The sequence below is a fragment of the Sinomonas atrocyanea genome, from assembly GCF_001577305.1.
GTDB lineage: Bacteria > Actinomycetota > Actinomycetes > Actinomycetales > Micrococcaceae > Sinomonas > Sinomonas atrocyanea.
In genome coordinates, this window is record NZ_CP014518.1 from 4,187,537 (window position 1) to 4,299,043 (window position 111,507).

107 protein-coding genes and 4 pseudogenes (2 of these 111 only partly in view) are annotated in these 111,507 nt (G+C 72.1%); 46 read left to right on the forward strand and 65 right to left on the reverse strand.

The features are described 5' to 3' along the window. The 4 genes in view from SA2016_RS19210 to pcaH are tightly spaced (at most 47 nt apart) and all read right to left on the reverse strand, a layout consistent with a single transcriptional unit that may run on beyond the window. Positions 1-658: the 5' portion of an alpha/beta fold hydrolase gene (locus SA2016_RS19210; RefSeq protein WP_066501344.1), read on the reverse strand. Its footprint begins 200 nt before the window's first position; the window shows 658 of its 858 coding nt (coding positions 1-658); the start codon lies at positions 656-658; its stop codon lies off the left edge, out of view. A gap of 47 nt (positions 659-705) precedes the next feature. Then, on the reverse strand, positions 706-2,238 hold the full coding sequence (locus SA2016_RS19215) for a lyase family protein (RefSeq protein WP_084249661.1): 1,533 nt from the start codon (positions 2,236-2,238) through the stop codon (positions 706-708). Positions 2,239-2,257: 19 nt separating this feature from the next. Beyond that, complete coding sequence (gene pcaG, locus SA2016_RS19220; RefSeq protein ID WP_066501347.1) at positions 2,258-2,839, reverse strand: protocatechuate 3,4-dioxygenase subunit alpha; 582 nt, start codon at positions 2,837-2,839, stop codon at positions 2,258-2,260. Further along, complete coding sequence (gene pcaH, locus SA2016_RS19225) at positions 2,829-3,647, reverse strand: protocatechuate 3,4-dioxygenase subunit beta (protein ID WP_066501350.1); 819 nt, start codon at positions 3,645-3,647, stop codon at positions 2,829-2,831. The genes pcaG and pcaH overlap by 11 nt, the downstream gene beginning before the upstream one ends. 313 nt (positions 3,648-3,960) lie before the next feature. Between pcaH and SA2016_RS19230 the strand changes: the two genes are divergently transcribed. Further along, positions 3,961-4,860, forward strand: coding sequence for a multidrug DMT transporter permease (locus tag SA2016_RS19230; RefSeq protein ID WP_066501353.1), 900 nt, complete (start codon positions 3,961-3,963; stop codon positions 4,858-4,860). Between the two features lie 256 nt (positions 4,861-5,116). Here the strand turns inward: SA2016_RS19230 and SA2016_RS22540 are convergent. From SA2016_RS22540 to SA2016_RS19240, 3 genes and pseudogenes are all read right to left on the reverse strand, one after another. Then, positions 5,117-5,527: pseudogene (locus tag SA2016_RS22540) on the reverse strand (PrsW family glutamic-type intramembrane protease); the annotation flags it as partial. Next, the gene (locus SA2016_RS19235; protein WP_066501354.1) at positions 5,421-5,981 is read right to left on the reverse strand and encodes a hypothetical protein; all 561 of its coding nucleotides are present in this window, start codon (positions 5,979-5,981) and stop codon (positions 5,421-5,423) included. The gene SA2016_RS19235 and the pseudogene SA2016_RS22540, both read right to left, overlap by 107 nt. Before the next feature lie 81 nt (positions 5,982-6,062). Next, on the reverse strand, positions 6,063-7,877 hold the full coding sequence (locus SA2016_RS19240; RefSeq protein WP_066501356.1) for a DUF4012 domain-containing protein: 1,815 nt from the start codon (positions 7,875-7,877) through the stop codon (positions 6,063-6,065). A 272-nt stretch (positions 7,878-8,149) separates the two neighbouring features. On the opposite strand from SA2016_RS19240, the gene SA2016_RS19245 reads away from it, so the two are divergent. Beyond that, positions 8,150-8,875, forward strand: coding sequence for a CPBP family intramembrane glutamic endopeptidase (locus SA2016_RS19245; protein ID WP_066501360.1), 726 nt, complete (start codon positions 8,150-8,152; stop codon positions 8,873-8,875). A gap of 39 nt (positions 8,876-8,914) precedes the next feature. Here SA2016_RS19245 and SA2016_RS19250 read toward each other — a convergent pair whose 3' ends face one another. The 3 genes from SA2016_RS19250 to SA2016_RS19255 are packed head-to-tail and all read right to left on the reverse strand — an operon-like array spanning position 8,915 to position 10,456. Further along, entirely contained in the window at positions 8,915-9,490 is a 576-nt protein-coding gene (locus SA2016_RS19250; RefSeq protein ID WP_066501362.1) for a DUF6993 domain-containing protein, read from the reverse strand. After that, complete coding sequence (locus tag SA2016_RS21845; RefSeq protein ID WP_169803090.1) at positions 9,487-9,651, reverse strand: hypothetical protein; 165 nt, start codon at positions 9,649-9,651, stop codon at positions 9,487-9,489. The genes SA2016_RS19250 and SA2016_RS21845 overlap by 4 nt, the downstream gene beginning before the upstream one ends. Position 9,652: 1 nt before the next feature. After that, the gene (locus SA2016_RS19255) at positions 9,653-10,456 is read right to left on the reverse strand and encodes a class E sortase (RefSeq protein WP_169803091.1); all 804 of its coding nucleotides are present in this window, start codon (positions 10,454-10,456) and stop codon (positions 9,653-9,655) included. A 98-nt stretch (positions 10,457-10,554) separates the two neighbouring features. Here SA2016_RS19255 and SA2016_RS19260 point away from each other — a divergent pair, with 98 nt between their 5' ends. Together SA2016_RS19260 and SA2016_RS19270 are read left to right on the forward strand one after the other, a co-directional pair. Then, positions 10,555-11,436 (forward strand): alpha/beta hydrolase family protein, encoded by an 882-nt coding sequence (locus tag SA2016_RS19260; RefSeq protein ID WP_066501365.1) that lies wholly within the window; start codon positions 10,555-10,557, stop codon positions 11,434-11,436. A 110-nt stretch (positions 11,437-11,546) separates the two neighbouring features. Further along, positions 11,547-12,802: pseudogene (locus tag SA2016_RS19270) on the forward strand (DUF2254 domain-containing protein). A 24-nt stretch (positions 12,803-12,826) separates the two neighbouring features. Here the strand turns inward: SA2016_RS19270 and SA2016_RS19275 are convergent. After that, positions 12,827-14,230: an APC family permease gene (locus SA2016_RS19275; RefSeq protein ID WP_218030559.1), complete on the reverse strand. Its 1,404-nt coding sequence runs from the start codon at positions 14,228-14,230 to the stop codon at positions 12,827-12,829. Between the two features lie 209 nt (positions 14,231-14,439). On the opposite strand from SA2016_RS19275, the gene SA2016_RS19280 reads away from it, so the two are divergent. Further along, positions 14,440-15,435 (forward strand): aldo/keto reductase, encoded by a 996-nt coding sequence (locus tag SA2016_RS19280; protein WP_066501374.1) that lies wholly within the window; start codon positions 14,440-14,442, stop codon positions 15,433-15,435. Positions 15,436-15,502: 67 nt separating this feature from the next. Here the strand turns inward: SA2016_RS19280 and SA2016_RS19285 are convergent, their stop codons facing one another. Next, positions 15,503-16,327 (reverse strand): SDR family NAD(P)-dependent oxidoreductase, encoded by an 825-nt coding sequence (locus tag SA2016_RS19285; protein WP_084249664.1) that lies wholly within the window; start codon positions 16,325-16,327, stop codon positions 15,503-15,505. A gap of 142 nt (positions 16,328-16,469) precedes the next feature. On the opposite strand from SA2016_RS19285, the gene SA2016_RS19290 reads away from it, so the two are divergent. The 7 genes from SA2016_RS19290 (at position 16,470) to SA2016_RS22395 (ending at position 23,240) form a co-directional block, all read left to right on the forward strand. After that, the gene (locus SA2016_RS19290; protein WP_066501382.1) at positions 16,470-16,691 is read left to right on the forward strand and encodes a hypothetical protein; all 222 of its coding nucleotides are present in this window, start codon (positions 16,470-16,472) and stop codon (positions 16,689-16,691) included. Positions 16,692-16,715: 24 nt separating this feature from the next. Next, complete coding sequence (locus tag SA2016_RS19295; RefSeq protein WP_066501384.1) at positions 16,716-17,495, forward strand: hypothetical protein; 780 nt, start codon at positions 16,716-16,718, stop codon at positions 17,493-17,495. Further along, entirely contained in the window at positions 17,492-19,132 is a 1,641-nt protein-coding gene (locus SA2016_RS19300) for a Fic family protein (RefSeq protein WP_066501386.1), read from the forward strand. The genes SA2016_RS19295 and SA2016_RS19300 overlap by 4 nt, the downstream gene beginning before the upstream one ends. A 259-nt stretch (positions 19,133-19,391) precedes the next feature. After that, entirely contained in the window at positions 19,392-21,293 is a 1,902-nt protein-coding gene (locus SA2016_RS19305) for an FAD-binding monooxygenase (protein WP_066501388.1), read from the forward strand. A 212-nt stretch (positions 21,294-21,505) separates the two neighbouring features. Continuing rightward, entirely contained in the window at positions 21,506-22,261 is a 756-nt protein-coding gene (locus SA2016_RS19310; RefSeq protein ID WP_066501391.1) for a mechanosensitive ion channel family protein, read from the forward strand. Between the two features lie 66 nt (positions 22,262-22,327). Further along, complete coding sequence (locus SA2016_RS21620) at positions 22,328-22,843, forward strand: PRC-barrel domain-containing protein (RefSeq protein WP_066501393.1); 516 nt, start codon at positions 22,328-22,330, stop codon at positions 22,841-22,843. 115 nt (positions 22,844-22,958) lie between these two features. Beyond that, positions 22,959-23,240 (forward strand): LapA family protein, encoded by a 282-nt coding sequence (locus tag SA2016_RS22395; RefSeq protein ID WP_306505410.1) that lies wholly within the window; start codon positions 22,959-22,961, stop codon positions 23,238-23,240. Here the strand turns inward: SA2016_RS22395 and SA2016_RS19325 are convergent. Together SA2016_RS19325 and SA2016_RS19330 are read right to left on the reverse strand one after the other, a co-directional pair. Continuing rightward, positions 23,188-23,952 (reverse strand): Pr6Pr family membrane protein, encoded by a 765-nt coding sequence (locus SA2016_RS19325; RefSeq protein WP_066501395.1) that lies wholly within the window; start codon positions 23,950-23,952, stop codon positions 23,188-23,190. The genes SA2016_RS22395 and SA2016_RS19325 overlap by 53 nt on opposite strands. A gap of 86 nt (positions 23,953-24,038) precedes the next feature. Continuing rightward, the gene (locus tag SA2016_RS19330; protein WP_066501397.1) at positions 24,039-25,010 is read right to left on the reverse strand and encodes an aldo/keto reductase; all 972 of its coding nucleotides are present in this window, start codon (positions 25,008-25,010) and stop codon (positions 24,039-24,041) included. A gap of 131 nt (positions 25,011-25,141) precedes the next feature. Between SA2016_RS19330 and SA2016_RS19335 the strand changes: the two genes are divergently transcribed. Further along, the gene (locus SA2016_RS19335) at positions 25,142-25,561 is read left to right on the forward strand and encodes an SRPBCC domain-containing protein (RefSeq protein WP_066501399.1); all 420 of its coding nucleotides are present in this window, start codon (positions 25,142-25,144) and stop codon (positions 25,559-25,561) included. 323 nt (positions 25,562-25,884) lie between these two features. Here SA2016_RS19335 and SA2016_RS19340 read toward each other — a convergent pair whose 3' ends face one another. Then, entirely contained in the window at positions 25,885-27,471 is a 1,587-nt protein-coding gene (locus tag SA2016_RS19340) for a Na+/H+ antiporter (protein ID WP_066501402.1), read from the reverse strand. Between the two features lie 154 nt (positions 27,472-27,625). Between SA2016_RS19340 and SA2016_RS19345 the strand changes: the two genes are divergently transcribed. Next, complete coding sequence (locus SA2016_RS19345; protein WP_066501403.1) at positions 27,626-28,465, forward strand: oxidoreductase; 840 nt, start codon at positions 27,626-27,628, stop codon at positions 28,463-28,465. 131 nt (positions 28,466-28,596) lie between these two features. On the opposite strand, the gene SA2016_RS19350 is transcribed toward SA2016_RS19345, so the two are convergent. The 10 genes from SA2016_RS19350 to SA2016_RS19390 all read right to left on the reverse strand — a co-directional run bounded on the left by SA2016_RS19350 (position 28,597) and on the right by SA2016_RS19390 (position 39,515). Further along, complete coding sequence (locus tag SA2016_RS19350; RefSeq protein WP_066501405.1) at positions 28,597-30,372, reverse strand: FAD-dependent oxidoreductase; 1,776 nt, start codon at positions 30,370-30,372, stop codon at positions 28,597-28,599. Further along, complete coding sequence (locus SA2016_RS19355; protein ID WP_066501407.1) at positions 30,369-31,277, reverse strand: sugar phosphate isomerase/epimerase family protein; 909 nt, start codon at positions 31,275-31,277, stop codon at positions 30,369-30,371. Before SA2016_RS19355 ends, SA2016_RS19350 begins: the two co-directional genes overlap by 4 nt. After that, positions 31,274-31,795, reverse strand: a complete 522-nt coding sequence (locus SA2016_RS22400) for a hypothetical protein (RefSeq protein WP_257125839.1) — start codon at positions 31,793-31,795, stop codon at positions 31,274-31,276. Before SA2016_RS22400 ends, SA2016_RS19355 begins: the two co-directional genes overlap by 4 nt. After that, positions 31,792-33,402: an FAD-dependent oxidoreductase gene (locus SA2016_RS19360; RefSeq protein ID WP_257125840.1), complete on the reverse strand. Its 1,611-nt coding sequence runs from the start codon at positions 33,400-33,402 to the stop codon at positions 31,792-31,794. The genes SA2016_RS22400 and SA2016_RS19360 overlap by 4 nt, the downstream gene beginning before the upstream one ends. Further along, positions 33,399-34,484 carry a Gfo/Idh/MocA family protein gene (locus tag SA2016_RS19365; protein ID WP_066501408.1) on the reverse strand — a complete coding sequence of 362 codons (1,086 nt, stop codon included), beginning with the start codon at positions 34,482-34,484 and terminating at the stop codon, positions 33,399-33,401. Before SA2016_RS19365 ends, SA2016_RS19360 begins: the two co-directional genes overlap by 4 nt. Further along, positions 34,481-35,434: a shikimate dehydrogenase gene (locus SA2016_RS19370; protein WP_066501410.1), complete on the reverse strand. Its 954-nt coding sequence runs from the start codon at positions 35,432-35,434 to the stop codon at positions 34,481-34,483. The genes SA2016_RS19365 and SA2016_RS19370 overlap by 4 nt, the downstream gene beginning before the upstream one ends. Positions 35,435-35,454: 20 nt before the next feature. Beyond that, positions 35,455-36,192, reverse strand: coding sequence for an SDR family NAD(P)-dependent oxidoreductase (locus SA2016_RS19375; protein WP_084249666.1), 738 nt, complete (start codon positions 36,190-36,192; stop codon positions 35,455-35,457). Beyond that, on the reverse strand, positions 36,192-37,565 hold the full coding sequence (locus tag SA2016_RS19380; RefSeq protein WP_066501411.1) for an MFS transporter: 1,374 nt from the start codon (positions 37,563-37,565) through the stop codon (positions 36,192-36,194). Before SA2016_RS19380 ends, SA2016_RS19375 begins: the two co-directional genes overlap by 1 nt. Positions 37,566-37,693: 128 nt before the next feature. Further along, positions 37,694-38,575: a prolipoprotein diacylglyceryl transferase gene (gene lgt / locus SA2016_RS19385; RefSeq protein WP_084249667.1), complete on the reverse strand. Its 882-nt coding sequence runs from the start codon at positions 38,573-38,575 to the stop codon at positions 37,694-37,696. 46 nt (positions 38,576-38,621) lie between these two features. Continuing rightward, the gene (locus tag SA2016_RS19390) at positions 38,622-39,515 is read right to left on the reverse strand and encodes a LysR family transcriptional regulator (RefSeq protein WP_066501413.1); all 894 of its coding nucleotides are present in this window, start codon (positions 39,513-39,515) and stop codon (positions 38,622-38,624) included. Positions 39,516-39,924: 409 nt separating this feature from the next. On the opposite strand from SA2016_RS19390, the gene SA2016_RS19395 reads away from it, so the two are divergent. The 3 genes from SA2016_RS19395 to SA2016_RS19405 are packed head-to-tail and all read left to right on the forward strand — an operon-like array spanning position 39,925 to position 42,991. Further along, positions 39,925-40,236 (forward strand): YciI family protein, encoded by a 312-nt coding sequence (locus SA2016_RS19395; protein ID WP_066501415.1) that lies wholly within the window; start codon positions 39,925-39,927, stop codon positions 40,234-40,236. Beyond that, the gene (locus tag SA2016_RS19400; RefSeq protein WP_066501417.1) at positions 40,233-41,327 is read left to right on the forward strand and encodes an alcohol dehydrogenase catalytic domain-containing protein; all 1,095 of its coding nucleotides are present in this window, start codon (positions 40,233-40,235) and stop codon (positions 41,325-41,327) included. Before SA2016_RS19395 ends, SA2016_RS19400 begins: the two co-directional genes overlap by 4 nt. After that, positions 41,324-42,991: an FAD-dependent oxidoreductase gene (locus SA2016_RS19405; protein WP_066501419.1), complete on the forward strand. Its 1,668-nt coding sequence runs from the start codon at positions 41,324-41,326 to the stop codon at positions 42,989-42,991. Before SA2016_RS19400 ends, SA2016_RS19405 begins: the two co-directional genes overlap by 4 nt. On the opposite strand, the gene SA2016_RS19410 is transcribed toward SA2016_RS19405, so the two are convergent. Further along, positions 42,961-43,758 (reverse strand): IclR family transcriptional regulator, encoded by a 798-nt coding sequence (locus tag SA2016_RS19410; RefSeq protein ID WP_066501420.1) that lies wholly within the window; start codon positions 43,756-43,758, stop codon positions 42,961-42,963. The two genes, SA2016_RS19405 and SA2016_RS19410, sit on opposite strands and share 31 nt — an antisense overlap. A gap of 23 nt (positions 43,759-43,781) precedes the next feature. Here SA2016_RS19410 and SA2016_RS19415 point away from each other — a divergent pair, with 23 nt between their 5' ends. Next, positions 43,782-44,960 carry an MFS transporter gene (locus SA2016_RS19415; protein ID WP_229710908.1) on the forward strand — a complete coding sequence of 393 codons (1,179 nt, stop codon included), beginning with the start codon at positions 43,782-43,784 and terminating at the stop codon, positions 44,958-44,960. Positions 44,961-44,992: 32 nt separating this feature from the next. Here the strand turns inward: SA2016_RS19415 and SA2016_RS19420 are convergent, their stop codons facing one another. Beyond that, a complete protein-coding gene (locus SA2016_RS19420) occupies positions 44,993-45,298 on the reverse strand; it encodes a hypothetical protein (protein ID WP_066501421.1) in 306 nt (101 codons plus the stop codon). A gap of 92 nt (positions 45,299-45,390) precedes the next feature. On the opposite strand from SA2016_RS19420, the gene SA2016_RS19425 reads away from it, so the two are divergent. The 5 genes and pseudogenes from SA2016_RS19425 to SA2016_RS19440 all read left to right on the forward strand — a co-directional run bounded on the left by SA2016_RS19425 (position 45,391) and on the right by SA2016_RS19440 (position 48,679). Beyond that, positions 45,391-45,765, forward strand: coding sequence for a cupin domain-containing protein (locus SA2016_RS19425; RefSeq protein ID WP_066502917.1), 375 nt, complete (start codon positions 45,391-45,393; stop codon positions 45,763-45,765). A 70-nt stretch (positions 45,766-45,835) separates the two neighbouring features. Continuing rightward, a complete protein-coding gene (locus SA2016_RS19430) occupies positions 45,836-46,924 on the forward strand; it encodes an NADH:flavin oxidoreductase/NADH oxidase (protein WP_066501423.1) in 1,089 nt (362 codons plus the stop codon). Between the two features lie 107 nt (positions 46,925-47,031). Then, positions 47,032-47,160: pseudogene (locus tag SA2016_RS21115) on the forward strand (FAD-binding protein); the annotation flags it as partial. A gap of 239 nt (positions 47,161-47,399) precedes the next feature. Further along, positions 47,400-48,365: a patatin-like phospholipase family protein gene (locus SA2016_RS19435; RefSeq protein WP_066501426.1), complete on the forward strand. Its 966-nt coding sequence runs from the start codon at positions 47,400-47,402 to the stop codon at positions 48,363-48,365. A gap of 89 nt (positions 48,366-48,454) precedes the next feature. Further along, the gene (locus SA2016_RS19440; protein ID WP_066501429.1) at positions 48,455-48,679 is read left to right on the forward strand and encodes a hypothetical protein; all 225 of its coding nucleotides are present in this window, start codon (positions 48,455-48,457) and stop codon (positions 48,677-48,679) included. Positions 48,680-48,779: 100 nt separating this feature from the next. Here SA2016_RS19440 and SA2016_RS19445 read toward each other — a convergent pair whose 3' ends face one another. The 8 genes from SA2016_RS19445 to SA2016_RS19480 all read right to left on the reverse strand — a co-directional run bounded on the left by SA2016_RS19445 (position 48,780) and on the right by SA2016_RS19480 (position 56,365). After that, complete coding sequence (locus SA2016_RS19445) at positions 48,780-48,977, reverse strand: hypothetical protein (protein ID WP_066501435.1); 198 nt, start codon at positions 48,975-48,977, stop codon at positions 48,780-48,782. A gap of 100 nt (positions 48,978-49,077) precedes the next feature. After that, positions 49,078-50,109: an aldo/keto reductase gene (locus SA2016_RS19450; RefSeq protein ID WP_066501437.1), complete on the reverse strand. Its 1,032-nt coding sequence runs from the start codon at positions 50,107-50,109 to the stop codon at positions 49,078-49,080. A gap of 287 nt (positions 50,110-50,396) precedes the next feature. After that, a complete protein-coding gene (locus tag SA2016_RS19455; RefSeq protein WP_218030560.1) occupies positions 50,397-51,599 on the reverse strand; it encodes an MFS transporter in 1,203 nt (400 codons plus the stop codon). Beyond that, entirely contained in the window at positions 51,599-52,582 is a 984-nt protein-coding gene (locus tag SA2016_RS19460; RefSeq protein ID WP_066501440.1) for an aldo/keto reductase, read from the reverse strand. Before SA2016_RS19460 ends, SA2016_RS19455 begins: the two co-directional genes overlap by 1 nt. 40 nt (positions 52,583-52,622) lie before the next feature. After that, entirely contained in the window at positions 52,623-53,234 is a 612-nt protein-coding gene (locus SA2016_RS19465) for a TetR/AcrR family transcriptional regulator (protein WP_084249833.1), read from the reverse strand. A gap of 5 nt (positions 53,235-53,239) precedes the next feature. Beyond that, positions 53,240-55,309, reverse strand: coding sequence for an MDR family MFS transporter (locus SA2016_RS19470; RefSeq protein ID WP_084249668.1), 2,070 nt, complete (start codon positions 55,307-55,309; stop codon positions 53,240-53,242). Between the two features lie 167 nt (positions 55,310-55,476). Continuing rightward, on the reverse strand, positions 55,477-55,818 hold the full coding sequence (locus SA2016_RS19475; RefSeq protein WP_066501450.1) for a hypothetical protein: 342 nt from the start codon (positions 55,816-55,818) through the stop codon (positions 55,477-55,479). Positions 55,819-55,912: 94 nt separating this feature from the next. Continuing rightward, positions 55,913-56,365, reverse strand: a complete 453-nt coding sequence (locus SA2016_RS19480; protein ID WP_066501452.1) for a MarR family winged helix-turn-helix transcriptional regulator — start codon at positions 56,363-56,365, stop codon at positions 55,913-55,915. Positions 56,366-56,497: 132 nt separating this feature from the next. Between SA2016_RS19480 and SA2016_RS19485 the strand changes: the two genes are divergently transcribed. From SA2016_RS19485 to SA2016_RS19490, 3 genes are all read left to right on the forward strand, one after another. Continuing rightward, entirely contained in the window at positions 56,498-57,703 is a 1,206-nt protein-coding gene (locus tag SA2016_RS19485; protein ID WP_066501455.1) for an MFS transporter, read from the forward strand. 215 nt (positions 57,704-57,918) lie between these two features. Beyond that, positions 57,919-58,077, forward strand: coding sequence for a hypothetical protein (locus SA2016_RS21625; RefSeq protein WP_157089152.1), 159 nt, complete (start codon positions 57,919-57,921; stop codon positions 58,075-58,077). A gap of 73 nt (positions 58,078-58,150) precedes the next feature. Further along, positions 58,151-59,095 carry an aldo/keto reductase gene (locus SA2016_RS19490; RefSeq protein WP_371326637.1) on the forward strand — a complete coding sequence of 315 codons (945 nt, stop codon included), beginning with the start codon at positions 58,151-58,153 and terminating at the stop codon, positions 59,093-59,095. Positions 59,096-59,167: 72 nt separating this feature from the next. Here the strand turns inward: SA2016_RS19490 and SA2016_RS19495 are convergent, their stop codons facing one another. The 7 genes from SA2016_RS19495 to SA2016_RS19525 all read right to left on the reverse strand — a co-directional run bounded on the left by SA2016_RS19495 (position 59,168) and on the right by SA2016_RS19525 (position 66,945). Continuing rightward, positions 59,168-59,392 carry a hypothetical protein gene (locus SA2016_RS19495; RefSeq protein WP_066501459.1) on the reverse strand — a complete coding sequence of 75 codons (225 nt, stop codon included), beginning with the start codon at positions 59,390-59,392 and terminating at the stop codon, positions 59,168-59,170. Positions 59,393-59,704: 312 nt separating this feature from the next. Then, positions 59,705-61,705 (reverse strand): sugar phosphate isomerase/epimerase and 4-hydroxyphenylpyruvate domain-containing protein, encoded by a 2,001-nt coding sequence (locus tag SA2016_RS19500; RefSeq protein ID WP_066501462.1) that lies wholly within the window; start codon positions 61,703-61,705, stop codon positions 59,705-59,707. Continuing rightward, a complete protein-coding gene (locus tag SA2016_RS19505) occupies positions 61,705-62,610 on the reverse strand; it encodes a shikimate dehydrogenase (protein WP_066501464.1) in 906 nt (301 codons plus the stop codon). The genes SA2016_RS19500 and SA2016_RS19505 overlap by 1 nt, the downstream gene beginning before the upstream one ends. A 46-nt stretch (positions 62,611-62,656) precedes the next feature. Next, entirely contained in the window at positions 62,657-63,478 is an 822-nt protein-coding gene (locus SA2016_RS19510; RefSeq protein ID WP_066501466.1) for an IclR family transcriptional regulator, read from the reverse strand. Between the two features lie 97 nt (positions 63,479-63,575). Further along, positions 63,576-64,334, reverse strand: coding sequence for an enoyl-CoA hydratase/isomerase family protein (locus SA2016_RS19515; protein WP_169803093.1), 759 nt, complete (start codon positions 64,332-64,334; stop codon positions 63,576-63,578). A gap of 5 nt (positions 64,335-64,339) precedes the next feature. Next, positions 64,340-65,623 carry a CaiB/BaiF CoA transferase family protein gene (locus SA2016_RS19520; RefSeq protein ID WP_244932793.1) on the reverse strand — a complete coding sequence of 428 codons (1,284 nt, stop codon included), beginning with the start codon at positions 65,621-65,623 and terminating at the stop codon, positions 64,340-64,342. Further along, positions 65,620-66,945 carry an MFS transporter gene (locus SA2016_RS19525; protein WP_066501470.1) on the reverse strand — a complete coding sequence of 442 codons (1,326 nt, stop codon included), beginning with the start codon at positions 66,943-66,945 and terminating at the stop codon, positions 65,620-65,622. The genes SA2016_RS19520 and SA2016_RS19525 overlap by 4 nt, the downstream gene beginning before the upstream one ends. Before the next feature lie 227 nt (positions 66,946-67,172). Between SA2016_RS19525 and SA2016_RS19530 the strand changes: the two genes are divergently transcribed. The 3 genes from SA2016_RS19530 to SA2016_RS19540 all read left to right on the forward strand — a co-directional run bounded on the left by SA2016_RS19530 (position 67,173) and on the right by SA2016_RS19540 (position 70,565). Further along, positions 67,173-68,021: an IclR family transcriptional regulator gene (locus tag SA2016_RS19530; protein WP_084249836.1), complete on the forward strand. Its 849-nt coding sequence runs from the start codon at positions 67,173-67,175 to the stop codon at positions 68,019-68,021. 125 nt (positions 68,022-68,146) lie between these two features. After that, entirely contained in the window at positions 68,147-69,121 is a 975-nt protein-coding gene (locus SA2016_RS19535; protein ID WP_066501476.1) for a LacI family DNA-binding transcriptional regulator, read from the forward strand. 79 nt (positions 69,122-69,200) lie between these two features. After that, positions 69,201-70,565 carry an MFS transporter gene (locus SA2016_RS19540; protein ID WP_066501479.1) on the forward strand — a complete coding sequence of 455 codons (1,365 nt, stop codon included), beginning with the start codon at positions 69,201-69,203 and terminating at the stop codon, positions 70,563-70,565. Positions 70,566-70,821: 256 nt separating this feature from the next. Here the strand turns inward: SA2016_RS19540 and SA2016_RS19545 are convergent, their stop codons facing one another. Both SA2016_RS19545 and SA2016_RS19550 read right to left on the reverse strand, forming a co-directional pair. Beyond that, complete coding sequence (locus SA2016_RS19545) at positions 70,822-72,660, reverse strand: glycoside hydrolase family 15 protein (protein ID WP_066501481.1); 1,839 nt, start codon at positions 72,658-72,660, stop codon at positions 70,822-70,824. 1 nt (position 72,661) lies between these two features. Next, positions 72,662-73,711: a glucose 1-dehydrogenase gene (locus SA2016_RS19550; RefSeq protein ID WP_066502925.1), complete on the reverse strand. Its 1,050-nt coding sequence runs from the start codon at positions 73,709-73,711 to the stop codon at positions 72,662-72,664. A gap of 214 nt (positions 73,712-73,925) precedes the next feature. On the opposite strand from SA2016_RS19550, the gene SA2016_RS19555 reads away from it, so the two are divergent. After that, entirely contained in the window at positions 73,926-74,783 is an 858-nt protein-coding gene (locus SA2016_RS19555; RefSeq protein WP_066501484.1) for a VanW family protein, read from the forward strand. Between the two features lie 139 nt (positions 74,784-74,922). Here the strand turns inward: SA2016_RS19555 and SA2016_RS19560 are convergent, their stop codons facing one another. From SA2016_RS19560 to SA2016_RS19580, 5 genes and pseudogenes are all read right to left on the reverse strand, one after another. Next, positions 74,923-75,327 carry a DUF779 domain-containing protein gene (locus SA2016_RS19560; protein ID WP_066501489.1) on the reverse strand — a complete coding sequence of 135 codons (405 nt, stop codon included), beginning with the start codon at positions 75,325-75,327 and terminating at the stop codon, positions 74,923-74,925. Then, positions 75,327-76,370, reverse strand: coding sequence for an alcohol dehydrogenase AdhP (gene adhP, locus SA2016_RS19565; protein ID WP_066501491.1), 1,044 nt, complete (start codon positions 76,368-76,370; stop codon positions 75,327-75,329). Before adhP ends, SA2016_RS19560 begins: the two co-directional genes overlap by 1 nt. Positions 76,371-76,477: 107 nt before the next feature. Then, positions 76,478-78,000: pseudogene (adh, locus tag SA2016_RS19570) on the reverse strand (aldehyde dehydrogenase). 130 nt (positions 78,001-78,130) lie between these two features. Further along, entirely contained in the window at positions 78,131-78,367 is a 237-nt protein-coding gene (locus SA2016_RS19575; protein ID WP_141305401.1) for a hypothetical protein, read from the reverse strand. After that, positions 78,364-78,570 (reverse strand): hypothetical protein, encoded by a 207-nt coding sequence (locus SA2016_RS19580; protein ID WP_141305402.1) that lies wholly within the window; start codon positions 78,568-78,570, stop codon positions 78,364-78,366. The genes SA2016_RS19575 and SA2016_RS19580 overlap by 4 nt, the downstream gene beginning before the upstream one ends. A 78-nt stretch (positions 78,571-78,648) precedes the next feature. On the opposite strand from SA2016_RS19580, the gene SA2016_RS19585 reads away from it, so the two are divergent. Further along, positions 78,649-79,311 (forward strand): response regulator transcription factor, encoded by a 663-nt coding sequence (locus tag SA2016_RS19585; RefSeq protein ID WP_066501502.1) that lies wholly within the window; start codon positions 78,649-78,651, stop codon positions 79,309-79,311. 39 nt (positions 79,312-79,350) lie between these two features. Here the strand turns inward: SA2016_RS19585 and SA2016_RS19590 are convergent, their stop codons facing one another. Together SA2016_RS19590 and SA2016_RS19595 are read right to left on the reverse strand one after the other, a co-directional pair. Next, the gene (locus tag SA2016_RS19590; protein ID WP_066501505.1) at positions 79,351-80,325 is read right to left on the reverse strand and encodes a CapA family protein; all 975 of its coding nucleotides are present in this window, start codon (positions 80,323-80,325) and stop codon (positions 79,351-79,353) included. Between the two features lie 9 nt (positions 80,326-80,334). Continuing rightward, positions 80,335-81,048 (reverse strand): hypothetical protein, encoded by a 714-nt coding sequence (locus SA2016_RS19595; protein ID WP_066501507.1) that lies wholly within the window; start codon positions 81,046-81,048, stop codon positions 80,335-80,337. Between the two features lie 124 nt (positions 81,049-81,172). Here SA2016_RS19595 and SA2016_RS21850 point away from each other — a divergent pair, with 124 nt between their 5' ends. After that, the gene (locus tag SA2016_RS21850) at positions 81,173-81,676 is read left to right on the forward strand and encodes a LysM peptidoglycan-binding domain-containing protein (protein WP_066501510.1); all 504 of its coding nucleotides are present in this window, start codon (positions 81,173-81,175) and stop codon (positions 81,674-81,676) included. Between the two features lie 34 nt (positions 81,677-81,710). On the opposite strand, the gene SA2016_RS19605 is transcribed toward SA2016_RS21850, so the two are convergent. Together SA2016_RS19605 and SA2016_RS19610 are read right to left on the reverse strand one after the other, a co-directional pair. After that, entirely contained in the window at positions 81,711-83,519 is a 1,809-nt protein-coding gene (locus tag SA2016_RS19605) for a glycoside hydrolase family 15 protein (protein ID WP_066501512.1), read from the reverse strand. An 8-nt stretch (positions 83,520-83,527) separates the two neighbouring features. After that, the gene (locus SA2016_RS19610; RefSeq protein ID WP_066502927.1) at positions 83,528-84,004 is read right to left on the reverse strand and encodes a hypothetical protein; all 477 of its coding nucleotides are present in this window, start codon (positions 84,002-84,004) and stop codon (positions 83,528-83,530) included. A 274-nt stretch (positions 84,005-84,278) separates the two neighbouring features. Here SA2016_RS19610 and SA2016_RS19615 point away from each other — a divergent pair, with 274 nt between their 5' ends. From SA2016_RS19615 to SA2016_RS19655, 9 genes are all read left to right on the forward strand, one after another. Beyond that, positions 84,279-85,649: an MFS transporter gene (locus tag SA2016_RS19615; protein WP_066501515.1), complete on the forward strand. Its 1,371-nt coding sequence runs from the start codon at positions 84,279-84,281 to the stop codon at positions 85,647-85,649. 111 nt (positions 85,650-85,760) lie between these two features. Then, complete coding sequence (locus tag SA2016_RS19620; protein WP_066501516.1) at positions 85,761-86,408, forward strand: GntR family transcriptional regulator; 648 nt, start codon at positions 85,761-85,763, stop codon at positions 86,406-86,408. A gap of 38 nt (positions 86,409-86,446) precedes the next feature. After that, complete coding sequence (locus SA2016_RS19625) at positions 86,447-87,235, forward strand: aspartate/glutamate racemase family protein (protein ID WP_066501519.1); 789 nt, start codon at positions 86,447-86,449, stop codon at positions 87,233-87,235. Then, complete coding sequence (locus SA2016_RS19630; RefSeq protein WP_066501521.1) at positions 87,232-88,749, forward strand: amidohydrolase family protein; 1,518 nt, start codon at positions 87,232-87,234, stop codon at positions 88,747-88,749. Before SA2016_RS19625 ends, SA2016_RS19630 begins: the two co-directional genes overlap by 4 nt. Positions 88,750-88,751: 2 nt before the next feature. After that, a complete protein-coding gene (locus SA2016_RS19635; protein ID WP_066501523.1) occupies positions 88,752-89,477 on the forward strand; it encodes a maleate cis-trans isomerase family protein in 726 nt (241 codons plus the stop codon). Positions 89,478-89,634: 157 nt separating this feature from the next. After that, complete coding sequence (locus SA2016_RS19640; RefSeq protein ID WP_066501524.1) at positions 89,635-90,240, forward strand: dihydrofolate reductase family protein; 606 nt, start codon at positions 89,635-89,637, stop codon at positions 90,238-90,240. Between the two features lie 126 nt (positions 90,241-90,366). Further along, entirely contained in the window at positions 90,367-91,389 is a 1,023-nt protein-coding gene (locus tag SA2016_RS19645; RefSeq protein ID WP_244932795.1) for a 3-oxoacyl-ACP synthase III, read from the forward strand. Next, a complete protein-coding gene (locus tag SA2016_RS19650) occupies positions 91,383-94,076 on the forward strand; it encodes an alpha/beta fold hydrolase (protein ID WP_066502930.1) in 2,694 nt (897 codons plus the stop codon). Before SA2016_RS19645 ends, SA2016_RS19650 begins: the two co-directional genes overlap by 7 nt. Further along, on the forward strand, positions 94,073-95,068 hold the full coding sequence (locus SA2016_RS19655) for an NAD-dependent epimerase/dehydratase family protein (RefSeq protein ID WP_066501530.1): 996 nt from the start codon (positions 94,073-94,075) through the stop codon (positions 95,066-95,068). The genes SA2016_RS19650 and SA2016_RS19655 overlap by 4 nt, the downstream gene beginning before the upstream one ends. Before the next feature lie 10 nt (positions 95,069-95,078). On the opposite strand, the gene SA2016_RS19660 is transcribed toward SA2016_RS19655, so the two are convergent. The 6 genes from SA2016_RS19660 to SA2016_RS19685 form a co-directional block, all read right to left on the reverse strand. Further along, entirely contained in the window at positions 95,079-95,369 is a 291-nt protein-coding gene (locus tag SA2016_RS19660; protein ID WP_141305403.1) for a hypothetical protein, read from the reverse strand. 100 nt (positions 95,370-95,469) lie between these two features. Next, the gene (locus tag SA2016_RS19665; RefSeq protein ID WP_066501533.1) at positions 95,470-96,189 is read right to left on the reverse strand and encodes an SDR family NAD(P)-dependent oxidoreductase; all 720 of its coding nucleotides are present in this window, start codon (positions 96,187-96,189) and stop codon (positions 95,470-95,472) included. Beyond that, a complete protein-coding gene (locus SA2016_RS19670) occupies positions 96,186-96,950 on the reverse strand; it encodes an SDR family NAD(P)-dependent oxidoreductase (protein ID WP_066501536.1) in 765 nt (254 codons plus the stop codon). Before SA2016_RS19670 ends, SA2016_RS19665 begins: the two co-directional genes overlap by 4 nt. Beyond that, positions 96,943-98,325: an MFS transporter gene (locus SA2016_RS19675; protein WP_066501537.1), complete on the reverse strand. Its 1,383-nt coding sequence runs from the start codon at positions 98,323-98,325 to the stop codon at positions 96,943-96,945. Before SA2016_RS19675 ends, SA2016_RS19670 begins: the two co-directional genes overlap by 8 nt. Beyond that, on the reverse strand, positions 98,322-99,212 hold the full coding sequence (locus SA2016_RS19680) for a polysaccharide deacetylase family protein (protein ID WP_066501538.1): 891 nt from the start codon (positions 99,210-99,212) through the stop codon (positions 98,322-98,324). The genes SA2016_RS19675 and SA2016_RS19680 overlap by 4 nt, the downstream gene beginning before the upstream one ends. A 73-nt stretch (positions 99,213-99,285) precedes the next feature. Beyond that, positions 99,286-100,308 carry an asparaginase gene (locus SA2016_RS19685; protein ID WP_066501539.1) on the reverse strand — a complete coding sequence of 341 codons (1,023 nt, stop codon included), beginning with the start codon at positions 100,306-100,308 and terminating at the stop codon, positions 99,286-99,288. A 289-nt stretch (positions 100,309-100,597) separates the two neighbouring features. On the opposite strand from SA2016_RS19685, the gene SA2016_RS19690 reads away from it, so the two are divergent. Then, positions 100,598-101,617 carry a LacI family DNA-binding transcriptional regulator gene (locus tag SA2016_RS19690; protein WP_066501543.1) on the forward strand — a complete coding sequence of 340 codons (1,020 nt, stop codon included), beginning with the start codon at positions 100,598-100,600 and terminating at the stop codon, positions 101,615-101,617. A gap of 58 nt (positions 101,618-101,675) precedes the next feature. Here SA2016_RS19690 and SA2016_RS19695 read toward each other — a convergent pair whose 3' ends face one another. Genes SA2016_RS19695 through pxpA form a run of 5 tightly spaced genes read right to left on the reverse strand, consistent with a single transcriptional unit; the run spans position 101,676 to position 105,916 of the window. Continuing rightward, positions 101,676-102,653, reverse strand: a complete 978-nt coding sequence (locus SA2016_RS19695) for a 5-oxoprolinase subunit C family protein (RefSeq protein WP_066501545.1) — start codon at positions 102,651-102,653, stop codon at positions 101,676-101,678. Next, positions 102,643-103,545: a 5-oxoprolinase subunit B family protein gene (locus SA2016_RS19700; protein ID WP_066501547.1), complete on the reverse strand. Its 903-nt coding sequence runs from the start codon at positions 103,543-103,545 to the stop codon at positions 102,643-102,645. Before SA2016_RS19700 ends, SA2016_RS19695 begins: the two co-directional genes overlap by 11 nt. Then, a complete protein-coding gene (locus SA2016_RS19705; protein ID WP_066501549.1) occupies positions 103,542-104,894 on the reverse strand; it encodes an acetyl-CoA carboxylase biotin carboxylase subunit in 1,353 nt (450 codons plus the stop codon). Before SA2016_RS19705 ends, SA2016_RS19700 begins: the two co-directional genes overlap by 4 nt. Beyond that, positions 104,891-105,136 carry an acetyl-CoA carboxylase gene (locus SA2016_RS19710; protein WP_066501551.1) on the reverse strand — a complete coding sequence of 82 codons (246 nt, stop codon included), beginning with the start codon at positions 105,134-105,136 and terminating at the stop codon, positions 104,891-104,893. The genes SA2016_RS19705 and SA2016_RS19710 overlap by 4 nt, the downstream gene beginning before the upstream one ends. Positions 105,137-105,166: 30 nt before the next feature. Further along, on the reverse strand, positions 105,167-105,916 hold the full coding sequence (pxpA, locus tag SA2016_RS19715) for a 5-oxoprolinase subunit PxpA (protein WP_066502932.1): 750 nt from the start codon (positions 105,914-105,916) through the stop codon (positions 105,167-105,169). Between pxpA and SA2016_RS21630 the strand changes: the two genes are divergently transcribed. Next, positions 105,915-107,471, forward strand: coding sequence for a PucR family transcriptional regulator (locus SA2016_RS21630; protein WP_188781757.1), 1,557 nt, complete (start codon positions 105,915-105,917; stop codon positions 107,469-107,471). The two genes, pxpA and SA2016_RS21630, sit on opposite strands and share 2 nt — an antisense overlap. A 70-nt stretch (positions 107,472-107,541) precedes the next feature. On the opposite strand, the gene SA2016_RS19725 is transcribed toward SA2016_RS21630, so the two are convergent. After that, positions 107,542-107,964, reverse strand: a complete 423-nt coding sequence (locus SA2016_RS19725; RefSeq protein ID WP_066501555.1) for a ChaB family protein — start codon at positions 107,962-107,964, stop codon at positions 107,542-107,544. A 237-nt stretch (positions 107,965-108,201) separates the two neighbouring features. On the opposite strand from SA2016_RS19725, the gene SA2016_RS19730 reads away from it, so the two are divergent. From SA2016_RS19730 to SA2016_RS19740, 3 genes are all read left to right on the forward strand, one after another. Continuing rightward, complete coding sequence (locus tag SA2016_RS19730) at positions 108,202-109,428, forward strand: glycoside hydrolase family 26 protein (protein ID WP_066502935.1); 1,227 nt, start codon at positions 108,202-108,204, stop codon at positions 109,426-109,428. Positions 109,429-109,540: 112 nt separating this feature from the next. After that, positions 109,541-110,563, forward strand: a complete 1,023-nt coding sequence (locus tag SA2016_RS19735; protein ID WP_066501558.1) for a LacI family DNA-binding transcriptional regulator — start codon at positions 109,541-109,543, stop codon at positions 110,561-110,563. A gap of 41 nt (positions 110,564-110,604) precedes the next feature. Continuing rightward, on the forward strand, positions 110,605-111,507 hold the 5' portion of the coding sequence (locus SA2016_RS19740) for an extracellular solute-binding protein (protein WP_066501559.1). The gene runs 396 nt beyond the window's last position; only the first 903 of its 1,299 coding nucleotides appear in the window; the start codon lies at positions 110,605-110,607; its stop codon lies beyond the right edge, outside the window.

Below are 111,507 nucleotides of genomic sequence, written 5' to 3' on the forward strand. Positions count from 1 at the left end.
AGTCGAATTCGCCGGCCACAGCGAGGAACGGCACGGCGATCTCGCCGAAGCGGTCGCGGACATCATAGGCGGCGATCGCGCGGCAGACCGCCGCGTAGCCGAACCGGTCGGCGTCGCGCAGGGTGTGGAGCAGGCGCGAGGACTGGGCCGGGTGGGAGCCGAGGAAGCCGGGGGCGAACCAGATCTCCGCGGAGGCCTGCAGGCGGACTGCCGTACCCTGCTTCGCGACCTGGTCGGCGCGCTCGGCGTAGCCCTCGGCGCCGTTGAAGCGGGCCGACGAGCAGAACATCGCGAGGCTCAGGAGGCGGTCCGGGTGCCGCAGCGCCAGCTCCGCGCCCGTGGCCCCGCCGACGGAATCGCCGGCGTAGTGGAAGCGGACGGGGTGGCCGTCCTGGGCGGGGAGGATCGAGTCGACCAGGGCCACGACGGCGTCCGCGAGCTCGCCGACGCTGAACTCGGTGTCCGGCTCGGCGGCGGGCGAGATGCCGTGGCCCGGGAGGTCCCAGCCGAGGATGTCGTAGTCCTCGCCGAGGAGGCGCGCGGCGTCGTCCCACATCACGGTCGAGGTCCCGAGCGAGGGCCCGAGGACCACGAGCTCCTTCTCCCCGAACTGCTCGCGCGGGCTCAGCCGGACGGCCTTGATCTTGGGCACGCTCACGTGCTCGTCCTTTCCCTCAGGTCTGTCGTGGATGTCGTGGTGCGGGTTCAGACTCGTGGGAGCTGTCCCCGCAGCGGTTCGCGGCGCTGGGCCACGGTGGCCTCATAGTAGGCGAGGATGCGGTCCACGATTCCGGCGGCGTCGCCGCGGTAGCCGGCCGGGTCGAGCAGCTCGTCGAGGCGCTCCTCGCTCACCTGGTCCGGGCGCACGACGCCGCGCAGCGCCTCGCGCAGGACCCTCGCCTGCTCGTCGGGGCCGGCGCCGTCCCCCGCCGCGCCGATCGCGGCGTCGACGGCGGACTGGACGCCCTCGCGGCCGCCGTCGGCGACGGGGGCGAGCTCGAGCATGATCCGCTCGCTGGTCAGCAGGGGGCCGGAGAGCGCGAGGTTGGCCCGCATGCGCTCGGGGAAGACCCGCAGGCCCTCCGCGAGCTCGCGCAGCGCGGCGGCCGCCCCCGAGGTCAGGCGAAGCAGGGTGCGCAGGGCGGGCCATTCGGTGTGCCAGGCCCCGCCCGTGCGCTCGTCCTCGGACAGGGCCGCGGCGAGCTCGACCTGCGCGGCGTGCGCGGGGGCCTGGAGCGCGGCGGAGCGGATGAGGGTGGAGAGGGCCGGGTTCTGCTTCTGCGGCATCGCCGAGGAGACGCCGCGCCCGGCGGCGAGCGGCTCGCCCAGCTCGCCGATCTCGGGGCGCGAAAGGAGCATGACGTCGTTGGCCACGTGCCCCGCGGCCGTGCAGGCGGCGGCGAGGGCGTGGGCGAGGTCGGTGACCGGCCCGCGGAAGGACTGCCACGGCGCCACGGCCGCGTCCAGGCCCGCGCGGCGCGCCCAGTCGGCCGCCAGCGTGGCGGGCTCGGCGCCGAGCGCGACGAGCGAGGCGTTGGTGCCCGCCGCTCCCCCGCACTGGACCGGGAACCGCAGCTCGGCGAGCCGGGCCTCCGCATGGGCCACTCCCTGGAGCCAGTTGGCGGCCTTGAGCCCGAAGCTCGAGGGGAGTGAATGCTGCGCGAGCGTGCGGGCCACCTGGGGGGTGTCCCGGTGCTGCGCCGCGAGGTCCGCGAGCGCGTCGGCGGCCCCGGCGAGGTCGGCCGCGACGGCCACGACGGCACGCCGCGCCACGAGCTGGAGCGCCGAGTCGAGCACGTCCTGGCTCGTGAGCCCCTGGTGGACGGCCCCCTTGCCGGGGCCGTCCGGGTCAGCGTCCGCCACGGCGGCCCGCAGCGCCTTCACGAGGGGGATGACGGGGTTCCCGCCGCCCTGGCCCGCCTCGGCGAGCCGGGCGGCGCTGAGCGGCCCGTCCGGCGAGCCGACGGCGGTCCGCACTGCGGAGCGGACCGCGGCGCCCGCGCCCCGGCCCGCGAGGCCGGCGGCCTCGAGCGCCTCGGCCCAGCAGGCCTCGAGATCGGCCATCGCGGCGACCAGCGCGGCGTCGCCCGTGGGGGCCGCCACGGAGGGCGAGGCCCAGACGGGGGCGAGCAGGCCGACGTCGGCCGGGTCGAGGCTGGCCGGATCGAGGCTGGCCGGGTCGAGGCCCGAGGGGCTGGCCACAGGACCGGTGGGCCCGGGGGTGGCGGGAACCGTCATCGCTTTGTCCTCGCCCCGGCTACGGCTGGCCGTGGAAGTCGAGGAACACGGTCTCGTCCTCGCCCTGCAGGCGGATGTCCCAGTGGAGCGAGCCGTCGGCGAGGCGCTCGGCGATCAGCGTCTTGCGGCGGTCGGGCTCGAGGACGGACAGGACGGGATCGTTCGCGAGCGCCTCGGTGTCCTCGGGCAGGTACACACGGGTGAACAGGCGGTTCAGCAGGCCGCGGGCCAACACGGTCACCGCGATGAACGGGGCCTTGCCCGGCTCGGTCGGCCCGGGGTTGACGGTCGTGAAGACGTACTTGCCCGTGTTGCCCACCGCGACGCGGCCCCAGCCCGTGAAGGTGCGGCCGTCGCGGACCAGCGAGCCGGTCTCGGCCACCACGTTGCCCTTGGCGTCCGCCTGCCAGATCTCCAGCAGGGCGTCCGGGATGGGGTCGCCGTGGCCGTCCAGCACCGTGCCGTGCAGGGCGACGCTGTCCGGGGAGCCCGGCGGGACGAGTTCGCCGCCCTTCTCGAACGGCAGCGCGAAGCCGTAGAACGGGCCGATGGTCTGCGCGGGGGTGGCGGTCAGGCTGGTCTTCGTGGTCTCAGTGCTCATCGTCGCCCTGCTCTCCGTAGGCTTCGTTCTCGGTCCACGTGCGCTTCTGGCCGGTGAGGATGATGTCCCACTCGTAGCCCAGCGCCCACTCGGGCGAGGTCAGGTCATGGTTGTACTTCGCGATGAGGCGGTCGCGGGCGTCCTGGTCCACGATCGACTGGTAGATCGGGTCGAGCGGGAACAGCTGGTCGCCCGGGAAGTACATCTGGGTGACCATGCGCTGCGTGAACTCCGTGCCGAAGAGGCTGAAGTGGATGTGCGCGGGGCGCCACGCGTTGAGGTGGTTCTTCCACGGGTAGGGGCCGGGCTTGATGGTGAGGAACTCGTAGGAGCCGTCGGGCCCGGTGATGCAGCGGCCCACGCCCGTGAAGTTGGGGTCGATCGGGGCCGGGTGCTGGTCGCGCTTGTGGATGTAGCGGCCGGCCGAGTTGGCCTGCCAGATCTCCACCAGCTGGCCCGCCACGGGGCGGCCGTCGCCGTCGAGCACCTTGCCGCGCAGCACCATGCGCTCGCCGAGCGGCTCGCCGTTGTGCTGGATGGTCAGGTTCGACTCGAGCGCGTGCACGTCCTGGTGGCCGAACGCCGGGCTGTAGAGCTCGATCGTCTCGGGGTCAGCGTGGTGCAGGCTCTTGGTGGGGTGCCGCAGGATGGAGCTGCGGTACGGGGCGTAGTCGACGCGGGGCTGCGTCTCGGCGGGAGCGCCTGCTGCCCGCCCGGCCTTGTAGGACTCCTCGATGTCCCGGATCTCCTGGCTGACGATCGCCTGATTGTCCGCCGCGGCGTCCGACGACTTGACGGGCTCGCCCATGGGCTCTCCTCCTCTAGCTTCCTTGCAGAGAGTCGTTTCTCAGCAGAGTGCCCCGCGCTTCGCCTGGCCTCCTGCTTCAGAGTAGCGCGATGTTCGCATACTGTACAAGTGTTCGCGATGCGAACATGTCAAGGCGCCCAGGTCCAGCGGGGCTGTGCTGCCAATGTAGGTCTGCAGACGCGGCGTGATCTACAGAACTTCCGATCAACGGAAGAAGTCGTGGACCGACAGGCAGGCGAGGGGCAGGCCCCGCCCCCGTTTCGGTCCCCGGTGCCGCGGGTACTGGTCGGAGGTGCTGACGGGAGCCGTGGCCATGGGCCACGCGGCAAAGGTCTTCTCCTCGACCCACTGGTTGGGGATTCCCATCGCGCTGCTCGGCGCCGTCTTCCTCGCCTTGGGCACCATCTACCAAGGACGTGGAGTCGGGGCGCATGCGACGCGGGAGACGAGCCTGCGGGCCCTCGTGCGCAGGCCCGTCTGGCTCGCGGGGAGTGCGATGCTCGGCGCCGCCGTGCTGCTGCAGCTCGCGGCCCTCCGGTTCTCCCCCCTCATGGTCGTCCAGCCGATCGGCGCCGCCGCGCTCGTGGTGACGGCGCTCGTCAATGCCCGCGCGGCCAGCCGGGCTCCCGGCCGGAGGCAGACGGCGGCCATCCTCCTCAGCGTCGTCGGCATCGCCGCGTTCGTCGCCGTGGCAGCGGTCTCGGCGCAGGACGTCGAGATCAGCGACACGCACCTGCGCACCATCCTGATCCTCCTCGCGGTGGCCGTTGCCGCGGCGCTGGCCGTGGGCGCCCGCAACCGCACGCACCCCAGTGCCACCCTGTCCACGGCCGCGGCCGGCGTCCTCTACGGGTTCGTGGCGACGCTCGTGAAGGCCGTGATGGGCCGCCTGGTCCAGGGGGACTTCGCTTGGCTCTCGCTCGTGGGCGTGGCCGGACTCGGCGTGGCGGTCGTCGTCGGCGCCCGGCTCGTCCAGAAGGCGCACGCCGGCGGCAGCGACGAGCTCGTCGTGGCCGGGCTGACCGTCGTCGACCCGATGACCGCCGTCAGCCTCGGCATCGTGGTCCTCGGCGAGGCCGACGCCGCCCCACCGGCGTCCTTCGCGGGCTTCCTCGCCGCGGGGGCCGCCGCAGTGGTGGGCGTGTGGCTGCTGGCGAAGTCCCAGGAGCACCACCAGCCCGCCGCCACCGGCAGCCGCACGAGGGAAGGATGAGCATGGGCACCGTCTCACCCGCGACTATGCCTTCGACGAGGTCACGAGCGGGAGCGTCGGGCCGCCCCGGGGCAGGCCCTACTCCCGCCTGCGGCGCCCAGTGAGAGCGAGGCGCAGGGCGACGAGGCCGATGACCGAGACTGCGACCAGGCCCGCGAGGTAGAACTCGGAGGACAGCGACGCCACCGCCTGGTCGGTGCCGGGGCAGGAAGCCGTAGTCGAGGGCGGGAACGGCGTTCCCGAAGACGACCGCGCCGAGGAGCGCAGTCCAGAGCCCGTGGCCGAGCGGGGTCATCACCGAGCGCATCACCTCGGTCTGCAGCAGGGAACCCACATCGATCCCGTTCTGGGTCAGGGCCGAATTGAACGCATAGCCCGCGGACTCGAAGGCCGCGAACAGCACCACCGAGAAGGGCACGAGGAAGCTTCCCAGCAGGATCAGGGTGGGGACCAGATTGCTGTTGCCGGTCTGCGCCGTCACGACGATCGTGGCGAGTGCCCTACCAACAACAAGACGACCCGGCAGCCGAGGGGCTGCCGGGTCGTTCCGCGTCAGGTAATCAGGCGCGGCGCTGCTTGCGCACGAAACCCAGGGTCGCGACGATCGCGACGCCGAGGACGAGCGCGCCGGCGCCGATCCAGACCATGAGCATCGGGAGCGAGGCACCCGTCTCGGCGAGGGCGGCGCCGCCGGCGTTGCCCATCGAGGCGCTCGTGCCGGTGTTGGCGACGCTGGCCGGGACGACCGTGATGGTGGCCGTGCCGATGTTGCCCGAGGTGAGGCCCTTGGCGGTCAGCGTGTAGGTGCCCGAGGCGTCAGCCGGCAGGGTCACGTTGAAGGAGACGGCGCCGGTGGCGGACGCCTGCTTGGTGAACTGGGTCGTGACGGCGGCCTTCACGACGGAGAGGGTCACCCCGGTGTTCCCCGTCACGGAGGCGCTGACCTCCTCGTTCGGAGCGAAGGAGCCGGCGGCGAAGTTCACGGTCACGGTTCCACCGGGCACAGCGTCGCCTGCAACGGTGATGTTGTTGCTCACGACGTAGGCGGCATTGGCGGCGGACGGCGCAGCGACCAGCGCCGCGACGGCGACGGCTAGGACTGCGAGGGCTTTCTTCAGCATCACGAGGCTCCCCCAGAAGGTGATTGATAGTTGACAGTCGGTTCTGCAACCGCCCGCGACGATGGTTCTAACACGGACACGTTACCGAGCTACATCTTTGCATGAAAGTGCCGATAGAGAAAAGGCAGGCTTATTAACAGTTGGTGTCGAAATCAAGCCTGGCGTTGTTTCGGCGTGTTCCCCACCGAGGAATTGGAGGCGCAGCGTCGTCGAAGCGCCCGGCGCCAGAGACACGTAGGTCTGAGCGACGGGGTAGCCGGCGTCGGCATCGCGGTGCACATCGAGGGGCTTCGAGTCCTTCCAGGCCCCGAGGAACACGGCGGACTGGGGAGCGTACACATTGACCTGGGTCTTCACCACGCCCGGCGGGACTCCGAACATCCCGCCGCCAGTCACATACCGCGGCAGCGCCGTGGCCGCGTTCGGCGGGGCGGCGCTCGTCAGGGTCACGTCGACCTGCCAGGTGGGCCTGCCGTCCTGGCGGCACATGCCCCCGCTGACGCTGTAGGCCTCGCGGAGGTAGTAGTCCATCTTGGCCCCGGTCGCGTCGTTGAGATAGACGCCGAAGGAGTCCTTGGACGAGCTCGAGGCGGGCGGCCAGCCGGCGAGGTCCGCGGCGGCGATGGCGTCCTGCTCCTGCTTGTCAGGGCTCCATGCGAGGAGCCTCCGCTCCGATGCGGCATGTGCCAGGGCGTCGAGCATGGCCTTCGGCTGGAAGCCTCCGGCCGAGACCTTCTGGAACACCGCCGCCGCGGCCGTGGCGAAGAACTCGTCCTTCTGCTGGACCACGCGGTAGTCGGCGTACGCATCGCTGAGGAGCAGCCGCACCGCGTTGCCGCTGTCCATGGTCTCTCCGCTCGGCAGCTTGACCGGTCCCGTGGCCTTGAGCAGGTAGCCCAGGGCCACGGGGTCGAGGGACACGACGCCGTCCACCTTCTGCCCGAACTGGCGCCGCCACATCTCGGTGGCCAGGCGGGCACTCACCGGGAACTGCGGGGTGAGGTTCACGTCCTGGAAGTACTGGCCCGTGATGGTCTCGTAGAGGCCCTGGGTCTGGTCCGTCAGCGGCAGGACGGGCTCCTCGAACGGCCCGATGTTCTTGCCCGCCGCCTGCCGCCCGAGCGTGATCTTCCCGTGGTCCACCCGGACCTCGGCCGCAGCGCCGGGGATGCCTCCCGTGGCCCGCAGCTCCGCGTTGTTCTGGAAGATCACCAGATAGGTGCGCGGACCGTCGCTGCCCAGCATGGCGGGAAGCACGCTCGTGGCCGTGTCCGCGGCCGACACCTGCTGGGCCGCCTCGCCCACCACGGTCTTGAAGTGCTCGAGCCCGTCACGGACGGGAGGCAGCGTCCCGTCCCCGGGCGTGAGCGCCGCGAGCTGGGCAGAGGCATCCTTGAGCGCCTTGTCGGCCTGGACGATCGCCGGGCGCGCGGCCGAGACCGGCTTCAGGTCCACGGCACCGTGGGACGGCCTCAGCGTGGCCGGGCTGATGGTGCCCGCGACGTCGGCCAGCGGCAGCACCGCCTGGTGCGTGACCGTGCCGAGGATGTCCGCGAGCCGGGAGACGGTGGAGAAGTTGGTGCCCACGAACGGCACGTGGCCGGCCAGGCCCCAGACCGGATCGTCCACGTAGGAGCGCCCGGCGTCGACGTGGGCGGCGAACTGGCGGGCCGAGTCCTGGGCTGCGCTGCCCTGTCCCGCGACGACCTGGGTCTGGATCACCTTGGCCAGGCGCTGGGCCTCGCCGATCTCCTGCTGGGCCAGGAACGCCCGCACTCCGAGCCACACGCAGCACCCGAGCAGGAGCAGTACGGCGACGGCGGCACCGGCCAGCCACGCTCCCTTGCGCCCGCTCGGCCAGCGCAGGCGGCGACCGCCGGAGCGGCGGCCGGCCACCCGGCGTCGGCCGCTCTCGGGTCGGCCGCCCTCGGACGGGCCCTCAGCATGCGCCTGCGGTGACGGCCTTCTTCGGCGCAACGGCTGGTCCTTCCCCCTGGGCCACACGGCAGCGAACGCCCCGGCCCGGCGATCCTGCCGTGGCGGCGACGTTCGGCACCGCCATCCTACGGGACGGGGACGGGCCCGGTGGTAGCCTTCGATCCGTGCGCCGCCGGGCGCCCGGATACCCGCGATGACGGCCTGTGATGCCGCCCTGTGAGTGGAGGACCATGGTCACGAAGACCTCCCGCCGCGTCCCGCGGCTCGTGTGGGCCGGCCTCGGGCTGGTCGCCGCCGTGCTGTGCGGCTGGACGGTGGAAGCCGCCGCGTCCGCCCGCCTCGACCCGGCCCTGCTGGGGATCGCCGCCTACGTGCTCGTCTGGGTCCCGCTCGTCCTCGCCCTCATCCTGAGCTTCGCCGGGCAGACCATGCGCGAGGCGGCGGCGTTCCTGGGCCTGCGGTTCCGGGCGATGGACCTCCTGTGGGGCGTGGGCATCGGGTGCCTCGCCCGCGCGGCGGACGCCCTCATCCGCACCGTGGCCACCGGCTCGACCGGCCTGGCTCCCCAGCCCACGCTGAGCTCGATCGGCGGGATCGGCGGGATCGGCGTCCAGGCGCTCGCCCTGGGCGTCATCGCGCCCGTGGTCATCGCGCCGATCCTCGAGGAGACCTATTTCCGCGGCCTCGTGCTGCGCTCCCTCGCCGCCGCCCTCGGCAGGCTCTCCGCCGCGGCGAGGTGGGGCGCCGCCGTCGTCATCACCGCGGCCGCGTTCGCGCTGGTGCACGCCCTGCTGCTGGCCGGCACGCCGGGCGAGGCGGTCCTCACCGGCGTCTCGACGTTCCTCTTCGCTCTCCTGGCGGGGGCGGTCGCGGCGGCGACCCAGCGGCTCGGGGGCGCCATCGTGGGGCACGTGGTCTTCAACGGGCTGGGCGTGCTGCTGACCTGGGCCGTCTGACGCGGCCGAGCACCGAGGAGATTCGGGGCCAGGCGCGACTCAGGCCTTCGGCTGGCGCCCGATCAGGCAGGCCCCCTGCGCGACCGGGGCCGCGAGCTCGGTCGAGATGCTCGCGTCCGAACGGACGAACTGCCCCACGAGGCAGTCCGCGCCCACCCGGACCGAGACCGTGAGCACGGGGGCCTGGAGGTTGGCGCTCGTCTGGTCCGCGCTGCGCTGCATCGCCGACGGCGCGAACCCCGCAGCGGCCAGCGCCCCGGTCAGGGTGGCCGCGTCCACCGACGAGGACGACGCCGACCGTGCCGCGCCTTCCAGCGTCCGCGTGAACACCCCGAGGTTCTCCGTCGGCGAGGCGGCGGGGTCGAACCGGTTCAGGCTACGGGCGGGCGAGGGCGTGGGGGACGGGGTGGCCGGCGCGCTGGTCGCGGGAGCCGCGGTTCCGGGCTGGGCGCTGGGCGTGCCCGCGGCGCCGGCAGTGGAGCCGGCACCGGCCGCGGCACCGAGGTCGAGGCCCTGCAGCGCACCGGCAAGCCCGATCCCGCCGACCGCCAGGAGCACCACCACCACGGCCGCCCACACGAGGTTCTTCGTCCGGCTGCCCCTGCCCTCGCTCATGCGCCCCCGCCCACGGTCGCCTGGTCGTCCACGAAGGTCGCGGCGAGCCAGGGGAAGACCCACTGGTCGAGGACGATGAGGAGCACCGCGGCCATCAGGGTGAGGATCAGGATCCTCGCAAGGAGGGGGCCGGGGAGGGACCTCCACAGGGCTCGGTACATGTCAGCCGTCCTTCGCGAGGGTGGGGGCGAGCTCCGCGGGCGGCGCCGTGTCGAAGCCCACGAACGTCCCGTAGGCCGCCACCCGCTCGAGCGGGGGGAAGATCGCCGGATAGCACGTGGTCAGGGTGATGAAGCGCTCGCTCCCGGCCGTGCGGGACACGGTGGGCACGGCGTTGAGGACGTCGATCGCGTCCGGCTGGACGAACTGGAAGTTGCGGAACGTGTAGGTGTACCAGCCGAGGGAGGTCTGGATGTAGACCTTGTCGCCGAGGCGGAGCTTGCTCAGGTTCAGGAAGCTGTTGCCGTAGCCGATGTCGTGGGCGGCGACCGCGAAGTTCCCGACGCCGCCGGGCATGGCCGTGCCGGTGTAGTGGCCCACGCCCGCCGTGACGCTGTTGAGGACCCTCTCGGTGTCCACGGACTGCCGCACGATCCGGCGCCAGCCGTCGCCCAGTCGGGGGATGTAGATGACGCCGATGGTGTCCGCGACGGCGGGGGGCTCAGCGGCGACGGGGATGGTCGCGGCGGCCGGGGCGGCCTTCGGGCCGGCGGTCGCGCCCGAGGGCTGCGGCGCCGGGACTGCCTGCGGCGTGGCCGGCGCCTTGGCCTTGAGCTGCTGGGTGAGCTGCCTGCTCTGCTCGGCGGCCACCTTGTCCTGGCGCAGGCCCACGACCCACGGATTGAAATACGCGTACCAGAGGATGAACAGCCCGATGATCAGCGCGAACGTGATCAGCAGTTCCCCGGTCACGCCCAAGGCCTTGATCAGGGCCGCCCGGCCTGCGGTCCCGCGTGTCGCCGCCACGTTCCTCCCCCACCAGCTTCGGCTCCCAGCCCTTCGAGGATACAAGCCCGCCCGCGGCGTCCGCGCCGGGCGCCCGCGCTGCGGCTACGGTGAGGACCATGTCCACACCCCCTCCCATCCGCGTCCCGTACGGCCCCCATCCCGACCAGTGGGGCGACCTCCACCTCCCGGCCCCCGGCGGCGGCCGTCCTGGCGGCGGGTGGCGCGGGATCGCCGTCGTGATCCACGGCGGCTACTGGCGGGACCGCTACACGGCCGAGCTCGGGGCCCCTGTTGCCCGTGACCTCGCCGAGCACGGCATCGTGGCGTGGAACCTCGAGTACCGCCGGGCGGCCACGGACGGGCCGGACGGCAGCCGGACCGCGGGCGACGGCGGGTGGCCGGCCACGTTCCTCGACGTCGCCGCCGGGATCGACCGCCTCGCCGACGTGCCCGTCCTCGACCTGCTCGCGGGCGACGACGCCGCGCGGCTCGCGGAGCTGCTCTCGGCTGGGCGGGTGGTCAGCCTGGGTCACTCGGCCGGCGGCCATCTCGCCGTCTGGGCCGCCGGGCGGCACCGGCTCCCCGTGGGCGCGCCGGGGGCCGCCCCGGCCGGCGAGGGGCCCCGGGTGGCGCTGCGCGGCGTCGTGAGCCAGGCCGGCGTGCTGGGACTCGCCGAGGCGGAGGCGCGCGGGCTCAGCAGCCACGCGGCGAGGAATCTGATGGGCGGCGCCTCGACGGACTCGGCCGAGCTCGCCCAGGCGTTCAGGCTCGCCGACCCCATGTGCGCGCTGCCGATCGGCGTGCCTGTCCACGCCGTCCACTCGCGCGACGACGACGCGGTGCCGTTCGCCCTCTCGGAGGCCTACGTGGCTGCGGCCCGGGCGGCCGGCGATCCCGCGGTGCTGCACGTGACCAGCGGCGACCACATGGCCGTCATCGACCCGGCGCACGAGGCATACCGCCTGTGCCGCAGCCTCGCGGAGGAGCTGCTGGGCTGAGGCATCAGATGGCCCGGTCGGCATCTTGACCGACGCAGGGCAGCGGACCGACAGTGTGCTCTGTGAGGCGCGAGGCAGTCCGCGAATACCTGGCCAGTGCGCTCTGGGCGATGCCGACTGCTGCAGCCGTCCTGGCGCTCGTCGTCGGGGCGGGACTCTCCTCGGTGATCGTCGACCCGGCGTCGCCTTTCGCTGCCCTGGTGTTCCAGGGGACGTCCGATGACGCGCGCAACCTGCTCGTCAGCATCGCAAGCACCATGGTCACCGTCATCGCCCTCGTCCTCGGCCTGACGGTGGTGGCCCTCCAGCTCGCCTCGACGCAGTTCAGCCCGCGGCTGTTGAGGAACTTCCTCCGCGACATTCCCAACCAGCTGACCCTGAGCGTCTTCGTCGCGACCTTTGCCTACAGCACGGCAGGGCTGTACACGGTCGGCATCGCCAGCGGCCAGCGGGTCGAGACCTACCCCGCCTCGCGGTCAGCGGCGCGCTGCTCCTCCTGTTCGTGAGCATGGTCATGCTGGTGTACTTCGTGCACCATCTCGCGCATTCGATCCAGATCGACCAGGTGATGAAGGGCGTCGAGAAGGCGACCCTGAGAGTGCTCGAGCACTCCTTCGTCGAGGGGGATCCCACGGTGCGCCTTCCGACGCCGCCGCCGGGCGCGATCGCCCTGACTGGGACGCGGTCCGGCTACGTCCAGGCGGTCCACGCCGAAGCCTTCGTCGCGGCGCTGGAGGCCAGAGGCCTCAGCGCCCTGATCGTCCCCATCGTAGGGCGCCACGTCGTGGCGGGGACGGCGCTCGCGTGGGTGTGGGGCACAGAGGACAGCGGCACACCCGACCTTGATCCGCGGTCCCTGGCAGACCTCCACCGGGTGATCCTGCAGACCGTCAGGATCGGCTACGAACGCACCCTCGAACAGGATGTCGCGTTCGGCATCCGCCAGCTGGCCGACATCGCGTCCAAGGCGCTCTCGCCCGCCGTGAATGATCCCTACACCGCGAACCAAGCGGTGGACCACCTCGCATCGATCCTCGCCGCCCTCACGGTCCGTCAGCACGGGCCCCGGGCCGTGAAGGACGGGAAGGGCAGGGTGCGGCTGCACGTGCCGGCTCGGGACTTCGAGTACCTCCTGGAACTCGCTCTGGGGCAGGTGCGCCGCTACGGCGCCAACGAGCCCAGGGTGGTCCGTGCTCTCCTGCGGGTGTGCCGCGACGTCGGAGGGTTCGGCGACGAGGCCCACCGCGCCGTCGTCCGACGCTACGTCACGACGCTCCTCGACGACGTCCAGCGCATGGTTCCCCAGGCTGCGGACCGCGAGCCGCTGCTGGCGGAGGGCGCCGCGGTCTTGGCGGCGCTCGCCTAGGAGGGAGGCGGCAGCCGGCCGTCATCAGGCATCGTCGGCGATGCCCTCCTCTGCCTCGGCTTCGGCGTTCCGCATCCCCCGGGGCCGTCCGGCCCTGACCCAGGCCGCGAAGAGCCCCGCGGCGATCAGGACCGCGGCGGCGAGGCTGATGGCAGGGAGGCCGCGGGCAAGGTTGGCGACCAGGGTGAAGGCCACGACCAGGGCGCCCGCGACGTTCAGGACCAGATGCCCACGGCGCCCGTCCCGGTGGGAGAACAGGGCCATGGACACCAGGCCGGCAAGGAAGCTCAGGAACACGGACACCGCGTAGAACAGCACGAGCTCCTGATCGTCCCCGTCCGCGGCGGCGGTGACGGCTGCGGCCAGGAGGACGAACACCGCGGTTCCCCAATAGGGCGTGTGGTGGACGTTGGACCTCCCCAGAGGGGACGGGAGGATGCCGACGCTCTCGCCGCGGGCGTCCGTGTGCCGGGCCAGGGCCTTGAGCAGCCCGGGACCTGCCTGGAAGGACGAGCTCGCAGCGGAGAGCAGGAGGAGCGCGGTGACCAGCTGGAAGGCGGCGAAGACGGGCGCAGGGGCCACGAGGCGTGCCAGTTCGGCGATCTGGGTGCTCTCCGCGGGCGGGATGCCCACGCCGAGGTGGACGGCCTCCAGGGTCAGGCCGAGGGTGATGGCGCCGACGACACCGAGGGTGAGCCAGAGGGTCACCCGCCCGAAGCGGGCGCGCCCGGCGTTGTCGAGCTGGCCCAGCTGGGCGATGGCCGAGGAGGGTGCCTCCACGCCGGTGGCCAGGGCCATGGCCACCGGGAACGCCAGCACGACCGCCAGCACGGGGCCCTGCACAGGTGCCGCGCCTTGGTGCGCCGCGGCCTGGGGCTCGGCAAAGAGCGCGTAGGCGAGGACGAAGCCGGACACGGCGATGAAGGCGAGGGTCATGGCGGCGAACACCAGCCGGCCGAGGTGCCCGAACCACGTCATTCCCCCGACCACGAGCACCAGGGCGACGGCGAGAGGCAGCCGCCATGGGGCAAGGGCGGGGAAGTACGCGATCACGGCAGAGGCGCCGGCGGAGACGCTGATGGCGATGGTCAGCACGAAATCCACCACGAGCGCCCCGATCGGCAGGAAGGACCAGCCGTCGCCGAAGGCTTCCCCGACGGCGGCCGAGGCCCCTCCCCCTCCCGGGTAGCGGCCCACCAGTTGGCGGTAGTTGAGGATGACGAGGGCGATGATCGCCACGACCAGCACCATGGTGGGTGCAAGCAGGGCCAGGTTGCCGTCCAGGGCACGCAGGGCGGCCTCGATCGCGTAGGCGACAGAAGAGACCGGGTCCGCCATCACGGCGAAGGCGAACCCCAGGAGGAGGGCGGACTCTGAGCGCAGCAGACCGGGGCCGAGCTGGGCAGGAGTGCGGGATGACGTGCGCATGGGAACCTCCGGTTCGGCAGCAGTCCGATACGACTGCCGACCAGACTTCCCGGCGCACCTGCCCCCAGCCTAAGACTCCGGGACGGCCCGCGGAGGGCCCTTTACGCAACCTTTGCGTGGCCCGGGCCGACCCTTCTCGCCCCTTCACAACGCCGCCCAAACAGCGTAGACACGGAAGGTCAACCCAGCCCATCCCTAGGAGCACCCCCATGCGCTACCGCAAGCTCGGAAGTTCTGACCTCGAGGTCTCGGAGATCTCACTCGGCTCGTGGCTCACGTACTCGGGCGGCATCGAGGAGGAGCAGACCCGCGCCTGCACGGAGGCCGCGTTCGACGCCGGCATCAACTTCTTCGACACCGCGAACGTCTACGGTCGGGGCGCCTCGGAGACGGCCTGGGGCGAGATCCTCTCGAAGCACCCGCGCGATTCCTACATCCTGGCCACGAAGGTGATGGGCCGGATGTCCGACACCGACGCCGGCCTCGCCCCCGAGCAGATCGCCAAGCAGATCGATGCCTCCCTCTCGCGGCTGCAGACGGACTACGTGGACCTCTACCAGGCGCACCGCTTCGACACGTCCGTGCCGATCGAGGACACGATCGAGGCGTTCCAGAAGGTTCTCGAGCAGGGCAAGGCGCGCTACCTCGGCTTCAGCGAGTGGACCCCGGAGCAGATCCAGGCCGCGATCGACATCGCGGGACCTGACCTGTTCGTCTCCTCCCAGCCGCAGTACTCGATGCTCTGGCAGGCGCCCGAGGCCGAGGTCTTCGGGCTGTGCGCGGCCAACGGCATCTCGCAGATCGTCTGGTCCCCCCTCGCCCAGGGCGTCCTGACGGGCAAGTACAAGCCGGGGCAGGACATTCCCGCGGACAGCCGCTTCGCCAACGACTCCATGAACATGGCCAAGGACCTTGTGCTGTCCGATCCGGTCCTCGAGGCCGTGCAGCGCCTCGTCCCCATCGCCGAGGGCGCCGGGCTGGACCTGCCGACCATGGCCCTCGCGTGGGTCCTGCGCCGCAGCGAGCTCGCTTCCGCCATCACCGGCGCCTCCCGCCCCGAGCAGGTCCACGCGAATGCGGCCGCGTCCGGGGTCGAGCTCTCCCCCGACGTCCTCAGTGCCATCGACGAGGCCCTCGGCGACGTCCCGATCCGCGGGCCGAGGCTCGCCCCCAATGCGCAGGAAGGGGTCCTGCACCGCGCCTGAGGCGAGGGCGCGCGGCGGCGGCGACCACGCGCCGTCGTGCGCCCGGGTGCGCTACGTCCCCGGCTAGCTAGCCCGCGACCCAGGAGCGGGTCACGCCGAGGACGCGCTCCCCGTCGAGATCGGCGAGCGAGGCGCCCACGAAGCGGACGGCGACCTCGGACGTCTGCCAGCGGAAGCGGTAGGCGGTCGAGGTGGCGGCGTCGGCGATCGCGGCCCCGGCGTCCGCGGCGGTCTGCGCCCCCGCGAAGGCGCCCGAGGTGCGCGCGAGGTAGGCCTCGAGCTGGGCGCCGTACGCGCCGACGTCGGCCGGCCGCTCGACGTTCGCCACGAACTCGCTCGCCACCGCGGCGGGCTCGACGATGCTCACCCGCACCCCGAACGGCTCGACGACGGGTGCGAGGGACTGCATGAAGCCCTCGACCGCGAACTTGGCGCCGCAGTAGGCGTCGGCGAAGGGCTGGCCGACGGCGCCGCCCACGCTCGTCACGGTCACGATGCGGCCGTGGCCGCGCTCGCGCATGCCCGGGAGGACGAGCCTGGCTAGGTGCACGGGCGCGAGGTAGTTGATCTCGAGCTGGTCCCGGATCACGTCCATCGGGAGCTGCTCGGCCGTCCCGACGCAGCCCCTCCCGGCGTTGTTGACGAGGACGTCGATCCTGCCGTGGTCCGCGGCCACGGCGTCGACGAGCCCCTCCGCGGCGGCGTGGTCGACGACGTCGAGCGCGCGGACATCGAGGACGACGCCGGCCGCCTCCGCCGCCTCGCGGAGGGCACCGGCGCGCGCGGTGTCGCGCATCGTGGCGACCACGGTCAGGCCGCGGCGGGCAAGTTCGACGGCGGCGTGCAGCCCGATCCCGGACGAGGTGCCTGTGACGAGCGCGACATCGGGCATGCGCACAGGGTAGCAACGCCCCGTGGATCGGCAGCGCGGGAATCCGGGACCTCGGACTCTGGGGACGCGGCCCCGGACCGCGCAAGGTGGGGTGGTCAGGCCGCCCGCAGTGCGGGCGGGACCGGCGGAGTCGGGAGGCATAATGTCTGGCGCAGGAGAATCGCCGGCGACGGGACGGGACGAAGGCTCCCAGCCGCTCGCAGGCAGCACCCCGAAGGGCAGCGAGGCGAGGGGCTCCGCGGATCCGACGTCCTACGGGACGGCGCCGGCTCCCGAGCGGGGCTACAAGTACGGCTCGGGAACACGCGAAGGCTGGAGCGAGACCGAAGAGGTCGAGCCCGGGCCCGAGGACGATGTCCTCTGAGGCCCTGACACAGGCCGGGCACTGATGGCCGGCCCCCTGACGGGACCCCTGCTCGTGGGCGCGCCCACGGACGGGGTGCTGGGGCGGGTGCGCGAGGAGCTGGAACGCCGCGGGCAGGCCGCGGCCGTGCTCGCCCCCGCGGCGTACGCGCGCCGGGTCTCCGTGACGATCGGCGGCCGCACCGCCAGGGTCGAGCCGGACGTGCCGCTCCTCCTGAGGTCCCGGGAGCCGGGGGCGGACACCGCCGGCGCCGGCGCCGTGGCGGAAGCCCTCGCCCTCGCGGGCGCCCTCTCGGCCTCGCCGGTGGTCAACAGGCCCCCTCTGGGACTCCCCGCGGCACCCTCGTCGCGCGAGGCGATCGACTGCCTCATGTCCGCCGGCAGGATGCGCCCGCCGCTGCTCCTGGCCGAGCGCCGCAGCGGCGCCGGGCCCGTGGACCCCGCGGCCTTCGAGCAGGAACCGCTCCCCGGCCCGGACGGCGCGGAGCACGGCACGGCGGTGCGGTTCCGTGAGCGGATGCCGCCGGGGTGGCTCTATCAGAAGGTCCTCGTGGTGGGCGACCAGTGCTGGCTCTACCACGAGACGGTGGCCGCGGCACCCGAGATCCGACGACTGAGCCTCGAGACCGCCGCGGCGTCGGGGCTGGCCTTCTGCTGCCTGTACTGGCGCACCCTCCTCCCCGAGCCCGGGACGGGCCCTCTCCTGCTGCGCCTCGCGCGGGTCTCGGCCCAGCCGACCGAGGCGGAACTGGCGGACATGGCCGGCACGGCGGTGTCCGCGGTCGCTGACCTGCTGCTCGCATGAGCGTCCTCCTCCTCGGCCGCGGCCACGACCCCGTGCTGGCCTATCTGGCCGACCGGGGGCGCGCGCTCGGGGTGCGGTGCGATGCGGTCGACGCCGGGCGGATCGCCGCGGAGGGGTCCTGGGACCTCAGGCTGCCCGGCGGCGGGGTGCTCCGCTCGGGCACGGCAGCCTGGGACCTCTCGGCCTACACCACGGTCATCGCGCGGGGCCTGGAGCCCGAGGCGGCCGGCTGCCCGGCGCCGCACGGCTGGGCCGGATTCGTCGACTCGATCGGCCCGTGGCTGCGGACCTGCCGGCCGGCGGTGGTGAACCCGCCCGCACGCCCCGGGGGCGCGCCCCCGGCCGCCCTGGCCCTGATGGCCGCGATCGCCGCGAGGCTGCCCGCGGCGGACTGGCGGTGGGAGCTGGACCGGGCGGCCCGGGCTGCTTCCGGCGCCGCGGGCAGGTCGGCCAGCAGGGCTGCCGACGGCTCTGCCGTGCACAGCCTGTACGTGGTGGGCGAGGCGGTCCTCCCCTCCCCCGCCGGGCCGGGCGGCGGGCAGCTGCCCGGCCCCGAGGTCCACAGCGCGCTGGCCCGGGCGACCGCCAGCCTGGGCTGGCTCCTGGCCCGGTGGGACGCGTCCGTGGACCGCGACGGCGTGTGGCGCTGGCGCGGGGCCGACCCCGCGCCAGACCTCCGCCGCGACGACGGGCTCCTCGACGGCGGCGTCTCCCGCGCCGTCCTCGCCCTGCGTTCCCGCCCGTCGAGGAGCACCCTGGCGTGGCCGGCCTCTGCCCCGCGGGGACCTGCCGTTGGCCCCGTTCTCCACCGCGGCGCGTGCCGGAGCGGGCTCGATCCCTGCCCCTGCGGATCGCCGGCCCGGATTGACCTCGTGGACCGGCTCCTGGCCGAGGCCGCTGACCGACTCGACCACGGCCTCCAGGCCCCCGAACGCTGGCAGGGGCCGATGCGGCGCGAGAGCCTCCGCTACGGGACGGCGCCGGAACGGGCGCACTATGAGGACGCGTTCAACCGCCTCGCGCGGGATTCGTCGTCTGGGGCGGTCCCGCCGCTGACGGTGGACCGCCTGCGGGCGCTGCACGTGGAGGCCGGCGGGGATGGGGCGCTGCGCACCGTGCACCTGTGGATCCCCGGCGGCCACACGTTCCCGCACCCCGCAGCCGTGCTCCCGCTCCTGCAGGAGCTGTGCGCGGCGTACGAGGAGGACATCGGGGCCGCGTCCGCCGGCGGCCCCCGGACCGGCTACAGCGCGGCCCTCCGCCTCCACCTCGGGCTGCTCACGATCCATCCCTTCCGGGACGGGAACGGCCGGCTCTCCCGCCTCGTGGCCGCACGGGAGCTGATGCGCGGCGGGTACCGCGCCCGGGTGCTGACGATCCTGGACCAGCACTACGAGCAGTGGCCCCACGTGTACACCGATCTCCTGACCGCGGTCGAGGACGGGCGGATCTGCCGGCCGGCCTGCGTGCTCGGGATGCAGCTCGCGGCCCTCGCCCGGGCCTGGCGCGAGGCCCCTGCGCTCGCCCGCACCCAGCGGCCGGCGATCGGCGCCCTCCCGACCGTGGGCGAAGGAGCCCTGGCCCAGATCCTCGGGCCCGTCCTCGCGGACGTGGCGGCGGCTGACGAGGGGAGGTGACCCCGGGCCACACGGAAGGTGACCCCGGGTCACGCGGAAGGTGACCCCGGGTCGGGGAGGCGACCGCGGCGTCGTGCGTCCCGGAGCGCAGGCGCGCGGGGGGCTCCGCCGCCCGGCCTTGTGGGCTGGCCCACTCCTCGCGTACCATCGTTGTGAGCGATATTAGAACACGGTGTTCTATTATGGAACATCGAGCGAGACATCGGACAGGCAAAGCGATGGCGAGTGGTCGCCACCCCACAGAGAAGTGAGGAAACCCGTGCAGTTCCACCATCACGGCTACGTCTCCACGAACCCCAAGGTTCAGCCGGCCGCGGGCGTCGGCCTCAACCGCCCCGAGGAGCTCCCCGACCAGGTCGACGTCCTGATCATCGGCACGGGCCCCGCGGGCATGATCACCGCCGCTCAGCTGTCGCAGTTCCCGGACGTGACCACGCGCATCATCGAGCGCCGCCCCGGGCGCCTCGAGATCGGCCAGGCGGACGGCATCCAGGCCCGCAGCGTCGAGACGTTCCAGGCGTTCGGCTTCGCCCCCGAGATCATCGCGGAGGCGTACCACATCACCGAGATGAACTTCTGGCAGCCCGACCCGGAGAACCCCCAGAACATCGTCCGCACCTCCCGCGCGGTCGACGACGAGATGGGCATCAGCGAGTTCCCGCACCTGATCGTGAACCAGGCCCGCGTCCTCGACTACTTCGCCGACGTCATGCGGAACTCCCCCACCCGGATGACCCCCGACTACGGCTGGGAGTTCCTCGGCCTCGAGATCGGCGAGGGCGAGTACCCGGTGACCGTGCGGATCGTCGGTTCCGGGCCCGAGAACCAGGGCCAGGAGCGCACCATCAGCGCCAAGTACGTGGTGGGCTCGGACGGCGCGCGCTCCAAGGTGCGCGACGCGATCGGCTGCGAGATGAGCGGCGACCGCGCCAACCACGCCTGGGGCGTCATGGACGTCCTGGCGAACACGGACTTCCCGGACATCCGCACCAAGTGCGCCATCCAGTCGCACGACGGCGGCAGCATCCTCCACATTCCGCGCGAGGGCGGGTACCTGTTCCGCATGTACGTGGACCTCGGCGTGGTGCCGGACGACGACCACGGCAAGATCCGCCAGACCCCGCTCGAGGAGATCATCGCCCGCGCGAACAAGATCCTCCACCCCTACACCGTGGACGTGAAGAGCGTCGCGTGGAACAGCGTCTACGAGGTGGGCCACCGCGTGACCCACCGCTTCGACGACGTCCCCACCTCGCTGGCCGGCACCCGCACCCCGCGCGTGTTCATCACGGGCGACGCATGCCACACCCACAGCGCCAAGGCCGGCCAGGGCATGAACGTCTCGATGCAGGACGGGTTCAACATCGGCTGGAAGCTCGGCCACGTCCTCGAGGGCCGCAGCCCCGAGAGCCTGCTGTCGACCTACACCGCCGAGCGCCAGGTGATCGCGCAGAACCTCATCGACTTCGACCGGACGTGGTCCTCGATGATGGCCAAGAAGCCCGAGGAGTTCGAGAACCCCCAGGAGCTCGCCGACTTCTACGTGCGCACCGCCGAGTTCCCGGCCGGGTTCATGACCGAGTACACCCAGTCCATGATCGTGGGCGCGGCCAGGCACCAGGCCCTCGCCACCGGCTACACCGTGGGCAAGCGCTTCAAGTCCGCCCGCGTCGCCCGGATCTGCGACACGAACCCGCTGCACCTCGGCCACCTCGCCGCGGCGGACGGCCGCTGGCGCATCTACGTCTTCGCCGATGCCGCCAAGCCCGGCACCGCCGGCTCGACGCTCGAGAAGTTCGCGGACTGGCTCGCGACGGACCCGGCCTCGCCGGTCGTCGCCACCCCCGAGGGCCTCGACCGCAACGCCTGGTTCGACGTGAAGGTGGTCTACCAGCAGGACCACCGCGCCTTCGACCTGAACGACGTCCCGGCCGTGTTCAAGCCCCAGGTGGGCGAGTTCGGGCTCAACGACCTCGAGAACGTCTTCGGCACGCTCCCGGACGATGACATCTTCGCCCAGCGCGGGATCGACCGCGACGGCGTGGTCGTGGTGGTCCGCCCCGACCAGTACGTCGCCGACGTCCTGCCGCTCGCGGCCACCGACGAGCTCGGCGCGTTCTTCGCCGGCGTCCTCAAGGGCCACGCGGCAGCGCAGGTCTGAGCCGCTCGGCCGCACCGCCACACGAAGCACGACGGCGCGGGGCCGCCTTCCGTACGGGAGGCGGCCCCGCGCCGTCGTCGTCCGCGGAATTGCGGAAATGCGTCTGCAGGCGGCCTTCGGCGCGCGAGGTGAATTGTTTCCGGGTGAGGGCCACTGGGCAATTGCGGGCCACAGCAGCATCAAGCGAAACATTGATAACGGAAGGCCTCGCCATGATCGACTCACTCACTGCGGGTCTCGCCGAAGTGGCGCGATTCGTCCCGCAGTTCCTGCTCTTCCTCGTCATCCTCATCGTGGGCCTGCTGGTGGCCAAGGCCATCGCCAAAGCGCTTTCTCGGCTCCTGGCAAAGGTGGGCTTCGACCGCTGGGTTGAGCGCGGCGGCGTGAAGCGCGCCCTTGCCAATTCCAATCTCGACGCCAGCGAGATCGTCTCGAAGATCATCTACTACGCGCTGGTGCTCTTTGTGCTCCAGTTCGCCTTCGGCGTCTTCGGGCCCAACCCGGTCAGCACCCTGCTCGCCGCGATCATCGCCTTCCTTCCCAAGATCGTGGTGGCGATCATCATCGTGATCGTGGCCGCCGCCATCGCGGCCGCGCTCAAGACCCTCATACAGGGCTCCCTCGGCGGGCTCTCGTACGGCCGCACCCTCGCCAACATCGCGAGCATCTTCGTGATCGGCATCGGCATCATCGCCGCGCTGAACCAGGTGGACATCGCGGTCACCGTCACGACGCCGATCCTCATCGCGGTGCTCGCGGCGATCGTCGGTGTGGTCATCGTCGGTGTGGGCGGAGGCCTCATCAAGCCGATGTCGCAGCGCTGGGAGCGCTACCTCTCCCGCGCCGAGGAGGAGGCCCCGCGTGTCAAGGCCCAGGCGGACGCCGCTCCCCCGGCCAGCGAGCAGATCAAGCAGGCGGCCCGGGCGCACATGCCCGACTCGGCCGACGGCGGCGCCCACAAGTACTGAGCGCACACTGGGCCTAGGGCGCGTACCACGCCAGAGCACGACCGGACGCATGAAGGAGGAACCGCGATGCTCACCAACGCAGACCTCGAGGACCTCAAGGACGGCCACGGGAACGTGGTCTCCCAGGACGGGGAGAAGATCGGCGGCATCGGCGACTTCTACCTTGACGACGAGACCGACGTCCCCACCTGGGTCACCGTGAAGACCGGGCTCTTCGGGACCAAGGAGTCCTTTGTGCCCCTCGAAGGGGCACGGATCGCCGAGGAGAATCTCGTGGTTCCCTACACGAAGGACCACGTCAAGGATGCGCCCCGGGTGGACGCGGACGAGCGCCTCGAACCCGGCGAGGAGGACCGCCTGTACCGGCACTACGGCCGCTCGGCGCCGGAGGATCTGGCGGACACGGAGCGGGCGCAGAACGAGGTGGCCCTGCAGGAGGGCCCCGTCGGGCAGCTGCGGGAGAGCCGCCTCCGCAGGCACCAGCTCGGGACCAGCATGAACCAGCCGGTCCCGGTCGTCACCGACGTTGACCGCACCCCGGTCGAGACGGACAGGAGCCTCGATGACGACGGACCCCGCTGACGGACAGGACGTCGCAGGCCAGCGCGCCGGCGGGGAGCAGCCACCGGCCGCTCCCCCTCCCGCCACCCGTCCGACTTCCACGCCGCCAACCGGACCTCGGCGGGAGGAACCGGAGGTGCAGCCCGCGCCCGCGCGGCAGGGCGTGTCCCGGGCGGGAGCCACCTGGACCGCCGTCATTGCGGGGCTCGTGGTCTTCATCCTGCTCGTGGTGTTCTTCATCCAGAACCAGGACATGGTCCAGGTCCATTTCCTCGGTCTGATCGGGCCTGTGCCACTGGGCCTCGCCCTGTTCATTGCGGCGGTCGCCGGCGGCGTGCTCGTGGCGATCGCCGGGGCCATCCGGATCATCCAACTCCGGGCGGCCGCGCGCCGCGCGCGGCGCGGGACCGCACGGTAGCCGTCTGCGCAGGCGGCCGCCCGACGGCGAGCGCAACCCGGATGTTGCCCGCCGCATGGATGAGGACCGCGACCACGAGGAAGGCGGCGAGCACCTGGCCGGTCGTGGCAGCCACGGCCGGCCACCCGCCGTCGAGCGTCGGATCGAGGAACGTGTAGACGTACCAGCCGTCGATGCCGCCGCGGATCCACGAGAACGCGAGGAACGCCGCCGGGTAGGCCATCCACGCGATGGGGCGCCACCACCGGCCGCGGACGGTGCGGGTGACGAGGAGCCAGTCGAGCGCCATCACGAGCGGGACGATCCGATGGTGGATCATCTGCGGCCAGTACAGGTCCAGGGTCCACCACGGCTCGTTCGGCGGGGCAACGAGGACCACGTAGATGATCCCCGTCATGACCAGGTAGAACGTGAGCGCGCCGAACAGGTGGTCCCACCTGAGCGGGAGGCCTGCGCGCGGGAACGCCGCGGACAGGATGAGGACGAGTCCCACGGCCAGGTTGGACTGGACCGTGAACTCCGAGTAGAGCTGCGGGATGTCGACGTCATTGGTCGGCAGCGTGGCGTCGACCGTCTTCTGCATGAGGGCCACCAGCGCCGCGACGCCCACCGTGGCGCGCACGAGACGGACCCAGAGGCGGTCCGGGGACAGCGCGTGGTTGGCTCCGAGGTTGCGCGCGACCGGGGGAAGGAGACTCGATGTCGCGCTCATCGGCCCAGTCTGCGCCGGCACCGGAGCCAGGCCCAGAGACGAAAGTACCGTCAGCCGCCCCGGGCCCCGCTCCACATCTCCCCGGCTCAGAACCCGGACGGCATCCTCGGTGTGTAGTGCTCCTCGAGGGCCCTGACCTCGTCCTCGGTCAGCGCCAGCTCAAGGGCAGCGGCGGCGTCCGGGAGGTGATGGGGCTTGGTCGCGCCCACGATCGGTGCGGACACCACCGGGTTCCGCAGCACCCAGGCGAGCGCGACCTGCGCCATGGGCACGCCCCGGGCCTCCGCCACGCGCTGGAGGGCATCGACGATCGGCTTGTTCACCTCGCCGGAGTAGCGGCTCTGCAGGGGATCGGTCGTGGCGCGCGCGGTCTGCTGGTCGCTCCACGGCCGGGTCAGGCGGCCCTTGGCGAGCGGGCTCCACGGCATGCTGCCCACGCCGGTCGTGGCCAGCAGCGGCATCATCTCGCGCTCGTCCTCGCGCTCCACGAGGCTGTACTGGTCCTGCATCGAGACGAAGCGCGTCCAGCCGTTCGCCTCCGCGGCGTGCTGCATCGCCTGGAACTGCCAGGCCCACATGGACGAGGCGCCGAGGTAGCGCGCCTTTCCGGCCTTGACCACGTCGTGCAGCGCCTCCATCGTCTCCTCGACCGGGGTCTCGGGGTCGAAGCGGTGGATCTGGTACAGGTCCACGTAGTCGGTGCCGAGGCGGGCCAGGGACGCGTCGATCTGCTCCATGATCGCCCGCCGGGACAGGCTGCGGCCGCCGGGGCCCTCGTGCATCGGGAAGAAGACCTTGGTGGCCAGCACCACGTCCTCGCGCCGGGTGTACTCCCTGATCGCGCGGCCCACGATCTCCTCGCTCGAGCCGTAGCCGTAGACGTTCGCCGTGTCCCAGAACGTGATGCCGAGCTCGACGGCCTGGCGGAACAGGGGCTCGGCCGCGTCATCGCCGAGGGCCCACTCGTTGTAGCCCCGTGAGGGGTCGCCGAAGCTCATGCAGCCGAGGGCGAGGCGGCTCACGCGGAGCCCAGAAGTGCCGAGACGGGTGTACTGCATGGGAGAAGAGTCCTTTCGTCAGCGGTCCGGATGGAACCGACGCTACGCCGCCGGGCCACGACGAGGGAGGCCCTGCCAGTACCCGGCTCGGCGGGTTGAACCGCCCGGGCCCGGTGGCCGAGGCTGGGACGATGAACGAAACGGCCTGCCGCGTCCGCATCCGCTGTACCCCCGAAGCGCTGTGGGGCGCGCTCACCGACACCGAGGTGCCCCGGCCGTGGAAGGGCGGGGAGACCGTCCACAGCTCGTGGGCGCCCGAGGCGGCCTACGAGCTGCGCGCGGGCGGGTCGGTGGTGGCCCTCGGGCACGTCATCGCGATCGACCCTCCGCGGCGGCTCAAGGCGACCTTCGATCCTCGCTGGGACCCGGCCGTGGTGAACGAGCCGCCGGGGACCCTCGAGTACCGCATCGAGGCCGCCGAGGAGGGCACCTGCGAACTCACGGTCCGGATCACGGGGCTAAGCGGCGCCTCGGCCGCCGCGGTGGAGCGGGACACCTCCGCGACCTACCTGCGCCTGAAGGAGTGGATCGAGGCGGGCAGGGACCAGTAGACCCGGGGGCGGAACCGACCGGCTTTCGCGTTCGGTGGCGCCCGAGCCCCGGCGTGTCCGGGTGACACGCCGGGAGTGCGGCCTCATAGCAGGTCGGAATCGCTGCCCACCCCAGAAGAAAGGCGCCCGCAGCCCTTCCATCTGAAAGTCATCTCCTGAAGGTCAATGTCCTGACCATGCCCCACAGGAGCTGACCTACAGAAGGTGCCCACAGGAGCTGACCTACAGAAGGTGCCCACAGGAGGTGACCCACAGGAGGTGCCCTGCAGAAGCTGCCCCACAGAAGCTGACCCACAGACGGGGCGGCCCCTTGGCGCTGGCGCTCACTCCGTCTCCTGCTGGCGGGCGAGGCGCACCTCCTCGGCGTCGAGCTCGCCCTCGATGGTGCGCAGGACCGTGTCGTCGATCGTCTTCTCGTCGCGCAGGCGCACCACCGTGGCCCGCTTGTGGCCGATCAGCGCCAGCCGCAGCCGGGCGTACTGGCGGGTGCGCGCCACGGCCGGGTGGTCCTCGTCGTCGAAGCCGGCGGTGATGGCGGCCAAGTGCTCGTCGTACTCGTGGTGGATGCGCTCGAGCACCTCGTCGTCCACGTTGATCTCGCGGGCGAGGTCGGGCAGCGCCTTGAAGGCCTCCTCGATCGCCGTGCGCTTGGCGAGCAGGAGCTCCTCGGTGACCTTCGTGTCCTCGGGGATGCGGGACCACCGGATGACCCTCGGCAGCGCAGAGCCCTGGAGCGCTAGCGACGCGACCACCACGAAGGCCGTGACGAACACGATCGCGTCCCGCGCCGGGTAGTCCTGCGGGACCGCGAGCGCGACCGCGAGCGAGACGGCGCCCCGGACGCCCGCCGTCGTGCTCATGACCCGGGCGCGGTTCGTGGTGCGCAGCTTGCGCTGGTGGGGGCGGCGGTCCACGGCCCTGATCACGTAGGCCGAGACGACGAGCACCGCCAGGCGCGTGACGAGGATGGTGCCGTACACCGCCGCGGCGACGAGGAGCACACTGCCGAGCGGCTGCCCATGCTCGGCCTGCCCGGCGACGATCCCGCCCAGGGCGGACGGCAGCGCCAGGCCCACGAGCACGAACAGGGCACCGTTGAGGAGGTAGCTGCCGATCCCCCAGACCGCGACCGTCTGCTGGCGCGTGTAGGCGGAGACGGCGAGCGGGGCGGCCTGGGAGATGTACAGGCCGCACGAGACGACGGCGAGCACGGCCGAGGCGTGGACGAGCTCGCCCCCGAGGTACGCCACGAAGGGGGTCAGCAGGGTCGCGGCGTTGCCGGCGAGCGGGTTCTCGATGCGCCGGCGCACCCAGAGCATGGCCCATGCGAGGGCGACGCCGACGGTCACCCCGCCCACGAAGGAGTAGAGGAACTCGCCGGTGACCATGAGCGGGCTGATGTCCACGGACCCGGTGGCGAACCCGACGGCGACCCCGTAGACCACGAGGGCGGTGCCGTCGTTGATGAGGCTCTCGGCGTGCAGCACGGTCATCTGCCGGCGCGGGAGGAGCCCGTGGGCGATCGCGGCCACCGCCGTGGCGTCCGTGGGGGCCACCGCGGCGCCGATGATCCAGGCGGGGCCCCAGTCCATCCCGAGCGCGTGCGCCACCGCCGCGACCGTGCCCGCGGTGATGACCACCAGGAGCGTCCCGCTGAGGATGATGCCGCGGATGAACCTGCGGATCTCGCGCAGGGACGTGGTGAGGCTCTCCCAGTAGAGCAGCGGCGGGAGGAACAGCAGCAGGACCGTCTCGGGAGGCAGGCCCACGCCGCGGAACTCCGGGACCAGGGTGAGCGCGAGGCCGAGGAGTACGAGCAGCAGGGGCTGGGTGATGCTGATCCTGGGTGCGAGCAGGCTCCCGACGACCACTGCCGCGCCGAGGGCAACGACGAGTTCCAGACCGAGCATGTCCAACCTTTCGAGCAGGGCCCCGCACTGAATGTAGCGCCGCGCCGCCGCGCTTGGGAGGCACTGCCGGTCCAGGGATCGGCCCTGCCTCCCGCAGACGGCCGCGAGCGCGTTGACTGGTGTAGTTACCCGCTGGACCCACGGAAGGAAACCCATGGACGTCTCACCCGTCTGGCTCATCACCGGCTGCTCCACCGGGCTCGGCCGCGCCCTCGCCGAGGCCGTCCTCGCCCGCGGCGACCGCGCCGTCGTGACCGCGCGCGACGCCGCCTCCGTCTCCGACCTCGCGGACGCCCACCCCGAGACGGCCCTCGCCGTCCCGCTCGACGTGACCGACCCGGCGCAGGTGGCCTCCACCGTCGCCGCCGCCCAGGATCGCTTCGGGCGCATCGATGTGCTCGTGAACAACGCCGGCTACGGGTACCGGGCAGCCGTGGAGGAGGGCGACGACGCCGACGTGGCCCGCCTCTTCGCGACCAACGTGTTCGGCCCCGTGGCCCTGATGAAGGCGGTGCTGCCGGGTATGCGTGACCGCCGCTCGGGGGCGATCGTGAACATCTCCTCCATCGGGGCGCGGCTCTGCCCGCCCGGCTCCGGCTACTACTCGGCCACCAAGGCCGCGCTCGAGGGCATCTCGGGCTCGGCCCAGAAGGAGCTCGCGCCGCTGGGGATCTCGGTGACCGCCGTGGAGCCGGGCGCGTTCAGGACCGACTTCGCGGGCCGCTCGCTGACCCAGTCTGCCGAGCCCATCGCGGACTACGCCGAGACCGCCGGGCAGCGGCGCAAGGAGCACGACACGGTCCACGGGACCCAGGCCGGCGACCCGGCCAAGGCCGCCCGGGCCATCATCGCCGCGGTGGACGCCGAGCAGACGCCGGCGTTCCTGCTGCTCGGCCGGGACGCACTGGCTGGCTACCGCGCGGTGGCCGAGGCGCAGGCGGCGGAGGTCACCGCGTGGGAGTCGGTGAGCGGGTCCACGGGGTTCGAGGGCTGAGGCGCTGAGGGGCTGAGGGCGCGATTCTGCTCACGCCCGGCCGACCCGAGGGTGCGACCCCGGCGTGTCCGGCCTCGGCACGCCGGGGCGCCCCTCGAGCATGAGCAGAATCGCTCGCGCAGGCCCTCGGATCAGGCCTGGGCGTGCTCGGCGGGCACCGAGCCGTCGTCCTCGTAGCGCTCGGCCCGGGCCAGCTCGCGGCCCGCGACGTACCCGAACGTCAGCGCCGGCCCGAGATTGATGCCCCCGGCCGGGTAGAAGCCGCCCATGATGCTGGCCTGGTCGTTGCCGGCCACGTACAGGCCCTCGACCGCGGAGCCGTCGGCCCGCAGCACCCGGGCCCGCCCGTCCGCGGCGAGCCCCGCGAAGGTCCCGAATGACCCGGGCACCACCTTGACCGCGTAGAACGGGCCCTTCTCGATCGGTGCGAGCGAGGGGTTCGGCCCGACCTTCGGGTCGCCGCCGTACCGGTTGAACTCGGTCTCGCCGCGCTCGAACTCGGGGTCCGCCCCGCGCCGGGCGCCCTCGTTGAACCGCTCGACCGTCTCGCGCAGGCCGGCCGGGTCGATGCCGCACGCCGCGGCGAGCTCCTCGAGGGTCCGCCCGCGCTTGAGGTAGCCGGAGCGCAGGTACGGGAACAGGGGCACGGGAAGCGGTTTGGCCATGCCGAGCGGGTACCTGCGCACGAACCGCGAGTCGGCGATCTGCCACGATTCGACCGCTTCGCCCTCCGGCGTCGCGGCGACGAGCGCTGAGACGTAGTCGTAGTAGCCGTTCGCCTCGTTGACGAACCGCTTCCCGTCCCGGCGCACGCCGATCGATCCGGGCTTGGCGCGGTCCATGATGTGCGGGAAGTTCCCAACCCGGCCGCTGCGGTACGGGACGAGCGAGACCGGGCACCACGCCGCGGGCGACTCGACATCGGTGACGAACTGCGCCCCGACCGACTCGCCAAGCGTGATCCCGTCGCCGTCGGCCTCCTTCGGCGCGAGCGTCCAGTGCTCGCGCCCGGTGGGCGTCTTGGGGAACAGCGCGGCGCGCCGCTGCACGTCGTTCGGGAACCCGCCGGCCGCGAGGACGACGCCGCGCGCGGCCTCGATCTCGTACCGTCCTTCCGGTCCGCTCACCACGGCGCCGGTGACGCGCCCCGAGTCGTCGGTGGTGAGCCGGACGGCGGGGGTCGAGACCCGCACGTCGACGCCGAGGTCCTCGGCGCTCTGCAGGAGCCGCCCCACGAGCGCGGTCCCGTTGACGAGCTGCATGCCCCTGCGGTGCACGGCGAGGTCGAGGACGTGCCGCCCCACCCGCCAGGCCGCATACGCAAGGCCCTGCAGCGAGCCCTGGGACGCCGAGAGGAACCTGGTCAGGTCCGGGCCGGCCATGATGCCCATGCCGAGGAACGAGGTCTCGTAGAGCTGACCGCGCAGGAGCCTCCGCACGCGGGGCGAGAGGCGGCGGGCGTTGATCGGCGCCGGGCCGACGGAGCGGTGTCCCGTCCCCGCGCCGGGGGTCTTGCCGTAGATGTCCCTGATCTTCGCGCCGGGCGTGAACTGCAGCCACGTCCTGCCCTCGAAGAAGCCGACCATGTGGGGCACGGCGTCGAGGAACGCGTCGATGCGGGCGGCGTCGTACCGGTCTCCGAGCCGGTGGCGGAGGTAGGTGCGGAACTGCTCGGGGTCCTCGTCCACGCCGTCGGCCTTCGCGAGCGGGTTGCCGGGGGTCCACGCCCAGCCGCCGGACCAGGCCGTGGCGCCGCCGCAGACCTCGGCCTTCTCGACCACCACGACGCGCAGTCCGTGGTAGGCGGCCGTCACGGCCGCGGACAGGCCGCCGGCGCCGGAGCCGATGACGAGGACGTCGGTCTGGACGGCGGGGGCGGCAGAGGATGTCGGGACGGGGGCGGTCATGCGGAGGCTCCGTTCGGTGCAGTGCGGGTGGGGTGGGCGGGTCCAGTGGCCCGTGCCTGGGCGAGCGCTTCGGCGTCCGCGAGCACGCGGTCGGCGCCCTGCTTCAGGCGGCGCGCCCAGCCGAGCGCGCCGAGGCGCTCGACGTCGCGCGGAGACGGCGCCTCGACGCTCACCGGCAGCGTCGGGGCCAGGGCGGCGACGATCTCGGCGAGCGCGAGGCCGCCCTCGCCCGGGACCAGGCGGGCGGCGCGGGACTCGTGGACGAGGCCCTCGCGGTCCCCGGGGCGCTGGGCCGGGGCGTCGCAGAGCTGGAGCATCGGGACGAGGTCGGCGATGGCTGCGAGCTCCCCGAGCGTGCCGCCGAAGCGGCGGAAGTGCAGGGTGTCGACGACGACCTGGGTGCCGGCGGCCCGGGCTGCCGCAGCGGCCGCGGGCAGCGAGCTGATGCGCTGGTAGGAGATGGGCTCGAGCGTGGGCGTGATGCCGAACTCCCGGCCGTCCTCGGCCATCCGGGCGAGGTTCTCGGCGAACCGGGCAGGCTCGGGATCGGCTCCGGCCACGGTCACGGTCCGGGCGCCGAGGGCGTGCCCGGCCTCGAACATGCGCAGCCAGGCGTCGCGCTGGCCATGGACCCCGCCCGTTCCGTCCATGAGGAGGAATTCGATGTCCACCACGCGCACGCCGGTGGAGCGGACGTTGGCGAGCGTCTCGGCGAGCATCGGTGCTCCGGGCTGCAGGTCGTACGGCCGCTCGGCCGAGGTCACGGGACGGACGCGGGCGCCGATGAAGTCGAACCCCGCCTCGGCGGCGAGGAGGACGAGGTCCGGCGGGGCGGTCCCGAGGAGGGAGAGCTGGGCGAGGCCCACGGGGCGCCGCGGCGCGGACGCGGTCTGGGCGGCGGTCATGCGGATGCTCCTTCGAGGATCGGGGCGGAGGGGGTGGGCGATGCGGCAGGTGCGAGGGCGGCGGCGAGGCGCTCGGCGGCGTCGTACCCGCTCTTGATCGCATTCGACGCCGTGGGCGGGGTCTGGTCGACGACCGTCCCGGCGAGCACCACCGGAACGCCCGCGCCGAGCCCGAACGCGGCCTCGCGGCCCTCCCGGTCCACCGCCGCGCCGAGGGGCACCACGCCGCGGGAGACCAGGAGGGGCCCGGGCGCCTCGAGCCACCGCTCTCCGTCGGCCCCGACGACGCGGACGCGGCCTTCCGGGGTGCCGGGCGCAACGGCCTCGACAATGCGGGCGTCGAGCACGATCCGCACGTGCGGGCTGGATTCGAGCCGCGGGACGGCGAGGATCTTGGCGCGGCGCCCGGATTCCGGGGCAATGGCCTGCTCGGGCCCGACGAGCAGCACGCGCGTGCCGTGGGCCGCGAGGGTGTCCGCCACGGACAGGGCCACCGAGTCGGCGCCCCAGATCGTCACCGCGGCGGGCCAGGCGCCCTCTTCGGGCGGCGGTCGCCGGCGAGGAGGCCCGGGCGGGCGGCGAGCCAGTCGCGGACGTCGAGCACGCCGTCGGGCGCCTTGGCGCGGCCGCCGGTGACCGGAAGGCCGGGCGCGGGGCGGGTCCCGCCGGTGGCGAGGACGATCCCGTCGGCGCCGAGCGCCCGCGCGAGGCCTGCGAGGTCCCGCACGTCCGCGGCGGCGCCGAGGCGCACCTCGACCCCGAGGCGCGCGAGCTCGGCACGGTTCCAGTCGAGGTAGCGGTGGAAGTCGGGCGTGGGGCGCATCCCGGCGGCGAGTGCGAACTGGCCGCCGATCCGCTCCCCCGCCTCGAGCAGCGTGACGCGCGCACCGGCCTCGGCGAGCTCGCGCGCGGCGGTCAGGCCCGCGGGCCCGGCGCCGAGGACCACGGTGTGGGGCGGGGAGGAGCGCACGACGGCGCCCGGCCGGCCCGCGTCGTCGGCCGCCACGAGGCGCGGGGCCGGCACGGGAACCCGCGAGCGTCCGACCGCCGGGTTGACGGTGCACGTCACCTGGCCGAGGCCGAGGTTGTCGATGCAGACGTTGCAGGCGATGCAGGGCCGGTACGGGGCACCGTCCAGGACGCCCTGGACGAAGGCCGGGTCGGCGTGCACCGCACGGCCGAGGGAGACGAAGTCGCACACGCCGTCGGCGAGCACCGCCTCGATGGCCTCGGGCGAGTTGAGCCGCCCCGCGAGGCCGAGGGGCAGGCCGAAGCGGCGGTAGGCGCGGGCGTAGTCGGCGAGGACGCCGGGCCTCCACTCCCCCGACTGCACGATCCACTCGCCGGCCTCGTAGGAGCCGGCGGAGAGGTCCAGGAAGTCCAGCGCCTCCAGGTCGAGCCGCGAGACGACCTCGAGGGTCTCCTCGGCGCCGAGTCCGTCCGGGACGCCCTCGAGCACGGAGAGGCGGATCCCCACGAGCGCCTCGGGCGCGGCCGCCCGGACGGCCCGGATCACGAGGTTGGCGAAGTGCTCCGGGGCGCCGAACTCGTCGGAGCGGCCGTTGGTGCGGGCGGACATGAACTGGTGGACGAGGTAGCCGTGCCCGCCGTGGATGCTGATGGCGTCGAACCCGGCCGCGACGGCCCGGCGGGCCGCCTGGGCGTAGGCGTCCACGAGCTCGTGGCACTCGCGCGTGCTGAGGGCCCGGGGCAGCTCGCCGCCGGCGACCTCGCACGGCACCGCGGCGGGCGCGACGGGCGGGAGACCGCTCACCGCGGACTGGGCGGTGCGTCCGCCATGGTTGATCTCGACGGCGGCGAGCGCGCCCGTCGCGTGGATGGCGTCGGTGAGCTCCCGGAATCCCGGGAGGACGGCGTCGGTGTGCAGGCCGAGCTGGTGGGTGCGGCCCTTGCCGTCGGCGCGCACGTACGTGGCCTCGGTGGTGACGATGGCGAGGCCGGCCCGGGCGCGGGCCACGAGGTAGTCCGTGTACTGGGCGGTGATGCGCCCGTCGGTGGTGCCGTAGTTGCGCTCCATCGGGGAGCTCACGAGCCGGTTGCGGAGGGTGCGCGCCGGGCGGCCGTTGCGGCCCAGTATGAGCGGCTGGGAGGCGTGGTGGGTCATGAGGCACCTTCTGGGGTGGCGGCGGGCTGGGCCAGGCGGACCGGGCGGCCGGTGCGCGAGGACTCGTAGACGGCGAGGAGGATCGTCAGGGCCGCGGTGGCGTCGTGGCCCGTGACGGCCGGCTCGCGGCCGGCGCCGAGGGCCTCGACGAAGTCGCGGATCTGGGTGGTGTGGTGCGGGATGAGCTGGCCGTTGATGGTGGCCAGGTCCACGTCCGGGTCGATGCCGGCGGGGTGCGCGGGCTCGGAGTCGATCGTGCGGCCGCGGGCGAGGATGGTCACCCGGCCGTCGGTGCCCTCGGGGAACTCGGTGAGCTCGGCGGTCGCGCCGGTCTCGCCCGTGATGCGGATGCTGACCCCGAGGCTCGGGGCGGCGGCGGTCGTCGCGGAGAGCGTGGCCATCGCCCCGGAGGCGAAGCGGAGCACGGCGGCCGCGGTGTCCTCGACCTCGATCGCGTGCGTGAACGTGCCGAGGTACCCGTGCACCTCGACGACGTCGCCCATGAGCCACTGCAGGAGGTCGAGGTAGTGGATGGCCTGGGTCATGAGCACGCCGCCGCCGTCGGTGGCCCACGTCCCCCGCCAGGCGGCGGCGCTGTAGTACTCCGGCTCCCGGTGCAGCAGCACCGAGGCGTGGCCGAGGATCGGCCGCCCCAGCGTGCCGTCGTCCACCGCGGCGCGGAGGCGCTGCGCGGCCGGCCAGAAGCGGCGCTGGAACAGGACTCCCAGGCGCACGCCGGCGGTGTCGCACGCGGCGACCATCCGCTCCGCGGAGGCGAGGTCGATCGCGATCGGCTTCTCGCAGAGGACGTGCGCCCCCGCCGCCGCGGCGGCGAGGACCACGGCCTCGTGGGTGGGGTGCGGAGTGCACACCGAGACGAGGTCGACGCCGGCGGCCAGGAGCTCCCCGACCGAGCCGAACGCGTGGGGGATTCGCCAGCGCTCGGCGGTCTCGCGGGCACGGCCCGGGTCGACGTCGCACACGGCCACGACCGTGGCCTCGGGGATCGCGGCGAACGCCTCGAGGTGGTTGCGGCTGATGGCCCCGCAGCCCACGATCCCGACGCGGTAGGGCGCACTCATGACAGCTCCGTTCCGGCCTGCGCGGCGAGCTCGAGGAAGTGGGCGCGCATGCGGGCGCGGTCTGCGCGGCGGCCGGTGAAGAGCTCGAACGAGTCGGCGGCCTGCGCCACGGCCATCCAGCCGCCGTCGAGCACGCGGCACCCGGCGGCCCGGGCGGCCTTCACGAGCTGGGTCTCCAGGGGGCGGTAGACGACGTCGGCCACCCAGTGCCGCGACGTGAGCGCGGAGGCGTCGAAGGGGGTGCCCGGGTGCCCGACCATGCCGATCGGCGTCGCGTTGACCACGCCGTCGGCCTCCGCGAGGCGGGTGGGCACCTCGTCAAGGACGACGGCGGCGACCCGCCCCGCGCCGTCGGCCGCGGCTGCGTTCCCGGCTGGTTTCCCGGCGCGGCGCCCGGCGAGGCGGGCGGCGAGCTGCTCGGCGCGGGCAGGCTCGGCGTCCGCCACGAGGAGGGTCCCGGCGCCGGCGTCGAGGAGGGCGCGGGCCACGGCCGAGCCGGCGCCGCCCGCGCCGACGAGCAGCACGGTGCCGAGGGCCGCGCCGGGCAGGCCCTCCAGGAGCGCCGTGCGGAAGCCCGTGTGGTCGGTGTTGCGGCCGGTGAGCCGCGCGGCGGCGCCCGATCCGCCGCGGCGCGGGCCGCGATCGTGCATGTCGATGACGACCGTGTTGACCGCCCCCAGCTCCCGCGCGTCGTCGGAGAGCCCGTCGAGGCCGGCGATGACCGACTGCTTGCACGGGTGCGTCACGTTCAGGCCCGTGTAGCCGAGCCGGGCGGCGTCCCGCGCGAGCTGCCCGGCGTGGTCGGGCGCGAGGCCGAGCGCGTCGAGGTCCAGCGTGCGGTAGGCGTAGCGGAGGCCGTGGGCGGCGGCCTCGCGCTCGTGCAGGAGCGGGCTGAGCGAGCCGGCGACGTTGGCGCCGATGAGGCCGATGAGGTGGCTGGGGGCGGTCATGGTGGTCCTTGTCGGTGGGGTCAGTAGGTGGCGCGGCCGCCGGAGAGGTCGTAGACGAACCCGGTGGTGTAGGAGGCGTCCGGGGAGGCGATGTACTCAACGAGGGCGGCGGCCTCTTCCGCGGTGCCGAGCCGGCCCATCGGGATCCGGGCGAGGTCCGCGTCCGTCACCGCGAGGTCGCGGATGAGGGGCGTGGCGACCTTGCCGGGCGCCACCGCGTTCACGGTGACGCCCGAGGCCGCGTACTCCTTGGCCAGGGCCTTGGTGAGGCCCATGATCCCGGCCTTGCTCGCGGAGTAGGCGGCCATCCCCGCCACGCCCTCCTTGCCCGCGGTCGAGGCGAAGTGGATGAGCCGGCCCGAGCCGCTGCGGGCCAGGTGCGGCAGGACGGCCCGGGAGACGAGGAACGCCCCCGTGAGGTTGACCCGCAGCATCCGCTCGAAGGACTCGACGGTCTCCTCGGCCGCCGGGCGGACCCCGCCGACGATCCCGGCAGTGTTGACGACGACGTCGAGCCGGCCGCCGGTCTCCGCGAGGGCCTTGGCGACGCCCGCCTCGACGGACGCCGGATCGGTGACGTCGAGGTCCACGTGGGCCACGCCGGCGTCGGCGCCGTGCCGCGGGGCACCGGGCAGGTCGGCGGCGACCAGGGCCACCGCGGCAGGGGCCAGGCGCTCGACCACCGCGCGGCCGATGCCCGAGGCGGCCCCGATCACGAGGCACCGGCGCCGCGCCGGGACTGTCCCGCTGGCGGGCATCAGTTCCCCGCCGTTCCCCGGGCCGGGACGGGGAGCGCCTCGGACGGCTCCGCGCGGCGGGAGCGGCGGCCGAGCTCGTCCTTGGGCACCCGGTACGTCTCGCGCGCCGAGAGCACGGCCAGTGCGGAGACGAGGCAGAAGGCCACCGTCATCCAGCCCACGGGGCCCCAGTTGGCGGAGTCGCCCGCGGTGATCGCGGCGCCGATGGCCGGGGTGAAGCCGGCCACGACGAGGCCGAGCATGAGGCTCACGGCCATGCCGGAATAGCGCGTCCTGGCCGGGAACAGCTCGGGGAAGTAGGCGGGGTAGACGCCGTTGGGCATGGCGTAGAAGACGCCCGTGAGGCCGATCCCGGTGGCGAAGATCAACGGCCAGCTCCGGGTCGAGAGGGCCCCGAAGAACGCGAACACCATGACGGCGCTGCCCAGGGCGCCGACGATGAAGACCGGCTTGCGGCCGATCCTGTCCGCCAGGAGCGCGAAGAGCGGCTGCGTGAAGACCGTGACGGCGTTGGCCACCGCGATCACGACGAGCATGGTCGGCTTGTCCAGCTTCACCACCGCGGTCGCGTAGGTCAGGGCGAAGACGGTGAAGACGGTGCCGACCATGGTCACGAGGGCGGCGAGGGTCACCCGGACCACGTTGGGGAAGTCGTTGCGGAACAGGTCCACGAGCGGGACCGCGGCGGTCTTGGCGTCCTCCTTGATCTCGGCGAACAGCTCGGGCTCCTCGAGCCGGCGGCGCAGGTAGAAGGCGACGAATGTGACCACGGCGCTGAGCAGGAACGGGATGCGCCAGCCCCAGGACATGAGGACCGACTGCGGGAGCATGGTGACCGGGATGAACACGATGCTCGAGACCACGATGCCGAACTGGATGCCGCTCATGGTGAAGCTCGTGAAGAAGGCCCGGCGGCCCTCGGGCGCGTGCTCGAGCGTCAGGGAGCTCGAGCCCGGCGACTCTCCGCCGGCGGAGAGCCCCTGGATGAAGCGCAGCGCGATGAGCGCGGTGGGCGCGAGGCCCCCGACGGCGCTGTAGGTGGGGAGGCAGCCGATGAGGAACGTCGAGGCGCCCATGAGCACGAGGGTCAGCAGCAGGACGTTCTTGCGCCCCATCCGGTCGCCGAAGTGGCCCCAGATCACGGCCCCGAGCGGGCGGGCGACGTAGGCGACCCCGAGGGTGGCGAACGAGAGCAGCGTCCCGGCCGCGCCGGAGTCGGGGAAGAACAGCTTGCCGAAGAACAGGGCCGCGGCGGAGCCGAAGATGAAGAAGTCGTAGTACTCGAGCGTGCTGCCGAGGAAACCGGACAGGGCCGCAATCCGCGCGTTCTGGGTGCGCGGCGTGCGGGAGTCGGCGGATGTCGACGCTGACATGGATGCTCCCTTCGGGTGATGCCGCTCACGGGAGGTGGCGGCTCATCCAGCATGGGGGCGCCCATTGTGGCGCGTCCAACACTTAGTTGATCTAGGACTATGTGCAGTTCGCACACAATCCGGAAGGGTCACTCCACGGCGGGAGCCGAGGCCTCCTCGGGCCGGGCCTGCGAGCGCGGACGCCGGAAGGTCAGCAGGAACGCGACCACGGCCGCGATGAACAGCAGGCCGGAGACCCAGGTGTTGACCCGGAGGCCGAGGATGAGGTTGGCGTAGTCCGAGCGCATGAGCTCGAAGACGAACCGCCCGGCCGTGTAGACCGCGACGTAGAGGGCGAGCACGCTCCCGGCGCCGAGCCGAACCTTCCGGTCGAGCCAGATGATCGCGGCCGCGGTCACGAGGCACCAGATCGACTCGTAGAGGAAGGTGGGCTGGAAGTACCCGAGCACCACCGGGTTGCCGGCGGCGTCCGTGACGGCCCGGCCCGTGGAGAGGTCCATCTGGTGGATCTGCAGCCCCCAGGGCAGCGTGGTCGGGTCGCCGTAGAGCTCGTTGTTGAACCAGTTGCCCCACCGGCCGATCCCCTGCGCGGCGAGCACCCCGGGGGCCACGGCGTCGGCGAAGCCGAGGAAGGAGGCGCCGGCGCGGCGACAGCCGATCCACACGCCCACCGCGCCGAGCGCCACGGCGCCCCAGATGCCGAGGCCGCCGTCCCAGATGGCGAACGCGTTCCACGGGTTCTTCCCGGGCAGGAAATACAGCTCGGGGTCAGTGATGACGTGGTAGATGCGTCCGCCCACGATCCCGAAGGGCACGGCCCACAGGCTGATGTCGATCGCCTCGCCGGGCCGCCCGCCCCGCTGCCGCCACCGGCGTGCCGTGATCCACACGGCGACGGCGATGCCGAGCATGATGCACAGGGCATAGAAGTGGATGGTCAGCGGTCCGAGATGGAAGCCGCTCACGGTGGGGGACGGGAAATAGGCCGGGACCGACACGCTCGCGCTCACCGCCGGATCCTACCAATTCCAGATGGCCGGCACCTGGCCAGCGGGGTCACGCCGGCGTGGGCAGCACCTGCTCGGCGACCTCGAGCACGTGCGGCAGCACGCGGGAGGGGTTGGCGGGGGCCCACGCGAGCCCGTGCTGGAGGTAGGGCTGGGGGCCGGAAAGCGGGACGTACACCGCCCCGTGCGGCAGGATGTCGCTCATGCCCTCGCTCACGAGGCTCACGCCCATCCCGGCGGCGACGAACGTGAGGATCATGAACGGGTCGCCGATCGTCTGCACCACGCGGGGCCTGAACCCCGCGGCGACGCAGGCTGCCGTGGCCGTGCGCTCGAGGTCCGAGCCGCCGCCGGAGGGCATCATGATGAAGTCCTCCTCGCGCAGCTCGGCGAGGTCGAGCGCGGCGCGCTGGGCGAGGGGGTGGTCCACGGGCACGACGGCGCCGAGCGCCTCCCGCGCGATCAGGCGGGAGGCGAGCGGGGACGGGTCGAGCGGGAGTCCCACGAACGCCAGGTCGAGCGTTCCCTGCATGAGCTGCGCGACGGCGTCGCCCGTCACCACGCGGCCCTGCAGCGAGAGGACCACGTCCGGGTAGCGGCGGCGCAGCGCCCGGGTGAGCCGCGGGAGGGTGCGGTGGTTGATGGCGCCGGTGAAGCTCATGGTCAGGTGCCCGTAGACGGTCCCCACCGAGGCGTGGGCGGCCTGCCGGGCGACCTCGAGCTCGTCCAGGGCGCGGTAGGCGTGCGGCAGGAGGGAGCGGCCGGCGGGGGTGAGGGCCACGCTGCGCGTGCTGCGGTCGAACAGCGGCACGCCCATGTCCTTCTCGAGCTTGCGGATGGTCTGGCTCAGCGGCGACTGGGCCATGTGCAGCCGCGTGGCCGCGCGCCCGAAGTGCAGCTCCTCGGCCACCGCGACGAACGCCTCGAGCCACCTGATCTCCACGGGCCCATTCAAGCACCTGCCAGGGGGCTCTCCCCGCGGGAGGCCCGGGCGCGCCCCGTGGATTTCGGGACCGGAGCGAGCCGGGAACTCGCGTGCAACTGGGGGGAGGAGCCGGGTGCACGGGCAAGCGCCCGCAGGGCTGCGTCTTCGCCCAGACGTCCGGCCGCGTCGCCGCGGTGGGCGGGAGGGCAACCTGCGAGGTGATCCGCGAGCGGCTCGGTGCGCGGGCCGCGCTGGGCACCCTCGTGACGCCCTTTCCTGGTGAGGGGAGACGTGTCGGGGATGCCGGAGGCGCGGTCCGCGCCTGGAGTGTCGATCCCATTCATTGGGATGCTGCCTCCGGACCCGGGATCCGGCCCAGCAGACTGAGCGGGACCAAGCCCACCCCCTCGAGAACCCCGGAGGACCCATGGCGCTCTTCGCCGTCACCTACGAGTACACTGACGCGCCCCGGCAACGGGACGCCCACCGCCCCGAGCACGTCGCCTTCCTGTCCGGCCTCCACGAATCCGGGCGCCTCGTCGTCTCAGGCCCGGCCGACGGCGGCACCCGGGCGCTTCTGGTCTTCTCAGGGGAATCGGCGGACGACGTCGCGGCCCTCCTCGACGACGACCCGTTCCGCCGGGAGGGGCTGATCGCTCGCCGGACGGTCTCGGCCTGGAGCCCGTTCTTCGGCAAGGAGCGGCTGGACCCCGCTCCTGCCGAGGAGCCGGCCCGATGAGGCTCGCCCGCACCGTCGCGGCCGAGACGATCCGCTACGAGGAGGCGCCGATCCCCGCGCCCGAGCCGGGACGCGGCGTCGTGCGCGTGCGGAGCGTGACGCTGTGCGGCACCGACGCGCACATCTGGGAGGACGACTACGCGACCGAGCTGCCGATCGTCCAGGGCCACGAGTTCTCGGCGACGATCACGCGGCTGCATCCGCAGGACGAGGGCGGTCCGTTCGCGGTGGGCGACGACGTGGTGGTCTCGCCCTTCGCGGCCTGCGGCCGCTGCTACGCCTGCACGATCCGGAGGCCCAACGCCTGCGCTCACATGAGCGTGTACGGCTGCTATGACGACGACGGGGCGCTCGCCGAGTTCATGCTCGTCCCGCTCGCCCGGACCCGCCGGATCCCCGAGAGCCTGCCCGTGGACCTGGCGCCGCTGTGGGAGCCGGTCTCGATCTCGCTCCAGGCGGTCCGCCGCGGCCGGGCCCAGCGCGGGGAGCGCGTGCTCGTGAGCGGAGCGGGGCCCATAGGGCTCTTCGCGCTGCTCGCCCTGCGCGAGGCGGGGTGCAGCGTCACGGTGCTCGACACCGACACAGAGCGCCTCGGCCTCGCGGCCGGGCTCGGCGCCGCCCACGCGTTGGCCGTGGAGCGGGGGTTCCCCGACGTCGCCCACCGCGCGGTCCTCGATGCCTGGACCGACGGACAGGGCCCCTCCCTCGTCATCGACGCAACCGGAGCCCCCGCCTCGCTCGCTACGGCAGTGGACCTCGTGGCCCCCGCCGGGCGAGTGGTCGCGGTCGGCATCAGCGACCGCGAGCTCACCCTGTCCATGCGCTCGCTGCCCATCAAGGAAATCGACCTGCTCGGCTCGCGCAACTCCCTGCATCTCGACGACGCGCTCGCGCTCCTGGACCGCAACCAGGACGCGTGCCGGCCCCTCATCACCCACCGCTTCGGCTTCGACGAGCTCGACGGCGCCTTCCGGCTCCTGCGCGACCGCACCCAGCGGGTCGGCAAGATCGCGGTCGACCTGCCGGCCGCGGCCCCCGACCGCAGCGCCCGGGATGCCACTGCGCTCTGCGCCCGAGGCGGCCGCTCGTGACCGCGCCCTTCCTGACCCCCGTCGCCGAGCTGGCTCCGGCCTACGACCTCGCGGTCATGGGCTCCGGCGCCGCGGGGCTCGTGGCGGCGTGCCGGGCCGCCGCGGCGGGGCTGCGCGTCGTCGTCCTCGAGAAGGCCTCCCGGCTCGGCGGGACCAGTGCCACGGGCGGCGGCGTGATCTGGGCGCCCGACAACCCACTCATGTCCCCCGGCACCGACTCGCCCGGGCGCGCCGCGGCATACCTGCGTGCGGCCACGGAGGGAGCGATGACGGAGGAGGAGATCGACTGGTACCTGCGCACCTCGCGCAGGGCCATCGAGTTCCTCGACCGGGAGACCCATGTTGCGCTCAGGCCCCTCGACCGGCCGGACTACCACATGGAGTGGCCCGGCGCCGTGGCAGCGGGCCGCAGCCTTGACAACGACCCCTTCAACCCGGCCGACTTCCCCGGCGCCCCCGGCCTCGCCGAGGCCCTTCGGCCGCCCACCTACCTGCCGCTCATCTCGATGAACGAGCGCGACCACCTCCACGGCGCCTCCCCCGATCCGTCCTTGCTCCAGCGGCGCGCCGTCGCCGGGGTGCGCACCATGGGCGGGGCGCTCGTCGGCACCCTGATCGCCACCGCGCTCGAGCGCGGCGTGCACCTCGCCGTCTCGGCCCCCGTGACCGGGTTCGAGGCGCACGACGGCGAGGGCTGGCTCGTGCGCATCGGCGACGGTAGCGCACAGCCCGCCACGCTCGAGGTCCACGACGTCCTCATCGCCTCCGGCGGGTTCGAACGCAACGAGGCCCTCGCGGGCTCGCTCCTGAGGTTCCCCATCACCCCCATCGGCGCGCCGTCCAACACCGGCGACGGGCTGCTCCTCGGGCTCAGGGCTGGTGCCATGCTCGCCCAGACGGGGGCGATCTGGGGCGTTCCCGTGATCGCCCCCGACGGCTGGGAATACGACGGCGCGCCGACCGGCCGTATGGGCAACGTCGAGATGACCCTGCCCGGCTCCATCACGGTCAACGCGGCGGGGCGCCGGTTCGTGAACGAGGCCATGAACTACCACGACCTCTCCCGGGTCTTCGCGAACGTGGACTCGGGCACATCGAAGCCCGCGAACAGCCCTGCGTGGCTCGTGTTCGATGCCGCCTACCGGTCGCGGTACCCCGTGGCCGGGAGCCCGGTCGGGACGGTGCCGGAGTGGATGCACCGGGCCGAGACCCTCGCCGGGCTCGCCGAGGCGATCGGAGTGGACGCCACGGCCCTCGCCGTGACGGTGCGGAGGTTCAACGCCGACGCCCGGGCGGGGGTCGACGCGGAGTTCGGCCGGGGCTCCACCGAGCAGGACCGGCACCTCGGCGACCCGGCGGTCGGGCCCAACCCGTGCCTTGCCCCGCTCGAGACGGCGCCGTTCTTCGCGGTGCGCCTCCACGCCGGGGCGCTCGGCACCGCAGGCGGCCTCGCGACGGACCTCGACGGCCGCGTCCTCACGCCGGGGGGTGAGCCCATCCCGGGCCTGTACGCGGCGGGGAACTGCTCCGCCACCGTGTTCAAGGACGCCTACCCGGGCGGCGGTGCAACCCTGGGCTCGGCGGTCACCAAGGCGTTCGCCGCCGCCTCGCATCTCGTAGAACGGCGGGCCTCCTACCGTCGCATCCACGCCCCCACACCGTAGGGGCGGCGCTCGGCACCCATGGCCCGGGACAGGCCGCGGCCAGCGGCCACGAGGACCGGCAGCACGAGCTCGGCGCGGTCCTCGTCGCGTGGCATGACCACCGAGACCGCCCCGATCACGGCCCGTCCGGCGCCGAAGACCGGCACCGCGTAGCCCACGTTGTCCTCGCCGAGGGCGCCCACGAGCCGGCTGTAGCCGGTGCGGCGCACCTCGGCGAGGGTCGCGCGGAGGTGCGGGCCGGCGTCGTGCGCCGAGGGCTCCGGAGAGGCGGCAGCAGCGGCGATCACGCGCTCGCGCACTCCGGGCTCCTCGTGGGCGAGGATGGCGAGGCCGGTCGAGGTGCCGGTCAGGGCCAGACGGGCCGCAACCTCGCCGAGGTTCCCCTCGGCGTTGCCGTGCCGGTCGAGGCGCTCGATGTACAGGACGGTGCCGCTCTCGAGGTCGGGGACGGCGAGGGAGACGTGCTGGCGGACGGCGGCGTGGACGCCCTCGAGGAACGGCAGGCCGCGGCGGCGGAACTCCTCGAGCGGGTTGGAGCGGGCGGCCAGCTCCCACATCCGCGCCCCCACCGCGAACCGGCCGTCCTCAGTGCGCGCCAGGAGCCCTTCTGCGGCGAGCCCGGCGGCGAGACGGTACGCCGTGGACGTCGAGAGGCCAGTGGCGCGGGCCAGCTCGGCCGAGGTGAGGGCCGGGCGCTCACGGGTGAAGGCCTCCATCACGCGCACCACGCGACGGATCACTGATTCGCCTGACGCGCTGTTGGCCATGGCTCCAGCCTAGGCTTGAGGCCGTGGCAGTGACCAAGGAAGGCGCGCAGCAGACAGCGCCGGGCACCATCCCGGACCGGGTGCTGATGTCGATCGGCTTCCTGTCCTTCTTCGACCGGTTCGCCACGCCCCCGATGCTCGTGGTCCTCGCGGCCCGCACGGGGCTGACCCTGGCCGAGGCCGTGGGGCTCGTGGCCGCCTACTCGCTCCTGTACGCGCTCGGGCAGCCGGTGTGGGGGTTCATCAGCGACCGGTTCGGCCGCGTGGCGGTGCTCCGCACGGCGCTGGTGGGCCTGGCCCTCGCGGCGGTGGCCAGCACCCTGTTCAGCGCGCACGCGCGGCTGCTCGTGGCCCGCTCCGCCGCCGGGCTCATGGCCGGCTGCCTGTACCCGACGCTCCTGACGGTCATCGGCGACACGCGCAGCGGCGTCGCCAAGGCCCGCGGCCTCTCCGAGCTGCAGGTCTACTCGGCCCTGGGCACCACGGCGGCCACCCTCGCGGCCGGCAGCATCGCCGCCTTCACCGACTGGCGCGTGGTGTTCGGGCTTCCCGCCCTCGGCTGCCTCGCCCTTCTGGTCCTCCTCCGCCGCGCGCACGACGGCGGCACGCACCGCCGCGGGCCCGTCGACTTCCGCGCGGCCTTCTCGGGCGCCGCGCTCGGGGTGTACGGGGTAGCGGTGCTCGAGGGCGCCGTGCTCATGGGCGTCCTGACGTACTTCGTGCCTGCCCTGCAGCACGCGGACGTGCCGATCGCCCTCGCCGGCGTGCTCGCGGCCGGGTACGGCGTCGGGGTGATCGCGGGCGCACGGCTCATGCGCCGGCTCGTGCAGCGCCTCTCCCGCACGCGGCTCATGGGGCTGGGCGGGACGGTCCTGCTCGCCGGGTACGCGGCGTCGTCGGTCGCGCAGAATCCGGTGACGATCACGGCCACCGCGGTCCTCGTCGGCGCCTCGAACGCGATCCTGCACTCCTCGCTGCAGGGCTGGGCCACCGAGGTCGCGCCCGCGGCGAGGGCCACGGCGGTGGCCCTGTTCGCGTGCGCGCTGTTCCTCGGCAGCTCGGTGGGCACCTTCCTCACCGCGCCGCTCGCGGACGCCGGCCAGTACGGGGCGATCTTCCTGCTCGGGCTCGGCGCCACGGCGGTGCTCATCGCCGTGGTGACGGCCGGGCACGCGGCGTGGGAACGGCGTCGTGCGCGGTGAGGGCGGCGGCCTTGATGGGCCGGGTGAGTCGGTCAGAACGAATCGGGTGAGTCGATCCGCTCCCCGACGGTGATCTGCGGGGCCGCGGTGAGGTCGGCGCCCACCGTCCCCATGAAGTCCCGCAGCTGGGGGTCACTGAAGAAGCTCTCGAACTCTTGCGCGGACTCCCACTCGTCGTCAATGAGGATGTAGCCGTTTCCCACTCCGAAGCGGTGGTGGAGGGCGCCGTGCTCCTTGGCGCTTTCGGCGATTTTCCGGTACTCCTCCGCGCGGTCCTCGAGAGACTTCGTGAAGACGCCCGTGTCCCCTGGAACCTTGACGGTGACGATGACAGACATGGCAATCGACCTCCTGCTCAGTGAGACCGGTGCTCATGGTAGGAACCCCGGCACTGGCCTCGAGCAAGAAGGAGCACGCCAAGAGCACCCATGTGTCCGTCAACGTCGTCACGAGCCTGAACGTGAAGTCCCACGACGATCCGGACGAGAAGCGCCGCCCGGACAAGTCCGAGATCGACCTGGTCACCGTGGGCGACTACACCATCGGGCGGTTCACCTTCGCCCCCGGCTGGCGCTGGTCGGAGTGCATCAAGCCTGGGGTCGGAACCGACAGCTGCCAGAACAACCACGTGGGCTACTGCGTGGCCGGCACCCTCGAGGTCCACCTGACCAACGGCGAGACAGCCACGATCACGGCCGGCAGCTCGTACACGATCCCGCCTGGCCACGACGCGTGGGTGGTCGGCGACTCGGCGTTCGTGGGGCTCGAGTTCCTCAGCGCGGCGTCCTTCGCGAAGCCTGACTGACCCGGCCTAATCTCCGACGCCGACGGCCCGGCATTTGACGCTGCCGGTCCGGCGCGGAAATCTTGGCAGCATGCCTGCCGAGAAGCTCTTCACCCCCGTCGACATCCGGGGCGTCCATGTCCGGAACCGCCTGTGGGTCTCGCCCATGTGCCAATACTCCGTCGAGGAATGGGACGGGGTGCCCACCGACTGGCACCTCGCCCACCTCGGCTCCCTCGCCCGCGGCGGCGCCGGCCTCGTGATGACCGAGGCCACCGCGGTCAACCCCGAGGGGCGGATCACCAACTGGGACACGGGGATCTGGAACGACACCCAGGCGGACGCGTGGCGCCGGATCGTCGGCTTCATCCACTCGCAGGGTGCCACCGCCGCGATGCAGCTCGCCCACGCGGGCCGGAAGGCCTCGACGTTCCGGGAGTGGAGCGGGAAGGGCAGCCAGGCGGTCGAGGACGGCGGCTGGGAGACCGTGGCGCCGTCCGCCGTCGCCTTCGACGGCTACGCCACCCCCCGCGAGCTGACCGTGGAGGAGATCAAGGGCATCGTCGCCGACTTCGCCGCCGCGGCGCGCCGGGCCCTGGATGCGGGGTTCGACGGACTCGAGATCCACGGCGCCCACGGCTACCTCGTGCACCAGTTCCTCTCCCCGCTCTCCAACCTGCGCACCGACGAGTACGGCGGCAGCCTCGAGAACCGCGCCCGGATCCTGCTCGAGATCGTCCGGGCCCTGCGCGCCGAGGCGGGCGACGCCGTCCCCCTCCTCGTGCGCCTCTCGGCCACGGACTGGGTGGACGGCGGCTGGAACCTTGAGGACACGATCACCGTGGCCGGATGGGCCGCGGCGGCGGGCGCGGACTGGTTCGACCTGTCCTCCGGCGGCCTCGTGGCCCGGGCCAGCATCCCGGTCAAGCCCATGTACCAGGTGGGCTTCGCCACCGCCGTCCGCGAGGGCACCGGGATGCCGGTGAACGCGGTCGGCCTCATCACCACGCCGCAGGAGGCCGCCCAGATCGTCGGCAACGACGAGGCCGATGCCGTCATGGTGGCCCGCGAGTTCCTCCGCGATCCGCACTTCGGCCTGCGGGCCGCCCACGAGCTCGGCGTCGAGCTGGACTACTGGCCGCCGCAGTACACGCGCGCGGCCTGGCGCACGGGGGCCTAGTTCCCGCGGTCCCGGTCGGGCCGTCCGCTCCTGCCCTGATGGGCCGCTGACCGTCGGCGTGTCGTCCGGGACGCGCCGACCAGCTGGCCCGGTCCGGGGCCCAAACTGGCACCGGGCTCGCCGGCGGAGCCACCGCAGGCCCGGGCGAGATCGTGCTGTCCTTCAGGGACATGGACCGGATCCTCGAGGTCTCCTCCGCGAACCGGCTCGCCGTGGTCCAGCCCGGCATCCTCAACCCCGGCAAGGTCTTCGCCGACTAGCGCAGGCCTGGCGGCCGGCGGGGCCGAGGCGGGCGACAGCCGGTTGCGCGCCCGGCACCCGTGTGCGATCGTTCAGGGGAATCGTGACCAACCGGCAGGAGGTGAGACCCGTGAACGCAGCATCAGTGGGTGCTCCCCCGCGGTCCACGATCACGCGGCTGGCATAGTCGCCACCGGGAGCGCCCTGCCGGCACCGTTTCCGAAAGGCGACTCCCATGGACGCAACCCCTTCATCACCTTCCCGCGCTCCGCGCCCCCACCCCGCTGGGGAGCAGATCGATGCCACGGGCCGGATCTCCGCCTCCGGCCGTGCGCTGGTCCTCCACGGCGGCGGCTCCGTAGGCAACGCCTGGGAGATCGGCGTCATCGCCGGCCTCTGCGAGGGCGGCCTGGACGTGACCGCGGCAGAGGTGATCATCGGCACCTCGGCCGGATCGACCGCCGCAGCCCAGATCACGGGCGCCAAGCCCGCAGAGCTGCTGGCCGCCATCCTCGACGCCGGACCCGGGCAGCCGCCCGCCAGCAAGGGGCGCCCCGGCTCCGGGCACCCGGGGCGGCCCGCGGCGGACCACCTCGAGCGGACCGGGAGGATCATCGCCGCCGCCCACTCGGCCGCGGACATGCGCCGCCGGATGGGAGCCGCGGCCCTCGAGCTGGAAGGGGCCTCCGACGTCTCGGCCCGGGAGCGCTGGCGTGCCACGGTCGCCGCCCGACTGCCCCGGCAGAGCTGGCCGGACCAGACGATCCTCATCACAGCTGTGGACGCCCTCTCCGGCGAACCGGTCGTCTTCGACCGCCGCAGCGGCGTCGACCTCGTGGACGCCGTCGCGGCGAGCTGCTCGAGCGGCATCCCGTACATGATCGGGAACCGCCAGTACATCGACGGCGGCTACCGCCGCAACGAGAATGCCGACCTCGCGAGGGGCTGCAGTCGGGTGCTGGTGCTCTCGCCCTTCGGCGGCAGGACCCGCCACCCGCTCGAGTGGCGCATGCAGCTCGCATCCCAGGTCGAGGAGCTGCGCGCCGCCGGCAGCGTGGTGGAGACAGTGTGCCCGGATGGCCCTTCACGCCAGGCGTTCGGCGGCAACATGATGGATCTGTCGGCACGGCCCCCGGCCGCCCGCGCGGGCCACCGCCAGGGCAGAGCTCTGGCGGATGAGCTCAGCGCCTTCTGGCGCTGACCCCCGCGGGATTGGGTGCCGCTCCGGCGGGTAAGTCGGCAGTGCGGGACGCGGCAGCGCCCCGCACCTGCGAACCGAAGGAGTGGATCATGATCGAACGCGGCAGCAACAAGCACGGTCCGGAACTCGACGAGCAGATGAAGCACGAGGTCGAAGAGGAGGTCAGGGGCGGACTGCCCTCTCCCGACCAGGACTGGCAGAATCCTGAGCCGTTCCCGGACGACACCGACGATGTGGAGACCCGGGCCGCGGTGGACCGGGACCTCGGGCCCGATTCCGACCCCGAGGCACGGGCCGCCCGCGAGACGGAGTAACGCCCAGAGGCTGAACCGGACACCAGAAACCGGACACAGCAGATCCGGCCCCGCGACGCCAGGCGTTGCGTGGCCGGATCTGTGCTCTGTACGCGGACGGCTAGCCCGGGAGGGGCACGTTCAGCGGCTCGTCGTCGCCGCCGTAGGCCTTCTCCTCAAGGTCCTTGGCCTTCTGGTCGCCCTTGTCGGACGCGATGCCGGTGTCCCGCTGGAACCCGTCGAGGCGCTCCTGGTCGGACTGGAGCTCGTCGGGCTGGACGTCCTCGGGCCGGGTGTCCCGGGGCTGCTCTTCGCTCATCGTTCCTCTCCCTCTGCCGGTTGTCGGGTACGGACGCCCTTGCTCCTACCCGGCCCCGAGAAGATCAACCCCCGCGAGCAGGTCAACCCCGAGGCCGCCCCTACCGGCCGCCCTCGACCTTGCGGCTGCGCTGCTGGACCGCCTGGGTGCCGTAGGGGTACACCTCGTGCTCCGGCTCGCTGATGCGCGTGAGCTCGGCGCTCTCCTCCGGGCTGAGCCGCAGGTCCGCAGCCGCGAGGTTGTCCGCGAGCTGCTCGCGGGTGCGGGCGCCGAGGATCACGGAGGTGACGGCGGGCTGGTCCGCGACCCAGCGCAGCGCAACCTGGGCGTGGGAGACCCCGTGCGCCTGGGCCACCGAGCCCACGGCGTCGATGATGTCCCACGTCTTCTCGCGGGCGTTGCGCGGCCCCCACGCCTCCATACCGCGCTGCGGGTTCTCGCCGAGGCGGGTCGCGCCGGTCGGCTCGGTGTCGCGCTGGTACTTGCCGCTGAGCCAGCCCCCGCCCAGGGGAGACCACGGGAGGAGCCCCATGCCGGCGTCGAGCGCGGCGGGCACGATCTCCGCCTCGATCCCGCGGACCAGGAGGCTGTACTGCGGCTGCAGGGTCACCGGCGCGGCCCAGCCGTGCGCCTTGGCCTCGTAGACCGCCTTGGTGAGCTGCCAGCCGAGGAAGTTGGAGAAGCCGTAGTAGCCGATCTTGCCCGCGGCGACGGCGTCGTCGAGGAAGCGCAGGGTCTCCTCGATCGGCGTGTGCGGATCCCACGCGTGCATCTGGTAGAGGTCGATGTGCTCCACCCCGAGGCGGCGCAGCGACGCGTCGAGGGCGGTGCGCAGGTGGCGACGGGAGGTGCCGAGGTCGTTGGGGCCCTCGCCCATCGGGAAGCGGCCCTTCGTGGCGATCACCATCTGCTCGGCCTTCGACGGGTTCGCGGCGAGCCACCGGCCCACGATCTCCTCGGAGGTGCCGCGCGTGTAGACGTCGGCGGTGTCGAGGAAGGTGCCGCCGGCGGCAGCGTAGTCGTCGAGGATGGCGTGCGACGTCGGCTCGTCGGCCTCCGCTCCGAACGTCATGGTTCCGAGGGCGAACTCCGAGACGATGGCGCCGCTGCACCCGAGCGTGCGGTACTCCATGGCTGCTCCTTTGTAGGACGGGGACTGGTGGGATCCCTGTCCACCCTAGGGGCGGCTGAGGTCCGCGGGAAGGGCGTTGCCGCCGCTGAGGGTGGGCCTGCGAGGTCCCCCCAGACCCCCCTTCTGGGAGTCATCTCCTGAAGGGCACCTCCTGGGAGTCACGTCCTGAAGGGCACCTCCTGGGAGTCACGTCCTGAAGGGCACCTCCTGCGGGTCTACTCGCAGGAGGTGCCCTTCAGGAGCTGACCTTCAGGAGGTGCCTTTCAGACGGGAGGGGGCGCCGGGGCTCAGCCGGTCACGAGCGGCCCGCGGCGGCCGAGCGCCCACGCCGCGAGGGCCACGAGGCTCAGGCCGGCCCCGGCGAGGCTGACCGCCGTCCAGCCGCCGGCGGACCAGAGCAGGGCCGCGGCGCCCGAGCCGATGGCCCCGCCGATGAAGTTGGTGGTCACGTAGACCGTGTTGATCCGGCTGCGGCCCTCGTGCGAGAGCGAGAGCAGGCGCGTCTGGTTGAGCACGTTCTGGCCCTGGATCGCGATGTCGAGGAGGAACACCACGAGCACGAGCATCCACACGGCCGAGCCCGAGAACGCCCCGATGACGAAGGAGGCGAGCACGAGCACCCACGCGATCCCCGTGGCCGGCAGGGACCAGCCGCGGTCGTGGAGGCGCCCGGCCCGCTGCGCCGTGACGGCCCCGGCGATCCCGACCAGCCCGAACAGGCCGATGACCGAGACCGGGTAATGGAACGGCGGCCCGGCGAGCAGGAACGTCAGCGAGGTCCAGAACAGGGTGAACACGGCGAACCCGGTCGTGGACAGGATGAGCGTCCACCGCACCGCGCGCTCGCGGACGACGACGGCCCCCACCGAGGCGAGCAGCTTCGGGTACGCGACACGCGCCTTGCGCTCGAGGGGCGGCAGCGCGCGCCACACGAGCCCGGCCAGGAGCACCATCGCGACGGCCGCCGCGCCGTACACCAGGCGCCACCCGCCGACGCCGGCGACGAGGCCGCTGACGGCGCGCGAGGCCAGGATCCCGGTGAGGATCCCGGCCACGACGGTGCCGACGATCCGGCCCCGGTGCGCGTCGTCCGCGAGGTCGCCGGCGAGCGGGGTGAGGATCTGCCCGGCGATCGTCGTGATCCCGAGCAGGCACAGGGCCAAGAGCAGGAAGGCGAAGGTCGGGGCGAGGGCGCAGGCGACGAGCACGCCCGCCGAGGCCACCATCATCGCGGCGATGAGCCGCCGGCGGTCCACCACGTCGCCCAGCGGGACGATGAGCAGGATCCCGACCGCGTACCCGATCTGGGTGGCCGTCACGAGCCAGCCCGCGGAGGCGGTGGTGGTGTGGAACTCGCGGGCGATCGTCTCCAGCAGGGGCTGCGCCCAGTACAGGTTGCCGACAGCGGCGCCGGAGGCGAGGGCGAACAGGAGGGTCAGGCCTCGCGTCATGGACGGCTGGCGCGCGGCGGTCCCGGTCTCGGCTGCCACTACGTCCAGGTCCCGCCGAGGGTCTCGGTCCGGTCCGTGGCCGGGGGCGGGGTCGGGGAGAGCTCGGAGACCTTCCGCCGCAGCTCGGGCGTCATCTCGACCTCGAGCGCGGCGAGCGAGCCCTCGAGCTGGTCGAGGTTCCGGGCGCCGATGATCGGCGCGGTGACGCCCGGGTGCCCCATCGCCCAGGCGACGGCGAGAGCGGCGGGCGCGATCCCGGCGTCGTCCGCGAAGTCCGCGAAGCGCTCCGCGGTGGTCCGGTCGCCCTCGAGGCCGTAGCGCCTGGCGTACCGCTCGTTCTCGACGAGGCGTCCGCCCTCCGGCTGCTGCCCGCCGCGGTACTTTCCGGTCAGCAGGCCGCCGCCGAGCGGGCTGTAGGTGATGACGCCGAGGTTCGCGGCCTGGGCCAGGGGCAGGATCTCGACCTCAGCCTGCCGCTTGACGAGGTTGTACATCGGCTCGATGAGCTCGAACCGAGCCAGCCCCTCGCGGGCGGAGATGCCGAGCGCGGTCGCGATCTGCCAGGCGGCCCAGTTGCTCACGGCCGGGTAGAGGATCTTGCCCTGCTGCTGGAGGTGGTCGAGCGCCCGCAGCGTCTGCTCGATCGGGGTGCGCGGGTCGAACGCGTGGACGAAGTAGAAGTCGATCCGGTCCGTGCCGAGGCGGCGCAGGCTGGCCTCGACGGCCTGCACGATGTGGCGGCGCGAGAGGCCCCCCGCGTTCGGGTCCTCGCCGGTGGGGAAGAAGACCTTGGAGGTGATGACGAGGTCGTCCCGCTCGCGGGCCGCGAGCCGGCCGAGGATCTCCTCCGACCGGCCGCCGCCGTAGATGTCCGCCGTGTCGAAGAAGTTGATGCCGAGCTCGCGGGCCCTCCGGTACATCGCTGCCGAGGCCTCCTCGTCCGCCTCCGAGCCGAACGACATGGTGCCGAAGCAGAGCGGCGAGACCTGGACGCCCGTGGCGCCCACCGTCCTGTAGTCCATGGGACTCCTTCCGTCGGGCTCTGATGTACCCGGTCCGGGGTCAGCCCGAACCGGATTCCCCCTCGCCCCTGCCCACGGCGCACAGCCTGGCCACGGTCTGGCGCAGGTCGGCCGGGGAGGCCGGGCCGGTGCCGCCGGAGTAGGAGGTGTCCGCGTGGAGCATGAGCGCGGCGAAGACGAGTCCCACGGCGAGCCGGGCGCGCTGCGGCGTGGCGCGCTGCTCGGCGAGCCGGATCACGCCCTTGCGGGCGCCGGAGGACCACTGGTGCAGGGCCGCGAGCAGGTCCGGCTCGAACCCCATGAGCTCCTTGATCCGCGGGATGTCCCCCTCGGGTCCGCCGGCGATGCCCGAGACCAGCTCGCAGAGGTCGTCCACGAGCGTCCCGGGACCGGCGAGGAACGCCTGCTCCTGCTCCTCGGAGAGGGCGGTGGCGGGCAGGCCGAGCACCGCCGCGGCCTTGGAGGGGAAGTAGTTGAAGAACGTCCGCTCCGAGATGCCGGCGCCCGCGCAGATGTCCGCCACGGTCACCTGCGCGAGCCCCCGCTCGGCCGCGAGCGCGAACGCGGCGTCGTGGATGGCGCGCCGGGTCAGCTGCTTCTTGCGCTCGCGCAGCGTTCCCGGCCCGTCCTCGACGGCGGTGCCGTGTTCCATCTCGTTCACCCCCGGTGGACCCGGACCGCGCCGCTGTCCGGGCCGGTCGGCGAGCCGGTCTCGGCCGCGGCCAGGGCGGCGTCGGAGCCGAGGTCGTCCGCGGTGCCGGCGGCGTCGGCCTGCTCCTGCAGGGCGGAGCGCTGGCGCAGCGGCGGGACCTTGAAGAACCACGAGAGGATGAACGCCAGGACGATCACGCCGAAGCCGACCCAGTAGATGACCACGGCGGAGCTGTTGAAGCCCGCCATGAACGGCCGGGTCAGCCGCGCGTCGGCGCCCTTGAGGAAGGACGTGTCCGAGGTCGTGGAGGACGCGGAGCCCTGGGAGGAGCTGTTCTCCTTCAGCTTCTCGATCAGGGTGGGCGCGATCTTGTCCACGATCGCGCCGCGCTGGCCCTGGTCCGCGTAGTCGACCGCGAGCTTGCCGTTGACCACGGACGCGCCGGCCTTCTGCGCGGCCATCTGGAGGGCGGACTGCTCCGCGGCGGGCTTGGCGGCGGCGACTTGGCTGTCGATGATCCCCTGCGCGGCCGACGCCGGGATCCTGCCGGCGGCGACCTGCTTCTGGACGGCGGCCGTCACCTGCGCGGTGACGGCCTGGTCCGCGGCCTGCTTCGCGGCGGCCGCGCCCTGGTCGAGGCCGGACTGCACCTGGGCCTGGATCGGCGTCACGATCGGGGACCAGATCTGGTCCATGACGCCCTTGTTGGCCGGGTTGCCGGCGACCGAGGGGGTCAGGGCGGCGTCGAGGGCGCTCGTGAGATCGCCCTTGTTCTGCATGGCCGTGGCGATGTTGGCCGGCATCAGGGCGAAGAGGATGGAGAGCAGCACGGCGGTGCCCATGGTTCCGCCGATCTGGCGGAAGAACGTGGACGAGCTCGTGGCCACGCCCATGTCCCGCGGCGCCACCGAGTTCTGCGAGGCGAGCACGAGCGACTGCATGAGCTGGCCGAGGCCGAGGCCGATCAGGAACATGGCGCCCATGAGGTACCAGAGCGGCTTGTCGATCGACATTCCCGTCAGCACGAGGTAGCCCATGGCCACGAGGAACGTGCCCGTGATGGGGAAGATGCGGTACTTGCCGGTGCGGGAGACGATCTGGCCGGAGGCGATCGAGGCGATCATGAGGCCGCCGATCATGGGCAGCGTCGCGAAGCCGGACTCGGTGGGCGTCAGGCCCGTGACGAGCTGGAGGTACAGCGGCAGGGTCAGCATGGCGCCGAACATCGCGAAGCCCACGAGGAAGCCGAGGACGGTGGCCATGGAGAACGTGCGCGAGTGGAAGAGGCGCAGCGGGATGATCGCGTCCGGGCCCATGGCCCGCTCGATGAGGATGAACGCGATGAGCCCCACGCCGCCGACCACGAAGCACGTGATGGACGCGGTGGATCCCCAGCCCCATTCGCGGCCCTGCTCGGCCACGAGGAGGAGCGGGACGAGGGTGACGACCACGGCGGTGGCGCCCCACCAGTCGATGCGCGGCGCGGTGTGCTTGTGGAACTTGGGCAGGTGCAGGAAGGCGAGCACCATGAGCAGGGCGACGACGCCGATCGGGACGTTGATGAGGAACACCCAGCGCCAGCCGGTGATCCAGGCGATCTGGCTCGCGTCGGCGAACACGCCGCCGATCAGCGGCCCCACCACCGAGGAGACGCCGAAGACGGCGAGGAAGAAGCCCTGGTACTTGGCGCGCTCGCGCGGGGCGAGGATGTCGCCCATGATCGCCAGCGGCAGCGACATGAGCGCGCCCGCGCCGATGCCCTGGAACGCGCGGAACGCGGCGAGCATGATCATCGAGGTCGAGAACGAGGACAGGAACGAGCCCAGGATGAACACGAGCAGGCCGAAGATGTACAGCGGGCGGCGGCCGAAGATGTCCGAGAGCTTGCCGTAGATCGGCGTGGCGATCGTCGAGGTGATCAGGTACGCGGTCGTGACCCAGGCCTGCTGGTCGAGGCCGTGGAGGTCGTCGCCGATCGTGCGGATGGCGGTGCCGACCACCGTCTGGTCGAGCGAGGAGAGGAACATGCCGGCCATGAGGGCGTAGATGACCAGCATGATCTGCCTCTGGGTCATCACGGCACTCGACGCCGCGGCGTTCGTCGAGGGGCCTGTCGCTGCTTGAGACATGAGGGGTCCGGATCTCTCGGGAAGGGTGTGGGAGTGGCCGCAACTTTGCAGGCTCTGCAAGTTTACACACTCTGCAAGAAACTGCCCACCTCCCGAGAGGTGCGATCTGATCCCTACGACTCGTCGATCCTCTTGAGCAGGTCGCCGAGCGCCTCGCGGATCTCGTCGTGGTCGTACTGCGAGGCGCGGCTCTCGCCCGAGATCACGGCGCAGCGGTGCACCTTCTTCAGGTCGCTGAAGGGGAACTTGTACTTGGCCTTGCTGCCCTCGGGGGCGTCGTCGTCAATCCCGAGGAACCACTGCGAGTACTCGCCTTCGCCGTGCTTGTCGAGGAACGTGCTCAGCTCCTTGGTGGACGGAGAGTGCTCGCTCCAGTCGTCGCGCGAGTCCCGCACCACCTTGCCCTCGCGCACGAGCGCCTTGGCATGGTCGTAGGCCTTCTTGTTCAGCTTCATGCTGGGTCACCTCCCTGGCGTTACGCGGACGACGACGTGGCGCCGCCCCTTCCGCAGGGAGGGTTACCCGCCGCCGGGCTACTGAACCGCCGGGCTACTGAACCGCCGGGACCGGGAGGCTGTGGAGGGCGCGGGCGAGGACGGCGAGCTCGGGCTGACCCTCCGCCTCGGCGAGGACGCGCTCGAGGGCCTCGTCGTGGACCGGCCTGGCCTCGAGGTACAGCTCGCGCCCAGACGCGGTGAGCTCGGTGTAGATCCCGCGCCGGTCGTCGGCGCAGAGGATCCGGGTGAGCAGGCCGCGGTCCTCGAGCCGCGTGACGAGGCGGGTGGTGGCACTCGGGCTGAGGGCCGTGGCCCGCGCGAGCTGCTGCATGCGCATGTGCCAGCCGTCCTGGCGGCTGAGGGCGTCGAGCACGGTGTACTCCACCACGGAGAGCCTGAGGGCCGCGAGGGCGCGCTCGAGCTCCGACTCGATCATCCCGTGCAGCGCGGCGAGCGTGCGCCAGCCCTGCGCGCGCACCTCGACGGCGCCGTCGTCGATGCTCATGCGGACCTCCTGGCGGGGACGGGGACGTGGGGCCGGGTTGCAGACCGGTCTTTGCGTGTGCAACTATTGCGTTTGCAATCGCAATATCCAGCGTCTGCAACTAATTCGAGTCTAGCAGAGAGGTCATCTGCCATGCCCCTGGGGCTTCTTGCGCTGTCGATCGGCGCCTTCGGAATCGGGCTCACCGAGTTCGTGATCATGGGGCTGCTGCCCGAGGTCGCCGCCGACTTCGCCGTCTCGGAGGCGAGCGCGGGCTGGCTCATCTCCGGCTACGCGCTCAGCGTCGTCGTCGGCGCCCTGCTCCTCACCGCGGCCACCACGCGGCTGCCGCGCAAGCGCGTGCTGCTGGGGCTGCTGGTCCTCTTCATCGCGGGCAACGCCCTCTCCGCGGTGGCCGGCGACTACGGCACCATGATGGCCGGGCGCATCATCGCGGCCCTGTGCCACGGCGCCTTCTTCGGCATCGGCTCCGTGGTCGCCACGGGACTGGTCGCGCCGGCACGCCAGGCCCGCGCGGTCGCGATCATGTTCACGGGGCTGACCGCGGCCAATGTGCTGGGCGTGCCGTTCGGGACCTTCCTCGGCCAGCAGGCCGGCTGGCGCGCCACCTTCTGGGCCATCTCCGCGATCGGCGTGCTCGCCCTGATCGGCATCGCCGCACTCGTCCCGGCCGATTCCGGCGCCTGGGAGGCGCCGAGCCTGCGCCGCGAGCTCGCGGCGTTCCGCAGCGGGCAGGTGTGGCTCTCCCTCGTCGTGACCATCCTCGCCTACGGCGGCATGTTCGGGGCCTTCACCTACATCGCCTACACGCTCACCGAGGTCTCCGGCTTCGCGCCGGCCGCCGTGCCGTGGCTCCTGGTGCTCTTCGGGGTGGGGCTCTTCGCGGGCAACGCGCTCGGCGGCCGGTTCGCCGACCGCGGGATCGACGGCACCCTCATCGCCTTCATCGCCGCCCTTGCGGCCGTCCTCGTGCTCTTCGCGCTCCTGGCAGCGGTTCCGGCCGCGGCCGCCGTCGCCCTCTTCCTCATGGGCGGGTTCGGGTTCGGCACCGTGCCCGGGCTGCAGGCGCGCATCATGCGCTACGCCGCCCACGCGCCGACCCTGGCCTCCGGAGCGAACATCGGGGCATTCAACGTGGGCAACGCGCTCGGGGCGTGGACCGGCGGGCTCGGGATCAGCGCGGGGCTCGGCTACACCTCTCCCCTGTGGATCGGGGCCCTCATCACGGTGCCGGCGCTCGTGGTGATGGTCGGCGCAGCGTGGGCGGCCCGGCGTCGGACGGCTGGCGGGACCGCCGCCGGGCCCGCTCCCGGGGCCGAGGCCGCCCGGGTGGGGTAGCCGGCACGGGGGCGCTCCCCGAATCCGACCGGCTTTCCCCGGCAGGCGGGCCTGTCCCCCGGCGTGTCCCACCGGACACGCCGGGGGACGGGCCCAATCCTGGTCGGGATCGCTCCTGCCGGGCCTCAGGCCCCACGTAGAGGGCGCATCCACGGACTGGGGGAGAACTCGCCTCGAGGTGTCCCCCGTCCACGGCGGCGAGGACGGTGACCACGGTGGACTGCTGGAGCACCATCGACACGCGGTATGGTGCGAAGGACTTCTACCACATCATCGCGGGCAGCTATCAGGGCAAGAGCTACGCGGGCCGCTGGCAGGAGGACAACAACGTGACCATCGGCGGTCCGGCGCAGAGCGGCGTGCCGCACTGCTGACGGGCGCGCGGGCGGCGCTCGGTCCGCGCCCGCAGGGCGCGGCCCCGCTGACACCGGACAGAGGAGGATGATGATGGCTTCCCGCCTCATCTATGGATGCATGGGCCTCGGCGGCCCCTGGGACGCCCCGGACTACGGGCCCCAGCAGGTCGCGGAGGCGGAGAAGGCCGTCGAGGCCGCCCTGGCCCTCGGGATCACGCGCTTCGACCATGCGGACATCTACGGCAGGGGCAAGTCCGAGGCGGTGTTCGGCGAGCTCCTGCGGCAGGACCCGGGCCTGCGGGACCGGGTCCAGCTCCAGAGCAAGGTCGGGATCCGGCTCGGCGGCCCCGGCGGATTCGGGCACTACGACCTCAGCGCGGCGGCGATCCTGGACGGCGTGGCCGGGACGCTCCGCCGGCTGCGCACGGACTACCTCGACGTGCTCCTCCTGCACCGCCCCGATCCGCTGCTCGACCCCGCCGAGGTGGGCTCCGCGCTCGCCCGCCTGATCGCCGACGGCGCGGTCCGCGCGGTGGGCGTCTCGAACATGTCCGCGGCGCAGATGGCCGCCCTCCAGGACCACCTCCACGTGCCGCTCGCCGCGGACCAGCTCGAACTGAGCCTGCACCGCCACGACTTCGTGGACAGCGCGGTGCTCGTGAACCATCCGGACGGCGCCGCCACGAGCTTCCCCCACGGCACGCTCGAGCACTGCCTCCGGCACGGGATCGAGGTGCAGGCGTGGTCGCCGCTCGCGGGCGGCCGCTACACCGGGCGGACCGCGGCGCATGCGGGCCCGCACGACGGCGCCGCAGCGGCTCTCGTCGCCGAGCTCGCCGCCGCGAAGGGCACCACGGGCGAGGCCGTGGTGCTCGGGTGGCTCCTGCGCCACCCGGCGCGGATCTCCCCCGTCATCGGCTCGGCCAATCCGCAGCGCATCGCGGCGTGCGCCGACGCCGAGGCCGTGGCCGGCTCGATGACCCGCGAGGAGTGGTTCACGCTCTACCAGACCGCGCGCGGGCGCAGCATCCCCTGAGGCTGCTAGGGCTGAGGTTGGGGCACCGGCGACTGCCCGTGGTGCTGCAGCCGGGTGCGGTCCCCCGGTGCGTCAGGCGCTGACCAGCTCCGCCTCGGCCGCGGCGTCCCTCCTGAGGGCGTGGAAGTGCTCCACGAGCGCGCGCTCAGGATGGTCGGGGTGCTGGGCGATGAGGAGGCGCAGGCGGTCCTTGGCGCTCTCCGGAAGGCTGCTGCCTTCGAGGACTTCGTGGAGTATGGCCCGCACTTGGCCTGCGAGCACGCTGTCATCCGGGCGGAGGCCGGTCACCTGCGTCATAGGCCGACCCTATGACGGCGGGGCGCCCGGGGGCCGCGCGGCGCGCCGATCGGGACCCCTGCGCGCGCGATGGTGCGAGGGCACTTCGAGCTGGAGCGTCGGGGCCAGGGGCAGGTGCTCCCGGGCTCGGCCATCGGAACGCCTACCGTCCCACCCGCGACCTGACGCAGGCTTCCCCGGAGCGCCGGGGCTGGGGACCGGGCGTCGCCACGGCTTACCGGCGAGTCCGTGCCTCGACCGCTATGCCTGTGGGGAAGCCTGCGCGCACGTGCGGCAGCGGCGACACCGAGCGGCCTGCCGGCGCGCCCTTCCTCAGCCCCCGTGCCGCGCCGCGTGCTGCACGGCGTGCCGCACGGGCGCGTTGGGGGCGCCGAAGCCGTCGTACCCGCCGAGCCGCTGCACCACCTCGAAGAACACGCTGCCCACGCTCGCGGTGTAGAAGTGCAGGAACGCGCCCCGGGCGTCCCGGTCGTAGAGCAGGTCCAGCTCGCGCAGGGTCGCGAGGAACGCGGGCTCGAGGTCGTACCGCGCGTCGAGGTCCTCGTAGTAGTTCTCGGGGATCGGCAGGAACGGCAGACCGCGGCCCCGGCACGCCCGGGCGTGCGCCACGAGGTCGTCCACCTCGATCGCCACGTGCTCCTGGAACGTGTCCGTCCGCGCGCCCTTGACCGAGTCCGACTGGATCCACGGCGCCAGGTTCAGCGCGAGCCGCACGGCCCTTCCACCCGGCCGGTCCGCCGTCTGCATGACCTGGGAGCGCACGAGCCCCGACGGACTCGAGACGTCCTGCGACGCCTCGGGCGTGAGCGCGAGCACCGAGGAGTAGAACAGCACGGCCTCGTCGAAGTGCTGCCACGGCTGGGCGAGGTTGATGTGGTCGATCCGCGCCGTGCCGGCTCCGCCGGAAGTCTGGCCCGCGGAAGTCTGGCCCGCGGAGCCGGTTCCGGCGGACGACGGCGACCGCTCGCCGTCGTCCGTCCCCTCGTCTGCCGCGGGGCCGTCGGCCTGGTCCTCGCCGAACTCGGCGACCCAGCGGGTGTCCTCGCAGAGGAAGACCTCGGTGCCGTCCGGGGCGTTGACGGCCTGGAGGATCTCCTCGTTGGCCTGGGACGGCCGCGGCACGGGGACGGCCCGCAGCTGCACGGCCCGCGCGGCCGCAGCGACGCCGTCCTCGACGTCGAAGCCGAGCGCGGAGATGGCCGGCTCGAGGCCGCGGGCCTGCTGCCGGTTGAGCACGATCCGGGCGTCGCCGAGGGTCCACAGCGAGACGGGCTTGGTGCGGTGCTCGCCCCGGGAGGCGAAGCCGAGCTGGGCCAGGAGCCGCTCGAGCTCGGCGGTGCGGGGGGCGCCGTCGGCCGAGATGACCTCGGCGAAGTTGATGCCGGTGGGCGGGGCGACCTGCGGGAGCGTGGTGAGGGGCATGGCGTAGGCGCGGGAGGCCCGGGCGAGCTCGGCCGGCGACGGCGCGCCCGAGCCGGTCCCCGCGGCCTCGGCGGCGAGGTGCCGCGCGGTGCGCTCCTCGAGCCAGATGAGCGAGCGCATGGCGTCCACGGCGGTGCGCTCCACGTCGGCCTGGCGGAAGGTGTCGTTGAAGACCTCGAGGGACACCGGCCCGTTGTAGCCCGCCCGTGCCACATGCCCGAGGAACTTGGGCAGGTCGAACTGCCCCTCCCCCGGGAACACGCGGTAGTGGCGGCTCCACGAGAGCACGTCCATGGAGAGCTTGGGCGCGTCGGCGACCTGGACGAAGAAGATCTTCTCGCCCGGGATCTTCTCGATCGGCTCGGTGTCCCAGCCGCGCGAGAGGATGTGGAACGTGTCCAGGCACGTGCCGAGGTTCGGGTGGTCGGCGTCCGCCACGATCCTGGCCGCGTGCTCGTAGTCGTTGACGTACGTGCCCCACGCGAGGGCCTCGTAGGCGACCTTGACCCCATGGCGAGCGGCGAGCTCCGCCAGGCCGTGGAGCTGCTCGGCGCGCAGGGCGTCGTCGTCGATGCTCGCGGTGCCGACGTTCGAGCACACGAGGACCGTGTCCATCCCGAGCCGGCCCATGAGGCGGAACTTCGCCTCGGCACGGCGCAGGTTGGCCCGGTAGAGCTCCTCGGGCACGGAGTCGAAGTCCCGGAACGGCTGGTACAGGTCCAGGCCGAGGCCGAGGTCCGCGGCCAGGGCGCGCACGTGCTCCGGGCTCAGGGGCGAGGTGACGAGGTCCGTCTCGAAGATCTCGATGCCGCCGAACCCGGCCTTCGCGGCCGCGCGGAGCTTCTCCTCGAGCGTGCCGGACAGGCAGACGGTCGCGATCCCGGTGCGCATCAGGCGGCGCCCGCCGCGAGGGCCTCGCGCCGGTTCTCCTCCTCGATGAGCCCGAGGAAGTGCGCGCGCATGCGCTCGGCGTCCGGCTCGAGGCCCGTGAAGATCCGGAACGCGTCCACGGCCTGGCCCACGGCCATGCGGCCGCCGTCGAGCACGCGGCAGCCGAGGGCGCGGGCCTCGCGCACCAGCTGGGTCTCGATGGGCCGGTAGACGATGTCCGCGACCCAGTGCCGCGGCGTCAGCAGGGCGGTGTCGAAGGGCGTGCCCGGGTGCGCGGCCATCCCCACGGGGGTGCAGTGCACCACGCCGTCGGCCTCCGCGAGCAGCGAGGCGAGGGCCGCCGTCGTGCCCGCCGTGACGGACGCGCCGGGGAAGAGCGCGGACAGCTCGGAGGCGCGGCCCTCGGCGCGGGCCGGGTCGATGTCCACGATGGTGAGGTGCCCGACGCCGGCGGTGAGGAGTGCGTAGGCGACCGCGGAGCCCGCGCCGCCGGCGCCCAGCTGGACAACGTGGCCGAGCGCGGCGTCGGGCAGGCCTGTGCGGAACGCGGTGAGGAAGCCGGAGAAGTCGGTGTTGTGCCCCACGGTGCGCCCATCCGTGCCGATCACCACGGTGTTCACGGCGCCGAGCCGGGCGGCGTTCTCGTCCACCTCGTCGAGGTGCCCGATGACCAGCTGCTTGCACGGATGCGTGATGTTCAGGCCGTTGAAGCCGAGGTTCCCGGCCGCGCGGACCAGCTCGCCGACGCTCTCGGGCGGGAGCCCGAGCACGGACAGGTCGATGGGCCGGTAGAGGTAGAGGAGCCCGTGCGCGGCCCCCTCGCGCTCGTGCATGGCGGGGGTGAGGGACGGGGTGACGCCGTCCCCGATCAGGCCGATCAGGTACGACTCGGTGGGCAGGCTCACTTCGGATTCCTTCATCTCGGGCGGGAGGCGGTGCGGCGGGGGCCGCTCAGCTGCGGGGCAGGCGGGCCGCGAGCTCCTCGGCGGCCTGCTGGAGGGCGGGGAGCTGGTCGAGGAGCTCGTCGACGCCCATGCGGACGGTCGGGGCGGAGCAGGCGATGGCCGCGAGGGCGCGCGGTTCGCCGTCGCCGGACGCCGCGAGGACGGGCACGGCGATGGCGCGCATGCCCACCTCGTTCTCCTCGTCCATGACGGCGTAGCCCTGGGCGCGCACACGCCCGATCTCGGCGCGGAACGCCTCGCGGTCCGTGATGGTCCTCGGCGCGACGGGGACGAGGTCCACCGTCTCGACGAGGTGCTCGCGCTCCTCGGCGGGGGCGAACGCGATCAGCGCCTTGCCGAACGCCGAGCAGTGGAGGTGGCCGCGGTAGCCGGGATCGCTCGTGACGCGGAAGGCCTTGGGCCCGTCCACCTTGGCGACGGTGAGGAAGCGGTCGTTGTCGAGGACGGCCAGGATGCTCGCCTCGCCGGTGGCCTCGGTGAGCCGCTCGAGTACGGGCGTGGCGGTCCCCGCGAAGCCGAGGCTGTTGGAGACGTACAGGCCGAGCTGGAACACGCGCAGGCCGAGGCTGTACTTCTTGCCCTCCGGCTCGAAGTCCACGAACCCTGCCCGCTGGAGCGACTGCAGGAGCCGGTACGCGGTGCTGAAGGGCAGGTCGGCGCGGCGGGAGAGGTCCGCCGCCGTCGTGGCGCCGGGGGCGTCGCCGAGCATGGTGAGCAGGCTCAGCGCCTTGCCCACCATGTCGGTCTTGCCGCGCTTCTCGTCGCCGACGGCGGCGTCAGCGGCGTCGTCGGACGTGATGGAGGTCATGCACCGATGGTCGCATGATTTTCACATCGTGGCAACGCCATTCACTTTGTGGCAATTGGAGGCGGACGACGCCGCGTGGTCGGGCGGGCGCGGGCCGTCACCTCCGCCGGTCGAAGAAGGCGGCGATGCGCGGCGGGAAGTCCTCCGCGTCGACGGCCGGCCCCGGCGGCTCCCGCCGTGCGGGGCCGGTGAGCGGCTGCAGCCCGCGGTCCACGGCGGCCTTCGCCGCACGCAGGGACGCGGGGGCGAGCTCGGCCCACTGCGCCAGGACGCGCCCGAGCTCCGCGTCGACCTCGGTGTCCGCCACGAGCGTGCTCACGAGGCCGATCCGGTGCGCCTCCTCCCCGCTGAGCATCCGGCCGCCGTAGAGCAGGTCCTTGGTCCGCGACGGCCCGATGCGCAGGGCCATGCGGGCGGCGAAGGAGGCCGAGGGCAGGATGCCGAGCCGCGAGATGGGCATGCCCACTTGCGCGCTGGCGGCGGTGATCTGCAGGTCGCAGGCGAGCGCGAGCTGGCAGCCGCCGCCGGCCGCCACGCCCTCGATGACCGCGACCGTGGGCATGGGCAGGTCCTCGATGGCCCGCAGCGCCTGCTCGAGCTGCCAGAAGCTGCGGTCCACCTCGGCCATCGGGGCGCGCTCCCACTCGCGCAGGTCGGAGCCGGCGCAGAACACGCCCCCGCGGCCGCGCAGCACCACGGCGCGGAGCCCGCTGCGGCCGGCCAGGGAGGCGGCCGCCCGGGCGAGGGCCTCCCAGTGCTCCGTCCGCAGCGCGTTGAGGCGCCGCCCGGTGCCGAACGTGACGACGGCGAGCGAGCCGTCGTCGTCGACCGTCACGTCCGCGGCCTGCACCGCCACGCCCGTCATCCGAGCGCCCCCGTGGCGTGCAGGCGCTCGAGGTCGTCCTCGCCGTAGCCGAGGCCCGCGAGCACCTCGTCGCTGTGCTGGCCGAGCAGGGGCGGCGGCGTCCGCACGGTGGCGGGGGTGCGGGTGAGCCGGACGGGGCAGGCCAGGGTCTTGAGCGGCCCCGCGGTGGGGTGCTCGACCTCGGCGACCATGCCCCGGGCGAGGACCTGCGGGTCCCGGACCGCCTCGGCGACGGTCTGGATCGGCCCCACGGGCACGCCGGCGGCGTCGAGCGCGGCGAGCCAGTCCGCCGTCGGCCGCGTCCGGAGGATCTCCTCGAGGAGGGGGATCAGCTCGCCGCGGTGGGCCACGCGGAGCGGGTTGGCGCGGAAGCGGGGGTCGTCGGCGAGCTCGGGCCGGCCCACGGCGTCGGTGAACCGGCGCCAGAGACCGTCGTTCCCCACGGCGATCATGATCCAGCCGTCCTGGGTGGGGAAGGCCTGGTAGGGGGCGATGGTCGGGTGGGCCGAGCCGTAGCGCTTCGGGGTCTCCCCGCTGGCGAAGTAGCCGCTGGCCACGTAGGTGAGCCAGGAGACGGAGCCGTCGAGGAGGCTGATGTCCACCCACTGGCCGCGGCCCGTGCGGTCCCGCTCGTGCAGGGCCGCGAGGATCCCGATCACGGCCCATGTCCCTGCGATGAGGTCGGAGCCGCTCATGCCCACGCGCACGGGCGGCCCGTCCTCCTCGCCGGTGACGCTCATGATCCCGCTGCGGGCCTGGGCGATCGCGTCGTAGCCGGCGCGGGAGGCCTCGGGTCCGGTCTGGCCGTAGCCGCTGATCGAGGCGTAGATGAGGCCCGGGTTCTCGGCGGCGAGGTCCTCGTAGCCGAGGCCGAGCCGCTGCGCGGTGCCCGGGCGGAAGTTCTCGACCACGACGTCCGCGCGGTGGGCGAGCCGGCGGACGGCGGCGAGGCCGTCCGCCGACTTCAGGTCCACGGCCAGGCTGCGTTTGTTGCGGTTCACGGAGAGGTAGTAGGCGGCCTCCTCCCCCTGGAAGGGCGGGCCCCACTGCCGCGTGTCGTCGCCGTGGCCGGGCTGCTCGACCTTGATCACGTCCGCGCCGAGGTCCGCGAGCGTCATCGTGGCGAACGGTCCGGAGAGGATCCGGCTCAGGTCCAGCACCACGAGGTCCCGCAGCGGGCCCTCCGTCCCGGACGCCGGCCCGGGCGCCGCGCCCGGGGCGGCCCCGGGCGCAGCGCCGGGCGCCGCGCCGGGGCGGACGCCCGCCTCGTGCACCGTCACGCGTGCCTCATCGACTTGTGCGACCGGGCCGCCGGGGCGGCGGCGCCCGCCGTGCGCCGGCTCGGGAGGAGCAGGAGCGCGGCCATGCTGACCACGGCGCAGATGATGATGTAGATCGAGATCGCGGTCGAGCTGCCCGTGCCCGCCAGCAGGGCGGCGGCGATGAGCGGGGCGGGACCGCCGGCGATCACGCTCGCGAGCTGGTAGCCGAGGCCCGCTCCGGTGTACCGGATGTCGGCGTCGAAGCTCTCGGCGATGAGCGCGGCCTGGGGCCCGTACTGGATGTCGTGGAAGATCAGGCTCACCACCACGGCGATGCCGATGAAGAGCGCATTGCCGGTGTTCATGAGGCCGAAGTACGGGAAGGCGTACGCCGCCGTGAGGACCACGCCGATGCCGTAGACGAGCTTCCTGCCGAACCGGTCGGAGAGCCTGCCGAACACCGGGATGCTGATGAGCCCGAGGGCCGCGGCGATGAGGGTGTCCACGAGGATCGCATCGCTGTTGAACTTGAGCTGCTTGGTCGCGTACGTGATGACGAACGTGATGAACAGGTAGAACGGCGCCTGCTCCGAGGTGCGCACGAGGGCGGTCAGGAGGATCTCCTTGGGCTGGCGGCGGATCGCCTCGACCAGCGGGACCCGGACCACCTTGTCCTGCTTGCGGACTGCCTCGAACTCCGGGCTCTCCACCACGCGGAGCCGCACGAACAGGCCGACGCCGACGAGGATGATGCTCAGCAGGAACGGGACGCGCCAGCCCCAGGCGGAGAAGTCCGCGCCGGTGGCGCCGGAGGTTATGCGGACCAGGCCGGTCGAGAGCACGAGGCCCAGCGGGACGCCCATCTGCGGCCAGCTGGCCGAGAGGCCGCGGCGCTCCTGGTGGCCCCACTCCATGGCGATGAGGACGGAGCCGCCCCACTCGCCGCCCACGCCGATGCCCTGGATGATGCGCAGCACCGTCAGGAGGATCGGGGCCCAGACGCCGATGGCCTGGTAGGTGGGCAGAATGCCGATCAGCACGGTGCCGAAGGCCATGAGGAACAGGGTGACCATGAGTGTGGTCTTGCGCCCGATCCGGTCGCCGTAGTGGCCGAAGATCGCCGCGCCGACGGGGCGCGCCACGAAGCCGACGAACTGGGTGCCGAAGGCGGCGATAATCCCGGCGAAGTTGTCCCCGCCCGGGAAGAACAGGTGCGGGAACACGAGGGCGGCAGCCGTGCCGTAGAGGAAGAAGTCGTACCACTCGATCGTGGTGCCCACCACGCTCGCGTAGGTGGCTCGGCGCACGGCCTGTTCGCGGGTTACTGCTTGAACACTCATCAGTCCTCCATTGGCATGATGCGGGGTCCAGTGGGCCCTGTCTTCGGGGCGATCTCCCGGCTCGTCTGCAAGCGCTCCTGTGCTCGTCTTCGAGCTGCGAAACCCGTATTGTGATTTGCGTACCCATATTCCGGGTTGAACAAACGGCATGTCAACGCTTTTTCCCGAGAGAATGTGAGCTGGGCCACGACGGCTGCGGCTGAAGCATGAAGGAGGGCATCGCAGTGATGGCAAGGGAATCGGGCAGCGTGGGCGCACCTCTCCTGGTGCTCGCGAAAGTCTCGGCGATCCTGGACTGTTTCTCGGCGGAGGCGCCCGAGCCCACGCTGCAGCAGATCATCCGGGGCACCGGCCTGCCCGCGAGCACGTGCCAGCGCCTCGTGCAGAACATGGTGCGCGAGGGCTTCCTCGACAAGGACGGCGACACGTACCGGATCGGGATCCAGCTGGTGCGGTGGGCCACGCCGGGCACGATCGGCCTGGACATCGTCCGCACGGTGCGGCCCATCCTCCACGCCCTGCGGGACGAGACCGGGGAGACGGCCTGCCTCTACGTGCGCGACGGCGCGCACCGCACCGTGGTCTCCGTGGCCGAGACCCGGCACGTGGTCATGCGGCCCTTCTACGTGGGCCAAGTGATGCCCATCCACGCCGGCGCCCCGGGGAAGATCTTCCTCGCGTTCGATCCCGAGGCCAGGGCCGCGATCCAGGACGCCGAGCTGACGCGTTTCACCACCCACACCCCGGACAGCTGGGAGCAGCTGGACGAGCAGGTCGAACTCGCCCGCTCGCAGGGCTTCTTCGCCGCCTTCGGCGAGCGCAACAGCGACGTGGGCTCCATCAGCGCCCCGGTCTACAGCCACACGGGGGAGCTCGCGGCCGTGCTGGGCGTCGGCTTCCCGGTGCAGCGGGTCGGGCCGGACGACGTCGAGCGGCTCGGTCCCGCCGTGGCACGCGCCGCCCGGGAGGCGAGCCAGGCCATGGGCTACCGGCCCCCGGAGCCGCACCCGACCGCCGCGCGGGCCGCCGCCGCTCCTCCCGCGCGCGCCGGGCGGCTCTCCGCGGCGGGGACCTGAGCGCCTCGCTGCACCGTTCCAGAGAATTTCTGCAACAGCTTGACGCGTTGCAGAAACGATGTCACTCTTGAGTGGTCGCTGTGATGGCGGCCACAAGAGGTGCGAACCGGAACGAGGAGGTCCCGATGGCGACGATCGCTGACATCGCCAGCGCCGCTGGCGTCTCCAAGTCCACGGTCTCGCGGTCCTTCACCCGCCCCGACTCGGTCAACGCCGAGACCCGTGAGCGGGTGCTGGCCGTAGCCGCACAGCTGGGCTACAGCGCCGCGCCGGCGAAGGCCGAGTCCACCGGCACCGTGGCGCTGTACATCCCGGACATCTCCAACCCCTACTACCCGCCGCTCGTGCGCGCCATCCAGTCCGCGTGCCGCAGGCAGTCGCTCTCGCTCATCATGGTCGACGGCGACGACGATCCCGAGGCCGATGCCGAGGAGCTCGAGCGGATCATCGGGCGGGTTGACGGCGCGATCGTCTTCGCCCCGAGGCTCGACGCCGCCCGCATCCACGCGCTCGACGCCGTCTCCCCCGTGGTGCTCATCAACCACGTGGTCGAGGGCCTGCCCTCGGTGATCCTCTCCGCACCGGAGGGGGCCCGCCAGGCGGTCGAGCACCTTGCGGCCCTCGGCCACCGGGCCATCGCGTACCTCGCAAGCTGGGAGGACAACTACACCTCCCGGGTCCGCCTGGCCGCCGCGGAGGAGGCCGCCGACCACCTCGGCGTCACCCTGCGCGTGCTCACCCATGCCGAACCGACCTACATCGCCGGGGTGCGGGGGGCGGACCTGGTCCTCGCCGAGCCCGTCACCGCGGTGATCGCCCACAACGACCTCATGGCCTTCGGGTGCATGAACCGACTCGCGGACCGCGCGGTCCGCGCGGGCAAGGACGTCAGCGTCGTCGGGTTCGACGACGTCTGGCTCGCCTCCGCCTCCCGTCCCACCCTGACCACGGTGAACACACCGTACGAGCGGGGCGGCGCCGTCGCCCTCCGCATGCTGACCGAGCGCATCGGTGACCCCGACCGCCCGGCCAGCACGGTCCACCTGTCCGGGGACCTCGTGGTCCGCGACAGCACTGGCCCCGCCCCGGCGCTCGCCTGACCGGCCCGCACCGCTCCGGTCGGCTCCCCTGCCGTACCACCCCCCATCCGTTCCGCCTTCAGTGACGAAAGACGAGCTCATGAGCAGCTACTCCGACACGCCGTCCGGCATCGTCGACCCCGACATCGCAACCCCCGAGGAGCAGACGCGCCGCGTCCGGCGGGCCAAGAAGGCCGCCCTCGCCGCCTTCCTCGGCGGTGCCCTCGAGTACTACGACTTCTTCGTGTACGCGACCGCGGCGTCCCTCGTGTTCTCCAAGATCTTCTTCCCCGCCGGCGACCCGGTGGTCGCGCAGATCTCCTCGTTCGCCACGTTCGGCGTGGCCTACGTGGCGCGGCCCTTCGGCGCGATCGTCTTCGGGCACCTCGGCGACCGGATCGGACGCAAGAACACCCTCGTGCTCACGCTCGTGCTCATGGGCGCCTCGACCTTCCTCATCGGCGCGCTCCCGGACTTCCACGCCGTCGGCTACCTCGCGCCGGTCCTGCTCGTGGCCCTCCGCCTGCTGCAGGGCCTCTCGGCCGGTGCCGAGACGGCCGGGGCCTCGGCCCTGACCATGGAGGAGTCGCCCGTCGGGCGCCGCGCCTTCTTCCCGTCGTTCTCGATGAGCGGCATCTCCACGGGCATCGTCCTGGCCTCCCTCGTGTTCCTCCCCGTCGCCGCGATGTCCAACGCGGACCGCCTCGCCTGGGGCTGGAGGATCCCGTTCTGGTCCTCGATCGTGGTCCTCATCGTCGCCTTCCTCGTCCGGCGCACGCTTGAGGAGCCCATCGTCTTCGAGGAGAAGGCCCAGCACCACGAGCTGGTCAAGGTGCCCTTCCTCGACATGCTCAAGACCCACCCGGCGCAGTTCATCCAGGTGGCCCTCATGTCCTTCGAGACCGTGACGAACACGTTCATGCAGTCCTTCGGCCTCGCCTACGCCGTCTCGGTGGGCATCAACGCCCAGACCATGCTGTGGGTCAGCATCGTCGGCAACGTGCTCGCCATCGCCACCCAGCCGCTCTCCGCGATGTTCGCGGACAAGTTCGGCCGCAAGCCGATCTTCATCGCCGGCATCAGCGGCTCCACGGTTCTGATCTTCGTGTACTTCTGGGCGATCTCGACCGCGAACATCCCGCTGATCTTCGTGATCTCGACCCTCATCACGGCCGGCACCTACGCGATGTCCAACGCCATCTACCCGGCGTGGTTCGCGGAGCTGTTCAACGTCCGCGTCCGCTACTCGGGCATGGCCGTGGGCCTCCAGATCGGCATCCTCTGCGCCGGCTTCACCCCGCTGCTCGGCACCGCCCTCGTCGGCAAGGTCGCGTCGAACTGGGGCCCGGCGGCCTGGATCGTGGCCGGCTCCACGATCCTCGCCCTCATCGGTGCCATCTGGGCCCGCGAGACCTACCGCACGCCGATCCACGAGCTCGGCAACCCGGTGCGCGGCTCCAAGTAGGGATCTGACCCCGCGATAGGCCAGACCTGACCCCGGGATAGCAAAGACATGACCCCGGGATAGCAGAGACATGACCCCGCGCCGGCAGATGCCGACGCGGGGTCACCTTTTCTCCAACGCGGGGTCAGGTCTCCCCCGACGAGGGGTCAGCCCTCCCCCGACGAGGGGTCAGCTCTCCCCCAACCCGGGGTCAGCCCTCCCCCAACCCGGGGTCAGCCCTCCCCCAACCCGGGGTCAGGTCTCCCCCGACGCGGGGTCAGGTCCCTGTCGATGCCGGGTCCTTCTGGGGGCGCCGACGGCGCTTGTGCCCCTCCACGGGCGCGTTGCTGCCGTGGGCGCCGCCGTGGTGCAGCTGCATCGCGGTGGTGATGAGCGCGAAGTGGCTGAACGCCTGGGGCGTGTTGCCCAGCTGGCGGCGCGCGTCCGGGTCCCATTCCTCGCTCAGCAGGCCCACGTCGTTGCGCAGCTCGAGGAGCCGGCAGAACAGCTTCTCGGCCTCGTCGCCCCGCCCGGCCCCGAGGAGCGCCTCGACGAGCCAGAAGGAGCATGCGACGAAGATGCCCTCACGCCCGGGGAGCCCGTCGTCGCTGCTCTCGGGCTGGTACCTCAGCACGAACCCGCCCTGCGTGAGGTCGCGCTGGATGGCCTCGATGGTGCCGATCACCCGGGGGTCATCGTGCGGGAGGAAGCCGACGCGCGGGATGAGGAGCAGGCTCGCGTCGAGCTGGTCGCTGCCGTAGGACTGGACGAAGGTGTTGCGCTTCGCGTCGAAGCCGTGCTCGAGCACGTCGGCGTGAATCCGGTCCCGCAGCTCGCGCCACCGGTCCACGGGGCCGGGAAGGCCGTCCTCCTCGACGCCCTTGACCATGCGGTCTGCGGCCACCCAGGCCATGACCTTCGAGTGGGTGAAGTGCCGGCGCGGCCCGCGCATCTCCCACAGGCCGTTGTCCGGCTGGTCCCAGATCTTCTCCAGGTGCTCCATGATGGCGATCTGCAGGTCCCAGGACTCGTCGCCGTCGTCGGAGAGGGTGTTGCGGGTCAGGGCGAGGCCGTCCAGGACCTCGCCCCACACGTCCAGCTGGAACTGCCCCGCAGCGGCGTTCCCGATCCGCACGGGGGAGGACCGCTCGAAGCCGGGCAGCCAGTCGAGCTCGGCCTCCGGCAGTCGCCTTGCCCCGTGGAGCGAATACATGATCTGCAGGTCGGCCGGGTCACCGGCCACCGCGCGCAGCAGCCAGTCCCGCCATGCCGCGGCCTCGTCGGTGTACCCGCCCGCCATGAGGGACTGCAGCGTCCACGTCGCGTCGCGGAGCCAGCAGTAGCGGTAGTCCCAGTTGCGGGGGCCGCCGATCTGCTCCGGCAGGGACGTCGTCGCGGCCGCGACGATCCCGCCCGTGGGCATGTACGTCAGCGCCTTGAGGGTGATCAGCGAGCGCTGGATCGCCTCGCGGTACGCCCCGGTCGCCTGGCTCCGCGCCGTCCACTGCTCCCAGTAGTCCATGGTCCGCTGCAGGGCCTTCTCCGCGTCCACGGCCCGAGGGCGGGACTCGTGGCTCGGACCCCACGTGAGGACAAAGGTCTCCCTCTCGCCTGCCGAGACGGTGAACTCCCCCGTGGTGCGGAAGTGCGCGCCGTGGAGGGTGACGGTGCTGGCCAGGTAGACGGAGTCGGGGCCGGCGACGGCGTGCAGGCCCCTCTCCGTGCGGCGCACCCAGGGGACGACGTGCCCGTAGTCGAACCTGAGGACGAGCTCGGTCTGCATCGTGACCGTCCCGCGGACGCCCTCGACGACCCGGACCACGTCCGCCACGCCGTCGCGCGGAGGCATGAAGTCGATGACCCGGACGGCGCCGTCCTCGGTCTCCCACTCCGTCTCGAGAACGAGGGTGCCCTCGCGGTACTGGCGGCGGGTGCACCTCGAGGCGCCGTCCGGGGCGATGATCCACCGCCCCGCCTCGGGGTCGGCCAGCAGGGAGGCGAAGCAGGCCGGCGAGTCGAAGTGCGGCAGGCACAGCCAGTCGATGGAGCCGTCCATGCCCACCAGCGCCGCCGTGTGGAGGTCGCCGATCAGCGCGTAGTCCTCGATCCGCGGCATGTCAGGCTCCCTGGACGTCGAGGACGACCTTCACGTCGTCCTCCTGGCGCTCGAAGGCCTTCCCGAAGTCGTCCAGCGGCACGCGGCGGGTGATCAGCCGGGCCAGCCAGTCGCCGTCGGCCTTCTTCAGCGCCTCTGCGGCGGCCTCGTAGTGGCCGCGGTTGGCGTTGACGGAGCCGAAGACAACGTCGTTGCCGAGCACCGCCTCACGGTTCGCCGCTCCGACGTCGACCGGGAGGCGCTTGCCCGTGGACGAGACGCCGGTGAGGCAGGTGACGGCGTCGAGGCCGTGCTTGGTGATGGTCTCCATGACGACTGACGGTACGCCGGTGCACTCGATGAGGACGTCCGCGAGGACCCCCGAGTCGGTCAGCGTGTCCGTGTGGTACGTGGCACCGAGGGCCTTGACGAGGTCCGGCTTGGGGCCGTCCTCCACCTGGTCGAAGACGTGCACTTCGAGGCCGCGCTGGACTCCGAGCAGTGCGGCGAGCAGCCCCACCGGCCCGGCTCCGGTCACGACCGCGACCTTGGGGTCGAAGAACGCCCGCTGCCCGATCGCCTCCGTATGCTGCCAGGCCTTCGCCACGATGGTGGTCGGCTCGAGCAGGACGCCCACGCCCTCGAGCGCGGGGTCGAGCTTGACGAGGGCATCCGGCTCGGCGCGGTACTGCTCGCGGGCGAATCCGTGCAGGCCCTTGATGCCGTGCTCCGTGTACTTGCCGTTGCGGCACATGTCCCACTGGCCCTTTGCGCACGCCGCGCACGGCTCCGGGTCGGGACGGCGCACGATGCCCACCACGAGGTCGCCCTCCGCCAGGCCGGAGCCCTCGGGGGCCGAGACGACACGGCCGAGGTTCTCATGGCCGAGGATGAGGTGGTCGCTGCCGGCCGGCGCCTCCCCGTACTCGCCGGAGACGATCTCCTTGTCCGTCCCGCAGAGGCCGACGGCGATCACCTCCACGAGCACGCCGCCCTCCGCCTCCCCCGGTGCGTCCACCTGCAGCAGCTCGAGGGAATCCTTCACACCCGGCCGTACGCCCAAAGCCTTCACGGGGTCCACCTTCCACGCGCTCGCTGAACTTCTCGCTGTGCTGAACTTCTCGCTGTCGTGGAAAGCCTTCCCGCGCGCGGGGACCCCGAAACGGATTCTGAGCGCACGCCGAGGCAATACCCAGCCGGCTCCCGGCCGGGTGTCTCCGCCCGGATCCGGCGCGGGGAGCTCGTATGCTGGGGCTATCATCGCCAGCAGCAGGACGAGGTGGACCATGGCGCGCAGGCTATTCGGCGAGATCCACCCCGTCACGTACCGCATCTCCGTGGCGAAGGGCAGGTTCCTGCGGAACGTGAGTGACCTGCGGCCGACCCTGCACCTGGCGCGGACCCGCGATGTGGCAGACCTCCCGGCGGTGGTGTACCGGCACAGCTCCCTGATCCGCAGACGCCTGGGCAACGTCAATCCGGAGCTGCAGGAGAACAAGGCCGTGAGCCTGTCCATCGCGGCGCCGAAGGTGGACGGCGTGCTGATCCGGCCCGGCGAGGTGTTCTCGTTCTGGAATCTGGTCGGGCCGGTGAGCGCGCGGCGCGGCTACAAGGAGGGCCTCACGATCGACCACGACCGGGCCGCGAGCGGGATCGGCGGCGGGATGTGCCAGTTCACCAACCTGATCCATTGGATGGTGCTGCACACGCCGTTGGAGATCGTGGAGCACCACCACCACTCGGGGCTCGACCTCTTCCCGGACTTCAATCGCCAGATTCCGTTCGGCACGGGCACGTCCATTGTGTACAACTACCTGGACTACCGGTTCCGGAACCCGACCTCGCAGACCTTCCAGCTCCGGGTCTCGGCCGGAGCCGAGTACCTCTCCGGGGAGCTCCGCGCGGAAGCGCCCCTCCCGCTCAAGTACCACGTCCACGAGCAGGATTCCTGCTTCTTCCGGAAGGACGGCAACGTCTACCGGCACAACTCCATCTACCGGACCGCGCGGGACAAGCGGACCGGGCTCGAGGTGCTTCGGCAGCACGTGTCCACCACCACGGCGCTGGTCTGCTACCCGGAGGAGCTGATCCGCTTCCCGATCCTCGACGAGCGCCCCCTGGGCGCCACCGTGGAGGCCCGCTGACCTGCGCCCGGGCCCTGGCCTGCGCCCGGCAGCCCGTCCGTTCCTGCCCACTATGGGCCGCCCCGGGCGCGCGTCAGCGGCGCGCCGCCGTGCGACACGCCGCTGACTGCGCCCCAAAGCGGGCAGGAAGGGACACGCCCTAGGGGATGTCCAGGATCTCGCTGCGGATGAGGAACCGCTTGCCCTCGGGGGCCTCGAGCGAGAAGCCGCTCCCGCGCCCCGCCACCACGTCCACGGTGAGACGGGTGTGGGACCAGTACCCGAACTGCTCCCGGGACATCCAGAAGGGCAGCTCCCCGCGCCCGGGCACATCGAAGACGCCCAGGAGGACGTCCGCGTCGCCCGTGAGGAACTCCCCGGCCGGGTAGCACATGGGCGCCGACCCGTCGCAGCACCCGCCGGACTGGTGGAACATCAGCGGCCCGTGGCGCTCCCAGAGGGTGTCCAGGAGGGCCAGCGCGGGCGCGGTCAGCGCGACCCGGGAGAAGTCCTCCCCGGGCAGCGCCGGCCGTGCCGCGAGGGCTGCCTCGTGCTCGGTGGCCATCAGTACTTGATGACCACGCGGCCGTCGATCTTGGCGTGGTGCATCTCGTCGAAGACCTGGTTGATCTCCTCCAGGTCCCGGGTGTGGAACGTGGGGTGGATGAGGCCGCGCGCGTAGAAGTCGAGCGCCTCCTCGAGGTCCTGCCGCGTGCCGACGATCGAGCCGCGGATCGTGAGGCCCTTGAGGACGATGTCGAAGATGGGCGCCGGGAAGTCGCCCGGGGGCAGGCCGTTGAACACGATGGTCCCGCCGCGCCTCGTCATGCCGATCGCCTGGCCGAACGCGGCCGGGTGGACGGCGGTGACGAGGACGCCGTGGGCGCCGCCGGTGGCCTCCTGAATGGCCGACGCCGGGTCCTCGGCGAACGCGTTGACGGTCACCTCGGCGCCGTGCTTCCTCGCGAGGGCCAGCTTCTCGTCCGCGACGTCGACGGCGGCGACGCGCATGCCCATCGCGACCGCGTACTGCACCGCGATGTGGCCCAGGCCGCCGATGCCGGAGACGACGACCCACTCGCCCGGCCGGACCTCGGTCTGCTTGAGGCCCTTGTACACGGTCACCCCGGCGCACAGGACCGGCGCGACCTCGTATGGGTCCGAGCCCTCAGGGATGCGGGCGGCGAACTTGGTGTCGACGAGCATGTACTGCCCGAACGAGCCGTCTACCCCGTAGCCGCCGTTCTGCTGCGCCTCGCACAGGGTCTCCCAGCCGGTGCGGCAGTACTGGCAGGTGCCGCACGCGCTCCACAGCCACGCGTTGCCGATGAGGTCACCTATCCGGATATCAGTGATGTCGCTGACGCCCTCGCCGAGGGCGACGACGGTGCCCACGCCCTCGTGGCCGGGCACGAGCGGCAGCTTGGGCTTGACGGGCCAGTCGCCCTGGGCCGCGTGGAGGTCGGTGTGGCAGACGCCGCTCGAGATGAGCTTCACGAGCGCCTGGCCGGGGCCCGGCGCGGGGACCTGCAGGTCGTCGATGGTCAGTTCCGTGCCGAAGTCGTGGACGACGGCGGCCCGGAAGGTCTCGGGGATGGCAGCGGTCATGGTCATGCTCCTTTGCATGGCGGGGCGGTGAGGGGTGCGGGAGGCGGGACGCACGACGGCGGCGGGTCGCCGCCGTCGTGCGTCCCGCGGTGGGGACGGGGTACGGCCTAGAAGAAGCCGAGCTTGGACTCGGCGTAGGAGACGAGCAGGTTCTTGGTCTGCTGGTAGTGCTCGAGCATCATGAGGTGGGTCTCACGGCCGATGCCGGAGGACTTGTACCCGCCGAACGCGGCGTGCGCGGGGTAGGCGTGGTAGTTGTTCACCCACACGCGGCCGGCCTGGATGTCGCGGCCGGCGCGGTAGGCGGTGTTGCCGTCGCGGGACCAGACGCCGGCGCCGAGGCCGTAGAGGGTGTCGTTGGCGATCTCGAGGGCCTCCTCGTAGTCGGAGAACTTCGTGACCGAGACGACGGGGCCGAAGATCTCCTCCTGGAAGATGCGCATCCTGTTGTTGCCCTCGAACACGGTGGGCTCGACGTAGTAGCCGCCCGCGAGCTCGCCGGGCAGCTCGGCGCGGCGGCCGCCGGTGAGGACCTTGGCGCCCTCGGCCTTGCCGATCTCGATGTAGGAGAGGATCTTCTCGAGCTGGTCGTTGGAGGCCTGCGCGCCGATCATCGTCTCGGTGTCCAGCGGGTTGCCCTGCTTGATGGCACGGGTCCGCTCGACCACGTCGCCGAGGAACCGCTCGTAGATGCCCTCCTGGATGAGCGCCCGGGACGGGCAGGTGCAGACCTCGCCCTGGTTGAGGGCGAAGAGCGTGAAGCCCTCCTGGGCCTTGTCGTAGAAGGCGTCGTCCTTCGCGGCGATGTCGTCGAAGAAGATGTTCGGGCTCTTGCCGCCGAGCTCGAGGGTGACGGGGATGAGGTTCTGGGACGCGTACTGCATGATGAGCCGGCCCGTGGTGGTCTCGCCGGTGAAGGCGATCTTGCGGATCCGGGGGCTCGAGGCGAGCGGCTTGCCGGCCTCGACGCCGAAGCCGTTGACGATGTTGAGCACGCCGGCCGGGAGCAGGTCGCCGATCAGCTCGGCGAGGACGAGGACGCTCGCCGGGGTCTGCTCCGCCGGCTTGAGGACCACTGCGTTGCCGGCCGCCAGGGCGGGGGCGAGCTTCCACGTGGCCATGAGCAGCGGGAAGTTCCACGGGATGATCTGCCCGACCACGCCGAGCGGCTCGTGGAAGTGGTAGGCGGTGGTGTTCTCGTCGATCTGGGAGAGCGAGCCCTCCTGGGCGCGGATGGCGCCGGCGTAGTAGCGGAAGTGGTCGACGGCGAGCGGCAGGTCCGCGGCCAGGGTCTCGCGGACGGGCTTGCCGTTGTCCCACGTCTCGGCCACGGCGAGCAGCTCGAGGTTCTCCTCGATGCGGTCCGCGATGCGGTGCAGGATGAGCGCGCGCTCGGCCACGGAGGTCTTGCCCCAGCCGGGGCGGCCTTGTGGGCGGCGTCGAGGGCGAGCTCGATGTCCGCGGCCTGCGAGCGCGCGACCTCGCAGATCACCTTGCCGGTGACCGGGGTGATGTTCTCGAAGTACTCCCCGCCGACGGGGGCGACCCACTCGCCGCCGATGTAGTTCTCGTAGCGGTCCTTGAAGGTGACCTTGGATCCTTCAGTGCCGGGGAAGGCGTAGACGGTCATGGCGAAACTCCCTTGTCTCCTGGTGCCGGTGGACCGGCGTTGCAGTGAGCGTAGGAGCGGAGGGGTTGCAGGCGGGTTGCACGCCTGTGGCGTGGATCACAGCCGGGTGGCGGGCTGCGGCGCCCCCGGGTCAGCGGCGGATGCGGTACGGGCCGCTGAGCTGCCCGACGGGAATGGGCACACCCGCCCACGGCAGCGTGGTCCCCGGAACGAACACCGACTCGGCGTTGAAGCTGCGCTGCCGGCGCCGCCCGGAGGCGACCTCCCAGACGACGTAGATGCGACCGCCGCCGGATGCCACGGCGTACCCGTGGACCTCCATCCCGCCGTCCCTGGCGATGACCCTCTGGGCGTCAGGGGAAGTCACGCGCGGTCTGCCCCCTGGGCGTGGAACGGGAGGCCGCGCTGGTGCAGTGCGGCGACGATCTCCTGCTCGCGCTCGGCCAGGGCTTCGGCGGCTCCGAGCGTCCCGCGGGCGCCCGCCTGGCGCAGGGCATCCTCCACTTCGGCGAGCTCGACGATGAGTTCGCGGACGGTGGCGTGGTCCTTTTCGGCTGGCATCTGCAACATGGGGTCCACGCTAGTGGGGGACAGACAAGTCTGTCTTCACCCCCAAGGGTGAAGTGGGGACGCGTAGAGTGAGGGGTTATGGGTGCGATTCGCGCGGCGCTGGTGAACGACTACGAAGTGGTCGCACAGGGCCTGGTCAGCATGCTGCGGGAGTACCGGGACGCCATCCAGGTCGTCGAGGTGGACCTCAGCGGGACCGTGGGCCAGCCGGTGGACCTCACCCTGTACGACACCTTCGCGGCCACGCAGGGCGACAGCGAGGCCGTGCGCCGGCTCACGGCCAACCCGCTCGCGGGCAAGGTGGTGGTCTACTCGTGGAATCTGGACCCCGACCTCGTCTCGGCGGCGCTCGCCAACGGGGCCACGGCGTACCTCTCCAAGAGCCTCCCCGCGCGCCACCTCGTCTCGGCGCTCCAGGCTGTGCACCGCGGCGAGCTCCGGGCGCTGGCACCGGCCGACGGAGCGGGGACCGGAGTCCGCGGCGACTGGCCGGGCCGGGCGGAGGGTCTCACCCCGCGCGAGGCCGAGGTGCTGGCCCTCATCACCCAGGGGTTGGGCAACGCGGAGATCTGCGAGAGGACGCACCTCTCGATCAACTCCGTCAAGACGTTCATCCGCAGCTGCTACCGCCGGATCGGGGTGACGAACCGGAGCCAGGCGATCCTGTGGGGCATCGAGCACGGCTTCCGCCCGGACCGGGCACGGATCCGGGTCGACGAGGCGGGGCGGGAAGAGCGCTAGGCTCCCCGGCAGCCCGCGGCAGCCGGCCGCCGTCGTGCGTCAGGCGAGCGCCAGGGTCAGGCGCCCCTCGCCCGGCTCCCACACCGCCGGCGTGCCGAGCGCGGCGCACAGCCGTTCCATCCGGGCAGCGATCGGGCGGCCGGACCGGCCCGCGAGCATCGCGCGGCGGTCTGCGATGAGGGTCGGCCAGAGCGCGAGCCCCACGGCAGCGCCGCCGCCGTCGAAGTCCACGCCGAAGATGAAGGACTGGTCGTTGCGCTCGACCGGGTCGACCGCGTAGTCGTCGATGAAGTCGCCCGCGCCGTAGATGATGGGGCGGCCGCGGTGGACCTCGATGCCCCGGACGATATGCGGCGAGTGGCCGAAGACGAGGTCGGCGCCGTCCTCCACGAGGAGGTGCGCGAGGGCGCGGTGCTCGGCGGGCACCTCGGCGCCCCAGTTGCCGCCCCAGTGCGCCGAGACGATGAGGACGTCCACCGCGTCGCGCGTGGCCCGGACCAGCTCGCGGAGCCGGCGCCCGAGCGGATGCGCGGCGTCCACCGGGGCGTACGCCACCCCCGCGCGCCGCGGGGCCGCGGCCCACTCCGGGGTGTTGTCGGTGAAGGCGACGAGGCCGACGTCGAGCCCTCCCGCGCGCACGACGGCGGGCGCCCACGCGGCGTCGTCGTCCCACCCCGCGCCGGCGTGGCGGATGCCCGCGCCGTCGAGGAGGTCGAGGGTCTCCCCCAGCGCCTCGGGACCGAAGTCGAGCGTGTGGTTGTTCGCGAGCGAGACCGCCTCGACGCGGGCCGCGGCCAGGCACGCGACATTGCGGGGTGCGGAACGGAAGTGGAAGACCTTGCCCGGCCAGGGCGAGCCGCCCCGGGCGAGGACGCACTCGAGGTTGGCGAGGCGCAGGTCCGCGTCCGCGAGCACCGGCAGGGTGTCTCCCCAGACCGAGGCGGGCGGCGCCGTGCGCAGCCGCTCGTCCACGAGGCGGCCGAGCATGATATCGCCCACCAGTGCGATCCGCATGTGCGCCCGCTACCCGGCGGCGGGCTCCCTGCCGCCGACCGCCACGAGGTGCTCCATGCGGGCACCGAGCGCATCGATGCCGGGGCCGAACTGGCCCCCCAGGCCCGCGATCCGCACGTAGCCCTCGAAGGCCAGCAGGAGCAGCGCGGCGAGGTGCGCGTCCAGTGCGGGCTCCCGCTCCTTGGGCAGGAGCCGCAGGAGCCATCCGTGCCGGTCCGCGGACTCCTCGAGGTAGGCGGACGCGCTGGCCGTGCCCGGGTGGGACTCCCGCTGCGCGCGGGTGAAGAGGCGCAGGAGGTCGGAGCCGCCGTCCGGCTCCACCGCCTTGCCGAGGTGGTCGTGCTGCAGGGCGCCGAGGAGCTGGAGCTCGTCCTCGCTCAGCCCGCGGCCGGCGTCGAGGTGCACCCCCACGAGGATCTCCACGGCCTCGGAGCGCTCGCGCCGGCCCGCCCACACGAGGCGGGCGGCGTGCTCCACGAAGGAGCACAGGAGCGGGGCGGCCTCAGTGCCGAAGCCGAGCCGGTCGAGCCCCAGCACGGCCTGGGCCGTGCGCTTGGCCCGCATGAGCCAGCCCCAGGCGACCGCCACGGCGCGCGCCTCGTCGAGCTCCTCCCGCGAGCCGTTCTCGATCCAGTGCGCCGGCGCGGGGATGGGATGGTCGATCAGGGCGACCAGGTCATCGAGGGCGTGGGCCCAGCTGTCAGCAGACGCGTTCTCCGCCATGCCACCAGTGTGCGCCTACCTGCGGGCCGCCGGGGAGGCCCATAGCCTCTGGTGCACGGGGCGCCCGGCCCGCGCGGGCCGCCCGGCCTTGTCGGCCGCGCCGCGCGGGCGTGAGACTGGGGGCATGTCGATCCTGCCGCAGATCAGCCTCCGCACCCCGCTCCCCTTCGACATCCTCGGCGCCCAGGTGGCCGTGACCGGGCTGGGGTCCGCGTTCGAGGGCGTGTACGGCTCCGTCGTGGTGCGGGACGGCGCCGGCCACGTGGTCGCCGAGTCGAATCTGCTCGGCGGGGGCCACGGGTTCTCGCTGTTCCACAGCGCGTTCGGCCTCGGGGTGCCGTCGACCCCCGAGGGCACGGTGACCGTCCAGGCGACCAACCCGAGCGGCCTGCCGGAGAACGCGGCCTCCGTGACGGTCCCGGTGACCTTCGGCCGCACGCTCATGGGCGGGACCTATTCCGGATTCACGCTGCACACGGTCGTGGAGGGCGACACGCTCTCGGGGATCGCGAGGGACGTCTACGGCGACGAGGGCAGGGCGGGGGCGCTCTTCACCGCGAACCGGGACATCCTGTTCGACCCGGACGTCCTCTACCCGGGTCTCGCGCTGCGCGTCCCCATGGCCTGATGGCCCGCATCGCGGGGGCTCGCCCTCGCTCCCGCTACGTCGCTGGAGGGCGAGGGGAGGCGGTGGCCCGCAGGGCGAGCGCAGCCTGCACCAGGGCCGCATGGGTGAGGCACTGCGGGAAGTTGCCGAGGTGTTCGAGGGTGTCCGGGTCCATTTCCTCGCCGTAGAGGCCCAGGGGCGTCGCGAGCCCCAGCAGGGCCTCTAAGGCGGCCTCCGCCTCGGTGCGCCGGCCGGCGAGTGCGAGCGCCTCGACCATCCAGAAGGAACAGGGGAGGAACGCTCCCTCGCCCCCGGGCAGCCCGTCCCGGCCGGGAGGGTACCGGTAGAGGAGCGGGCCGCCCGCCGCGAGCTCCCGGGCTATCCGCTCGACTGTGGCCGCGAGACGCGGGGATCCCGAATCCTCGAACCCCAGCCCCGGGATCATCAGCAGGGCCGCATCAGGATCGTCCGAGCCGTAGGCACGGCGGTAGGTCCCGGTGGACGGATCGACTCCCCGCGCCCTGACCTCGGCCTCGATCCCATCCCGGGCCTCCTGCCAGCGGCGCAGCTTCTGGGCGCGCGCCCCCTGCCGCGAGGCGATCCGCAGCGCCCGATCCAGTGCGAGCCACGCCATCACCTTTGAGTGCACGTGATGTGCTGGGGCACCGCGGATCTCCCAGATCCCAGCGTCCGGGTCCTGCCAGCGCTCTGCCACGTAGTCGGCGAACGAGCGCATGGCCCGCCACATCTCGGAGGAGAGTCGGTGCCCGCCCTCGGCAAAGGCCCACGCCGCGTCCAGCACCCAGCCGTACCCGTCGAGCTGATGCTGGCTCGCCGCCAGATTCCCGACGCGGACGGGTTCGCTGCCCCGGTAGCCGGGCCAGCCCGGCAGGGTCCGCTCGACGGGCACGGGCGTGCCCCACAGCGTGAGCAGTGCTGGAAGGCGCGGCCGGTCCAACCGGCTGGCATGGAGCAGCCAGCCCAGGAACCGCGCGGCGTCGTCGGTCTTCCCGACAGCGAGGAAAGTGCGCGCTCCCAGACTCGCGTCGCGGGGCCACGTGTAGCGGTAGTCCCAGTTCCGTAGGCCTCCGAGATCCTCGGGCAGGGAGGTGGTGGGCGCGGCGACCGGGGCGCCTGAGGGAGAGAAGCTCAGCAGGCGCAGGGTCAGCAGGCTCCGCACCACGGCCTCCCGGCGCGGCAGGTCTTCGTCGACCTCCGCGCACCACGCCCGCCACCTGTCCTCGTCCGCGGCGACCAGGTCCCACGCCGAGGCGGGATCGAGAAGCACGAGGGGCTCACCGTGGGCGATGGAGAGCACCAGGGTGATTGGCCGCCCGGGCGCGACGACGGCCCGCGACGGCATGCCGGGCCGCACCGCCAAGGGCGGATCTGCCGTGAAGGACAGGGCCAGACGCCCGGCCTCGGCCACGAGGTGGGCTCCACGGCGGCTCCAGCGGCAGCGGGACCCGCCGGGCCGGGGGTCGAGCACGATCGAGACCTCGACAGGTCCTCGGGAAGCGCTGAGCCGGCGCACCAAGACAGAGGCCGGGGCCAGCGACCCGCCCGTCTCCGCCACCATCGCCTCCTCCAGCAGCAGCCGCCCGCCACTGGCATCCCACTCCGTCTCCAGCGTGGCTGTTCCGCGCCGGTACCGGCGGGCGGCAGGCGGCAGGGATGGTTCGGGGCCCGCGGCGAAGGACCCGGCCTGCTCGCCTCCCACAAGGGCGCCGAAGACGGGAAGGCCATCGAAGGAAGGCGCACAGAGCCAGTCGACGGAGCCGGCGGAGGACACCAGTGCCGCCGTGCGTGTGTCGCCCAGCAGCCCATAGTCAGCGATCGGCACGCCAGGAATGCCGGCCATCATTGCGCCCCCTACTGTGGCCCCAGGAGCAAGCCGAGGACCACACCGTACAGAACATGGGCTACCGCCGTCACGACCGGGGTCTGGATCCCGTAGTTCAGTCCGAGGAGGCCCGGTGGTTCGAGAACGGCCCGGGTGGACGGGCCCGAGCGCGCCGTGGCCATCCTCGGATGGGCCCCCGGCAGGAGGGGCAGGACCACCGTCAGGGCAACCGCAGCGTGCAGCATCCCCAAGAGGGCCCCCGCCCACCAGCTGCTCGCGCCCAGCAGCGCAAAGGCCGCGGCGTAGCCGAGGGCGAAGCACTGCCCCGCCGCCAGATGCAGGAAGAAGCCGAGGACCCGCGCCCGGTCCGGATCCGGCGTGAACATGGTGCCCAGGAGTAGGGGCAGGTCCATCCGGGTGAGTCCTGCCATCTGGGCGAGGATCATCGCCGCGGTCAAGGCGCCAGTCGCCATGAGCCCGAAGACCGCCCACCTGGCCCAGTCCATCTCGGCCCCTCTCCTGAACACTCCGAAGCGCATCCATAAATCTTATTTAGAATTTTAGAGGCTCCAGGGGCATGCGGAAAGACCCCCTCAGGGCGGCTCGAGACTCCTTGGATTTGGGATCCCAACTGCTTGACTGTGTCGAGCCTCACCCCTTACTCTCTTTTTGGGATCCCAAGAAGGTATCCCAAAGAGAATTCTCGATCCGTTGCGCAGCCCATTCGGGCACGGCAGGCACCCCGCCTGCCCTTCTCCCCCCTGCCGTCAAGGAGGACGCATGTCCCTTCGAGAAGAGAACCCAGACCAGGCGTCCCTCGCCGACGCCCCGGCGCTCGTCGCCGACGAGTCCGGGGCCCCGTCCACCCGGTCCGCCGCCAAGCCCACGGGCGTCCGCTGGAAGCTGTTCATCCTGCTGCTGGTCCTCGTGACCGTGAACTACGTGGACCGCGGGTCCATCTCGGTCGCGCTGCCCATCATCCAGAAGGAGTTCGCCCTCTCCCCCGAGCTCGTCGGCCTGCTGCTCTCCGCCTTCTTCTGGACCTACGCGCTCATGCAGGTCCCGGTAGGCTGGCTCATCGACCGCTTCGGCCCCCGCAAGGTCGTCACCGCCTCGTGCGTCGGCTGGGGCGCGGCCACCGCCGCCTCCGGCATGGCCGGCGGATTCCTGAGCATGTTCATCGCCCGCGCCGCCATCGGCGTCACCGAGGCCGGCGTGATGCCGGCCGGCGGCAAGCTGAACGCCCTCTGGATGCACTCCAAGGAGCGCGGACGCGGCGCCACGATCCTCGATGCGGGCGCACCCCTCGGGGCCGGCGTCGGCGGCATCCTCATCACCTGGCTCATCGCCGCCACCGGCGGCTGGCGGATGTCCTTCGTGATCGCCGGCATCGCCACCGTGGCCCTCGGCGCCCTCATCTGGTGGTACGTGCGGGACAACCCCCGCGACCACAGGGCCGTCAACGCCGCCGAGGCGGAGTACATCGAGGCCTCGCACGCCGCCGAGGACGCCGAGGCCGCGGCCGCCGGCAGCACGTCCAAGCGCGGCCTCCTGCCCTACCTGAAGTTCCGCTCGTTCTGGGCCATGTGCTTCGGCTGGCTCGGCTTCAACGGCGTCTTCTACGGGCTGCTCACCTGGGGCCCGCTCTACCTGGCCCAGGCCAAGCACTTCAACCTGAGCTCGATCGGCTGGTCCACCTTCGTGATCTTCGGTGCAGGGTTCGTCGGGGAGATCCTCGGCGGCACCCTCGCGGACCGGCTCCGCGCCCGCGGCCACGGCGCCAACCTCGTCATGCGCTCCCTCCTCGGCGTCTCGAGCCTGATAGTCGCCGGCGGCCTCGTCGGGGTGACGGTGGTGGGCGATCCCCTCACCGCCGTGGCCCTCCTGTCCGTGGTCCTGTTCTTCCTGCGCTGGGTCGGCCTCTTCTGGGCCGTCCCGGCCACCCTCGGCGGGCGCACCAACGCGGGCGTCCTCGGCGGCGCGATGAACCTCAGCGGCAACATCGCCGGCTTCGTCACCCCGATCGCCGTCGGCCTCATCGTGGGCGCGACCGGCGGCTACACCTGGGCGCTGCTGTACTTCGTCGGATCCGCGATCATCACGGGCATCTCGGTGCTCACGCTGGACTACAGCCGGAGGCTTCCGGTCTGACCCACTCCCCCGGCGGGCGGCCCTGCGCCGCCCGCCGGGAACCGCCGTGGTCGAATGGACCACATCAGGCGCGCCGGCCCGCCGGCCCCGACCATCCGTCAGGAGCGTTCAATGGCACAGCCAATCGAGGAGCCCCTCCGGGACCGGCCCCTCCGCGAGGTCATCCGTGACACCCTGCGGACCCGCATCTTCGAGGGCTACTACGCGCCGGGGACGCGGCTGATCGAGCGCGACCTCGCCGCGGAGTTCAACGTCTCCCGGCTGCCGGTCCGCGAGGCCCTGCGGATGCTCGGCCAGGAGGGGCTGCTCGCGGAGCGGGCCACCCGCGGGTCCGTCGTGGCGTCGCTGAGCGAGAAGGAGGTCGAGGACCTCTTCGACGTGCGCGCCTCCCTCGAGGTCCTCGCGTGCCGGCTCGCGTCCCAGCGGGCCACCCCGGAGGACCTCGCCCGACTCGACGGCCTCCTCGCCGACGCCTCGGACGCCCTCGCGCGCGGCAGCATCAACGAGGCGCACCGCTTCAACAACGACTTCCACGACGAGGTCACGAAGATCGCGGACAACACCTTCCTCCGCACGGCGCTCGAGCCCCTCCAGGGCCGCATGCACTGGCTCTTCCGCCACGTCACGGACCTGCCCGAGCTGATCGAGGAGCACCGGGCGCTCCTCGCGGCCATCGCCAGCGGCGACCCCGAGCGGGCCGCGGCCCAGTCGGCCAGGCACATCGGCAAGTACAGGGAGCAGTACCCGGACACGGTCTGACCGCGTCCGGGGCCCCCACCCCCACCCAAGGAACCACCATGAGACTTCTGGTCATCAATCCCAACATCAGCGAGGACGTCACCGCGCTGATCCGTTCCGAGGCCGAGCGGTCCGCAGCCCCCGGCACCGAGCTCCTCGTGCGCACCGCCGGCCACGGCGTCGAGTACATCGAGACCCGCTTCGAGTCCCTCATCGCCGCCGGAGCAGTCGCCGAGCTCATCGCCGAGCACGCCGGCGAGGTCGACGGCGTCGTGGTCGCCGCCTTCGGCGATCCCGGCATGCCGGCGCTCAAGGAGCTCGTCGACGTCCCCGTCGTCGGCATCACCGAGGCCGCCCTGTGCGCCGCTGCCCTGACCGGCCGGCGCTTCTCCATCATCGCGATCTCGGACCGCATCACGGCCTGGTACCGCGAGTGCGTCGAGGGCTTCGGCCTGGGCGCCCGGCTCGCCTCGATCCGCTCCATCAGGGACGCGCTGCGGGGCATCGGGAGCGTCCAGGAGGACTTCCGCCCCACCCTCGTGGAGCTCGCCCGCCTCGCCGTCGCGGAGGACGGCGCCGACGTGGTGATCCTCGCCGGGGCACCGCTCGCGGGCCTTGCGCGGGACGTGGCCGAGGAGATCCCCGTGCCGGTGATCGACGGCATCGCCGCCGGGATCCGGCTCACGGCGGCCCTCGTGGGCCTGTCCGCCGGGGTGCACCGGGCCGGCTCGTTCGCCGCGCCGCCGCCGAAGCGCCGCGCCGGGCTCTCGCCCGCGCTGGACGCCGCGCTCGACGCCGGCCAGCTGGCCTCCCACGGTGCCGGCACCGCCGCCGGGGGCCGGGCATGAGCGCCGCCGGCGCGCCCGGGACCGGCGTGGCCGACCTCGTCATCGCGCACGGCCTCGTGGTCAACGCCACCGGCCGCCGCCTGGCCCACGTGGTGGTCGACGCCGGCCGCGTCACCGCCGTCGTCGACGCCGCCGAACCCGTGCCCGCCGCCGAGCGCGTGATCGACGCCTCCGGCCGCGTGGTCGTCCCCGGCGGGATCGACGGACACTGCCACGTCGCGCAGGTCACCGGCCGGTGGCGCACCCTCGACGACTACGCGGTCACCTCGGCGGCCGCCCTCTGGGGCGGCACCACCACGATCCTCGACTTCGGCATCCCGCGCGACGCGGGCGAGACCCCGCTCGAGGCCGCGGCGAACAAGCTCGCCCTCGCCGCCGAGGCCCGCTGCGATGTCGCCCTCCACGGCGCCGTCATCGACTGGGACGAGACCGTCCCGGCCCAGCTCGAGGAACTCGCGCGGCTGGGCATCCGGTCCGTGAAGATGTACATGACCAACCGCGGCTCGACCATGGCGGACAACGACACGGTCCTGAAGGTCATGCGCGAGATGGTGCGCCTCGACGGGCTCACCTACATCCACGCCGAGCACGACGCGATGATCGTGGACTGCACCCAGGAGCACGCGGACGCGGGCAGGATCGGGATCGGGCACCTGCACGAGACGCGGCCGGAGCTCGCCGAGGAGGCCTCCGTGCGCGAGGTGCTCGCCATGGCCGAGTACACGGGCGCCCCCGTGTACTTCGTCCACCAGTCCACCCCGGGCGCCGTCGACCTCGTGGCCGAGGCCCGCGCCCGGGGCGTCGAGGCGCACTCCGAGACCTGCCCGCACTACCTCGTCCTCGACGACGGCGTGTACTCCTCGCAGTTCCCGGAGTGGTACGCGTGCTGCCCCCCGATGCGCTCGGCGGAGACCGTCGCTGCGCTGCGCGGGCGCTTCGCGGACGGGTCCATCCACACCGTCTCGAGCGACCACTCGTGCTACGACCTGTCCCAGAAGCGCGAGCGCACCGACGACATCCGGCACATGCCGCACGGCCTCCCCGGCGTCGAGACCCGCATGCCCGTGGCCTTCACCGCCCTCGCCGAGGGCTGGGACGCCGACGGGACGCGTGCCACCGGCGACGGCGCCGCACCGGACGGCATCGGCCTCCTCGAGCGGTTCGTCGACCTCTTCGCCGCCGCGCCGGCGCGGATCAACGCGCTGCCGGGCAAGGGCGCGGTCGCGCCCGGGTTCGACGCCGACCTCGTGGTCTTCGACCCGTCCGAGGCCCGCACCGTGGACGGGACCGCCCTGCACATGGGCACCGACTTCTCCCCGTTCCACGGCCGCAGCCTGCGCGGCTGGCCGCAGCACGTCGTCGCGGGCGGCCGGGTGGTCCTCGACCAGGACGGGTTCCACGACCCGGGCCCCGTCGGCCGCTTCGTCCCACGCCTCGGGTACCGCGAGTCGCTCGCCGCCCCCGCCCCCGCCCCTGCCGCCTCTGTTGGCGCCGCAGCCCCGGAAGGACAGTGACCATGGTGCGGACCGGACGCCCCGTCCGCGTGGGCATGATCGTCCCCTCGTCCAACACGTGCCTCGAGCCGATGAGCTACCGGATCCTCGGCGGCCGGGAGGACGTCACGATCCACTCGGCCCGCATCCCGGTGACCCGGATCGCCCTCGACGCCGGATCGGACCGGCAGTTCGACGTCGAGGGGATGCGGGCCGCGGCCGAGCTGCTGGCCACCGCGGACGTGGACGTCATCGCCTGGAACGGCACGTCCGGCTCGTGGCTCGGGCTCGAGCACGACCGCGGGATCGCGGCCGAGATCACCGCCGCCACCGGGGTCCCCGCGACGACGTCCACGCTCGCGTACTTCGACGCCTTCGCCCAGTTCGGCACCGGCACGATCGGCCTGCTCACCCCGTACACCGAGGACGTGAACGAGCAGGTGATCGCCCGCTACGCCGCCGAGGGCGTCCGCACCAGCGGGCACCGCGCGCTCGGGCTCAGCGACAACGAGTCCTTCGCCCGGGTGGCCCCCGAGGAGCTCGTGCCCGGCTCCCTCGAACTCGCCGAGGACCGCCCGGACGCCCTCGTGTGCCTGTGCACCAACCTCTACGGCGCCCCCGTCGCGGCGGAGATCGAGGAGCGCACCGGCGTTGCGGTGCTCGACTCCGTGGCCGTGACCCTCTGGCGCTGCCTCCAGCTCGCCGGCGCACCGCTCCTCGAGACACGCTGGGGCAAGCTCCTCGCCTGAGGCGGGGGAAGGCAGCGGGGAGCGGACGACGGCGGGAGGGCACCCGCCGTCGTCCGCTCCCCGGCACTCAGGGGTCCCCGTGCGGACGGCCGCGTGCTAGCATCCCCACCATTCGCTGACAGCCCCATGCACGTCGCACCCCTCCAGGAGGCCCGCGGTGCCGGACACCACCTGCCACATGTCGATCTCGCTGGACGGCTTCGTCGCCGGGCCGGACCAGAGCCGCGAGAACCCCCTGGGGCGGCGCGGACAGGAGCTGCACGCCTGGCATCTGGGCGACCCGCGGGCCAATGACGCCGACCGGACCGCGGCCGGATGGCTCATGCGCCCGCGCGGCGCCTACGTCATGGGGCGGAACATGTTCGGGCCCGTCCGCGGGGAGTGGGACGAGGAATGGACCGGGTGGTGGGGCCCCGAACCGCCCTACCATGCGCCGGTGTTCGTGCTCACCCACCACGCCCACGACCCGATCGAGATGGAGGGCGGGACGACCTTCCACTTCGTCACCGAGGGCTTCGACGCGGCCTACGCCGCCGCGTGCCAGGCCGCCGGGGACAGGGGCGTGGACATCGCCGGCGGGGCATCGGCCGTCCGGCAGGCGCTGGCGGCCGGCGTGGTCGACGAGCTCACCCTCGACATCGCCCCGGTCCTGCTCGGCTCCGGCGAGCGCATCTTCGACGGGTCCGAATCCTTCGGCTTCGAGCCCGTCGAGGTGCTGCACTCGCCGCTGGCCACGCACATCCGCTACCGCCGGGGCGGCTGACCCGGTACGGGATCCGGGCCCGCGCGGGCATAAGCTACGCTCCTGGCTTGCTGTTGCGTCTGGCCCACCGCCCAGGTGGGTACAGTCACCGCATGGATGCAGCACGGATACGAACAGGGGCGTGACTTGGCAGGGAATGCGACCTTCCGGCACCGCAACACGGCGCTGCTCTCGGTCAGCAGCGTCGAGGCTCCGAGGATCGTGAGCTCCACGGACTTCGACCGGAGGCTGGCCTCGACCCTGCGGCGGCTGAAATTCCCCCCGCGGCTGCTGGAGCGGGTCGCCGGTGTGACGCACCGCCGCTGGTGGGCCGCCGGGACGTCGTTCGACGACGCCGCCCTCGAGGCAGGGGCCAAGGCGCTGGCGGAGGCCGGCGTCGAGGCCTCCGAGGTCGGGCTGCTGATCAACACCTCGGTGACCCGGCGCAACCTCGAGCCCTCGGTCGCGGTGAAGATCCACCACGGGCTCGGCCTGCCGTCCTCGGCCATGAACTTCGATCTGGCCAACGCCTGCCTCGGGTTCGTCAACGGCTTCATCCTCGCGGCCAACATGATCGACTCCGGCCAGATCAGGTACGCGGTCATCGTCAACGGGGAGGACGCCCAGGCCACCCAGGAGGCCACGCTGGCGCGCCTGCAGCGGCCAGAGACGACCCGTGAGGACTTCAGCCGGGAGTTCGCCACCCTCACGCTCGGGTCCGGGGCCGCCGCGGCCGTCCTGGGTCCCGCCGACGAGCACCCCGGGGCGCACCGCCTCATCGGCGGCGTCATGCGCGCCGGAACTGAGCACCACGAACTGTGCGTGGGAGGCGTCGACGGCATGTCCACCGACACGAAGGGCCTGCTCGACGGCGGCCTCCGGCTCGTGGTGGACGCCTGGCACGAGGCCCAGCCGGAGTGGGACTGGGCGGCCATGGACCGTTACGTCACCCACCAGGTCAGCAACGCCTACACCCAGGCGATCATCAGCGCCATCGACCTGGACCCGGACAAGGTTCCCATCACCTTCCCGCACTGGGGCAATGTGGGCCCTGCCTCCCTGCCGATGACCCTTGCCGCCGAGGCCCAGTCCCTGGCCGCCGGGGACCGGGTCCTGTGCATGGGGGTCGGGTCGGGGCTGAACACCGCCATGATGGAAATCGTCTGGTGACTCCGCAGTGGCCCGGGGTCGACCCGGAATGGTCCCGGACCATCGCCGTCGGGTCCACCTCGGGCGCCGACCCGCATGGCACCGTGCGCCGCTGGCACCTCCTCGACAACGGCGACCAGCTCGCCCGCCGCGGCCTGGCCCCCGCCGGCACCCTGCTGTGCGTCCACGGCAACCCGACCTGGTCCTACCTGTGGCGCACCCTGCTGGCCGCCGGATCCGATCCGGCCCACCCCTGGCGGGTGGTGGCGGTGGACCAGCTGGACATGGGCTACTCGGAGCGCACCGGCACCTTCCGGCGCCTCGCCGACCGGATCACTGACCTGGGCGACCTCACCGACGCCCTGGAGCTCGCCGGGCCGGTGGTCACCGTGGGCCACGACTGGGGCGGGGCGGTCAGCCTGGGCTGGGCGCTCGCGCACCCGGAGCTCCTCGCCGGGGTGGTGCTGACGAACACCGCCGTCCACCAGCCGTCCGGCGCCGGAGTCCCCCCGGCGCTGCGGCTCGCGTTGCACCCCGCGGTGCACCGGTGGGGCACGACCACCTCGGACGCCTTCCTGCGCGTGACGCACGCCCTGGCGCGCCCGGCGCTGCCGGCCGAGGTCCGCAGAACCTACCTGGCGCCCTACCGTGGCGCCGGCCGGCGGGCCGGGGTGGGGAACTTCGTCGCGGACATCCCCCTCGACGCCTCCCATCCCAGCTTCGCGGCGCTCAACGGCGTGGCGGAGGGAGTGCGGGACCTGCAGGTTCCGGCCCTGATGCTCTGGGGCCCGAAGGACCCGATCTTCTCCGACCGGTACCTCAAGGACCTCGTCGGCAGGCTTCCGCACGCAGACGTGCACCGCTTCGAGGGCGCCGGCCACCTTCTGGCCGAAGACCGGGACATCGCCGCTCCGATCTTCCGGTGGCTCGCCGAGCGGGACGTCGCCCGCGGCGGCGAGCGGCCGGCGTCGGACGCCCCACCGGCCGCCCCGCACCGGGAGGGGGCGCCCGAGCAGGAGCCGGGAGGGTTCCGGCCGCTGTGGGCCGCGCTCGGCGAGCACGCGGCCGGCCCGGCAGGGGACGACCTCGCCGTGGCGGAGATGTCGCCTGAGGGCGCCGTCAGCCGCTCCCTCAGCTGGAAGCAGCTGGACCGCAGCATCGCCGAGCTCGCCGCCGGGCTGCGCGAGGCCGGGGTCCACGGCGGCAGCCGCGTGAGCCTCATGGTTCCGCCCGGGGCGGACCTCACGGTGGCCCTCTACGCGTGCCTGCGGCTGGGCGCCGTGGTGGTGGTGGCCGACGCCGGGCTGGGCACCCGGGGCCTCAGCCGCGCCGTGAAGGGTGCGGCCCCCGACGTCCTCATCGGCATCGACAGGGCGCTGGCAGCTGCCACGGCGCTCGGCTGGCCGGGGCGGCGGATCAGTGTGCGCGACCTCCCGGCCGGGCGTCGCCGCGTCCTGGGCGTCGAGACGTCCCTCGCCGCTCTGGCCCGCCGCGGTGCGGCGCTGGGCGCGGATCCGGAGTGGCCTGCTCCGGACCCGGCGGCCCCCGCCGCGGTCCTCTTCACGTCCGGCTCCACCGGTCCCGCCAAGGGCGTGGTCTACACGCATCGGCAGCTGGCGGCGATGCGGGACACCGTGGCCCGGACCTTCGGAATCCATTCCGGCGCCCGGCTGGTGGCGGGCTTCGCCCCGTTCGCCCTGCTGGGGCCGGCGCTCGGAGCGGTGTCGGTGACGCCGGCCATGGACGTCACCGCCCCGCGCACGCTGACGGCGCGCGCGCTGGCGGACGCCGCGGCGGCCATCGACGCCACGGTGGTCTTCGCCTCGCCGGCTGCGCTGCGCAACGTCCTGGCCACCCGCGACGGCGTCGATGCCGCGGGGCGGCAGGCGCTGGAGCGGGTCGACATGCTGCTCTCGGCCGGGGCTCCCGTCCCGGAACCCCTCCTGGCGCAGGTTCAGCAGCTGCTGCCGCGGGCCTCACTGCACACCCCGTACGGGATGACGGAGGCGCTGCCGGTCACCGACATCAGCCTCGAGGGGATCCGGGCGGCCGACGCCGATGCTGCCGCCGGCACCGTGGCGGGCGCGGGCAACGGCGTCTGCGTGGGCCTGCCGGTCCACGGCGCCCGCGTCGCCGTCGTCCCGCTGGCGGCGGACGGCACCGCCCCCGGGTCCGATCCCGTGACGGCGGCCGGCGTGACCGGCGAGATCCTGGTCAGTGCCCCGCACGTCAAGGACGCCTACGACAGGCTCTGGCTCACCCAGCTGGAGAGCAGCAGCCTTCCCGGATGGCACCGCACCGGCGACGTGGGGCACTTCGACGCCGCCGGCCGGCTGTGGGTCGAGGGGCGCCTGGCCCACGTCGTGACCGCGCCGGAGGCCGTGGTGACGCCAGTCGGCGCCGAGCAGGCGATGGAGCGCCTGGACGGCGTGCGCCTCGCCGCCGTCGCCGGGGTCGGGCCGGCGGGCACCCAGGCCGTCGTCGCCGTCGTCGAGACCGCGCCTCCCGCCCGCAGGGCCGGGCCCGCGGCACCCCAGCTCGCCGGACGCGTCCGCGCCGCGGCCCGCACGGCCGGCGTCCCGGTCTCCGCCGTGCTCGCGGTCCCTGCGCTGCCCGTGGACATCCGGCACAACGCCAAGATCGACAGGACCCGACTGTCCCGCTGGGCGGCGCGGGTGCTCGCCGGCGGCCGTCCGGGGACGCCATGAGGGTCCTCGTCACCGGTGCCAGCGGGCTGCTCGGGCGGGAGGTCGCCGGGCTCCTCGTCCGCCAGGGTCACGCCGTGACCACGTTCCAGCGCCGCCCGTCAGGAGTAGAGGGCGCGGCGGACGTCCTCGGATCCGTCACCGACGAGGACGCGGTCCGCGCCGCGGTCCAGGGGGCCGAAGGCATCATCCACCTCGCCGCCAAGGTCTCCTTCACGGGCCGCGCCGCGGAATTCTCCGAGGTGAACGTCGAGGGGACCCGGCGTCTGCTCCGCCTCGCCCGCGCGGCCGGGGTGCGGGAGGCGGTGTTCGTCTCCTCCCCATCGGTGGCCAACTCGGGCGCAGCCATCGCCGGGCTGGGCGCGGAGGCCGCCGACCCGGAGCACGCCCACGGCGACTACTCCCGCACGAAGGCCGAAGCCGAGCTGCTCGCGCTGGCGGCGGACACGCCCGCGTTCCGGGTCGCGGCGGTGCGCCCGCACATCGTGTGGGGGCCCGGCGACACCCAGCTGGTGGAACGGGTGCTGGAGCGCGCGGGACGCGGGCGCCTGCCCCTGCTCGATGCGGGGGCGGCCCTGATCGACACGACCTACGTGGACAACGCCGCCTCCGCCATCGTCGCCGCACTGCACCGCATGGACCACGTCCACGGCAGGGCCGTCGTCGTGAGCAACGGCGAACCCCGCCCGATCGGCGAGCTGCTGGCGGGCATCTGTGCCGCGGGCGGCGTCCCGGCGCCGTCGTGGGCCGTGCCCGGCGCGGTGGCGCGGGGCGCGGGGGCCGTGGTGGAGAGGCTGTGGACCTGGGCCGGGCGCAAGGAGGAGCCTCCGATGACGCGGTTCCTCGCCGAGCAGCTCTCCACCGCCCACTGGTTCGACCAGCGCGAGACCCGCAGACTGCTCGACTGGACCCCCGCCGTCTCCCTCGACGAGGGCCTGGCGAGGCTGGCCGAGCATTACGGCGGGCGGCCCCCGGGCAGCGGTCCCCGCCGCTGAAACCGCCCGCTCAGAGGCGCGCCGCAACCTCCCTCGGGGTACCCAGCTGCCTTCGGCCGGAGGCCGCAACGGCCTCCAGCAGCCGGTGCTCGCCCGCCTCCCGGTACCGCTCCTCGAGCCCGGCCAGAGCGGGCTCGAGGAGCACACCGGCGTCCGGCGCCAGGCTGTGGAGCACGGCCCACACTGCGCCCACGGTCGCACAGACGGTCTGCCGTCCGCCGGGGGCCGAGACCACGAAACCGTCGGGCCTGGCCACGACCTTGACCCGACCCGTCAGAGACGGGCAGAGTTCGGCGATCATCTGGGCAGCGATCAGGTTTCCCCTGGTCGTGCGGCCGTCAGGGAAGACCGGGTCCTCAGCCACCGAGCGCCCGCAGGCACCGCACATTCCGGCTCCTCTCTCAGGGCATCACGTCGCCGGAGTTCGGCCCGAGGGTCTGGCCGACGAACAGGTTCCCTCCGGGATCGCTGGCCAGGAGAAGGGCGCTCGGGGCGACCTCGGCTGGGGTGCCGAACCGCCCGAGGGGCAGCTCGGCCCGCTTCGCCCTCTTCCAGTCCTCCGAGATCCCCTCGACGAGCGGCGTCTCGATCGGGCCGGGCGCGATGCTGTTGACCAGGACATTGCCCGGCGCGGCCTCGAGCGCCAAGGCTTTGGTGAAGCCGATGACCCCCGCCTTCGCCGCGCTGTAGTGGGCCAGCCCCACCCCTCCCTTGATGCCCAGCTGCGAGGCCACGTTGATGATCCTGCCCCATCGCTGTGCCCGCATCGGCTGGAGGACCTCGCGGCAGCAGAGGAAGACGCCCGTGAGATCCACGCGGATCGTCTCATTCCACGTCGCGAGGTCCATCTCCTCCACGGGTGCCTCGGTGAGGAGGCCCGCGGAATTCACGAGGACGTCCACCGTGCCGAACTGCTCGCGCACCGAGGAGAAGGCACTGCGCACGCTCGCCTCGTCTGAGACGTCGACCCGGATCACGTCCGCGCCATCGCTCCGGTCCAGGACCACTACGCGGTCCCCGTGGGCGCGGAAGGCCTCGGCAATGGCCCTGCCGATCCCGCTCGCGCCCCCGGTCACGACCACCGTCCGACCCGAGGCCCGGGAGGGGATGTCCGCGCTCATGCGCGCATCTTGACGGTCAGTCCACCGTCCACCACGAGAGCCTGGCCGGTGATGTAGGTGGCCGCAGACGAGGTGAGGAAGCCGATGACCTCGGCGACCTCCTCTGGGCGCCCCACGCGGCCCCAGGGGATATCGTCCCCGGCCCGGCGCAGGCCCTCGGGGCCCAGCGAATTGACGGGGTCGAGGGATTGCGGCGTCTCGATGAGGCCAGGGATGACCGCATTGGCGCGGATCTGCCGCGGGCCGAGCTCGACCGCCACGCTCCGGACGAGCCCGAGGACGCCAGCCTTGGCCGCGGCGTAGTGCGCGTGTTCCTCCCACCCGTACACGCCGCCCGCGATGGAGGAGACGGCGACCATGGCCCCGCCGCCGGCCATCCTGGACGCGCCTGCGCGGAGGGTGCGCAGGACCCCGGTGAGGTCCACGTCGAGCATGTCGTGCCAGCGCTCATCGGAGAGCTCGCCGAGCGGGGCGTTGCGGAGGATGCCCGCGTTCGCCACTGCGTAGTCGAGCCGGCCGTACTCGTCCAGGGCGCGTTCGGCGAAGGCCTCCACGGACTCGGTGGCACGCACGTCGACCTCGTGGATCACCGCTTCTCCCCCTGCGTCCTTGACCTGTCGGAGGGTCTCCTCGGGGTCGTGGGGGTCTCCGGGGAACGTGCCGATCACGGTGCGGACACCGCGGGCCGCGTAGTGGACGGCGAGCGCCCGGCCGATCCCGCTGGCGGCGCCGGTGACGATTGCTGCCTTGGTCTCACTCATGGGGGTGGTCCTCCAGCAGGGCCTCGACAGGCGGCTTGGCGGCGATCATGAGGATGCCGGAGAGCAGCGTGCCGAGCGCGCCCACCCAGAGTGCGGCGGTCCCCGTTCCGGCGCCGGCCGCGAGGGCCGTGAAGAGCGCGCCGCCGATGATCGTGCCGGGCTGGCTCATCGCACCGATGAAGGTGGTCCCGGTGGCACGGCAGCTGACGGGGTAGCACTCGGCCATGAAGTACTGGATGGCAGCGTACGGACCGACCAGGAAGAAGAGCCCGGCACCGTAGGTGACGATGATCAGGAACGGGCTCGAGGCGATCGGGCTGAGCATGACCGCAAAGGAGAGGCCCGAGATGATCCAGCCGATGATGATCGTCTTCTTCCGGCCGATCTTGTCACCGAGCCAGCCATGGAACACATACCCGAAGTAGGCGAGCAGGTTGATGACGATCAGCATCCAGAATGCGTCCGAGAGCTCGACTCCCTTGGCGTTCTTCAGCACCGAGCTGCCGAGGACGCTGAAGATCGCGATGCCGAAGAAGTTGATGATCCAGGCCAGGGAGAACACGATCGTGTTCCGGCGCAGATGGGGCTCCCAGATGCGCTTGAGCGGGGCAGCCGAGGAGTGCTCGACGCCGTAGGCTGCGGCGAGGGCGTGCGCCTGGTCGGACTGGCCGCCCTTCTCGAGTTCGGTGAGCTTGTGGTGCAGCTCGAACTGGGGGGTCTCCTTGAGCTTGCGCGCAATGAGCCACACGATGATCGCCGCGGGAACTGCTGCCATCACGTAGAGGCTCCGCCATCCCAGAGAGGGAAGGAACGCGAGCGCGAGGGCGCTGGCCAGGAGGAAGCCGAGGGGCCAGCCGCCCTGGATGAAGGAGTAGTGGAATCCGGGGCGCTTGCGCTTCTTCTCGTCCTCGGTGACCTGGTAGACCTCATTCATGTAGGTCGCGTTGACGGCCTGCTCGGAGAAGCCGAGGCCCCCGAAGGAGCGGACCACGGTGAGCAGGACGCTGCTGACGGCGCCCAGCCCGGCGGGGAGCGCCGCGGTCAGGGTGGAGACGACGGCGGTGCCGCCGATCGTCGTCATCATGCCCTTGCGGCGGCCGAGACGGTCGATGACGGGCCCGAGGCCGAACGCCACGATGGCCGTGCCCACGGCGATCCAGGTATTGATCGCGTACGCCTCGGACTCGCTCCAGCCGAAGGATTCCTGCATTGCCGGCAGGAGGGTGCCGAAGAGTCCGTAGTCGAAGACCGCCACGGTCCAGGCGAGCAGGGCCAGGATCGTGGCGATGCGGGTGGCGCCCATGGAGAAGGCCGGGAACCGTCGCTTCTCGTTCGCCGCAGGGGCAGTCAGGTCGAGGGTGGATCGGGTGCTCACTTCGAGGTGTCCTTTCGCGGGCTGCGGGCGAGGAACGAGTCGGCGATCTGGTCGAACTGCATCCAGGTGACGCCCTCGTGGCTGTTGATGTGCTCGATCAGGCGTTCGAGCATGAGGAGGACCTGCGGGCGCCCCGAGACGTCGGGGTGGACGGTCATGGTGAAGACGGCCTGGTCCATCTCGCGGTAGACCCAGTCGAACTGGTCGCGCCACATCTGCTCGATGTCGCGAGGGCTGACGAAGCCGTGGGAGTTGGGCGATGCCTTGATGAACATCATCGGAGGAAGGTCATCGAGGTACCAGTTCGCCGGGATCTCCACGAGGTCGGTCTCCTCGCCCCGCATCAACGGCTCCATCCAGGTCTCGGCGGGCTGGGTGTAGTCGATCTTCTTCCAGCTGTCGCCGACGCGGACGTAATAGGGCTCGAAGTCGCGGTGCATCAGCGAGTGGTCGTACTTGATCCCACGCTCGAGGAGGATCTCGTTGGTCACCGGGGAGAACTCCCACCACGGTGCGACGTAGCCCGTGGGGCGCCGGCCAGAAACCTTCTCGATGAGCTCGATCGAGCGGTCGAGGATCGCCGTCTCCTGCTCCCGGGTCATGGCGATCGGATTCTCGTGCGAGTAGCCGTGGACCCCGATTTCGTGCCCGGCATCGACGATCATGCGGGTGAGGTCCGGGAACGTCTCGATCGAGTGGCCCGGGACGAACCAGGTCGAGGGCAGCGAGTACTTCTCGAAGAGGCGGAGCAGGCGCGGGCCTCCGACCTCACCGCTGAAGAGGCCGCGGGAGATGTCGCAGGGCGAGTCCTCGCCGCCGTAGGAGCCGAGCATTCCGGCGACAGCGTCGACGTCGACGCCGAAGGCAACTTGAATGTCCTTGGTCACGGGTGAGCCTTTCTGAAGGGGGTGGAATCGAACGGGGTGGAACGGTGGCTGTCGGGAGTGCGTGGAGGTCGGGTCAGGCCTCGCCTCCTCTCTCGGCGAAGGCCTCGGCGATGTCCGCGCGCGACCTGCCGAGCCGCAGGAGGAGGGACAGGAGCACGAGCGACTGGGACGGACGGAGGAGGCCCGAGGGGATCGCCCCCGCCGCGAGCAGGTCCTTTCCGCCGCCGGCGCCGTACACCGGGACAACGGGGCCTGCGTGCACGCGGGTGCTGGTGACGACGACGACGCCCCGCGCCGTCGCGTCTGCCACCGCCCGGCACAGCTCGGGATTGGCGTTCCCGCTGCCCGTGCCCTGCAGGACGATCCCCGCAGCGCCGGCCTCGAGGGACGCCCTCAGGTGGGCAGCGTCGGCACCGGGGTAGGACGCGACCAGATCGACGCGGCAGGCGCGGCCTGCGTCAGGGGCAGGCAGCGGCATCGGCTCCCGCAGCTGGCGCGCCGCCTCCTCGAGGACGACGCCGCCGTCATCCCTGACGCTTCCGGCGAGTCCGAAGTCCGGGTTGCTGAAGGCCTGCCGGCGCACAGTCTCGGTCTTGCGCACTCCGCGCGCAGGGAAGACCTCCCCTGCGAAACAGAGCAGCGCTCCGTGCCCCCGGGCCTCTGCCGATCCCGCAAGCGCGATGGCGCGGGCGAGGTTGCCGGGGCCGTCCGGTGCCTCCGAGTCTGCAGCGCGCTGGGCGCCCGTGAAGACAACCGGACGCGGATCGCGGTGCACGAGGTCTGCGAGGAAGGCGGTCTCTTCCATGGTGTCTGTGCCATGGGTCACGACGACGCCCACCACAGCCGGATCGGCCAGGACCTCCTGGATCCGGGCGCACACCAAGAGCATGTCGTCGATGTCGAGGGCATACGAGCCGAGGCGCAGGACGTCGATCACGCGGACCGGGAAGGCCTGCTCGCCGCCGACGCTGCGGAGCAGGTCGTCCGCACCGTCGGACGCGACGGCGGCCCCGCCGAGGTCCTCCCGCATGCGGGAGGAGATCGTCCCGCCGGTCGCGAGCAGCACTACGTGCTCCTCACTCTGGCTCGTTGTCATGTCGTACTCCTGCTCCTGCAGCCTGCGCTTCCCCACCGGCACCCAATCGATTGGGTTGTGCCGAGACTAGCGAGGCAATGTTTCATCAAGCTGACGGGGTTGGTTTCCGGACCGTTACGTTCCGAAGGGGGCGAAGTCCGGAGATCGCGCTTACCCAATCGATTGGGTACGCTGGATCCGACTTTACGATGTGGTCCGGATCACGGTCAAGGGTTTTGCGGGACCTTCCTTCCGCCACCTCGTTCGTTGTCGATGGAGAATGAGAAGGCGAACGCGAGAGAGCTGAGGCATGGAGAACAACACCAGCGAGAGGGCGGTGACCCTCAAGGACCTGGCACGCGAGCTGGGCATCCATCCCTCGACCGTGTCCCGGGTCCTCCACTCGGACCCGGCATCGGCGAGGGGGGCGGCGTCGGAGGCGACCGCCCAGCGGATCCGGGACCTGGCGGCCGAGGTCGGCTACTCCCCCGATCCACAGGCTACGAGCCTGCGCACGCGGCGCACCCGGCTGCTCGGCGTCGTGGTGCCACGGCTGTCCGACCTCGTGCTCGCCATCATGTACGAGGGGATCGAGGATGCCGCCGCGCGGGTCGGCTACTCCGCCTTCGTCACCAACTCGCGGGATGACGAGCGGGAGCAGCGCCGGAAGGTCGAGATGATGCTCGCGCGGAGGGTCGACGGGCTCATCATCGGCGACTCGCATCTCGACGGTGACGTGCTGCCCGATCTCAGGCGCCGTGCCGTGCCGTTCGTGCTCATGAACCGCCGCCATCCCGGCTTCCCTTCTGCGACCTGTGACGACATCCGAGGTGGGGAGCTCGTCGCCGAGCATCTCTGGGACAAGGGTCATCAGCAGGTGGCCGTCATTGCGGGCGAGCCGTACGCGAGCACAGCTGTTGACCGCACCTCTGCCTTCGTGGAGCGGTGGCGGGAGCTCGGTGGCGACATTGCAGAAGACTCCATCGTCTGGTCGCGGTTCGACACTCAGGGAGGGCGGGAGGCCGCGGAGAAGATCCTCGCATCGGGGAAGGCGCCGACTGCTGTCTTCGCCGTCAATGACTTCGCTGCCATCGGCGCGATGGGCGCACTCCGAGCCCACGGGCTGACCGTGGGCCGTGACTGCGCCGTCGTCGGGTACAACGACACCTCGCTCGCAGCCGAGCTGCCGATCCCGCTCTCGTCCGTCCGCTCCCCCATGGCCGAGATCGGCCGCAACGCGGTCCGGATGCTCCAGGGGGTGCTCCGGGGGGAGGACGTCGAGTCGGTCAGGCTCGAGCCGGCACTCCAAGTGCGCGAGAGCAGCGCCTGATTCCCATGTGGTGGGCCCACCGGCCGGCGGGCCCACCCCGCCCGGGGAACCGCCCGCCCTATGGCATGCCGAGGGCGGCGAGCGCGCGGGCGGTGAAGGCCGAACGTTCCTTGCGCGCCTCGAGGGCCTCATCGAGGGTCACTTCGACGAAGTGCGTCGAGGTCCCTGGGGCGGCGCGGGCCAACAGGTCCATGTCGGCGCTGATCACGGTCGCGACCATCGCGTAGCCGCCTCCCGAGACCGCGTCCCGGTGCAGGATGATCGGCTGGGTCCCGCCCGGGATCTGGATCGAGCCGACCGCGTAGCCTGCGTCGACGATGTTCGAGGGGTCAGAGCCCGCCCCGAACGGCTGCTCGCGCTCGCGCCACTCGACGCCGGGGCCGGAGTAGCGGATGCCCATGCGATCGGCCACTGGGGTGACCTTCCACTCGCCCGACAGGAGGCTCTCGCGGCCGGCGGCGGTGAGCCGGTGGTCGTAGAGGCCCATGACAACCCGGACCGTCTGCTCCTTGCCGTAGGCGGGCCGGAACTCTTCAGGAAGGGTCGGGGCGCCCGCGGCGGGGGCGTCCGCCTGGCCGACCGGGACGACGTCGCCCGCCTCCAGCTTGCGGCCGTTCAGGCCCCCGATTCCGCCGAGGATGTACGTGGACCGGCTCCCCAGGACCTCGGGAACGTCGATGCCGCCGGCGAAGGCGATGTAGTAGCGGGTCCCGGCGCGCAGCGGCCCGAAGCTGAGCTCGTCCCCTGCCTCGAGACCCAGGCGCGTCCACTCCGGGCGCTCTTCGCCGTTGACCTTGATGGGAACCGGCGCCCCGGTCACCGCAATGGTCGCAGGCTCGGTGAACCGCAGGACCGGGCCGAGGTAGGTGCACTCGAGGACGGCCTCCTCCGCGGGGTTTCCGACGAGGGCGTTCGCCATGGCTGCCGAATACTGGTCCATCGAGCCGCCCTCGGGAATGCCCACGTTGTAGTACCCGGGGCGCCCCTGGTCCTGGATCGTGGTGGACAGGCCGGGGCTCTTGACCTCACATGCCATCGAGGGCCTCCATCAGTTCTCGGTTGTAGCGCTCCGGGTCTTCGAGGGCCTTGTTCAGCTCGAAGACAACAGGTGCCTGCCTGTAGCGGAAGGTTCCGTTCTCGACCTCGGCCTGGATCGCGGCGTACTCCTGCTCGGTGACCGGCTTGAACTTGACGATGTCGCCGGGTCGGAAGAAGACCATGAAGTCCTTGAAGTCGGCGAGGGTCTGTGCCGGGTCGTAGATCGGGGCCGCGGCGACGCCGAACATCTGGTATCCACCGGCGCCCCGGACCGAGTAGATGGCGCCGAAGCAGCCGCCGTGGCCTACAGTCAGCCGGGGGGTGTCGGTGCGGGGGCTCAGGTACTTCGGGACCTCGAGCTGCTTCTGCCGCTCCACGAGCTGGAACAGGAACGGCAGGCCGGCCACGAACCCGACCATGGAGACCAGCCACGGCTGCTCGTGGTGCCGCCGGATGAATTCGGCGGCGTCCGTGAGCCCGTTGACCTTGGCGGCGTAGTCGAGGTCGGTGCCTGAAGGCTCTTGGTGGAACCCTTCGCGGAACCGCTGGGCGACCTCGGCGGTGAACGGGTCGTCGTACCAGACCGGCACCTCGACGATGCGGGTCGCGAGCGTCTCGGCGCCCCCGCCCGCCGCGTCCTGCTCGAACCCGCGGACGGTCGCCTCGAGGACCGAGGGAGCGAGGACGTCCGGGTTGAAGCGGATGAGGAGGGATGCGTTGGCCGGGCAGATGTCGGTCACGCCCTCCAGGGCCGCCCCTGAGAGCTTGGAGGCCAGGGTCATGACCTTGAAGTTCGCGGCAAGGCTCATGGCCTCGTCCACTTCGACGAAGAGGAACTCGTCGCCGCCCCAGGTGTAGCGGGCCTCGCGTTCGAGGGCCGGGGTGCTCATGATGCCTCCAGCATGTCGGGAGCTGTCTCGATGAACTTGGAATGGTGGGCCACGTCCGCGAACTCCGGGCGGGACAGGAGCTTGGAGTGCATGGGGATGGTGGTCTTGATGCCCTCGATCTCGGTCTCCGCCAGGGCCTGCAGCGCGGCGGTGATCGCGGCCGGGCGATCGTCAGCGTGGACGATGAGCTTGGCGAGCATCGAGTCGTAGAAGGGCGTCACCACGGATCCTTCGCCGACGCCGCTGTCGACGCGGATGCCGGGCCCCTGCGGCCACGCGAGGCGCACGATCCGCCCCGGGCTGGGGAAGAAGTTGTTGTCCGGGTCCTCCGCATTGATCCGGCACTCGATGGCGTGCCCTCGGAAGGCGACGTCTTCCTGGGAGAGGGACATCACCCCGTCGTACGCGATCAACAGCTGTTCCCGCACGAGGTCCACCCCCGTGATCTGCTCCGTGATGGGGTGCTCGACCTGGATGCGGGTGTTCATCTCGATGAAGGCCGCTTCCTGCCGGACGGGGTCGTAGAGGAATTCGACGGTGCCGGCGCCGCGGTAGCCGCACTGGCGGGCGAGTTCGACGGAGGACTCCCGCATCCTCTGCCGGACGCTGTCGGGCAGGTCGGGTGCGGGGGCCTCCTCGATGACCTTCTGGGAGCGGCGCTGCATGGAGCAGTCGCGGTCGCCCAGATGGATGAAGCTGCTCCCGTCCCCGAGGATCTGGACCTCGACGTGCCGAGCGGACTCGACGAAGCGTTCGAGGTAGACGGTCGGGTCGCCGAAGACGGCCGCCGCCTCGCCCCGTGCCATGTCGATCGTGCGCAGGAGCTCCGACTCGTCGTGGACGAAGCGGATGCCGCGGCCGCCGCCCCCGGCGGATGCCTTCACGACCAGGGGGTAGCCGATCGCCCTGGCGATCTCGAGGGCGTCGGCCTCGGGGTCCAGAGGACCGTCGGTGCCCTTGAGCACCGGAACGCCGGCCCGGCGTGCCGCCTCGCGGGCCTCCGCCTTGTTCCCCATCATCTCGATGGCCTCGGCTGGCGGCCCCACCCAGATCAGCCCCGCGGCGTCCACTGTGCGGGCGAACGCCGCGTTCTCGGAGAGGAAGCCGTACCCGGGGTGGACGGCGTCGCAGCCCAGCTCCAGGGCGGCGCCGATGACGGCGTCGTGATTCAGGTAGCTCGCTGCCGCCGGTGCGGGGCCGAGGACCACGTTCTCGTCGGCGGCCTGGGCGGCGAGGGAGCCGAGGTCCGCCTCGCTCACGCCCACAGCCGTGGCGATGCCCATCTCCTTGGCGGTCCGGGCGATGCGCACGGCGATCTCGCCCCGGTTGGCGATGAAGAGCTTCCTCATGCCTGCCCCTCGCGCACCACCACGAGGGTGTCCCCGGGGTTGACCATCGCACCGTCGGCGGCCTCGAAGGACTCGATGACACCGGCGGTGTCCGACTGGACCTCGGTGAACTGCTTCATGATCTCGACGATGCCGATCGTCTGGCCGGACTCGATAGTGTCTCCGACCTCGACGAAGGGTTCCTTGCCGGGCCCGGGCTTGCGGTAGAAGATCCCGGGCAGCGGAGAGATGACGTTTGCCATGGTGTTCCTGCTTCCTGCCGAGCCGAGGGCTCAGCGGTTGGTGAGGACGTCGCGGACCGCCGAGGCGACCGCAACAGAGTTGGGGGCGTCCGAGTGGACGCAGATGCTGCGGAACTCGATGCTGAGGGGCGAGCCGTCGACGGCGTGGACCGGCTCACCGACGATGGCCCGCCGCACCCGGTCTGCGGCGGCCGCGGGATCGGTCGGCTCGGGGCGACGCTGGATGAGGAGCTGGCCCTGCGGGCCGTAGTTGAGGTCGACGTAGAGCTCTGGGACGAAGTCGACGTCCATCGCGCGGCACACCGATTCGTGCGCGGTGCCGGCGAGGCCGTAGAACGGAACGCCGAACTGCCTCGCGACTCCTGCCGCCGCAACCATGAGTTCCTCATCGCCGGCGAGCATCCCGTACAGCGCGCCGTGGGGCTTGAGGTGATGGAGCTCGAGTCCGTGCTTGGCCAGGAAGGCGGTCAGGGCGCCCACCTGGTAGAGGATCACCGATTCGGCCTCGTCCGGGGTGAGCGCCATGCGGCGCCGACCGAATCCGGTCGGATCCGGGAGGCCGGGGTGGGCTCCCACGGCCACGCCATTCTCGGCCGCAAGGCCCACGGTGCGATTCATGACGTCGGGATCCCCGGCGTGGAATCCGCAGGCGACGTTCGCGACGTCGATCAGCTTCATGAGCTCGGCGTCGTTGCCGAACTCGTGGAGCCCGAAGCCCTCGCCCAGGTCCGAGTTGAGGAGCACACGTGACTGCGTGCTGGAGGTCACAGTTTCTGGCATGCCCATCACCGTAGCCAATCGATTGTGTCGCGTGGAATTGTGCCACGTGCTGAAAGGCACGCCGTCAATTATGCTCAGTGCACTACTGCTTCTCACCTCCGATCGGACGCCCATGCTCCTTCGCGACCTCAGCGACCTCCCGGGGCTCGACATCCGCCTACGGGTGGGGGTCTCGGACGAGCGGCTCTCTCGGCCCATCGCGTGGTGCGCCCCAACCGAACACATGGACCCCACGCCCTTCCTGTCCGTCAACGCCTTGGTGCTGACCAGCGGGATGGGGCTGAACGTCACGGACTACCGCATTTGGGATGCCTACGTGGAGCGCCTAGTCAGCGTGCCAGTGGCTGGTCTCGTCTTCGGGACTGGGGCCGCGCACCGCCAGCTTCCCGAGGGTCTGGCCAGGGCCTGCGAGTCATACGAGCTTCCCCTTTTTGAATTGCCCCCGGACGTTCCGTTCCTTCTCGTGATGCGGCAGGTTGAGCAGACGCTGGCGACAGAGCGCTACGACGTGCACCGCCGTGGGTGGGATCTAGCCGACGAATGCACCCGTCTGGCCGCCCAGGGGCGCTCGCTCGTCACCGTCGTGGACCGAGTGGCGGAATCCATCGGGGCCCGAGTCGCGGTGACAGACGAGAGCGGAGCGGAGCTCGTCAGCGCCGGGAAGGCGCCGCCCGGTGCACCGCGTTCGGCGCTCCGGCTCCCCAGCGGCGAACCGCACTCCTTCAGGCTCCAAGTGGAGGGTGTGAGCAGCAATGTACTGCTCCAGCCCCTGCTGGGCCCCGTGGCCGCCGTGCTCGCCGTGCAGCTCAGCTACACCCTCGGATCGCGGACACCCCTGCATTCCCGCGAGGCCGTCCGCTTCATGGATGCGCTCTACGACGAACAGCCCATTGCTGAGGCGACGCTCGAACGGCTCGCTGCCGAAGCGGGATTCGGGGCGGGCGAGCCGTGGGGCGCGCTCCTCGTCACCGCGGGCGAGGACATGGACCGATTCCGACTGAGGACGCTGGCATGGCGGGCGCGCGTGCGCCTCGAGGAATGGTTTCGCACCGTCCGCTTCATGGAGGAGCCTACGATGACCACGCTCCTCGTCCAGGAGCCGCTCGAGCGCGTGAACCTCCTTGATCAGGCACGGGCCCTCTTCGCCGACATCCCGCAGCTGTCCGTGGTCCTTACCGAGGCAGACAACTTGGAGGAACTGCCCCTCGCCCTCAAGCTCGCCAGACGCCAGACGGGTACAGCCGGAGTCCGAGTTGCCCCCGCGGCCGATCTCGCCGCCATCGTCCAGAGCCTGCCGCATCGAGGACTCGTCACCATGGCGCGTAGGCTCATCGCTCCGCTGGACTCGGACCCCACCGGAGCCCTGCGCGAAACCCTCGAGTCCTACCTGCGCAATGCAGCCAACTCCCGCAAGGTCTGCGACGACCTCTTCATTCACCGCAACACCTTGGCGTACAGACTGCGCAGGATCGAACACCTCATGGGTCTCGATCTCGCCGACGGTGAAGTCCGGGCCACCTGCCTTCTCGCCCTCCGGGTTCTCAGCGAGGGCTGACGGCGCGGCCGGCGGGCTCACCCGCGGCATGTCGCCGGTCGTCGAAGAACAGGGCTCCTGCCATGCGGCCCTACTTCTTGCGGCTCTGCGCCGTCTTCCGGGCGTTCGCCTTCTCCAGCGCCTCGACCAGCTGGTCCTTGGTCATGCCCGAGCGGCCGGGGACGTCGAGCTTCTTGGCCAGATCGTAGAGGTGCTGCTTCGAGGCATTGGCGTCCACGCCGCCGTGGGTCTCGCGGCGGGTCGACGCGCCGCCCGCGGCCTGCTCGTCGGAGGGGCCCTTGTGCTCCTTGGGCTCCCAGTGGTCGCCCACCTTCTCGTGGGTGTGCTTCAGGGCCGAGTAGGCGACGCGGTGGGCCCTCTCCTCGTCGTGGTAGGTCTCCTCGGCCGAGTCGTGCGCCTTCGCGAAGGTCTGCTGGGCCTTCGCGCCCGAGCGCTCGATGGTGGAGGGGAGTTCGTCCTTCCTCGCCTTTCCGCTCTTGTCCGTCTTGGGCATCGTGTCCTCCTTCGGCTGATGGCAGAGCCAGCTCCACCTGTCCTTTACCCGCGGCGGGAGCGGTCAGACTGCCGCGGTTCCGCGGACGACGGCGGGTGCCCACCCGCCGTCGTCCGCTCCCCCGCGCGAGGATTTCCGCAGAATTGGGACAGAATGATGCTCCTGTGGCTGGTGATGCGGTGCCCTGGATGAGACGATTCCCCTCCGCTGACTGTGTTCCGGAAGGCTGCCCACACCATGAAGAAGACGATCCGCCGCCGTGACGTGCTCCTCGGCGCCTCGCTGGGGGTGGCCGCCGCGGCCCTGGGCGGCACCGCCGCGAGCGCGTCCGCCGGGGCCCTCACGCTCAGCCCCACCTCCGGCCCCACCGGCACGGCCGTCACCGTCACCGGGACCGGCTTCCCGAAGAAGGCCAAGGGCAGCGTCGCCCTCGGCTCGTCGTCCGCAGCCGTGACGACGTCCGGCTCGGGCTACTTCCAGACCACCATCACCGTCCCCGGGGGCCTGTCCGGCACCGCGTACGTCTCCGCCACGGTCGGCTCCTCCTCCGCGCAGGCGCCCTTCACCGTCACGGCCGCCGCCACCGTCCCGGCGCCGAACCTGAACCACCCGCTGCGCTTCGGCGTGGCAACGCCCAGCGGCTACGGCTCCGCTGCCGAGCTGGACCAGGTCGCCACGATCGCCGGGGAGGGCCCGTCGATCGTCCACGCCTACTGCGACTGGACGACTTCGGTGCCCACGAGCGGCCTGGCCTACGGGGCCAGCCGCGGCGCGACCCCGCTGCTGACCTGGGAGCCCTGGAACGCCTCGGTCGGCGGCACCGCCCAGCCAGCCTACGCACTCAGCGCGATCTACGGCGGAACCTACGACTCCTACATCGGCCAGTGGGCGAACAGCCTCAAGGCCTACGGCGGCCAGGTGCTGCTGCGCCTCGCCCACGAGATGAACGGGAACTGGTACCCGTGGTCCGAGCAGGTCAACGGCAACGCCCCCGGCGACTACGTGAAGGCCTTCCAGCACGTGCGCGGCCTCTTCGCCTCCGCCGGGGTGCCGAACGTCCAGTGGGTGTGGTGCCCCAACGTCCCCTACACCGGCTCGACCGACCTGGCCGGGCTCTACCCGGGCGACGGGTACGTGGACCTCGTGGGCCTCGACGGCTACAACTGGGGAACCACGCAGTCCTGGGGAAGCACGTGGGTCATGCCGGACGCGCTGTTCGGGCAGGGCCTGTCCGAGCTCGCGGCGATCGCGCCGTCCAAGAGGGTCCTGATCGCCGAGACCGCCTCTGCCGAGCAGGGCGGGGACAAGGCCACCTGGAACCAGGCCCTCATCCAGTACCTTTCCGCGAACTCCAGCATCATGGGCTTCGCCTGGTTCGACCTCAACAAGGAAGTGGACTGGCGGATCGACAGTTCCTCGTCCTCCGCGTCCGCCTTCGCCGCCGCCCTCGCAGCGAGGCCGTAGCGCTCGTCCCACCCACAGGCCCCCGCAGGGGTTGACGCCTCCGCTGAACCGGTTTAGTTTGGACGAACTAAACCGGTTTTGTGGCAGCTGTCACAGAAGGGAGGACCTCGCGGTGGCAGTAACGATCAGTGATGTCGCGGCTGCTGCCGGCGTCAGCAAGGGCGCGGTGTCCCTGGCCCTGAACGGGCAGAAGGGCGTCGGAGAGGAGACCCGGAGCCGGATCCTGGCCGTCGCGCGAGGGCTGGGGTGGACACCGAGCCTGAGGGCCAAGGGATTGGCCTCTTCGCGGTCCTTCGCCATCGGGCTGATCCTCGAGCGCGACCCGCGGCTGCTGGGAACCGACCCGTTCTTCGCCGGCTTCATCGCCGGGATCGAGACCGTGCTCGCGGCCCATGAGTACACCCTGGTCCTGGCAGTGGCGCACGGGGAAGCGGCAGAGGCGGGCTACCGCAAGCTCGCGGCGGGACGGGTGGACGGCTTCATCCTCACCGACCTCCGCACGGACGATCCGCGAGTGGAACTCCTCAAGGGCTTCGGGCTTCCCGCCGTGACCCTCAATCGACCGGTCATCGATTCGCCCTTCCCGGCGGTCTGCATGGACGGAAGCGAGAGCGTCAAGGAGGCCGTGCGCCATCTGGTCAGCCTCGGCCACCGGCGCATCGCCCACGTCGGCGGGCCGCAGGGGTTCGTGCACGGGCGCGGCCGCAGGCTCGCCTGGACCGAGGCGATGGCGGAGGCGGGCCTCGAGCCTGCGCTGTTCCTCGAAGCCGACTTCACGGCGGAGGCAGGCGTGGAAGCCACTGCCCAGCTCCTGGCCCTTGCGGAGCCGCCGACCGCGATCGTCTACGCGAATGACCTCATGGCGACCGCGGGCCAATCGAAGGCCCAGACGCTCGGCTTCTCGGTCCCGGAGGACCTATCGATCGTGGGCTACGACAACGCGGAGTTCGCGCAGTACCTCAATCCCCCTCTGACCACTATCGCTGCCGATCCCATTCCGTGGGGGCACGAGGCCGCGACAGCGCTCCTCTCGCTCATCCACGGCAGCAGTACCGGCGAGGACATCATCATGCCCCCGCCACGCCTCATCGTACGGGCATCGACGGGACCGGCCCCGGTCACCGCTGACGCCTGAAACCCTTTCCAAGAACTCCATCCCCATCACAAGGAGACGCAATGGTGCGTGCGATCACGCCTGCCCGAATTCTGTCCGCTGCCGCTGTCGCGGTCCTCGGAGCCAGCCTCGCAGCCTGCGGCGGCGGCGGCGCCTCGTCGGCCCAGTCGGCCGCCGCGGCCAAGGGCCCCATCAAAATCTGGTACTCGAACAACGCCGCCGAAGTGAAGTGGGGCAAGGAGATGGTCTCCGCCTGGAACGCGGCGCACCCCGATCAGCAGGTCGAGGGGCAGGAGATCCCTGCCGGCAAGAGCTCCGAGGAAGTCATCGGCGCGGCAATCTCTGCCGGGAGCGCGCCGTGCCTGGTGTTCAACACGGCGCCCGCAGCAGTCCCGCAGTTCCAGAAGCAGGGCGGACTCGTCCCGTTGGACTCCTTCCCTGATGCCGCGCAGTACATCAAGGACCGTACCGGGGCGCTGGCGGACCAGTACAAGTCCGCCGACGGCAAGTTCTACCAGCTGCCGTGGAAGTCGAACCCGGTGGTGCTGTTCTACAACAAGGACCTGTTCAAGAAGGCCGGCCTGGACCCCGAGCACCCGCAGCTGGCCACCCAGCAGCAGTTCCTCGACACCGCCCGGGCGCTGGTGAAGTCCGGGGCCGTCAAGACCGCCGTCTGGCCGTCTCCCGCGAGCGACTTCTACCAGTCCTGGTTCGACTTCTACCCGTTCTACGCCGCGGCCACGGGCGGCACCCAGCTGGTCAAGGACGGCAAGGCGACCTTCGACGACGACCAGGGCAAGCAGGTCGCGACCCTGTTCCAGACCCTCTACAAGGAGAACCTGGCCTCGAAGGAGACCTACCAGGGTGACTCCTTCGGAGAAGGCAAGTCCGCGATGGCCCTGGCCGGTCCGTGGGCGATCGAAGCCTACAAGGGCAAGGTCAACTGGGGCGCCGTGCCGATCCCC

Bases quoted from the DNA above. Each gene is read 5' to 3' on its own strand.
- SA2016_RS19215 (WP_084249661.1), bottom strand. From the start codon at position 2,238: ATGACGGTTCCCGCCACCCCCGGGCCCACCGGTCCTGTGGCCAGCCCC.
- pcaG (WP_066501347.1), bottom strand. From the start codon at position 2,839: ATGAGCACTGAGACCACGAAGACCAGCCTGACCGCCACCCCCGCGCAG.
- pcaH (WP_066501350.1), bottom strand. From the start codon at position 3,647: ATGGGCGAGCCCGTCAAGTCGTCGGACGCCGCGGCGGACAATCAGGCG.
- SA2016_RS19230 (WP_066501353.1), top strand. From the start codon at position 3,961: ATGGGCCACGCGGCAAAGGTCTTCTCCTCGACCCACTGGTTGGGGATT.
- SA2016_RS19235 (WP_066501354.1), bottom strand. From the start codon at position 5,981: ATGCTGAAGAAAGCCCTCGCAGTCCTAGCCGTCGCCGTCGCGGCGCTG.
- SA2016_RS19245 (WP_066501360.1), top strand. From the start codon at position 8,150: ATGGTCACGAAGACCTCCCGCCGCGTCCCGCGGCTCGTGTGGGCCGGC.
- SA2016_RS19250 (WP_066501362.1), bottom strand. From the start codon at position 9,490: ATGAGCGAGGGCAGGGGCAGCCGGACGAAGAACCTCGTGTGGGCGGCC.
- SA2016_RS21845 (WP_169803090.1), bottom strand. From the start codon at position 9,651: ATGTACCGAGCCCTGTGGAGGTCCCTCCCCGGCCCCCTCCTTGCGAGG.
- SA2016_RS19260 (WP_066501365.1), top strand. From the start codon at position 10,555: ATGTCCACACCCCCTCCCATCCGCGTCCCGTACGGCCCCCATCCCGAC.
- SA2016_RS19275 (WP_218030559.1), bottom strand. From the start codon at position 14,230: ATGCGCACGTCATCCCGCACTCCTGCCCAGCTCGGCCCCGGTCTGCTG.
- SA2016_RS19280 (WP_066501374.1), top strand. From the start codon at position 14,440: ATGCGCTACCGCAAGCTCGGAAGTTCTGACCTCGAGGTCTCGGAGATC.
- SA2016_RS19285 (WP_084249664.1), bottom strand. From the start codon at position 16,327: ATGCCCGATGTCGCGCTCGTCACAGGCACCTCGTCCGGGATCGGGCTG.
- SA2016_RS19290 (WP_066501382.1), top strand. From the start codon at position 16,470: ATGTCTGGCGCAGGAGAATCGCCGGCGACGGGACGGGACGAAGGCTCC.
- SA2016_RS19295 (WP_066501384.1), top strand. From the start codon at position 16,716: ATGGCCGGCCCCCTGACGGGACCCCTGCTCGTGGGCGCGCCCACGGAC.
- SA2016_RS19300 (WP_066501386.1), top strand. From the start codon at position 17,492: ATGAGCGTCCTCCTCCTCGGCCGCGGCCACGACCCCGTGCTGGCCTAT.
- SA2016_RS19310 (WP_066501391.1), top strand. From the start codon at position 21,506: ATGATCGACTCACTCACTGCGGGTCTCGCCGAAGTGGCGCGATTCGTC.
- SA2016_RS21620 (WP_066501393.1), top strand. From the start codon at position 22,328: ATGCTCACCAACGCAGACCTCGAGGACCTCAAGGACGGCCACGGGAAC.
- SA2016_RS19325 (WP_066501395.1), bottom strand. From the start codon at position 23,952: ATGAGCGCGACATCGAGTCTCCTTCCCCCGGTCGCGCGCAACCTCGGA.
- SA2016_RS19330 (WP_066501397.1), bottom strand. From the start codon at position 25,010: ATGCAGTACACCCGTCTCGGCACTTCTGGGCTCCGCGTGAGCCGCCTC.
- SA2016_RS19335 (WP_066501399.1), top strand. From the start codon at position 25,142: ATGAACGAAACGGCCTGCCGCGTCCGCATCCGCTGTACCCCCGAAGCG.
- SA2016_RS19340 (WP_066501402.1), bottom strand. From the start codon at position 27,471: ATGCTCGGTCTGGAACTCGTCGTTGCCCTCGGCGCGGCAGTGGTCGTC.
- SA2016_RS19345 (WP_066501403.1), top strand. From the start codon at position 27,626: ATGGACGTCTCACCCGTCTGGCTCATCACCGGCTGCTCCACCGGGCTC.
- SA2016_RS19350 (WP_066501405.1), bottom strand. From the start codon at position 30,372: ATGACCGCCCCCGTCCCGACATCCTCTGCCGCCCCCGCCGTCCAGACC.
- SA2016_RS19355 (WP_066501407.1), bottom strand. From the start codon at position 31,277: ATGACCGCCGCCCAGACCGCGTCCGCGCCGCGGCGCCCCGTGGGCCTC.
- SA2016_RS19360 (WP_257125840.1), bottom strand. From the start codon at position 33,402: ATGACCCACCACGCCTCCCAGCCGCTCATACTGGGCCGCAACGGCCGC.
- SA2016_RS19365 (WP_066501408.1), bottom strand. From the start codon at position 34,484: ATGAGTGCGCCCTACCGCGTCGGGATCGTGGGCTGCGGGGCCATCAGC.
- SA2016_RS19370 (WP_066501410.1), bottom strand. From the start codon at position 35,434: ATGACCGCCCCCAGCCACCTCATCGGCCTCATCGGCGCCAACGTCGCC.
- SA2016_RS19375 (WP_084249666.1), bottom strand. From the start codon at position 36,192: ATGCCCGCCAGCGGGACAGTCCCGGCGCGGCGCCGGTGCCTCGTGATC.
- SA2016_RS19380 (WP_066501411.1), bottom strand. From the start codon at position 37,565: ATGTCAGCGTCGACATCCGCCGACTCCCGCACGCCGCGCACCCAGAAC.
- SA2016_RS19395 (WP_066501415.1), top strand. From the start codon at position 39,925: ATGGCGCTCTTCGCCGTCACCTACGAGTACACTGACGCGCCCCGGCAA.
- SA2016_RS19400 (WP_066501417.1), top strand. From the start codon at position 40,233: ATGAGGCTCGCCCGCACCGTCGCGGCCGAGACGATCCGCTACGAGGAG.
- SA2016_RS19410 (WP_066501420.1), bottom strand. From the start codon at position 43,758: ATGGCCAACAGCGCGTCAGGCGAATCAGTGATCCGTCGCGTGGTGCGC.
- SA2016_RS19420 (WP_066501421.1), bottom strand. From the start codon at position 45,298: ATGTCTGTCATCGTCACCGTCAAGGTTCCAGGGGACACGGGCGTCTTC.
- SA2016_RS19430 (WP_066501423.1), top strand. From the start codon at position 45,836: ATGCCTGCCGAGAAGCTCTTCACCCCCGTCGACATCCGGGGCGTCCAT.
- SA2016_RS19435 (WP_066501426.1), top strand. From the start codon at position 47,400: ATGGACGCAACCCCTTCATCACCTTCCCGCGCTCCGCGCCCCCACCCC.
- SA2016_RS19440 (WP_066501429.1), top strand. From the start codon at position 48,455: ATGATCGAACGCGGCAGCAACAAGCACGGTCCGGAACTCGACGAGCAG.
- SA2016_RS19445 (WP_066501435.1), bottom strand. From the start codon at position 48,977: ATGAGCGAAGAGCAGCCCCGGGACACCCGGCCCGAGGACGTCCAGCCC.
- SA2016_RS19450 (WP_066501437.1), bottom strand. From the start codon at position 50,109: ATGGAGTACCGCACGCTCGGGTGCAGCGGCGCCATCGTCTCGGAGTTC.
- SA2016_RS19460 (WP_066501440.1), bottom strand. From the start codon at position 52,582: ATGGACTACAGGACGGTGGGCGCCACGGGCGTCCAGGTCTCGCCGCTC.
- SA2016_RS19465 (WP_084249833.1), bottom strand. From the start codon at position 53,234: ATGGAACACGGCACCGCCGTCGAGGACGGGCCGGGAACGCTGCGCGAG.
- SA2016_RS19470 (WP_084249668.1), bottom strand. From the start codon at position 55,309: ATGACCCAGAGGCAGATCATGCTGGTCATCTACGCCCTCATGGCCGGC.
- SA2016_RS19475 (WP_066501450.1), bottom strand. From the start codon at position 55,818: ATGAAGCTGAACAAGAAGGCCTACGACCATGCCAAGGCGCTCGTGCGC.
- SA2016_RS19480 (WP_066501452.1), bottom strand. From the start codon at position 56,365: ATGAGCATCGACGACGGCGCCGTCGAGGTGCGCGCGCAGGGCTGGCGC.
- SA2016_RS19485 (WP_066501455.1), top strand. From the start codon at position 56,498: ATGCCCCTGGGGCTTCTTGCGCTGTCGATCGGCGCCTTCGGAATCGGG.
- SA2016_RS19490 (WP_371326637.1), top strand. From the start codon at position 58,151: ATGGCTTCCCGCCTCATCTATGGATGCATGGGCCTCGGCGGCCCCTGG.
- SA2016_RS19495 (WP_066501459.1), bottom strand. From the start codon at position 59,392: ATGACGCAGGTGACCGGCCTCCGCCCGGATGACAGCGTGCTCGCAGGC.
- SA2016_RS19500 (WP_066501462.1), bottom strand. From the start codon at position 61,705: ATGCGCACCGGGATCGCGACCGTCTGCCTGTCCGGCACGCTCGAGGAG.
- SA2016_RS19510 (WP_066501466.1), bottom strand. From the start codon at position 63,478: ATGACCTCCATCACGTCCGACGACGCCGCTGACGCCGCCGTCGGCGAC.
- SA2016_RS19525 (WP_066501470.1), bottom strand. From the start codon at position 66,945: ATGAGTGTTCAAGCAGTAACCCGCGAACAGGCCGTGCGCCGAGCCACC.
- SA2016_RS19530 (WP_084249836.1), top strand. From the start codon at position 67,173: ATGGCAAGGGAATCGGGCAGCGTGGGCGCACCTCTCCTGGTGCTCGCG.
- SA2016_RS19535 (WP_066501476.1), top strand. From the start codon at position 68,147: ATGGCGACGATCGCTGACATCGCCAGCGCCGCTGGCGTCTCCAAGTCC.
- SA2016_RS19540 (WP_066501479.1), top strand. From the start codon at position 69,201: ATGAGCAGCTACTCCGACACGCCGTCCGGCATCGTCGACCCCGACATC.
- SA2016_RS19545 (WP_066501481.1), bottom strand. From the start codon at position 72,660: ATGCCGCGGATCGAGGACTACGCGCTGATCGGCGACCTCCACACGGCG.
- SA2016_RS19555 (WP_066501484.1), top strand. From the start codon at position 73,926: ATGGCGCGCAGGCTATTCGGCGAGATCCACCCCGTCACGTACCGCATC.
- SA2016_RS19560 (WP_066501489.1), bottom strand. From the start codon at position 75,327: ATGGCCACCGAGCACGAGGCAGCCCTCGCGGCACGGCCGGCGCTGCCC.
- adhP (WP_066501491.1), bottom strand. From the start codon at position 76,370: ATGACCGCTGCCATCCCCGAGACCTTCCGGGCCGCCGTCGTCCACGAC.
- SA2016_RS19580 (WP_141305402.1), bottom strand. From the start codon at position 78,570: ATGTTGCAGATGCCAGCCGAAAAGGACCACGCCACCGTCCGCGAACTC.
- SA2016_RS19585 (WP_066501502.1), top strand. From the start codon at position 78,649: ATGGGTGCGATTCGCGCGGCGCTGGTGAACGACTACGAAGTGGTCGCA.
- SA2016_RS19590 (WP_066501505.1), bottom strand. From the start codon at position 80,325: ATGCGGATCGCACTGGTGGGCGATATCATGCTCGGCCGCCTCGTGGAC.
- SA2016_RS19595 (WP_066501507.1), bottom strand. From the start codon at position 81,048: ATGGCGGAGAACGCGTCTGCTGACAGCTGGGCCCACGCCCTCGATGAC.
- SA2016_RS21850 (WP_066501510.1), top strand. From the start codon at position 81,173: ATGTCGATCCTGCCGCAGATCAGCCTCCGCACCCCGCTCCCCTTCGAC.
- SA2016_RS19605 (WP_066501512.1), bottom strand. From the start codon at position 83,519: ATGATGGCCGGCATTCCTGGCGTGCCGATCGCTGACTATGGGCTGCTG.
- SA2016_RS19610 (WP_066502927.1), bottom strand. From the start codon at position 84,004: ATGGACTGGGCCAGGTGGGCGGTCTTCGGGCTCATGGCGACTGGCGCC.
- SA2016_RS19615 (WP_066501515.1), top strand. From the start codon at position 84,279: ATGTCCCTTCGAGAAGAGAACCCAGACCAGGCGTCCCTCGCCGACGCC.
- SA2016_RS19620 (WP_066501516.1), top strand. From the start codon at position 85,761: ATGGCACAGCCAATCGAGGAGCCCCTCCGGGACCGGCCCCTCCGCGAG.
- SA2016_RS19625 (WP_066501519.1), top strand. From the start codon at position 86,447: ATGAGACTTCTGGTCATCAATCCCAACATCAGCGAGGACGTCACCGCG.
- SA2016_RS19630 (WP_066501521.1), top strand. From the start codon at position 87,232: ATGAGCGCCGCCGGCGCGCCCGGGACCGGCGTGGCCGACCTCGTCATC.
- SA2016_RS19635 (WP_066501523.1), top strand. From the start codon at position 88,752: ATGGTGCGGACCGGACGCCCCGTCCGCGTGGGCATGATCGTCCCCTCG.
- SA2016_RS19655 (WP_066501530.1), top strand. From the start codon at position 94,073: ATGAGGGTCCTCGTCACCGGTGCCAGCGGGCTGCTCGGGCGGGAGGTC.
- SA2016_RS19660 (WP_141305403.1), bottom strand. From the start codon at position 95,369: ATGATCGCCGAACTCTGCCCGTCTCTGACGGGTCGGGTCAAGGTCGTG.
- SA2016_RS19665 (WP_066501533.1), bottom strand. From the start codon at position 96,189: ATGAGCGCGGACATCCCCTCCCGGGCCTCGGGTCGGACGGTGGTCGTG.
- SA2016_RS19670 (WP_066501536.1), bottom strand. From the start codon at position 96,950: ATGAGTGAGACCAAGGCAGCAATCGTCACCGGCGCCGCCAGCGGGATC.
- SA2016_RS19685 (WP_066501539.1), bottom strand. From the start codon at position 100,308: ATGACAACGAGCCAGAGTGAGGAGCACGTAGTGCTGCTCGCGACCGGC.
- SA2016_RS19690 (WP_066501543.1), top strand. From the start codon at position 100,598: ATGGAGAACAACACCAGCGAGAGGGCGGTGACCCTCAAGGACCTGGCA.
- SA2016_RS19695 (WP_066501545.1), bottom strand. From the start codon at position 102,653: ATGGCATGTGAGGTCAAGAGCCCCGGCCTGTCCACCACGATCCAGGAC.
- SA2016_RS19700 (WP_066501547.1), bottom strand. From the start codon at position 103,545: ATGAGCACCCCGGCCCTCGAACGCGAGGCCCGCTACACCTGGGGCGGC.
- SA2016_RS19705 (WP_066501549.1), bottom strand. From the start codon at position 104,894: ATGAGGAAGCTCTTCATCGCCAACCGGGGCGAGATCGCCGTGCGCATC.
- SA2016_RS19710 (WP_066501551.1), bottom strand. From the start codon at position 105,136: ATGGCAAACGTCATCTCTCCGCTGCCCGGGATCTTCTACCGCAAGCCC.
- SA2016_RS21630 (WP_188781757.1), top strand. From the start codon at position 105,915: ATGCCCATCACCGTAGCCAATCGATTGTGTCGCGTGGAATTGTGCCAC.
- pxpA (WP_066502932.1), bottom strand. From the start codon at position 105,916: ATGCCAGAAACTGTGACCTCCAGCACGCAGTCACGTGTGCTCCTCAAC.
- SA2016_RS19725 (WP_066501555.1), bottom strand. From the start codon at position 107,964: ATGCCCAAGACGGACAAGAGCGGAAAGGCGAGGAAGGACGAACTCCCC.
- SA2016_RS19730 (WP_066502935.1), top strand. From the start codon at position 108,202: ATGAAGAAGACGATCCGCCGCCGTGACGTGCTCCTCGGCGCCTCGCTG.